This is a genomic window from Thermostichus sp. MS-CIW-41 (assembly GCF_054058915.1).
Genome location: NZ_JBSSBO010000009.1, coordinates 1 through 83,961, shown reverse-complemented (window position 1 = coordinate 83,961; position 83,961 = coordinate 1). Strand labels below are relative to the sequence as shown.

Here is an 83,961-nt window from a genome sequence, read left to right as displayed (position 1 = left end):
AATTTTCTGCTTTGCTTTGGCTACCATGTTGGCAGACTCGAAAGTAAACAGAAAGATCAACTGGTAGTAATCCGTACTGAACATATTATACATTACTTTCAGTATAGTTGAGCTTATTATTGACTAGAGTCATGCTCTTCAAAGTTGGAAGCTGCCCAGGATGAGCCGTCCTAAGTCTTCTACGGGATCTGCTGCTAGGAAATCTGAGGGAACCGTTGCCCCTTCGCCAAACAAGTCCACCTTTGCGGCCAATCAAGAGCGAGCCAGGCAGTGGTTACAGCGGGTGCTGGCGGCTATGGGGATCCCAGCGGCGGTGCGGGTGGTGGGGGAGGTGCTGGAAATCGAGGCGTCTTCTTTGACCCCAGCTCAGAAGCAACTGCTGTTGGCGAAAGCCCCCCCCTTGCCCTCTCCATCTTCCAGAGATTCCCCTCAAGAGGAGGATCGCTCCCCCGTGGTGCTGGATGCGTTGCAGTACCTGGCCAACACCCTTCTCAACCTGAACCAGCCGGAAGACCAGCAGCAGCCCTACATTTTGGATTTGGACGGCTATCGGCAGCGGCGTTTGCAGGAGCTGAAGGTTTTGGTTGCCGCTGCTGTGGAAAAGGTGAGGGCCACTGGCCGGGAATACGAGTTTCCCGATCTCTCGGCTGCCGAGCGTCGGCAAATTCATACTCTCTTGAATGACCCTGCCTATGCCGATCTGGAAACTTTCAGCCGTGGCAAAGAGCCTGACCGGCGCTTGGTTATCCGTCGGGCAGCTTCCCCATCTTGAGAGTGGGCAGAGGGCTGGGAACAAGTTGGCCCTCTTGCTACGGTGACGACACGGATCCCGGCTATCCAAAACGTGCGAAAGGGGGCGCAATGTTAAGGCCAATTCGTCTATCCGATCTGCGGCAGATGCCGGATCAAACCCAAGAATTGCAGTTTAGGCAGTTTTTTTCGGGCTTTGAGAGCTTGACCCCTGTGGAGGGATCCCTGGAAGTCAGCCATCGGGGCCATTTTCTCGAAGTGAGTGCTGAAGCTCGTACCATTGTCACCCTCACCTGTCACCGCTGCCTCCAGCAGTTTAACCACCGGCTGCACCTGGAGGTTGAGGAGATCATCCTGATCCGGGATCCCGAACCTCTCCCCTTGGAGCTGGAATTGCAAGACGAAGAAGATCTGCTGGAGAGCCTGCCCCCCAATGGTGAGCTGGATGTCGAAGACTGGATGTACCAGCACCTGCATTTGGAGATGCCCCGCCAGTTGCCCTGCCGTCCCGATTGTCCGGGCATTGCGGTGGAAGCTACAGCACCAACGGCGGATCCCCGCTGGGCAGCCCTAGCTTCTCTCCTGGAAGACTCTCCCTAGCTTTTTTGATGTTGCGCCCACAAGTTCTCTGGCGTTTTGCTCGACCCCACACCGTCTACGGCACCAGCGCCAGCGTGGTGGGCCTCTACCTGTTGGCGGGGTTTGTGGCTGCCGGATCCCTGCAACCGGTTCTCTCGGCGCTGCCCCAGTTGGTCTGGGCTTGGGCGGCCTGTCTGGCGGCCAATGTCTACATCGTCGGCTTGAATCAACTGACGGATATTGAAATCGACCGCATCAACAAACCCCATTTGCCCTTGGCTGCTGGATCCCTGGGTTGGCGACAGGGGGTGGGGATCGTCGTGGGTTGTGGGGTGGCGTCCGTCCTACTGGCCATGGCCGGGATCCCCTACCTGCTGCTGACGGTGCTTTTGAGCAATGGGATCGGCACGGCCTATTCGCTGCCCCCCTTGCGGTTGAAGCGTTTTCCGCTGGCAGCCTCGGCTTGCATCTACAGCGTGCGCGGCTTGATCGTCAATTTGGGCCTTTACAGCCATTTTCAGCAGGTGATGCAGGGAAGGGTCGAGCTTTCAGCCCCGATTGTTTGGCTGACGGGGTTTATGTCGATTTTTGGGCTGGTGATCGCCCTTTTCAAAGATATTCCCGACATGGAAGGGGATCGCCAGTTTGCCATTGCCACCTTCTCGCTGCGCTTTGGGCCAGGGCGGATCTCAAGGTTTTGCATTAGCATTTTGGCCTTGTGCTATCTGGGATTTATCGGGGTGGGAATCTCCTTTCTCCTTGCGGGCAACGGCTTCTGGCTGTTGGTGGGCCATGTGTTGGGGCTGGGGATCCTCTTGGGCTATGGTGTCCATCTGGATCTCAGCCGTCGGGAGGCGATTGTTGGCTATTATCAACTGATCTGGAAGTTGTTTTACTTGGAGTATTTGCTTTACCCTTGGGCCTTTTTCTCTTTTTTCTAGAGCATTTTCCTGGAGGTAACGATCTCCCCAAACTCAGACAGGAAAAAATCTAGAGATACCGCCTCATTTGCACTCGAAAGCGGCCTTTTTTCGTTTCGGCTACCTCTTCGATTTGCAGCCGACCCCGACCGCGAATGGCAATCCAATCCTGAGGGCCAACGGTGTAGCTGGCTTGGGTAATGGGCTTCCAATTGACCCGCACTTCCCCCCGTTGGATTTCTTCCACCATTTTGCTGCGGGAGATGCCAAACCCAGCTGAGGCTACCGCATCCAGGCGCAAAGAGGCTTCCACGCTGGTGATGGATTTGACGCGGGGGGGTTGAATGTTCAACTGGCTCAGGGGGATCCGGCTCACTTTGACAGGCACTGTGCGCACCTGAGTCAGGTTTAGGGTGAGGTAGTCCACCATTTCGGGCACAACGATGGCCTGGGCGCCTGAGTCCCCCAACAGGAGGATGTCTCCCACTTTCTCGCGGGCGATGCCGGCTCCCAAAAGGGCTCCCAGAAAATCGCGGTGGGTGGCCGGGTCGAAGAGAAAGTTGCCTTGAATCTGAATGGCGGCCAATGGGATCCCTTCTTGGTCGGGCTTGGGATCCCGGACATCTAGGCCCACCTCAGAGCGAGCTAGGGCCAAGCGCTGGCGCTCTGCTTGAGGGTACCCTCCCCAAGCCCACACTTGTAGTTCGGTCAAGTTGCACAGCCGAGCTTGCACCTCTGCTATTTCCGGTGGCGAGAGGAAGTCGCTCCAGACCACTTGCCAGGTTTTGAGAGCTTGCTCTCCCAAATCCAAGACCCGTGCCAAGGTTTCTCGATACTCTGCCCCTTGCAACAAATCGGCTCTGGGTAGCATTTTGAGGCGCTTCGACCTTTGTAGTTCAGTCCCGTTTTTCCCATGCTAAGCTAGATAGCCGGAATCGCGGCGGGCGTAGCCAAGCGGTTAAGGCAGAGGATTGTGGATCCTCCATTCGTGGGTTCGAGTCCCATCGTCCGCCCTTGAGGGAAATCGCGAAAATCCAGTCAGGGCAAGGGCTGCAGAGGCCAGTCCATCTATCTAGACCCTGACAAACGAAAACAGACAACACCCTATCTGGACGCAAAAATCGTGAAGGTATTCGTCAAGGTGATCTGGAGCACCTGCCTCTCCCTCTCAAAACAAGCTCTGCTGTGGTCTTTCAGGTTAGGGTGAGCTTCTGGCCCCCTGCATTATTGCTCCGCAACGCCGACGCGAGCAACGTTTTGGGTGTGGGCACAGTATCCTAGTTTGAATCGAAATGACCATGACGCTCTGCTTGCGGATGGACTCACCAAATTTTCGGGCTGGAGGCCCGCACCATAGCCGCAGGCTTGGTGTCGGGAGGAAAGCCCGCCTGCTAGTCAAAGTCTGGATGAGCTACGATAGGCCCATGAGCCAGACTATATCGGTACGTTGCAAGCTGATAGTCCCTGTAGAGTTGCGTCAAGAGATTGACCGCACCTTGCAGAGATTTGCTGACGCTTGTAACCAGATCTTGGATACCGCCAAGCGCGAGAAGTGCTGGAACACCGCCAAGCTGCACCACTTGGTCTATCGACCGGTAAGAGCAGCAACGGGGCTGAAGGCCAACCACGTCTGTCAGGCGCTCCGTCGGGTGATTAGCAATGCCAAGGCGGTGAAGCAAGTCCACAAGTTTCGCCCCACCAGCCTGACCTTGGATGCGCGTACTTTTAGGTACCGAGAGTCTGAACAGACTGTTGGTGTGACTCTGTTGAGCGGGCGAGTCTGGCTCAAGCTCAAGATCGGTGGCTACCAGATAGCGCTTCTGCGAGGCCAGAAGCCAACAAGCGCAACCCTGTCTAAGACCAAGCAAGGGGACTACTACATCAACATTGCTGTTGAGCTGGATACTCCCCCAACCGGCAAGACTCCAAGGGTGATCGGAGTTGACTTGGGCAGGCGAGATATCGCCACCGCTAGCAACGGACGCTCTTGGAGTGGAGAGCACATCCAGGCCGTCCGTGACCGGTTCAGCCGTGTACGTGCCAGGGTTCAATCCAAACGCACTCGCAGCTCTAGGAGGCTGCTGAGAAGGCTCTCTGGGAGAGAACGACGCTACCAGACATGGCTGAACCATAACATCAGCAAAACCTTGGTCAGGGATGCCCAGGCTATTGGTGCGGCACTGGCTTTTGAAGACTTGACAGGCATCAGAGATTGCTTGAATCAGAAGCCTCGGAGCAAGACTGAGCGGCGCAGGACTAACAACTGGGCGTTCTACCAGCTCAGGATGTTTGTAGCCTACAAGGCTGCCATCGCTGGAGTACCTGTGGTGCTGGTGCCGCCTGCCTACACCAGTCAGACCTGCCACAAATGCCTGCACATCCACCCTGAGCGGGGTAAGTCCTACCGCAATGGTAAGTCGTTCAAGTGTGGACACTGCGGGTGGGAAGGGGATGCTGACCATAACGCTGCTCAAGTAATCTCTCTCCTTGGGGCGACTGTAAACTCGCCTGAAATTCCGAAACTTAGCTGCCCCCTGGGGCCGCTGGGGATTGGGATAAAGCCCGCACCCTGCGCATAGCGCGGGTGTCGGGTGGTTTACCAGGACTTTGTCCCGCTATCGCGAACACAGCTCAAGATTAGGGTTCCCACTTCGTCAATGACCCCCGTCCAATCGGCTTCGATCACCGCCGTTGCCTCCGGCATCTCGACAATTGCCGGCCCGCGCAGTTGAAACCCCACACCCATGCGCTGCCGATCGTAGACCGGCACCGAGCACATCCTGCCCCCAAACCATGCCTCTCGCCGACCCTTGAGGGGATCCCCTGGCAAGGGGGGGGGTGCGGTCAAAGGCACGGTGGGTAGGGCCTGCACCGCCTGTAGACGCAACTGAATTGTCTCCACCGGCTGGGCTGAATCTTGCCATCCATAGCGTTGTTGGTGGGCCTGGTGAAACTGCTGTTCCAGATGAGCAATCGGATCCGACAACCGCACTGGGATCCCCAACTCAAAAGACTGGCCGCGATAGCGCAAGTCCAAGCTGAAGTGCAGCGCCGGATCCTGCAGATCGGCTCTCGCCTGGCGGATCAGGGGTTCTGCCCATTGAGCCAGCAGGGATCCCCCTGAATCGGACGCAAGCTGCCGCAGAGGTTGGAGGATGGCCCGCCGATAGTCTCGCCGCAGATCTGCCAAAGCCATTCCCAGCGCCGAGAGCACCCCACAGGCAGCCGGGATCAAGATCGTGCGGATGCCCAGCTCTTCTGCCAAAGCACAGGCATGCATGGGCCCGGCTCCGCCGAAGGCCAACAGGGCAAAATCGGCGGGATCCAAACCCCGCTCCACGCTGATCACCCGCAAGGCCCGCGACATGGCGACATTCGCCAAGGTGCGAATGCCAACGGCAGTTTCCTGCAAGCTCAAGCCCAAGGGATCCGCCAGCGTGGCAATAGCCTGTTCCGCTAGCCCCCGCCGTAGCTGCACCGAGTTGCCCAGCCGCCCGCCATCCGGCAGGTACCCCAGCCAGAGGTTGGCATCGGTAACCGTCGGAGCTGTTCCCCCCCGACCGTAGCAGGCCGGCCCAGGGTTGGATCCGGCACTCTCTGGCCCCACCTGAAGCCCACCGCCGGGCAGCAAATGGGCCAGGGATCCGCCGCCGGCACTGACGGTGTGGATGTCAATTTGGGGCTGTTGCACGGGCAAGCCGCACACCACCGCTGCGGGAGTAACCTGGGGGATCCCATCTTGGATCAAGGCCACATCTGTGCTGGTTCCCCCCATATCGAAGCTGAGCAAGTGGGGGTAGCCACTCAGCCGACCCAGATAGGCCGCCCCGTAAACTCCGCCTGCCGGCCCTGAGAGCAAAGCCACCGAAGCATGGGCCGCCGCCTGAGGGATGGAGGTCACCCCGCCGGAAGACTGCATGATCAAGGGCTGGGGGATCCCTCGCTCCCGACATCCTTGGGCCAAGCGGTGCAGGTAGCCCGCCAGTGCCGGGCTGAGGTAGGCATCGATGGCGGTGGTGCTGAAGCGCTCGTATTCGCGGAACTCCGGCGCCACCTCGCAAGACAGGGAAAGATGTAGCTCCGGGAAAGCCTGTCGCAAGGCCATTCCCAGCCGCTGTTCGTGCTCCGGGTAGAGAAAAGAAAACAAAAACCCCACCCCAATAGCGCGGATCCCATCCCGCTGCACTCGTTCCCCCACCTCCTGCACCACCCGCCGGATTTCGGCATCGGTGAGCGGCTCCAACACTCCGCCCGCGCTGCAGCGCTCCTTCACCTCCAGGCAATGGTGGCGGGGCACCACTGGCTCCGGCTTGGGCTGTGTCAGGTCATACAGAGAGGGGCGGTTTTGACGGGCAATGGCCAGCACATCCCGAAAGCCCGCCGTGGTCAAAAACAGGGTGGGGGATCCCTTGCGCTCCAGCAGCGCGTTGGTGGCTACCGTCATGCCATGACAGAAGAGGTCAACCCAGAGCACCCCCAGCTTGTCCAGCGCCGCAAAGACCCCCTCCTCAGGGCTGGGGGTAGACAGCACCTTCGCCGTCTGCATCTGGCCATCCTGCAAGAGCACCAGATCAGTAAAGGTGCCCCCCACATCGATCCCCAGGCGGGCCAAGCTGCGGCTTGCTTCCGTCTGATCCAGATTGGCCGGATCGAGGTTGCTACCCAACGCTGATGCGACCATGGCTTCCATCGTGCATTTCTTTTGCCTTCTTCTGGGGCCAGCCCTTGGTCGGACTATGGCTATGACGCCTGGCTTTTGTAACGGCAGAGACGGGCTGACCGGCGCCCCTTCGTGTAGCGAGTGTAGCTCAGCAACTTCTGTCTTTTTTGGAGCATGACTCTAGTCAATAATAAGCTCAACTATACTGAAAATAATGTATAATATGTTCAGTACGGATTACTACCAGTTGATCTTTCTGTTTACTTTCGAGTCTGCCAACATGGTAGCCAAAGCAAAGCAGAAAATTGGTAGTAAGACGACACGGAAACTGCGCTTTGGGTATTCTACTCAAAGCTTTGCGGGATACCGCCATTCTGTTTGGACTCCGTCCCGCTAACGCGAATGGAAACAAACAGAATGCCATCGCTGCATAGTTGAACAGTGATGTTCAGCAGTGTTCAGCGTAAATGTATCAGTTTGGAATAGTCACCACCTCTAGCTCGGAAGTCCATCGTTGCCTTTCACCAGCCCTGCCCGAACGGCATCCAAGAACTGGCGGGCAGTGCGACCGGAAAAGCCGTTTTGCTGTTGGGCCCAGATTAAGGCCTGGCGGCGCAGGGCATCCAGAGATTGGGTGAAACCCAGCCGCTGGGCCAAGTGTTCTACGGTTGCCAGGTAATCTCCCTGGGTGAAGGGGGTGAAGGTGAGGGTGAGGCCGAAGCGATCCCGCAGCGACAGCTTTTCCTGGACCGTATCCCAGGCGTGGACTTCTTGATCTTGGGGATTGGGACGGTCGCCGAAAAACTCGCGGATGAGATGGCGGCGGTTGCTGGTGGCATAAAGGCGCACGTTGGGGGGCGGCGCAACGAGATCCCCCTCCAGGAGCACCTTGAGCTGCTTAAACTCGGTTTCCTCTGCCTCAAAGGAGAGATCGTCCACAAACAAGATGAAAGGCAACACCTGCGCCCGCAGCTCTGCCAAAATCTCCGGCAACTGAACCAAGTCAGTTCGTCGCAGCTCCAATAGGCGCAACCCCTGCGGGCCGTAGCGGCGCAACAACGCCTTCACCAGGGAAGACTTGCCCGTACCCCGCGCCCCGTAGAGCAACACATGCAAAGCCGGATCTCCCCGCAGCAGCGCTTCGGTGTTGGCCGCCAACTGCTGTTTCTGCCGTTCGTAGCCGTAGATCTCCTCCCAGTCAGACAGATCGGGAGCAGGGATCCCTTCTAGCCCTGCTGGCCCCCAGCGAAAGGCCCAGTAGCGACCACAGAGCCCTACCCCCCTTTGGCGGTAGTGGGCAATTAAGGTCTCCAAGCTCTGGCCCCAATCGGCAAAAGAGCGGGGATCCCAGCCAGCGCTATCGGTTTCCCCATCGGGCCAGGGGATCCCCAACCCCAACGCCTGCATCTGCTCGGCAATGGTCTCCTGACTGTCCGCTAGGGTTTGCAGACAGCGCAGGTCGTGGCGGGCAGCCTGCATCAGAGGCTCTGGGATCCCTTGGGATCGCAGCGCCGCGCGGGAAAAGGGGTTATCTGCCCAGCCAATCTCCCGGATCAGCCATTGCCGCCAGCTCAGGCCCTGCCGGGCCAACTGCTCAAACCAGCGCCCGTAGGCCGCCCAGCACGGCAAGGGATCCCCACTCATCAACTGCTGGATTAGCTCCTGCCAGGCTAGGGCTAGGGGGTGGGTGCAGATGTCCCGGAATACCAGCAGCTTGGCCGCTGCTTCTGCTGCTTCTTGGAGGGGGGTCATCGCTTGAAGCCGCTCTAACTTGGCGTTGCTTATCCGCTCCCTAGGGGAGGAGACTGGGGGTAGTTGCGTTAACAACACGGAGCGCTTGAGTTACCTGGCATTGTCCCGCCGGCCCAGTTCATAGAGGCCTCCGCCGACGCAGGCGATCAGGCCGCAGGAGACGGCCCAGCTTTTGCCCAAGGAGATCTCCGTCAGGGCTACCACCAAGCCTGCTGCCAGCAAAAAGGGAAGGGTGCTCAGCAAGGAAGCCAAAGCTCCACTGGGATCCCATAGCAATTGCTTTTCCCAGCTCTCCTGCAGCTTTTGATGCAGCGGCGAAAACCCCCACATTAGCCCTAAGCCCCACAGAGCCGTGGCGGCCCATAAAGAGGGGCGAAGCATCTCCCAGCCCACAAGTCCAACCCCAACGGGATCCACCGGTCAACTCCCAACCCTGCCTTTCTAGGCTAGCGGGATTGGGCCCAATCGGTGGCGGTAATGGTGGTGCCAGGAAATTGAATGGGGTTGCCCAAGCTCTGGATTTGGGCCTGGAGAGCCGGCAACAGCCGCAAATCCAAAAGCGGCTCCTCCACGATCTCCGCCGGGATCAGATCCCGCTCCAGGGCAAAGTGGGCCGTGTGGCCGGCGGCGGTGCCAATGGCCCATTCCACCGGATGCACCCGGTAGGAGGCACTGGCAATGCGGCTGGTGGCGATATTTTTGTTGCCGGCTAGCAGATTGTCAATGCGCTGGGGGATCAGAGCCCGCAGGGGGATCTGGTAAGGGTAGCTGGGGGCCTGCGCGTCTTTGTTGTTGCTGGGGGGCAGGGAAAAACCCGGCAGCAGGCAGTCGTGAAAGTCGATGGGGTACTGGCCCACCCCCACCGAGTCGTAGAAGATGAAGGGCCGCCCGCGGTTTAGCTCCGATTCCCGTGTGGTGATGTCCGACTCGTAGATGGTAAATCCTTCTGGGTAGGAGAGGCTGGGCCGACCAATGATGCGCCGCGACTCGCGGATATAAGGGTACTTGGAGAGGCCGCTGGCAGTTCCCATGGGGGTATTGGGCCCCCGTAGGTAGGCATAGCGCAAGTAGAAGTCTTTTTGAAAGTTGGGATCCTCCTGTTGCAGGAGAAAATCCGTCCTTCCCGCCACCAGCCAGTAGAAAAAGCCCTTAGCATGCTGCTCAGCTCGCCGCAGGGCTTCCACCCGCAGGCCCCCCATCCAGCCGCCCGGCTGCAGTTGGCCTGAAGCCTGCAACTGCTCGTGGGTGAGGATGAAATTCTTATCCGGCCCTGTGATGCGCCAGTCGTTGCCCCAAGTCCAGTTCTGCATGGATTGATCCCCCACCCGAATGGCCTCTTCCCCAAAGCCGAACACCTGCCCCCGGATGCGGCGGTAGGTGAAGATCAGCGCAAAGTTGAAGCGAGGGTGTTCGTAACTGTAGTAGGGGCCGTGCAGGGGATCGTTGTAGAACTCCGGCTTGACCGGCACCTGCGGCACGGGGAAGCGCTCCATGACAAAGGTGTAGGTGAAGCCCTGGGTACAGTAGGGATCCACATAGGGCTTGGAGCTGGGTTCCCAGCGGCTTTGGCCATCAGTTCCCAGGCGGTAGGGCACCCGCGCCAAGGGCAGCAGCTCGCCGGTTTCAGTAGCGTCGATCACCACCCAGGGCAGGGTTTTGTCTTGGCGTTCTGGCGGCGGCTCAAAGCGCAGGATCTCCTTGTCCCAGTCCTCGGTGGGTTCTAGACGATAAAAATCGAGAAAGTAGCTGGAGAGATCCCCTCGATTCTCTGGCTGGACGCTGGCGTGTTTGGGGATGTTGCGGATGGCCTGCACGCTGCGGATTTGGTAATCCGCAATCTCCAAGTCTTTGACCACCGTCTCCGTAAATAGCCGCAACTGCCCCGACTGCAGATAGGGATCCAACATCTCCCGAATCACCTGGTGGCCCACCTGAGGGGAAAAGCAGAGCACGCTCACCCAGCATTTGCCCGGATTGGGATCCCCGCCGTATTTTTCCCGTACCCGCCGGCGAAACTCGCTGTAGCCTTTGGGGAAGATGTCATTTTCTCGTTGCAGGGGTCGCTCGTCCAAAGCGGAGACTCCCTGGGCGCTCACCTGCCCCCCGATCCAATCGGTGATCTCCGTCATGCACACCTGCCGGCCCAGTTGCAGCGCGTCATAGGCCGCCGCCACCCCCCCCAGCCCACCCCCGGCAATGAAGATCTCACAGGGGATGCGGGTTTCCGGCAAGGGCTGGGCCAGAGCCGCTCCGGCGCCCAGGATCCCTGCTCCCAAGGCTACCCTGCTCCACCCCGGAAGGTTGACCTGAAGTTTCATCGAATGAGCCTCTCCCCACCCACGCTCTGGCTTAGCCTTTTGGACTTTCCGGCAACCTCTATCATGGGAGAAAGCCTTGGGGATGCTCATGCCGGATTCCACCTTTGTCATCACCACCCCCATCTACTACGTCAACGCCGCTCCCCACATCGGCAGCGCCTACACCACCCTGGTGGCGGATGCCATTGCCCGTTACCATCGCCTGCGGGGCAAGGATGTGCTGATGGTGACGGGAACCGACGAGCACGGCCAGAAGATCCAGCGCACCGCCGAAGAGCGCGGCATTCCCCCTCAGCAGCACTGTGACGAGATTGCGGCTCAGTTTGCCCAGCTTTGGCAGTTGCTAGACATCCGCTACGACCGCTTTATCCGCACCACCAACCCTCGCCACAAAGCCATTGTGCGGGAGTTTTTTCAGCGGGTTTGGGATCAGGGGGATATTTTCGTTGGGCGGCAGCAGGGGTGGTACTGCGTTGCCTGCGAAGAGTTCAAAGACGAGGCCGAGCTGCTGGAGGGAGGATTTTGCCCCCTGCACCCCACCAAGAAGGTGGAGTGGAAAGACGAGGAAAACTACTTCTTTCGCCTCTCCCGCTACCAAGAAAAGCTGGAGGCCCTCTATGCCGAGCAGCCGGAGTTTATCCAACCAGAAAGCCGCCGCAATGAGGTGATTAACTTTGTCAAGCAGGGCCTGCGGGATTTTTCCATTTCTCGCCCCAGCGTCTCCTGGGGGATCCCTTTTCCGGCAGATCCCGGCCAAACCCTTTATGTTTGGTTTGATGCCCTGATCAACTACATCAGTGCTGCTTTGGATCCTGACGACGAGCCCACCTTGGCAAATGCCCTACGCCGCTACTGGCCTGCGGATGTGCACCTGGTGGGCAAGGATATTGTCCGCTTCCACGCCATTTACTGGCCGGCCATGCTCATGTCCGCAGGTCTGCCCCTGCCCAAGCAGGTGTTTGGCCACGGCTTTCTCACCAAGGATGGCCTCAAGATGAGCAAAAGCCTGGGGAACACAGTGGATCCCTTTGAGCTGGTGCAGCAATACGGCGCCGATGCCGTGCGCTACTACTTCCTGACGGAAATCGAGCTGGGCAAGGATGGCGATTTTAGCGAGGGCCGCTTTATTGACGTGCTCAACGCCGATCTGGCCAACGACCTGGGCAACTTGCTCAACCGCACCCTCAACATGCTCAGGAAATATCAATCCGACTACCGCGTTCCCGCCGTCGGGATCCCTGCAGATCACCCCCTCAAAACCCTGGCCGAGCGCCTTGCCCCGGCAGTGGCCGACGCCTACGAGCGGCTGGATCCCAGCTCTGCTGCCCGCAAAGCTCTCAGCTTAGCCCAGGCCAGCAACAAATACCTTGATGAGCAGGCCCCTTGGACGCTGCACAAACAAGGGCAGGGGGAACGGGTGGCCCAGATCCTCTATGCCGTTCTGGAAAGCGTGCGCTGGGTGGCAGTGCTGCTCTCGCCCCTCATTCCCGCTCTCAGCCTCAAGATCCTGCAGCAACTGGGGTTCTCCCTCGCCGACACCCTGCAACTGCGCTGGGATCCCGATGCGACTTGGGGCCAGCTTCCCCCCGGGCAAGAGCCCCAGCTTCCTACGCCTGTCTTTCAGAAGATCCTGAGGAACGCCTAGGGATTGGCGATGTCCGGTCGGGAAGATTGGGCAGCGGCTTGGGATCCCTCTGGTGTGGCTCCGCCGGCAAAAGGGCGGTCACCTCCCAGGGGAAGTGTTGATGAAGCAGCGGAGAAAGAACGGTTGGATGGGTCGGATGGGCGCAGCCGCGGGTTGTGAATCGCGCCAGTGGTGGGGGGCACTTCGCCGGACAGCGTCTGCCAGGCTGCCCGTACCCCTGCCCAAAAGCTGCGGATATTGACTTGGGCGCCCTGGGCTTGGGTGCGTGCTCCTTCGATGGAGCGGTTGACCTGCTTCACCACTTGCCCAGCCCCTTTCACCCCTTCGTCGAGGCTGTCGGCAATCTCGCTCACTTCCAGGCTGGTCAGGCGCAGGGCCTCCAGCGTGGGCGGCAATTCCCGCAGCAGCGTGTCGAAAAAGCGCTCCACGCTCTGGGCAGCTCGACCCAGTTGAATGACGGCAGGTAGTAGGGTCAGGATCACTGCCAAAATGCCCACTGCTACCAGGCCTACCGAGAGGCCGAGCCAAAAGACCGGGTCGTTCATCCCGCCGCCTCCTCCCCATCCCGAGCTTCTAGGTCAGCTTCTTCCCCGCCAAAGGGACGCGAGTTCTGGGCTTGGAGCAGCTCCCTTCGCTTCTGCAACATGGCTTCTTTGCCCACCGCCACTGCCTGCTGCAGCCGCAGCAGAGCCTCATCCAAACTGCGTTGAGCAGCGTCGAACAACTTTTCCGATTGATATTGCAGACTGCTGGTCACATCTTCTGCCACCTCTGGCAGGGCCTCTGCCGATTTCTTCAGCAGTCGCCGCGTCTCCCGTCCGCTGCGGGGAGCCAAGAGCAGGCCAATGGCGGTGCCCACAGCAGTTCCCAGCAACAGCCCACCGATAAACGCACCAGTCCGGTTTTCAGCCATGCTTTGCCAGAGTTGAGTTGGATACGGGTGGCCCCGAAACCAGACTACCTTAAGATCTCGCGGGAAGATCTCGCGGGATCGGCGGGCTTGCCGCGCGCCGGGTCAACTGTTCCTAGAGAATCCGCAGGGGATCCACATCTATGCTGACGCGGATCCCTTGGGGGAGATGGCCAATGGCGGCCTGGATCTGCGCAGCCAGCTTCGGGCGATCCCAATCTTGGTCGGGCAGTTGCTTCAGCAGGATCTGCCAGCGGTAGCGTCCGGCAACCCGCTCCACCTGGGCCGGCCCCGGCCCCAACACCTCTGCCGGGATCCCCTGTAGGCGTTCGGCCACCCGATGGCAATAACGCTCCAGGGCTTCCAGGCGGGTGCTGCTCAAGCGGATCAAAATCAAAGCTCGGTGGGGAGGATAGCCCCCCTCTCGCCGTTGTTGCAGTTCTGCCTGCAAGAAGCCCTCGTAATTTTGGGCCAGTACCGCCCTCAAAATCGGGTGCTCCGGCAGATAGGTCTGGATAATCGCCTGTCCCGGCAGGGATCCCCGGCCCGAGCGCCCTGCCACCTGGGTGAGCAGTTGAAAGCTGCGCTCGCCGGCGCGATAGTCGGCTTGGTGCAACAGCCCATCGGCGGCCATCACGCCCACCAAGGTTACCTGGGGTATGTCCAGCCCTTTGGTGAGCATTTGCGTGCCCACCAGCACCTGGGCCTTGCCGCTGCGAAACTGCTCCAGCAACTCTCGATGGGATCCCTTGCGGCGGGTGGCGTCGCTGTCGTAGCGCAAAATCGAGAGCTGGGGCCAATGCTGGTGCAGCACTTCCACCACTTTTTGGGTGCCGGTGCCGAAGTGCTTCAGGTAGGGGGATCCACAGGCGGGGCAGCGCTGCGGATGGGGTTGGCGGGCGCCGCAGTAGTGGCAGCGCAGTTCCTGCCCGCCGAGATGGGCCAGATGAAAGGTGAGAGAAACATCACAATGCTCGCAGGTGAGGACAAACCCGCAGCTACGGCACAAGACGAAGGTGCTGTGGCCGCGGCGGGGGACAAAGAGAATGGCCTGTTCCCCTCTGTCCAGCGTCTGCTGCAGGGCCTGGTGTAGACGGCGGCTGAGGATGCTGCGGTTGCCGGCTTGGAGCTCCTGGCGCATGTCCACCAGCTCCAGTTGGGGCAGGGTGGCCGGGATCCCAGCTTGGGGGATGCGCTGCGGCAGGGCCAGCCGGATCCACCGCTGCGGATCCTGCAGATGGGCGGCATAGGTTTCCACCGCTGGGGTTGCACTGCCCAGGACCAGGGGACAACCGGCCAGCTCGGCCCGCCACTCGGCCACCTGACGGGCGTGGTAGCAGGGCTGGGGCTGATCCTGCTTGAAGCTGTCGTCGTGCTCTTCGTCCAAGACGATCAGGCCCAGCTTGGACAAGGGGGCAAACACCGCCGAGCGGGTGCCGATCACCACTTGGGGGGTGGAGGACAGCATCTGCCGCCAGGTGTCGTAGCGCTCGCCTTCCGAGAGGCCGCTGTGGTAGGCCCACACCTGGGATCCCAGCCGCGCCCGAAACCGATCCATCAGTTGCGGGGTAAGGCCGATCTCGGGCACCAGCACCAGCGCCGACCGTCCTTGCTGCAGCACCTGGGCGATCACCTGCAGGTACACTTCCGTTTTCCCAGAACCGGTGACCCCGTGCAGTAAAAACCGCTGGAACCGGCCCAAAGCTTGCCGGATCGCCTCTACCGCCTGGGCCTGGGCGGCCGTCAAGGGCCTGGGCGGATCCCGCCACCCCGGCAGGCTGGCATCTCCCAGCCGCAGCAGCGGTCGTTCGTAGAGATGGACACGGCCCTTGCGGGCCAGCCCCTGCAACACGGCTCGGCTCACCCCGGCCAGGCGCTCCCACTCGGTGAGCAGCAGCTCTCCCCCCTTCTGCTTGAGAATCTGCAGCGCCTTCTGCTGAGGGAGGCTCAGCCCCTCTGGAGAGTCGTCGGCCAGACTGGCGGCCAGTTGGGTCCTCACCCTGCCCCCCTGTTGCTCCTGCCAAAAGCTCTCCACCCAACCCCGTCGCTGCAGTTCCCGCAGGGCGAGGGCGGCAGTGGGCACCTGCTGTTGCACATAGCGCCAAGACAGCTCTCCCCCTTTGGCCTGAAGCAGCTGCAGCAGGGTTTGGGCAGCCGGCGAACATTCCTCCCCTTCGGCAGGGAGCCTGAGCAAGCGGACACGCCGCTGAGAACGGCTGAGCAAGCCGGGGGGCAATACCGTGCGCACCACCTGGGCCAGAGGGGTGAGGTAATAGTCGGCCACCCGCTGCAGCAGGGGCCAGAATTCTTTGGGCAGGATCCCTTTGGCCACCACCGCCTCGATCTCCCGCACCGACTGCGGATCCACCCCTGCCGGCAGCTCGGAGCGCCAACCCAAGGCCACTGCCCCCGCCATTTGCTGACCAAAGGGTACGCTGAGCAGGTCGCCCGCTTCTGGCGCGGATCCCTCTGGCACACGATAGGTAAAGCAACCCCCCAAATGGGGATGATCCACCCACACTTCCAGCCAGCGGGGAGGAACAGTCTGCAACACGGGATCCCTCACGGACGGGGCAGAAACCTCGGCAGATCGACCGCCCGCTTGCTTGCCCGAGACGGTAGAGGTTGGGCCAGGGGCTGAATTGTAGGCTTGGCAGCAGGGGTTGGAGACAGAGCCTGGCCAAGGGACTCTGTTCGCGTGAGGGCGCTGGAGGTATCGGCCCGAGGTGGGACATCCAAGCCTTTGCGTTCCAAAGCCGCCTTCAAGCTCAGCACATGCATCTGCTGCTGCTCGTATTTTTCTCGGAGAGAGCGGTTTTCTTCCCACAGGGCAGCACGCTCCCCTTGCAGGGCTTTGATCTGCTCTGCTTGCTTCTCCAGTTGCGTGGACAAGGTTGCAATTTCTTCTTGCAGATGGAGAATGGTTGCCTGCGCAGAGCGCAACTGTGGCTGCCAGTCGGGTTGGGCGGCCAACTGCTCCAAGGCAGCCTGCAACTGCCGCTCCATGGCGGAGAGATGCTGCTGGGCTTGGGCGTACTGTTCCTGCAGATGGCGGTGCTCTTGCTGCCAACGGGTAACTTCCGCCTGGGCTTGAGAGAGGGCCACTTGCAGCGCTTCGGCCTGGGCCTGCCACTGCTGTTGAAGCTGTTGCTGCGCCAGGGATCCCTGGCGCAGATGCTCCTGCTGAGCTTGCAAAGCCGCCAATTGAGCTTGGGCTTCGGCCAGGGCTGCTTCTAGCTCTTGCCGTTGTTCCCGCCAGCGCTGCTCGGCCTCGGCTTCTGTCTCGGCATAGCCTGCCAAACGGGCCTCGAGGTGTTCCCGTTGCTCCTGCCAGGCTGCCTGTTGGTCGCTGTACAAAGCTCGCAGGCTGCTCAGCTCCGCCTGAGTTTCGGCAATTTGAGTGCGGGCCAGAGAAAGCTCTGCCTTAAAGCGTTGCAGCATTTCCACCCGCTTTTCCGCCACATCCTGGGCTTCCAGCAGAGAGGCCTGCAGCTCCTGCTGGCGCTGTTCCCATTGACGGCGCTCCTGAGCGTGGGCCAAGCGTAGCTGCTCAATCTGCTCCTGCAGGGCCTCGATATCCTGCCGCTGCCGTTCATTTAAGCGTTGCCGAGCAGCAAGCTGAGCTTCCTGATCCGAGATCTGGACTTTCTGAGCCGCCAAAGTCTGCTGCAACTGTTGCAAGAGATGCTCCCGCTCCTGCAGCGCCTTCTCTTGTTCGGCCACCTTCTGGTGCAAAGCCTGCAGTTGTTCCTGAAGAACTCGCCGCTCTTGGAGCTCGGCTTCGGCTTTGAGCAGACGGCTCTCCAAGGGCTGTTGCTGCCTCAGGGCCAAATGGCGCTCCGTGCTGGGATCCGGCTCGGATGCTGAACAGCCCGCATGAGTCTCTGAAAGGATGGGATCCGAGTCACCTGAAGAGGGAGCACGCATAGATTGAAGGAGAGATGAAGAAGCGGGAGCAAATGATAAAGTTCCCTGCAGTATAGAGAGATTTTTGGGCGGGTTCAAGCCAGAAGGGTGATCTTGTAAAATCTCCTGCTGCTCCGCACGGCGCGGAGTGCTATCGGCCTGTTTTGGCCGCGCTCTTGCTTCTGAGGTTCCCAAATCCCCGGACTGGGCAGAAGGGCTTGGCTTACTTTTTTTCGGCCGCGAGGCCCGATCCCGACCGGAAGAGGTCTCCCCTTGCTTGGGCGTGCTCTGAGAGTCTGCCACCTTGCCCCCTTTCATCGCCCACAACACCCACCCCCGCCATCACGGACAGATGGCCCCACCATTCTAAACTGAGTCTAAATCTAAATCGACTCGGTCTCAATCCAAGCGTCTCTGCTGAGTGTAGAGGAGTCCCGCCCGTGCTCGGAGCTCCTGGCAGACGCAGGTCGGCTTCATCGTTGCAGGGGCAAATGCGAGGACTCGCTTCCACTGGCCCGAACAGGGCAGCCAGCGAGCCTGCGGAAAACCGTCTTATCTTTGTCCTTCATTTTGCGATACTGCTAGGGGTGATGTTGAGAATGACCGCACGATGGCGATGCAAAATGGAGCCAGGGATCCGCTTCAACTTCCTCAACGGCAGACAAACTCGGCGGGATCCCAGTTGTGCCTTGCCTGTTCTGCTCCCTGTGGCCTACTGTTGAGCCTGCTCTGGGTTGTCCCTGCTCTTGCTCAGCCGGAATCTCCCAGCTCCGCTGCCTCTGCTCTGCCCAACAGCCGCGAAATCCTCACCCCCCCACCCCCCCCCACCCTATCGATTCCCTCCAACCCTGCTGACTCCACCCCTGCGGCTGACCTGACTCTAAAGGGGGCTTTGACGGCTGAAGAATTGGTGGTGCCCCAATCCCCCTTGCAGGTGCGCATCGAGCGAAGGGAGGGCTTGTCTTTGGAAGAAGCTCTGGAGATCGCCGTTGCCCAGAACCCGGCTGTGCAGCAGGCCAGACTGACTGTCGAGCGGGCCGAGGCCGGGGTAGCTCTAGCTCAAGCTGCCTTTGCTCCCACCCTCTCCAGCCGTGCCAACTACCAGTACAGTGAGGCTCCCTCTCCTGGTGGTGGGCCAAGGCGCGAATCCCACACCCTCTCGGCCAGTGTGGTGCGGGTGGAGTATACCGCCTTTGACAGTGGCCTCAGGGAGCAAAACCTGAAGCTGGCCCAAGAAGCGCTGCGCATCGCCCAACTGCAACTGGAGCAAACGCTGCAGACGGTCAAACAAGCTGTGGCCAACGCCTACTACGATCTGCAAAGCGCGGACGCCAGGGTCGCCATCAGCCAAGCTGCCGTTGAAAGCTCTGAAGCTACTCTGCGGGATGCTCAAGCTCGAGAACGGGCCGGGCTGGGTACCCGCTTTGAGATTCTCCAGGCAGAGACGGAATTGGCCAACAATCGACAAACCTTGCTGGCGGCTCAAAACACCCAGCAACTGAATCGCCGCCGCCTGGCCGAACTGCTGAATTTCCCCAGCCCCACCGACGTGTTGGCCAGCGACCGCATTGAGCCGATGGGGGAGTGGGATCTCAGCCTGGAAGAGACCATCATTGCTGCCTTTGCCCAACGACAGGAATTGGAGCGCCGGCGCCGAGAATTGGAGCAGGCCCAAAGCCGCCTGCGCCTGGCACAAGCCCGCAATGGCCCCCGAATTGGCTTGTTCGCCAGCCTCGATGCCGTTAACGATTTCAACGCCAGCCGCAACAGTTTTGATGTTGGCTATTCGGTGGGAGCCAATTTCAGCTTGACTTGGTTCGATGGAGGAGAAGCGGCTGCCCAAGCCCGCCAAGCCCAGATCGATGGACAGGTGGCCGTGAGCAACTTCGTCGGCACCCGCAATGAAATCCAGCGGGGGGTGGAAGAAGCCTTCCTGACCCTCAGCTCCAGCCGCGAACAGATCGACTCGGCCAAAGTGGCAATTGCCTCAGCAGAAGAGAGCCTGCGCTTGGCCCGGCTGCGCCTGCAAGCGGGGGTGGGCACCCAAACGGAGGTGATCAATGCTGAAGCTGCCCTCACCACTGCCCGTGGCAACCTTTCCAATGCTGTAATCGCCTACAATCGCGCCCTGGTACAACTGAAACGGGCCATTGGCAGCCTTTGACTTGAGCCTTTCTCCCTCACTCCCAGCCCTTCTTCCAAAAGGAGAGGGGTGCTATGGATACCGCGACGAAACAGTTCTATTCCAACTTGAGCTGTTGTGACATACTCCCGCACTCATGCTGACGCAAAGCGCTCCGCGCCGCTAGCGCGAAAAGGACATTTAGCTCCATCTGCAGATCCCGCGCCGGGACAGGGTCAGCTTCCAGTCTTGCTGCCCATCTCGGCAGCTTGGATCAAGGCCCTGGCTCGCTGTTGATCCAACTTGGCTTGCAAGCGCTCTTGCTTGTCGCTGCTGGTATTCAAAACTTTGCTGGCTTCGTCCAAGAGGGCCTGAGCCGCTGCCTTATCCACTTTTTCACCCCGCTCTGCTCGGTTGACCAGGACGGTTACCTCGTTGTTTTCGACTTCTGCAAATCCGCCCATGACCGCAATGGCCAACCACTTTCCATCGGCTTTGACCCGCATAACGCCATTGCCGATGGCGGTCAAGAGGGGGGCGTGCCCGGTGAGAATGCCCAATTGGCCCGAAGTAGCAGGGAGGATCACTTCCTCGCTGGGGGCATCCCAAACCGTGCGGTCGGGGGTAATCACACGAACCATCAGCGTCACGACAGATCTCCTGAGGGCTTGAACACTTTCGCGTCGGCGGTGCGGAGCACCCTGGTTTCGATCCTACCGGATCCAGATCCCTGCAGCTTTGCCGGGTTCTCCTTTTGTCTCTTCTCTCGAGGCAGCCACACTTAACCTGTGCATAACTTTGCCTTTACCTCAGGCTGGAAGGCAAGCGCTAAGGTGTTGTCGGGAACACTTATCTGATACATTTACGCTGAACACTGCTGAACATCACTGTTCAACTATGCAGCGATAGCATTCTGTTTGTTTCCAACCAGAATGGCGGTATCCCGCAAAGCTTTGAGTAGAATACCCAAAGCGCAGTTTCCGTGTCGTCTTACTACCAATTTTCTGCTTTGCTTTGGCTACCATGTTGGCAGACTCGAAAGTAAACAGAAAGATCAACTGGTAGTAATCCGTACTGAACATATTATACATTCATTATTTTCAGTATAGTTGAGCTTATTATTGACTAGAGTCATGCTCTCACCCCCACCTCAGCATTGACGGCCAGACCATTGCTGTTGGTTTGTAGAAGGGAGCCCAACGACCGGTGCGCCCAGTTTCCCTAGCGGAGCCAGCTTATGCCTGAAGCAATGCCTAGCCATTTTGCTGCCGGCCTGTCCACACGGGAGCGCCAGCTGCTGGAAGACCTCTACCGAAGCCGCAGTTTATCTCCCTACACTCCTGGCCAGGTTATCCCTCTGTTTCCTGAGGAATGGGTGATCGTCTGTCGGGGCGTGGTACAGTTGACCACCCTCTATCCCAATGGCGGTGAGGCGTTGTTGGGGTTTGCCGGCCCCTCCATGCCCCTGGGATCCCCTCTGACGATGCTGGATCCCTACCAAGCTAAGGCTTTGACGGCAGTTGATGTGCTGCGGCTGCCGGCAGCAGAGGTGGAAGCCTCAGAGATCCTGAGTCAAGGGCTGCTCAAGCAGGTGGTGCGTCGGCTGCGCCAAACCGAAGCATTGCTCGCCTTGGCCGGACGGCGGCGGGTAGAGGATCGGCTGCGCCAGTTGCTCTCCCTTTTGGCTGTGGAGCTGGGATCCCCGGTTGCAACAGGGGTGCGCCTGCAAGTGCGCCTTACCCACCAGGACTTGGCCAATGCCATCGGCACTACCCGGGTCACCATTACCCGTCTCCTAAACCGCTTTCGCCAGCAGGGCTGGGTTGCGGTGGACAAAAACCGGCACCTTGTCATCAAACTCGCCCACGCTCCGTAAAACCTTTAGAAACTGAGCAGGATCTGCTCCTAGGGCATGGCTGAAAGCTGGCAGTTTTTGGCTCGTAGTTAACTGCTGGGAGATGGAGCTGACGGGAGTCGAACCCGTGTCCGAGATGGGTACTGAGGGATCACTCATTCACAGGTTTAGCCTCTTTGACCCTCGAGGCGGGGATCGCCGTTTGGATCCCGGCGATGGGAGTTCTCCGCCTAATCTTAGGCTCTCCCTCGACGGAGCCGGAGTAGAGAGCTGCACCCGTTGGGGTTGTGATCCGCCCACTTAACGGGGTCGTGAGCAGATCCTCGAGCTCAGAGTAAGTTTTCGGTTACTGAGCCTTAGGCAGCCAAAGCAGCTGCTTTACGAGCAAAGGGTACGACGTTGTTCGCACGTACTGTTTTGAGCCTGGTGGTAACGGGATAAGCTCAATCCCGACCTGCCTCATGAACCCATGTTCGCCACCCCGTCGAAACCGTTACAGCCCCAGGGTTGACTTGAGTCCAGCATAGCAAGATTTTTGGGGATACGGCCAGAACCTTTGCGAATGTGACAGAAGCTTTGCTAATATGAAGAAGCTGCAAACTTGGGTCGGTAGCTCAGCGGTAGAGCACTCGGCTTTTAACCGATTGGCCCAGGGTTCGAATCCCTGCCGACCCATGTCAGTCTTCTTCTTCCAAAATGCGAGGCACCTTGAAGAACATGTCAGCTCGATCAGGGGCGTTGGCCAGGATCCCTTCGATATCCGGGTAGGGCTCGACTTCATCGGGGCGGGTGGGCAGTTCCATGTCCAGGACGTGAAAGGTGGGCTCTACCCCCTCCGTGTCCAGCTCCTTCAGTTGCTCCACATAGGCCAAGATGTCTGCTAGCTGCTCTGTGAACTGGATCTCTTCCTCCTCGGTCAGCTCCAGACGAGCCAAGTGAGCAACATGTTGGACTTCTTCCCGTTTCAGCATCCTCTCCTCCGGCTCCCAGATTATCGACTTGACTTAGCCCAGGGTAGCCGAGATCAACCGTTCGCGTTAACGGAACGGAGTCCTTCTGCAGGAAAGCTCAGTACACCTCCAGGTTGGCGCGCCCGGTGGTTTTCAGCCAGTTTTGGGCCTCGATGTAGTTGTTGGGGGCAATGCGAATGGCCCGAATCCAGTACTGGGCAGCCTCGTTGAACAGGGCCTCTGCTGTTTCCTCATCCCCGGCTTGCAGGCTCAGCTCGCCCTTGTGGTGCAGCAATACGGCAATGTTGTTCAGGGCAGAGCAAAGTCTTGGGTTTAACTCCAGAGCTTGGTGGTAGTGGTCGAGGGCTTTGTCAAGCTCGCCGTTGCTCTGGTAGATCAGGCCCATGTTGTAGAGAATGTAGCTGCGGTCTTCTTCCCCTTGCTCGAGGGCGAGGGCTTCTCTGTAGTTTTCTAGGGCCTCGGCGTATTCTCCTTCGCTCTGAGCGGCCATGCCATCCCGGTAGTAGGCAAAGGCTTTCTTTTCCTCGGAACTCACCCCTGGCAGCAGTTTCAGAATTAGATCGGCCATGACGGTGAAGGTCTTGTCAATGAAGTTGTCGTTCTTCATGCTGCGCGGCATGGCTGACCCCTTTTAAGTTTAGGACTAAGGATCTCTACTCTTGCGTTGTATCACGCCCAAGGCGGGATCCGAAACACAACCCCGTACTGCCCGCCCCACCTCTGGTGAGGTTTTTGCTATGCCTGCGGGAGGGGAACTGCAACGCTGCTGCAACGAGGCTGCGAACGGCTTGGCCAAGGAACTTCCGAGCCTGTTAAGACCGTGTCGAGGAGCGCTTGCTCAGGCGCACAGGATGCCACTGCACGGTTTCGCCGGGGGAAACTTCGATCTCACAGGCGGTGTCGATCAGCCGCTGTGCCTGCGCTTGAGGGGTGGGATAGCGGGCCAGATCTGCATCCACCAGGTGGGGATGCTCCTGCAACAGCCGCACGAGAAACTCCTGCAATTCCTCAGGGCTGAGAAATTGCTCCGGCAAGCCCGGTATCAGCAGCACATAGTGGTTGGCAGCACGCAACAGTTCCGGTTCAGAGTCTGACATGGTGTGGGGTTGGGCGTCTTTTTTCCATCATGAACCAACGGGTTGCGCCTCTCTTGATATCCTGAAAAAGACTTTCCTTGCTCTTGTCCTCCGTCTTGTTGGCGTTTGAGATTTGCTTTCCCTATGGCCAAGCCGCGCACCCTCTCCGGCATTCAGCCCTCTGGCGAACTGCATTTGGGCAACTACTTGGGGGCAATTAAAAACTGGGTGGCCGAGCAGGAGCACTACGAGAACTTTTTTTGCATCGTCGATCAACACGCCATCACCGTCCCTCAGGATCCCAAGCTGCTGAGGGAGCGAACCCGTTCGCTGTTTGCCCTTTATTTGGCCTGCGGTCTCAGCCTGGAGCATTGTGTGCTGTTCGTCCAGTCCCACGTGCCTGCCCATACGGAGCTGGCCTGGCTGTTCAACACCATCACCCCCATGAACTGGGCGGAGCGCATGATCCAATACAAGGAGAAGAAAGAAAAACAGGGAGAGGAGACCAGCGTTGGCTTGTTCAGCTACCCGATTTTGCAGGCGGCGGATATTTTGCTCTACCAACCCAAGTATGTGCCAGTGGGGGAGGATCAGCGGCAGCATATTGAGCTGTGTCGGGATATTGCCCGCCGCTTCAATGACCGTTTTGGAGAGGTGTTTCTGATCCCGGAGGCCCTGATTCGTCCGGAGGGGGCGCGGGTAATGAGCTTGACCGATGGTACGCGCAAGATGTCCAAGTCGGATCCCTCGGATTTCAGCCGTATTCATCTGCTGGATGACCCAGATACCATCCGCAAGAAGATCCAAAAATGCAAGACCGATCCCATTCGGGGCATTGCCTTTGACGATCCGGCTCGTCCCGAAGCCCACAATTTGTTGACGATTTACATGCTCACCTCCGGCAAAAGCAAGGAGGTGGTGGCGGCTGAGTGTGCCGAGATGGGGTGGGGGCAGTTCAAGCCCCTCCTTGCCGACAGCATCATCGCTGCCCTGGAGCCCATTCAGCAGCGCTACCGGGAACTGTGGAGCAACCCCGACCACCTGCTCGTTCTGATACGGGAGAATGCCGCTAAGGCCCGTGCCATCGCCGAGCAAACGCTAAAAACGGTGAGAGAGGCTATGGGGTTCTTACCCCCCTGAGGGATCCCTGCCCAAGCTTTGATGGGATCAGTCGGGGTTGCCATCGCGGATCTCGACGGTGCTCAAGGCGCTCACCAGCCAGTCTAAACCCAGCTCTGAGAGGATCCCTTTCCAGCCCAGGCGCAGGCGCTCCTGCCATTCTTGCCGGTGGTTAATCAAGTACACACAGACCAGAGTGATGCCCACTCCCAGCCATTGCAGCCGCGTCAGCGATTCCCCCAGAAAGGTGCTGCCAAACAGCAGGGCAAAGATGGGGGTGAGGAAGGTCAGGGAACTGAACTCGGTGAGGTTTTCCTGAGAGGCGAAATAGAAGAAGAGGGCATAGGCCAAGGCGCTCCCCATCACCGAAGCGTAGAGAAGGCCCAGCCAGTGGGTTCCGCTCAGGTGTTGCCATTGCTGAGTCTCCGTCAGTCCCGACAGCAGGATCAAGGGCAGGCTGCCCAACACCATGTGCCAGCCCGTCGCCAGCACCGGATCCGCCACCTCCGCCACCTTGGGCATCATCACGGTGCCGATGGCCATCGACAGGGAGGCCATCAACATCCAAACGACGCCGGCCCCCAACTGCAGGGATCCCCCACCGGATAGGCCGATGAGGCCAATGCCGAAAACTCCCAGCCCCAGGCTCAGCCAGCCCAGGGATCCCATCCGCTCGCGGTAAAACCAGGTGGCCATCAAAGCCACCGCCAGCGGCTGCGAGTCAATGAGCACGGATCCCAGGCCTGCCCCTGTCTCTTTCAGCCCTTGGGCCAAAAATCCCTGAAAACAAGTGCCGTCCACCAGCGCAAACGCCAACACCCATAGCCAGCCGCGCAGCCCTCTGGGATGCCAGGCGTGAGAGGCCGCAGAGCCCCGCCCCTGCCAGAGCCGAAAGGCCAGAACCAGGATCCCTGCCGGCAGCAACCGCAGAATGGCAATAAAGAGGGGGGTGGTCTCGGAGAGGGCGTCTCGCATCACCACCATTGCTGAGCCCCACAGGAAAAAGGGGGCAATCATCAGGAGGCGTTGCCAGATAGGCTGAAAGAACAGGTCAGACTGAGCCATAGGTGCTTCAAACTTGGAGACGGAAGTTAACCCCATGTTAAGCGCTGGGGCAGCTCAGTTACAAATCTTAACTGTTGATGCATATTATGCCTGGCATGGGATCCCTGGAGGGCTTTCTCAACCTGGACAAGCCGGCGGGGCTCACCTCCCACGACTGTGTGGCAGTGGTGCGGCGGGTCTTGCGCACCCGCAAGGTGGGGCATGGGGGCACCTTGGATCCGGCGGCAACGGGGGTTTTGCCGATTGCGGTGGGACGGGCAACACGCTTTTTGTCGTTTTTGTCGGGAGATAAGGTGTATCAAGCAACCTTCCGATTTGGACAGCGTAGCGACACCGACGATGCTGAAGGGCAGATCCGGTTGGGATCCCCTTGTCCTGGGTTGAGTCGCGAGCAGGTAGAGCAGTGCTTGCGGGAGTTTACCGGCGAGATCTGGCAGGTGCCGCCCCTCTACAGCGCCCTTAAGCGCCAGGGGAAAAAGCTCTACCAGTTGGCCCGTGCCGGCGTGGAGGCTGCGGAACTCCAGTTGGAGCCGCGGCGGGTGGTCATTCGGCAACTGCGCATCCTGGGCTGGCGAGCCGGAGACTTTCCGGAAGTGGATCTGGAAGTTGCCTGTGGCCCCGGCACCTACATTCGTGCCCTTGCCCGCGATGTGGGGGAAAAATTGGGCTGTGGAGGGCTGATGAGCCGGCTGCGACGGCTGCAAAGTGGCCCCTTTCGCATCGCAGAAAGCCTGCCCCTGGAGAAATGGCGGGGATCCGCGGATCCCGCTGCTGCCCTGCTGCCCATCGAGTGGGGATTTGCCGATTGGGGTGCGGTACAGCTCTCTTCCGCCGAAGCGAAGCAGTGGCTGCAGGGTCGGGCCATTCTCCTCGACCGGCCCATTATCGGTGCCCCTACTTTGCGGGTGCTGGATGAGGAGGGCAAGTTTTTGGGCTTGGGGTACGGTCAGGCAGGTCAGCTCAAGCCGCTGCGGGTGTTGTCGCCGGATCCCTAGAGTGTTGCAGAAAAGTTACATTTTCGTAACAACATTTGCCATTGTCTCAGGGGGAAGCGGGAAAGAAACCCTCGCATGCTAAACTTCTGAGGGCGAAGGGGAGCCTGAAGCGTCGCCGTTGCCGGGCTCTGGCTCGATTTTCCAAGGTTGACCTTTGGATGTTGTCCGGCAAAATCTCTTCTCATTTTTTCATCTCAAGCTACTTTACAAAATAAAGTCACAAGAATGGAGCTGGGGATATGCGGGATGCCGTAACCACGCTGATCAAAACCTACGACCTGACGGGCCGCTACTTGGATCGGGAGGCAATGGATGCGCTCAAGGCTTTTTATGACTCGGGGCTGCGGCGCATCAAGGCCGTGAACGTGATCAATCTCAACTCAGTGGATATCGTCAAAACGGCTGCTGCGGCCATGTTCGCCCAGGTGCCAGATCTCATCCGTCCGGGAGGCAACGCCTACACCACCCGCCGCTACGCCACCTGTTTGCGGGATATGGACTACTTCTTGCGCTACGCTTCCTACGCGCTGGTGGCTGCCGACAACAGCATTTTGGATGAGCGAGTCTTGGCCGGCTTACGGGAGACCTACAACTCCCTCGGTGTGCCCATCGCCCCGACGGTGATTGGCATTCAAAACATGAAAACCCGCACCCTGGAGCTGCTTGGCTCCGGCGAAGACTACAGCTTTGTGGCCGAGCCCTTCGATTACCTGAGCGCTAAGCTGAGCGAAACCGATATCTAAACCGATATCTGAGCGCCTACTCTCACTCGTCGGCATAGGGGTTTGGCGGCACCGGTATCGGCTCCACCTGCTCGGCAGCGATTACCAACTGAGATTGGCCATCCCGCTGCTCCACGGCCATGCGCCCCTTCAGACGCAGCCAACTGTCGGCAGTTAACTGCTCTGCCTCTGGCCAGCGCACCGGCAAGCCCACAGGGTAAGCATCGGCAGCACAGCAGCTAACCAAAAACCGGGCAATAACAAAATGGTCGGGTTGCTCGTCAGGAATGACGAACCCCTGCACCCGCACCGGCTGGTTCTCATAGGTGTAGGGATCCGGGTAGACATCCAAGGTGGGCACCCAGTCCAGCAGAGTTCGCTGACGCGGGTCGAGCTTGGGGCGAAAAGCCTGCGGCTGGCTACGAGATACCCCCAGATAGGGAGATACCCCTCGGTTAAGGGCAGTTTGGCTGGAGAGCGGGCGTGGCTCGACCCAAAACCCCAGCAGGGCCGTCAGGATCAACAGTCCTGCGCCCAGCCGCGGCCCCAATAGTGAGGCATGGACTTCAGAAGAGGCAACTTTGGCTCCTCGCCAACGGCCAATCCCCAAGCCCAACAGACACAGCCCGGCCAACAGCGCCACATTCACGTAGCCGGGATTGATCAACATCAGCAGGGTGCCCCGCCAGCGATAGACGATCAGCAGGATCCCTAGCAACATCAACCCAACCGCCTCCCAGTAGGCCGTATTGCCCCACCGCAACGGTTTGGACTCCGTCCCGCTGACGCGACCGACAGGCCGAGACATACCCTTGGTTTTCGCGTGCGGTTCCTCTGGATTTTGTTTTTCTCGAAGACGACCAGAACTGCTTTTGGGCATGGGTTGCAGCTTTTTCACACCACTCCGAGCCTAAGTTTAGCAATCCTCGCGGAAGTGCCCACTGCCGGCGTTGGGGAATGCCTGTGCTGCCAATTTCCCAGTCACAGGTATCGGGTTGCCCGAATAAGGCAAGGACTCCGTCCCCCTAACGCGAACAGCAAAACATTTCGTTTGGCTCACGTTCTTTGATTGCCGTCTTTACAGCTTCAGGGATCCCATCATCAATTCAACAAATCCAGCCACAGATAACCTCACATTGATATCCCATTGATAACGGACTTTGGCGTGATAGACAGGGTTGCAGGCTGATGTATAAAGCCTAGGGAGTTGCTGCAATTTTGGCAGCCTGCTCTACAGTGGGATAGAGACAACTGAGATACCACACACGAATGTTGGCCGAATGTTGGCAAGGATACCCACCTGGCTGCGGGGCGTCAGCTATGCCATCTATGGCTTTCTCTACCTGCCAATTCTGCTGATCGCCGTCTACTCGTTTAACCGAGCCCGCTTTGGCCTGGCGTGGACAGGTTTTACCTTCGATTGGTACCTTTCCCTGTTTCAGAATGCCCTGGTCTGGCAGGCCACGCAAAATACCCTCGTCCTGGCGTTGGTCAGCACGCTGGTCAGCACGCTGCTGGGATCCCTGCTGGGCTATGGGCTGTATCGCTATCGCTTCCCCGGCAAAAAGGCGGTGCAGGGGCTGCTGCTCTTGCCGGTAGCCATTCCGGATATTGTGATGGCCATTGGGCTGCTGCTGTTTTACCAAGTGGTGCGCGCCTACACCGGCTGGTTTGAGCTGGGCCTGGGGACGATGATCTTGGCCCACATTACGTTTCAGATTGCTTTTGTGGCTATTGTGGTGCGCAGCCGTCTCCAACTTTTGGATCCTGCGTTGGAGGAAGCCGCCTATGACCTCTATGCAAACACCTGGCAAAAGCTGCGCTACGTCACCCTGCCCTTAGCCATGCCAGGGATCCAAGCTGCCGCTTTGCTGGCTTTTACCCTTTCGATAGATGATTTTGTCATCTCCTTTTTTACCAGTGGGCCGGAGAGCCTGACCTTGCCAATTTTGATCTACAGCACGGCGCGACGAGGAGTTACCCCGGAAATCAATGCCCTCTCCACCTTGATCATTCTGGTTACCTTGATCTTGGTCGTGGGCTTCCCCCTGCGGAGTGCTCCGCACCGCTGACGCGAACAGCCGCTCCCGCCTGGGATCCCGCTAGCCGTTCTCGACAGTTCCCCCTCTTCCCCTGAGAGAGGTTGGAGATGAGGGCGTGACATACTCCCATCGCTGACCCTACGGGTACAGCGTGGGCTTCTCGCTTCATCGGGGAGCCTACGCAAGAACCCTCCACGAGCAGACACGGAATGCCCTACCGCGTAGTTGCACCAGATTCCGGCAAAAGCCGTTTTGTGCAAGTACTCCCATCATACACCATGTGGGGGTATCTGTATCCCGACACTGACTCTACGAGTACAGTGCGGGGCTTAGCTACCCCCACACCCCGACAAGCTAAGCCTAAGTGTTGAAGTAGCGGGCTGCCGGATGGTAAGCAACGATGGCGGTGGTGGACTGTTCCGGATCCAATTGATCGCTTTCGTCCATGGTCAGGCCGATGCGATCGGCCTGGAGCACCTGCAGCAGAACCCGTTGGTCGGCGATGTTGGGGCAGGCGGGATAGCCGAAGCTGTAGCGGGATCCCCGATAGCCCTGATGCAGGATCTTGCGGATGTCGGGGCTATCTTCGTGGCCAAACCCCAGCTCCCGCCGGATGCGCGCGTGGCACCATTCCGCCAGGGCTTCCGCCAGGGTCACAGCCAGGCCGTGGAAATACAGGTAGTCGGTGTACTGGCCCTCGGCAAAGAGGCGCTGGGCATAGGCGGTGGCCTCTGGGCCCACCGTAACCGCCTGCATGGGGAAGACATCTACTAGGCCAGTGGAGCGATCGGCAAAGAAGTCAGCGATACAGTAGCGGTGGCCGGTTTTTTGGCGGGGGAAGGTGAAGCGGGCCAATTCCCGCACCCCTGGAGAGAGTTGCGGGCGCTCCACCGTGGGCAGTTGGAAGTAGGTGGTGGAGTCGGGCTCCAGGGCAAACAGCTCCGGGAAGCTGGCCGGGTCGAACAGGATTAGAGTATTTCCTTCCGCCTGCGCCGGGAAATAGCCGTAGACCACTTGGGGGTGCAGCAGATCCTCAGCCAGGATTCGCTCCTTCCAGCGCTCGATCACCGGCTCCACCTGGGTGGCGATAAACTCGGCAAACTCCTCCGCCGACTGGTCGCGGGGCTTGCGAATCTGCCATTGTCCGGCCACCAGGGCTTGCTTGTCGATGTAGAAGAAGACCTCTGGCCAGGGGATCTGATCCGAGGCGAGAAGTTTGGATCCCCAGAAAGGCGGGATGGGTCGCTCGGTCTCCAGGGCAACGGCTTCAGAGCGGCGGGTGTCTTGGGACTCGGAGAGGGTGAGGGCGGGAGCAGCTCCCACGGTGGTCTCCGCAGGGGGCAGGCTGGGATCCGTTTCCTCTGGAACCCAAGAAGCCTCTTTCTGGCCATTGGCAGAGGGGGATCCCAGCTCTAGGTCGTCCAGAAAACCCAGCCGGTCATCCCAGCGTCCGGCAGCTTTGGCCTGCATTAGCCGATCCATAAAGTTCAGATCAGTAAAGGCATCGCGGCCATAGATCACCTGGCCTTTGTAGGTCTGGCGGCAGTCTTCTTCCACAAAGCGGCGGGTGAGGGCAGCCCCTCCCAAAATGACGGGAACCGTGATGCCCCGCTCGTTAAACACCTCCAAGTTCTCCTTCATAAAGGCGGTGGATTTTACCAACAGGCCGCTCATGGCAATGCAGTCGGCCTTGCTCTTTTCATAGGCTTCGATGATGTTCTCCACCGGCTGCTTGATGCCCAGGTTGATGACTTTGTAGCCGTTGTTGGTGAGGATGATGTCCACCAAGTTTTTGCCGATGTCGTGGACATCCCCCTTGACGGTGGCAATCAAAAGAGTGCCTTTGCACACTTCCCCTCCCACCTTTTCCATGAAGGGCTCCAGGTATTTCACCGCCGCTTTCATGGTTTCTGCCGACTGCAGCACAAAGGGCAGTTGCATCTTGCCGGCACCGAACAGCTCCCCCACCTCCTTCATGCCATCCAGCAAAAAGGTGTTGATGATCTCCAGGGGAGGATATTTCTGCAGTGCCTCCGCCAGAGTCTCCTCCAGGCCAATCCGCTCCCCGTCAATGATGTGCCGCCGCAGGCGCTCCTCCAGGGGTAAATCTGCAAAAGATCCGCCAGAGCGCAGTTCCTTCCCGGAAACGCCCGCAAACAGCTCCGTCAGCCGCGCCAGGGGATCGTAGGTGCAAATGCCCGAGGACTCCGTCCCGCTAACGCGAACGGCGTTAAACTGCCGCCGATCCCAGATCAGATCCCGACACACCTGCTGCTGCTCTGCGGGGATCTTGTTCAGGGGCAGGATCTTGGCGGCACTGACGATGGCGGCATCCAGCCCAGCTTCACGGCACTCGTGCAAAAACACCGAGTTCAACACCACGCGGGCTGCCGGCGAGAGCCCAAAGGAGATGTTGGAAATGCCCAAGAGAATGTGGGTCTCCGGGAAAGCCTGGCGGATACGGCGGATGGCCTCCAGGGTGGCTGCCCCGTTGGCCCGGTCTTCCTCGATGCCGGTGGAAATGGGCAAGGCCAAAGGGTCAAAGAAAATCTCGTAGGGCGGGATCCCGTACTCAACCGCCTGGCGATAGGCGCGCTCGGCAATCTGGAACTTCTTGTCGGCGGTGCGGGCCATGCCCTCTTCGTCGATGGTGCCGATGACCACCCCGGCGCCGTAGGTTTTGGCCAGCTCCAGCACCTTTAGGAAACGTTCTTCCCCATCCTCGTAGTTGGTGGAGTTGAGCAGACATTTGCCTCCCGCCACCTTGAGGCCCGCTTCCATCTTTTGCCAATCGGTAGAATCCAGCATCAGGGGAATTGGGATTTGGGTAACCAGCCGCGAGACCAGCTCCCGCATATCCCGCACGCCATCCCGGCCCACGTAGTCCACATTCACGTCCAGGATGTGGGATCCCTCCCGCACCTGCTCCCGCGCTAGGGCCACCAGGCCATCCCAGTCTTCGGCATTAAGCAGCTCCCGCATCTTTTTGGAGCCGCTGGCATTCAGCCGCTCGCCGATGATCAAAAAAGAGTTCTCCTGCAGGTAGGGCTGAGGGGCATAAATCGAGGCAGCAGCCTGGATCCGTTCGATGCTACGACGTTTGGGCCGCAACCCCTGCACGGCTTCCACCAAGGCGGCGATGTGCTCCGGACGGGTGCCACAGCAGCCTCCCACCACTGCCACCCCCAGATCCCGCACAAAATGCTCCAGGTGGAAGCGCAACTGCTCCGGGGTGAGCTTGTAGTGGGCTTTGCCGCCGATGTTTTCCGGCAGGCCAGCGTTGGGGATGCAGGAGATGGGAAAGGGGGAATGCCGAGAGAGGTAGCGGATGTGCTCCACCATTTTGTCGGGGCCGGTGGCACAGTTGAGGCCTAGCACATCGATGGGATAGGGCTCCAGGATGGCCAAAGCCGCCCCGATCTCCGTGCCCACCAGCATTGTCCCCTGCACCTCAAAGGTCAGGGACACCACCACCGGCAGGCGGATCCCGCGTCGGGCAAACTCCTGCTGCACGGCCACCAGGGCCGCCTTGGTCTGCAAAATGTCCTGGCAGGTCTCGATGATCAGCAGATCCGCCCCACCGTCAACTAGCCCCTGCACCTGCTCCTCGTAGGCAGCCCGCATCTCATCAAAGCTGATGTGCCCCAGGGTGGGCAGCTTGGTGGTGGGGCCGATGGAGCCGGCCACGAAACGGGGCTTTTCCGGCGTCGCAAACTCGGCTGCTACCCGCTTGGCCAGTCGCGCCGCCGCCACGTTCAGCTCGTAGGCTTTTTCCGGGATCCCATATTCGGCCAAAACAATGGAGGTAGCCCCAAAGGTATTGGTCTCGATGACGTCGGCCCCCACTTCCAGAAAGCCGCGGTGTACCCGCTCCACCGCCTCCGGCTTGGTCAGCACCAGCATCTCGTTGCAACCCTCCAGCTCCGGCCCACCAAAATCCGCTGCCGTCAGGTTCTGGGCCTGGAGGGAGGATCCCATCGCCCCATCAAAGACAATCACACGTTCCTGGAGATGCTGCAGGAAGGGATGGGTCATAGAAGTCAAAGTCAGGCAGAGTGCAAAGCGACCTCAAGTCTGATTTAGGTTAGCATCGAGCCATTTGCCCGGACTAGACCGAGGGGCCAGGGATCCCATCTTGGCCATTGTTGAGGCGAATTTAACATTTTCTTTGCCTGCCCCGTTGCTGTTTCCCCCAGGTCGGGCTAATTTAGGGAAGACGTTTTGGTGTGAACGGCTACAGTTGCTCGCAAGTGTTCCTCCCAGGGTCACTTGCCGCCTGCTGTAGAGCGATCTTCTCCTCGCGGGTTGGAGTGGTTGAGGTGCTGAATGTTCCGCCCCCCCAGTGAAGTGCCTCGCACCCCGTCGCAGGATTGGCGAAGAGAAAGATCCACCTCTCGCCATCTTGAGAGGTTCCGCCCACCAAGATGACGGGTCTTGCGCCAGTTCAGTTGAGCTCCATGAGCGATATCTGCTTCCAGATTGACCCGAGCAATCGGTTATTCAGAAGCGGGCAGGCTGGCCTAGGGCAACTCAGGCTTTGGCTTGCGGATATCGGCTCCCTCACTCTGGCGTTGTGGGATGCAGCAGGGCTGCAACTTGCTCCTCTCCCTTTGGCGTCTAAGCTCCCTTAGTCACCTTTAGTTGTCTGTGATTAGGATCACGAGGAACTCAGCATGGCTCAAGCAAAGGAATTGGTGAAATCGGGTAAAACAGCTCTTCTCGAATCGGATCTGGAAAATCCACCTTCTGGCACCCTGGAGTTGGACACGGAGACAGATACCCTCGAGAGCGAACTGGATACCGGTGACACTGATGCTTTTGATGAGGATGACGACGACGAAGAGGCAGCAGAGGAGGATGGAGAGACTGCCGCCGCCGGTGCCAAAGGTCGCTCAAAGCGCAAGGCGGCCAGTAAGAAAAAGCCCTACACCGATGACTCTATCCGGGTCTATTTGCAAGAAATTGGGCGTATCCGGCTGCTGCGGGCCGATGAAGAAATCGAGCTAGCCCGAAAAATTGCCGATCTGCTGGAGCTAGAGCGCGCTCGCGAGGCCGTTTTTCAGCGTATGGGCCTCTGGTCAGACCCAGAAGAGGTGCCGGACACCCTCTGGGCAGAAGAGGTCAAGATGTCCTTGCCGGAATTTCGGCGGCGGTTGCATCGGGGGCGGCGGGCCAAAGAAAAGATGGTGCAGTCTAATCTGCGTTTGGTGGTGTCCATCGCCAAAAAGTACATGAACCGGGGCCTGTCTTTTCAGGATTTGATTCAGGAGGGATCCCTGGGCCTGATTCGGGCAGCCGAGAAATTCGACCACGAGAAGGGCTACAAGTTCTCCACCTATGCGACGTGGTGGATTCGACAGGCCATCACCCGCGCCATTGCCGACCAATCCCGCACCATTCGCCTGCCCGTCCACCTCTACGAGACGATCTCCCGCATCAAAAAGGTAACCAAGTTGCTTTCCCAGGAATTGGGCCGCAAGCCCACCGAAGAGGAGATCGCCACCCGCATGGAGATCACCATCGAGAAGTTGCGCTTTATCGCCAAGTCGGCCCAGCTTCCCATCTCTTTGGAAACCCCCATCGGCAAGGAAGAGGATTCTCGGCTGGGAGACTTTATCGAGTCGGATGGGGAGACGCCGGAGGATCGGGTGGCCAAAGTCTTGCTCAGAGAAGATCTGGAAAGCGTTTTGGAAACCCTCACCGCCCGCGAACGGGATGTGTTGAAGTTGCGCTACGGCTTGGATGATGGCCGCATGAAAACGCTGGAGGAGATCGGCCAGATCTTTAATGTCACCCGTGAGCGAATCCGGCAGATCGAGGCTAAGGCTCTGCGCAAGTTGCGCCACCCCAACCGCAACAGCGTGTTGAAGGAATACATCCGGTGACTCTGGGGCCCATTCCTTCTAGCTCTCAGGGAGAGCCGGGGCAAGGGATCCAAGAGAGTTCCCGGCCCCCTAAGGCAGACTGAGTTGGAACTGCCAACCCGCGCGATGGAGGATCTTCAGCATGAACTCGAACCAGACTCCGCGGATCCCAGTCTTTCTGAAAAAGCAGCCCTCTTTCTGGTGTTGGCCGCGGTGGGCGCCATCGGAGCTTTGGTGGCCAAGCTCACCATTGTCAAGCTCACCATTGTGGTGGGGCGCACCGTTCGCAAGGATTCCTATTTTCTCTCCCAGAGGGCTGGATTGGCGGATCCCTTTACACAGACTCAGGGACTGAGCGATTGCGGCGCTTCTGGGCAGCCTTGACCTTCTACACGGCCCTGCCTCTGGGGTGGGTCGGAGACTTGCCGTTTGAGGGCATTGCCGCCTGGCTGCCAGGGGTAGGTGTGTTGCTGGGCGGGATCCTCTCCCTGGCTGGGATCCTGCTGCAGGTTTTCCCCAATCCGGTGCGGGCCGCTTTGCTCTTGGCCCTGTGGGTTCTCTTGACCGGTGGACTGCACCTGGACGGGGTGGCCGATACTGCCGATGGCTTGGCGATCAATGTCCACAAGAATCCTTACAAAGGGGATCCGGAACGGTCAACTGAGGATGGGCAAAAATCTGACTTGCAGGGATCCCGTCGCCGTCTGCAGGTGATGAGCGATAGCCACACCGGGGCCTATGGGGTACTGGCCTTGGTGCTGCTGCTGCTGCTGAAATTTGCTGCCCTGAGCAGCGTTCGAGCTTGGCCCCTCTTGCTGCTGGTGCCCGCCTGGGGGCGTTGGGGCCAGTTGCTCGCCATTGCCCTGTACCCCTACCTGCGCGAGCAGGGATCCGCCCGCTTCCTCAAAGACTCCACTTCCCTGCCGGGATCCCTGTGGCCGGGCACTCTGCTTGTGCTGGCCATCACCGGGGGGTTGGGCTGGGCTGGGATCTTGGCTTGGCCCCCTTTGCTGCTCTGGACGCTGGGATCCGCTCTGGGGGCTTGGGCCGTGGGCTACTGGATCTACCGCCAGTTGGGAGGACACACGGGCGATACCTACGGAGCTACGGTGGAATGGTCAGAAGCGATAGCATTGCTGTGGGGATCCCTTATTGGGCCATCATGAATCTGATACATTTACGCTGAACACTGCTGAACATCACTGTTCAACTATGCAGCGATAGCATTCTGTTTGTTTCCAAACAGAATGGCGGTATCCCGCAAAGCTTTGAGTAGAATACCCAAAGCGCAGTTTCCGTGTCGTCTTACTACCAATTTTCTGCTTTGCTTTGGCTACCATGTTGGCAGACTCGAAAGTAAACAGAAAGATCAACTGGTAGTAATCCGTACTGAACATATTATACATTATTTTCAGTATAGTTGAGCTTATTATTGACTAGAGTCATGCTCCTGACCGTCCTGAAGACTTCCTTCCAGATCACCCTGGCTCCCCTGTCCATCGACCGTGTCCACCAAGAGGCCTCCCATCCGGCCAATGGAGCTGTGGTGGTGATGAGCGGTACCGTTCGAGACAACACCAATGGCCGCCCTGTCGATTACCTGGAATACCAAGCCTACGAGCCCATGGCTCTGAAGGTCTTCGCCGATATTGCCCGACAAATTCAGCAGCGCTGGCCAGATGCCAACAGTGTGGTCATCCACCACCGCATCGGCAAGCTGCGCATTGGCGAGATCAGCGTCTTGGTGGCGGTGGGCACCCCTCATCGGGCCGAAGGGTTTGCTGCCTGCCAATTTGCCATCGACACCCTCAAGCACAACGCCCCCATCTGGAAAAAAGAATACTGGCGAGATGGCACCAGCGCCTGGGTGAGCCTTGGCGCTTGCGAGCTCTCTTCGGCATAGATCCCCCTACACCATACCCACTTGCTCAGCCAAACCCAATTGCTGACGAGCCGTTTGGCAATCTTGCTGAATTTGCTGAATCAAATCTGCCACCGTGGGAAATCTCCGCTCTGGGCGGATAAAGCCCCGTAGCGCCACCCGCACCTCTTGCCCGTAGAGATCTCCTGTCCAATCCAATAGATGCACCTCGACGGTGTGCTGTAAACCGGCAAACGTGGGCCGATGGCCAATGTTCATCACCCCAGGTAGAGCTGCCGCAGCAGCAGGCACATCCACCCAAACGCTGTACACCCCATCGCGGGGCAAAAACTTCTCCGGAGGCAAGCGGAGGTTGGCGGTGGGAAAGCCCAGTTGTCGGCCCCGCTGATCCCCTTGCACCACCTCTCCCATCAGACGATAGGGGCGACCCAAGAGCGCTTCGGCGGTGGACACCTCCCCAGTCGCCAGGGCAGCTCGAATGCGAGAGCTGCTCACCCGTTCCCCGTTGAGTTTCGTCTCCGGGATTACCTCCACCGGAATGCAGCGCTCGGATCCCCAAGCCTGGAGCGTTTGGGCGTTGCCGGAGCGACGGTGACCAAAGCAAAAATCCCAACCGACGCTGAGATGGCGAACGCGCAGGCCCTGTTCAAGTACCGTTCGGATAAACTCTTGGGGGGGCTGGCAGGCAAATGCAGGGGTGAAGGGGAGCAGTACCACCTGCTCAAAGCCCATTTGCGCCAACAGAGCCAGCTTTTCGGCAGGGGGAGTGAGCAACAGCTGAGGCCGCCTCGTCAAGACTTCCTGGGGATGGGGATGAAAGGTGAGGACAGTACGTACCCCCTGAAGAGAATCTCGAATCGGCTGCAGCACCTTCTGATGGCCCAGATGCAAGCCATCGAAGTTCCCGATGGCCACAGCGGTGGGTCGCAAGGTTTGAGCCAGATCAGAAGTGATGTGCACTGTCCGGGATCCTAAAAACAGCCAACCAACTGCCTACCCCAGAGGCCACAGCAGGGCCACCAACCCACTCAAGCCCACTACGCCCCACAAGCTCCGTCGCAGGCGCTGCAACACAGGATCAATCTGATACCTGACAATCAGCCGATGCTGAGCCAGCTCCTCTTCTGACTTGGCATACATCGCCCCATCGTACCAGCCACTTTCTTCATAGGGAATCTGGGCTTGTACCAAGCGCCGCCGCACATAAGCCCATCCCAAGTAGAGATGGAGCAACACCAGGCCGAGCAAGACATTGGCCCCCAGCACCGACCCAGAGACAAAGTGGCCCCAATCTCCGGCAAAGCTGCTCCAAACCAGCGGGGAAACCGCCAGCACAACAGCTCCCCAAACCCCAAAGATTCGTTTTAAGTAAGGGATCCACCCCAAAGCAGGCCAGGAAAAAGGAAAGGCTTCCCTCAGCTCTGCATATTGCCGGAGCGGCTGTTGCTCAGCGGGAATGGGATGGGAGGGATCCAGCATAGACCTTAACGTATCTACACAAAATGATATCGGTCGGGTTGGCCCCCCGCCAAGCCCATCCTCAGACCTCCATCTCTCGACGAAGACAGCCTAGAAATCCAGCCCAGGCATCTTCCCGATCAACCGAAGGGGAGCGGGGTATCGTATTTATTAAAGTGTGGTCGCGTCTACAACTTATCCCATCATGAGCGTCACGAGCGAATCTGCCGCCACTGCCGCACCCTACGTGATCTTAAAAGAGCCGGATGGCAGCCAAAGAAAACACGTTCTCTCGGGAGCGACCGCTTGGACCCTAGGCCGTGATGAGGACAACGCCATCGTCTTGAGCGATCCCAGCGTTTCCCGCCAACATGCCCTGCTGCAATACCTCGACAACAACAGCATCTATCTCATTGATCTGGGCAGCCGCAACGGCTCGTTTGTCAACAATCGCCGCGTCAGCATTCCCACCCTGCTGCAGGATGGGGATCACCTCACCCTTGGACAATCCCAGCTGGAGTTCCACAGCGGATCCCTGGCCAGCTCGGAACCCAGCCCTGCGGCCAAACCTTCGGACACCCTGGTTTTACAAACCCGCTGGCTGATCTCGGTGGCGGTGGTCGATGTGCGAGGGTACGGACAACTGACTCAACAACTGGACGAGCGCCTGCTTTCCCAGGTGATGGGCGATTGGTTCCGGCGGGGTGGGGATATCATTCAGCAGTACGGGGGCACTGTCGATAAATACATTGGCGATGCGATTATGGCCGTTTGGTTCCATGTGCCCCAAGCCAACACTGCTTCTCTGGGCACGGAAGTGCCGGGAATTCACCTCGATGTGAAGTCGGTTTTGCAGGCCATAGCGAAGCTGTTTCAAATGACCGAGCAGCTGAACGGTGAGTTTCCGCTGCCTTCTCCCATTCGTCTGGGGGCAGGGGTCAACACAGGCTCGGCGATCGTGCGCCAGGTGGGCAACAACACCCGCCAAGAATATACGGCTCTGGGAGATACGGTGAATTTGGCCTTTCGCATCGAGAGCGCTACCCGCACCCTCAACGCCGACTTGGCGGTCAGCCAGGACACCTACACCTGCTTGGCCAAACAACTGGGGCAGGCAGCCGCCTGCTTCTCCCATCAGGCCGTAGAGCTGAAGGGGTACGCCCACCGCCATCAGGTGTACTACTGCGATGTGCGGTCTTTGCAAGCCGTTCTCAGCCCCTAGATCCTAGAGATGTCTTGCCGCACGATGGGATCCCGCTGTTCTTCCAGAACCTCCTGCTGCTCCTGGAGCCGATAGGATCCCATTTCGATTGCACGAGAGCCCGGCCCATGAGTGTGGTGAATCGCCCCGAGGTGGTGGCAGAGCTAACCGAACTGATACATTCACGCTGAACTCTCCTGAACATGGTCCAGGAAAGAAGCGATCGCATCCTGCCTATCTCTGAGCAGGAAGGCGGTATCCCGCAAAGCCCTGAGGAATACCCCCCGAGCGCTTTCCCCCTTCACTTCCCGGCAACCGTTGCGGTGGACTCAAGGATCAGGGGGAAACTTGGTCTACTATATCACTCTCAATGACTTTTGCCAAACCGCCTAAAGCTCAGTAAATTCAGCAAAGTTCAGGGTTTTGGGGGTTAGAGGCATGCTCTACCATCAGTACGAAGCTGCCCTGACGAGCAATGATGTGCCCACCCTGAACCGCCTGTTTTGGGATGGCCCCCCGGTGGTGCGCTTTGGTGTGGGGGAAAATCTCTACGGGGGAGACGAGATCAAGGCTTTTCGCCAACGGCGTCCTCCCACGAATTTGGCCCGCGAGATGCTGCGTTTGCAGGTGGTCACCTTTGGGGAAGATTGCGGCTCGGTCACCCTAGAGTTTCGCCGCCTGGTGAACGGGATCCCTCGCTTGGGCCGCCAAAGCCAGATGGGGTACAGGTTCCCCGATATCGGCTGGAAGATTGTCTCTGCCCACGTGTCGTTTTTGCCGGAAGATCAGGGGGAAATGCTGCGCAAAAGCTGGGGATCCACCTCGCCCACGTAGGTATTCAGCCCAATGGCCGTGGCGATCAAAGCCCCATCCACCTCCACCCGCCGATACTGGGAGATGGCCTCTGCCAGGGGCACATCCACCACCCGCCGATTTTGCCAGGCCACCATGCGGTCGTATTTGCCTTGGGCGATCAAGTCCACAGCAGCCACCCCAAAGGCTGCTCCCAGCAGGCGATCCAGAGGAGAAGGCGTACCTCCCCGCTGCAGGTGGCCCAAAACCATAACCCGCGTCTCGATGCCGGTGCGCAGGGCGATCTCATTGCCGATGTAATGGCCGATGCCGCCGTAGAGAGACTGCCCCAGGCTGTTGGTGTAGGTCACCGGCTCCCCCGACTCGGTGCGAACTGCCTCCGCCACCACCACGATGCTGAAGTTATTGCCCCGCTCTTTGCGGTCGCGGATTCTTTTGCAGACATTCTCCAGCTTGTAGGGAATTTCCGGGATCAAAATCACATGCGCCCCCCCGGCAATGCCAGCGCTGATGGCAATGTGACCGGCATCCCGCCCCATCACCTCCATGACCATGACTCGGCTGTGGCTGATGGCCGTGTAGGTGAGCTGATCTAGGGCTTCCACAGCCACGCTCAGAGCTGTGTTGAACCCCACCGAATACTCGGTGGCACCGACATCGTTGTCGATGGTCTTGGGGATCCCGACAAAGTTCCAATCCCCCTGCAGAGCCAGTTGCCGGAGAATGGCCAAGCTGCCATCCCCACCCACCCCAATGAGGGCATCCAACCCAAGCCGGTGGTAGCCGGTGATCACTTCTGCCGAGCGATCCACCAAGCTGCCGTCGGGCATAGGGTAGGCGAAGGGGTTGCCTTTGTTCACGGTACCCAAGATGGTGCCGCCGTAGCGCAAAATGCCGGAAACCCGCTTCACATCCAGCAGCTCCGCCTCCACCGGTCGAGCCATCAGTCCTGCCGTCGCATCTTTGATGCCATAAACTTCCATATCGTAGTCGCGGGCCCGCCGCACCACTGCTCGAATCACAGCGTTGAGGCCGCCACAATCGCCGCCACTGGTGAGGATCCCGATTCGCTTACGTTTGGGCATAGAGCTCTAGTTAAAGAAAGGTGAACATCCTGAACAGAGATAAGGGTCTATATCGCTTGCAGAGAATCCCTACTCAATCGCAAACTACGGATGTGATCCAGTCGATCATTATCCCAATTATCTTGGTTCAATCAGCTCTGGAGAAACACCTTCTGGTTGGGGGAGTGCTGAAAAAGAAGAAATTGAGGGATCCATACAACCCAGCAAGATCAGGTCAGCTTGCGTTCCCGGTGGGGTTTGGGGTTGGCGATCAAGCCCAGCCGTTAAGTATTCTTCACAAAAAGAATTAAGAAACATTGCCGCACAAGCTGCCGATTAGGAAAGACTTCTATATCTCTGAGGATAGATCTTTCCAAAAAAACTTGGGGGCAACAATCCACTCAAAAACTGAAATCATTTGTTAAGCAGGGATGATCAAAACCCGGCCAACCCGATGATAGGGATGAGGATAGAAATAAGGCATCCAGTCTGATTTGGGAGCAGTACCATGACTCAAACCATTGCCCAGTGTGCTCTACAAGGGGCCTCAGAGTTGCTCAGCCGCTACCAGCGGGGAGAGCGCCATTTTCCCCAGTCCTGCTTGGAGTATGCCTTTTTGAGGGGGGCCGATCTGCGAGGGGCCAATCTCGAGGGATCCGATTTGCATGGGGCTAACCTGCGCTACGCCAACCTGCGGGGCAGCAATCTGGCAAAGGCCGACCTGCGCTGTGCCGACCTGCGCTATGCCGACCTTGAGGGAGCCTGCTTGGAAGGAGCCAATTTGAGTGGCTCCCTCTACAATCACAACACCTGCTTCCCGGTGGGGTTTGATCCGGTGACGGCAGGGATGCAGCCCTTTGAATTTTGATTGGGGAAGGAGAGGGGATCCCTGAGCCCTCAGGCCGGGGGAAAGCGCTCCCGCAAATCTCGAATCACCGGAGCGGGCACCAGGTGATCGATGGGGCCGCCCAGCTTGGCGACTTCCTTCACCAGGCTGCTGCTGACAAAACTGTGCTCGCTGGCGGTGGCCAGAAAGAGGGTTTCCAGTTCGGGAGCCAGCAGCTTGTTGGTGTGGGCCATTTGCAGCTCCACATCGAAGTCCGACAAAACTCGCAAGCCGCGCACGATCACCTTTGCCCCCCGTTGGCGGGCATAGGCCACCGTCAGACCTGAAAACGTATCAACTTCAACATTTTTGAGATGGGCTGTGGACAGGCTAATCTGGGCTTGCCGCTGCTCGGGGCTGAACAGAGGGGTTTTGTTGGGGTTTTTCAAGACGGCGACGATTACCTTGGAAAAAAGACGGCTGGCCCGCTCGATAACATCGAGATGCCCAAGGGTAATCGGGTCGAAGCTGCCGGGGTAGAGGGCGATCATGGCCAACTGTGCACTATTCCCTAGCCTACCTGGTCGCGGGCCCACGCCAAATAGGTTGTGCTCACTTGAGTGGCTGCCAGAGCCAGGATCTCGGGCTCAGCGTAGGGGTGCAGCTCTCGCAGCCGTTGTTCCAGGCGGGGGTAGGCAGTTGCGGGCAATTTGAGCAGGATGAGAAACTCGGCATCGGCCTGCAGGGATCCCTGCCAGCGATAGTAGGACGTGATCCCGGGCAAGACCTGGGCACAGGCCACATAACGTTCGGCCACCAGGGTATGGGCCAAGCGATGGGCCTCGGCTTCGGATCCCACTGTGGTCATGACAACCGCGAGGGTATCGGGTGTGGTCTTATCGTCCATGCGGGGCAGTGGTTAACCAAGCGGTTCCTCCCTATCCTATCGCCCGCCAAGTTAGACACTCCTAGCTCAACGGGGGCCTAGATTTGCCGAAATAGGGCCGCTTCTGGTGCCAGCGCCAGGCAGTTTGAATGATCTCGGCCAGGTCGGTGTAGAGAGGTTTCCAGTTGAGATCGCGAAGGATGGCGCCGGCATCGCCCACCAAGCGCGGGGGATCCCCAGGGCGGCGCGCTCCCATTTGCATGGGGATCTGTCTTCCGGTCACGGCTGCTGCGGTGGCAATGACCTCTTTGACGGAAAAGCCTTGGCCATTGCCCAGGTTGTAGGCTGGTTGTATGGGCCGGCCAGAGGCCAGCGCTTCTACCGCCAACACGTGGGCTTGCGCCAGGTCGGTGACGTGAATGTAGTCGCGGATACAGGTGCCATCGGGGGTATCGTAGTCCTCTCCAAAGACTGTGATGTGGGGACGTTGGCCTCCGGCGACCTCCAACACCAAGGGGATCAGGTGGGTTTCCGGGTCGTGGGCCTCCCCAATTTCGCCATCGGGATCGGCTCCGGCGGCATTGAAGTAGCGCAGGCTAATGGATCGGATCCCGTGGGCAACCTGGAAATCTTGCAAGATCTGCTCCACCATCAGCTTGCTCTGGCCGTAGGGGTTGATGGGACGTTGCGGATGACTTTCGGGAATAGGGATCCGCTCTGGCACCCCATAAGTGGCACAGGTGCTGGAGAACACTATGTAAGGGATCCCGTGATCCCGCATGGCCTCCAACAAACTCAGGGATCCGGCCACATTGTTGCGGTAGTATTTGCCGGGATCCTTGACCGAGTCGCCCACATAGGCATAGGCAGCAAAGTGGATCACCCCTTCCGGGCGATAGTGTTGGATGACTTGATCAAGCCGCTGGCGGTCGGCGAGATCCCCAATCTCCAACGGCCCCCAGCGAACTGCCCAGGGGTGCCCGTAAACCAAGTTGTCGTAAGTGATGGGCAGATGACCAGAGGCCGCCAGAGCTTTGCAGGTGTGGCTGCCGATGTAGCCCGCCCCGCCGGTAACCAGGAGACGCATAGGCAAACGTCAGATGGAAGATCCCACCCAGGATAAAGGCTGCCGACGGGATCCCTTCAAGCTCCAAAAGCTTCTTTGGCGGCGTACATGACCTCCACACTGATCTCGGTCAAGCCTCGTTCGCGGGCAAATTTTTCGGTGTTGCGTTTAACCTTGCCGCGCACAAAGCCGGGCACCTTGTTCAGCTCCGCCTGGGCTTCCCGCGTCCAGATGAGGTCGGAATCGGCGCTCAGGCTCTTGTGAATCACCTCCTTGGTGTCGTGGCCACCGAAGATCTCCAACAGGTGATCTTCCATGCCGAGGGTAAAGGAGTTGTAGATCAAGTCCACAATTTGGTTGGCGCCCTCGTAGCCCAAAAAGGGCCGGTAGCCGATAGGGAAATCCTGCACGTGGATGGGGGCCGAGATGACCCCACAAGGGATCCGCAGCCGTTTGCCCACATGCCGCTCCATCTGGGTGCCGAAAATCGCAGCAGGTTCCGCCTGGGCAATGGCGTCCGCCACGCGGGTGTGATCCTCCGTCATCAAGATCTGATCGCAATACCCTCCCACCTCTGCCTGGAACCACTCCCCATCGTAGGTGCAATAGCTGCCCGCCCACACCACGTGGATCCCCATCTCGCGGGCCAGGATTTTGGTGATGGCCGCCGCGTGGGTGGAATCCCCGAAGACCACCGCTTTTTTGCCGGTTAGGTTTTGGCAGTCGATGGAGCGGGAAAACCAGGCCGCTTGGGAAATGTGCAGCGTTTGCTCCTGGATGTAGGCTTCATAATCGACAGGGATCCCTTGCTCGTTTAGGATCTGCTGGATCTGGCGGATGAAGCGAGCCGTTTCCACCACCCCCATCGGGGTGATCTCAATGTAAGGCATGCCGAATTCCTGCTGCAGATAGCGAGCTGTCATCGGCCCCAGCTCCCGGTAGGGCACCACATTAAACCAAGCCCGCCCCAGGTGTTTGAGATCGTGGACACTGGCCCCTTGCGGGATCACCAGGTTGAGCTGGATCCCCAGATCCCGCAGCAGCACCTTCAGCTCCCGCAGATCATGGGCATTGTGAAACCCTAGGGTGGAAATGCCAAGGATGTTACAGGAAGGCCGCTCCGTCTTTTGGGGCAGGCCGTCTAACTCCCCGCTTTTGCGAGCTTTGGTGATATAGAACTCCACAATCTGCTGCAGGGTGCGATCCGCTGCCTGCAATTCGTTAACCCGGTAGTGGTTGACATCTGCCAGCACCACATCGCAGCGACTGGCCAACTGGGCCTGCCGGACAAAGTGATGCAGATCTTCCTGCAAAATGCTAGAGGTGCAGGTGGGGGTGACGACGATCAGATCCGGCTGCTCCTCGCCGTCTTTGCGGACGATGTTGCGAATCACCTTTTCGTCGGATCCCCGCGCCAACACCTGCCGGTCAACGACGCTGGTGGTTACCGGAGTAAAATCCCGCTCTCGCTCCAACATGGAACGCATCACGTTGAAATAGTCGTCTCCCAGAGGAGCGTGCATGATGCTGTGAACGTTTTTGAAGGAGCTGGCCACCCGCAGCGTGCCGATATGGGCAGGGCCAGCGTACATCCAATAGGCCAATTTCATGGGCAGCCTCTCAAGAAAGCCAGAGACAAAATCAAGGATCCCAACCCACCGCCGGATGTGCACCCGCTGGGAATCTCTCCTGGCATTGTAGAACGCTCAGCAGCCGGCATCCCTTGGCTGTTATCCTCCGTAACTCCCAACCGAGACGCTCCCAAGCCAAACTCGATCAAAAGAAAAACAACCCTGCCAAGGCAAGTGTGATTACGGGGATCCCCCTACTCCGCCCAAAGGGCTTGTTCCATCCTAGAAATAGGAGCGATGGATACCCATCTGGCCCCAAAGTTCAAGCTGAGGAACCTCAGGGATCCTGACAGGGAATCGGCTGGTGGACAAGAGCAGAGGAGTTTTTGTATTTTTCGTTACATGTTAACTTTTGGAGACAAAACATGTAGCTCTACAACGTTGAGCAGAGATTCTTGTTTACAGAAGCAAGCTTTCTGTTGAGGAAGGCAGACTAACAGAGGGAAGAGAGATGGCTGATGTTTCCCTCAATACAAACTCGACACAGAGAATTGTCGATGGCTAGTAATTTTGCCAATACAAACTCGACACAGAGAATTGTCGATGGCTAGTAATTTTGCGCGCCGTAACCGACCAAAGGCTGCTGCTTCTTCAAAGGTTGAGGTGAAAGCTTATGGGTTCCACAACGATTTCTTGGCAACGTGCTCGCAAAGCTCCTCAGGAGCTGCCTGGTTCCATGACTTCTGTGCTTTTCAAGTCCACGGGTCGCCTGCGCGACTGGTTGCAGGCTCCGTTGCGTCCCATTCAATCGGCTATGGATAACTTTAGCATCCGCGATCCACGCTTGGCCCATTTCCTTTGCCGGTGGATCCCGGCCCGCTGCCCCTTTGAGCGAGATGTGGTGCTGTTTGGCCATAAGGTGATGCACATTCCGCCCATGTGTAAGCTCAACCCCCTCTACGACCAGGTGGCAGGGCTGCGCTTCCGGGCCTTGTCGTTTTTGGCGGAGCGAGGAGAAGACATTAGCCGTTACCTGTAAGGCAGCTTTTTCCACTAAATCTTTTTTCAAGGGATCCCTGGCCATCCAAAGCCTGCTGCCAAACTCCGGAGCGGATCCCATTAGAAGCGGGTCTCAAACTCGATGGAAATGACATTGTTGCCCTCGAGGTCGGTGCTGGCGCGGGTGAGGGTTTGCTCGTTGAGGCGGTAGCGGGCGCTGTAGCGGGTGGGCTGAAAGGGATCCGTTAGGTTGCGCTGCACCGAGATGGAAGTGGCTGGCCCCAGATCGCGGGCCACCTCCAGCGCTAGCCCTATCGAGGAGCGGTTGGCAGCGCGGGTATCGACCTGGGGGACGGGGCTAATGCGCACCTCGTCTAGGTCCAGGGTGTCCCGCAGCGTGTCCAGCACATCGTTGAGCAAGGCAGTTCCGGCCAGGCCGGCCACTCCCGCTTCGGGGTTGAGGCGGGTCAGAGCTGTGCCTCCCAGGAGGGCGACGATCTCTTCGGGGGAGCGGCTGGGGCTGCTGGAAAGGGCCAGAACCCCGTTGCGGGGATCCGCCTCAGCCAGCTGGCTGGCCCGCCCGTTGACCGTGGCGAAAATCTCGATGCTCTGCTGGGATCCCGGCAGGTTGCGGTTGGTGTCGAAGGGGGAGAGCTCTTGGGGAAAGCGATAGACCTCGATGGCCTGGGTCATCAAGCGCAGGTTCAGGAAGGGATCGAAGGGGTTGTCTAGGTCAAAAGTGGCGGTATTGGAGCGGGAGCGATCCAGGCGAAAGTTGGCAAGGGGCAGGTTGACGCGGCCTCGCTCTAGGGCAATGGTGCCCGCTGGGCGCAGATCCTGGGGAGTGCCAAACAGGCGCAAGGTGCCGGCAGCATTGAATTCAAACAGATTGGGACGCTGCACGCGGATCCCTGGCCCCAAGACCAGCTCCAGTCCGTTGAGCCGCGGCTGCCAGAAGGGATCCGGCGAAGTCGAGCCGGCGGCAGCTGTTGCGGCCTCAGGTTCTGCCCGGCGGGGGCTGACATCCACGATCCCTTGAGAAACCTCCAGCCGCCCCTCGAGCAAAGGTTGCAGAAGCAGCCCTCTGACAGCCACCTCGCCGTCCAGATGGCCAGTGTAGAGGCTGGGCAGGTTGAGCTGGATCCCTTGGAGTTGCAGAGTTAAGGGTGGCGAGGTTTCGTCCATCTGCAGGGCACCGCGAGAGTTGACGGGCAAAAAGCCTTCAGCCAAAAGGGATCCACCCCCCAACTGTCCCCGCAGCTCCTGGACTTGCAGCTGATTGAGGTTAAAGGCGATCTGGCCTGTGAGGTCGGTAATGGGCTCCGGCAGGGCTGCCAGCTTGAGGATCCCCGAGTTGACGCTCAAGTTCCCCTGCAGGCTGGGCTCTCGCAAGGTGCCGCGGATGGCCAGCTCCAGTTGGCTTTGGCCGCCTTCCCAGCGCACCTGGTCGGTGAAGAGGTTGATCAGGCGCAGACCGCCATGCTTGGCTTGCAGGGTGAGGTCGATCTGGTCGGATTCGGCCCGCACCTCGGCAAAGGGCAGGGTGTAGGGCACCAGGCCAAAGAGGCGAATGGGTTCGTCACCATTGGCCAGCAGGGCGCCGTCCAGGCGCAGCTGCCCCCGCTGGTAGTCAAATTGTCCTCCCACCTCCCGCAGCGGCACCTGGTTGATCTGGGCGTTGACCACTGTCAGGGATCCGCGGGCATGGGGATCCCGCAGGTTGCCGGCCAGCTCCACGTCCAGGTTGAGATCCCCCTGCAGCTCCAGCTCCTCTGGCAGGAAGCGGTCCAGCAAAGCCAGAGGCAATCCTTGGATTTGCAAGGATCCCGACTGTTCCTCTAGGCCCAGCTTGCCCACAAAAAGGGCTTGACGTTCGCCACTGCGCAACCGCAGCGGCTCCAACACCACTGCATCTCCAGCCAGGCTGCCCCTGGCAGTAAGGCTTTCGATGCCAAACTCCTCTGCCTGCCAATTCTGGCCCTCAAGGTAAAAGCTGACGCTAGGCCGGTTGAGGCTGCCGACCAGGCTAACGCTGGCTTGGAATTCCCCTCGCAGACTTGTGGGCGGCGGGAAAGTGCTCCGCACCGCTGACGCGAACAGCGGATCCATGCGGCTGGCCAAGGTCTCCAGGTGGACAGCCAGGATCTGGGCATAGTACTCCAGCTGCTCCAGGAGAGGATGGTTGGGCAAACCAACCGGGTCGGTCTTTAACACCGAGGCAGGGCCCAAGGGGGGCAATTGGAAACCCCGGGTGGTGAGGTCGCGCCACTGCCGCCACTTGAAGGCGGAGATGATATCTTCTAGCCGACCTTGATGGGTGCTGATCTCTAGGTCAATTTGGGGAGCGAGAGCCGCCAAGGTGGGATCCAAACCGGCTTGCAGAAGAGTTGCAGGCAGCTCTAAGGTGCCCCTAGCCGTATAGGTGCTCTCGAACAAATCCAGTTGGGCTTGAGCAATGGTCAGCCGGGGAGAGCCGGAGTCGCCCGCAGTCTGGTAGTCAAAATCCACCGAGAAGCCCTGCACTTTCATCCCTCCCCACTGCAGATCCGCTACCGCAGCCCGTCCTTGGGCAGCACCACTCGCCAGGTCAACTGCCACCTCCCCATCGAGGTTCCCCTGTAGGCTGGCCCACGGCCCGGCAGCTAAGCCCCCCAGCAAAGCCAGCGGCAGCCGATTCACCGTCACCTGGAGCTGTTCCTGCTGTCGTTGACCTACTGCCTCCGCCTCCCCTCGCCGGACTTGAAATTGCAAAGGCTGCAACTGGGGATCCAACTGCAACGCCAGCCTGTCCTGCTGTCCCTGGAGATCCACCTCTACCCCTCGAGCAGACCCCTGGAAGGATCCGGCCAAGTCTTCAAATTCAACTCCTGCTATGCTGAGGCCCTGGAGCCGAGCCTCTCCCTCCACCTCTAGGTTGTCCAGGGATCCCCGAATCTGCCCCGAACCTTGCAGCACCCCCTCCACCAAGGGTGGCAGGCCGGGCACTTCTGCCAAGGAAACCCCATCCACAGCCAAGGCCAAATCCAGGGATCCCACCTGCAGCGTCTGGGGATCCAAGGGGATCTGCCCTTCGACCCTGGCCAGGCGAGTGCCACCTGCCAACACCTCCGCCTCCTGGATATGCAGTCCGGATCCCTCCCAAGTCACCTGGCCGCGGATGCCCTCAACCCACTGCCGTCCCCTCGCTCCCAAAGGCTGCAACAAAGCCAGCGACCCTTGCGCCCGCAACGCCCCCAGGAAGCCCACTTCTGCTGCCGCCGCCCTGTCCAGCTGCGCCGTCAGCTCGCCAGAGAGGGATCCCGACCATTGGGGGTTGAAAAAGGCCAGCGGCACCTCCTGAGGAGCCAACTGCGTCTGGAGCTGTCCCCCCGCCCACCGCCCCGCCACCGCCACCCGGCCTCCGCCCACGTCCAGCACCGCCTGCGGCACCTGCACCACCCAGTCCCGACCCTCCGGCAAAACCTGCAGCTGCCCTCTTCCGGCAATCTCTCCCCCAAGACTTTCCCAGCTGGCCTCCGCCCGCGGTTGGGATCCCGTCAGCGCCACCTGCACTTGCGCGGAAACCGGCCCCACCCAAGGAAGAGCGCCCCGGCGGGGCAGGTTGAGGCCGTAAAGGGCCAGCACCTGCTCCACGTCGGCTCCGCTGACTTGAAGATCGAACTGGCCTGCCAAGCCGGCAGCCCATTGCAGCTGGCCGGAGCCTTGGATGCGACCCCCTGCAGTCTTGAGGTCAATTGCTTCCAAGGCCAAGGTTTGATCCGCAAAGTGGAAGCCAAAGGCATACTCCGACACCGGCAGGCGATCCACCTGCCCCGGCGAAAGCCCCCGCAACTGTCCCCGGATCTGCGGCTGATCCAAGGCTCCAGTGACCGCTACGGATCCCCCTACCACCCCCTCCACCGCCACCGGCAGGCCAAAGGCAAACGTCTCTTGGATCTGCTGCAGGCGGGCCGGCGCTACTTCCGCCTGCAAACCAAACCCCTGTCCTTGCTCCCAGACCACCGGGCCTTTTAGCTCGGCAAAGGAAAGCTGACCAAAGCGACCGCTCACCCCCTCCAGCTCCAACCCCTGCAAGGTAAAGCGAACGGAGCCCTTCACCTCTTCAAAAGGATGGGGCAACCTCTCCAGATCCAGCCGAGCCTGTTGAACCTGGGCCTGCCCCGTCAACTCCAGCGGTTGATCCCGCCGCCAGAGCACCTGGAGATCCAAGCCAGTTTCCCCCTGCACCTCCGCAAAAGGGGCCGCCGGCACCACACTGGGCAAGAGATCCAAAGGCAGACGAGCCGCAGAAAGCGTCACCGAACCGGAAGCCTGGGCAAAATCCGCCACCCCCCTGAGCTGCAGGGGGTACCCCCCCTCCCCCTCCCGAGGGAGCAACCGTGCCGTCGCCTGGAAACTGGCCCGCCCCCCGAAAAGATCCTCCTCTCCTGGCGGGGCATTGTGAGTCAGCCACACCTGCACCTGGCCCTGCAGCCGATCAAACTGGCGTCGCTCCCCCACCAAAGGGATGGCCGTCAGGGATCCCTGGCGCAAACGGATGTTCAGCCCATGCAAGGGCAGGGATCCCTCCCCTTCGGGCAGTTGAAACTGCACATCCGCCCAGCCGCGATCCAGCGTTTCCATCAGCAGCAGTTGTGGCTGGTTTAGGGTAACATTCAGCACCCACTGACCCGTCTGCAGCCAAGTCCAGAAATCAGGGCTGAGGTCGATGGAGCCGATACTGGCCAGATGTTCAACGCGGCTTTCTCCCAAGCTCACCTGCCAGGGGGCCAGAAACCTCACCTCCCCCAATTCCACGCGCCGGCGCATCGCTTGCGAGAGGGTTGCTTCCACCTGCGGCAGCACGTGATCTTGAAGGTAGATCCCTGTTCCCCAGGCGGCACCAAAGGCGGCAGCCATCAAGCCCAAACCCACCCCAGCTAGAGTGATGGGGGAAAGGTTGAATCGTTGCTGCTGCATCTTTGGATCTCGGTGATCCTCTCCCAACCGCCTACCCCTTAAAAACCTGACAGGCTCCCAAAAGCCATTCGTGCACTGCGGGCCGACCTTGCCGGCACAGTTGCCCCCATCCTACCCAAGGACTCCTGGCTTGCCACGAGGGAACAGAAAGAAGAGATCCCTGCTCCCAGGCGTAATTCCCCCGAAGACCCCGCGGAAAAATACCGTCTCCCGCGGAGAAAGGGGATGCTAAGCTATCTCCACACCCGAGATTGAACCCACCCTGGGGCCTCTCTCAGGTGTTCCCTTCTGTCGAGATGGTTGAAAGGAGAAGAGCCATTCCGGAACCCCTATCTCTGACGGTCAGCTTGCGCGGCAGCCGCGAGGCGCTGGAAAACTGCCAGGTCTTTCACCTGACTGGCCTTCTGGATGCCTTTTCCGAGCCGGTCTTCGTTAAGGTGGTCACCAAATACCTGGAAGAGGGATCCCCTAACCTGATCCTGGATTTGACAGGGATCGACTTCATCGACAGCTCTGGCGTCGGCGCCCTGGTGCAATTGGCCAAGCTGGTGCAGGGCCGCGCAGGTATCTTTCAGGTGGTGAGCAACCCCCGCATTACCCAAACGGTGAAACTGGTGCGCCTGGAGAAGTTCCTATCTTTGCGCAACTCCTTGCAGGAAGCCTTGGATCGCCTGAAGGAAGGAAGTACGGGCAGTACAGAAACCGCCTGATACGTAATAAGTATGGGTCTGGGAACCTTTTGGGGGATCAGTGCTGGAGCAGGGGATCCCGACTGGATAACGGTCAAAGCAGCCCGCATCCTCAGCACGGTCAACTGGGTGGCCTGTCCCCAAAATGCCGCCGGCCAGCCGGGCCTGGCCTATCAGATTGTGCGCCCTTGGCTGCGACCGGAACAAACCCTCTTGCCGCTTCGCCTGCCCTTTGTCACCCAGCCGGAAGTCCTGCAAGCTGCCTGGCGAGTGGCTGCCCAGCAACTAGCCCCACTCCTAGAAAGGGGAGAAGATGTCGCCTTTATCTGTGAGGGAGACGTGGGCCTCTACAGCACCTTCGCCTACGTGGCCCAAGCCCTGCGGCAGCGGATCCCCGCCTTGCCCATCCAGGCCATACCGGGGGTGTGCTCTCCCTTAGCCGCTGCTGCTGCCCTGGGATCCCCCTTGGTGCTCGGCTCCGAGAAATTGGCGATTTTACCGGCTCTGTTTGCCCTCTCGGAACTGGAGCAGGCTTGTGCCTGGGCTGAGGTAGTCGTCCTCATGAAAGTGGCCTCTGTCTACCCTCAGGTTTGGCAGTGGCTGGCCGAAAGAGGTTGGCTGCAACAGGCCAGCTTGGTGGTCTGGGCCGGCTGGCCCCAGCAAACCCTCTTCCCCACCCTGGAAGGACTGGCCGACTACCGGCCCCCCTACTTTTCCCTGCTGATCCTGCGTTCTCGGCCCCGAAATCAAGATTCTCTTAACCTGGAAAACGAGCTACAGCTGGAATGAGTTTTCTAGGATAGGGAATGAGTTCCTTCCGGCGATTAAGCCCGAAGCAGGGGTTGGTCGTTGTTTTTTTGCGTTTATTTCTGTTTAGCTCAAGGCTCGCGCCGAGCCAGCTTGTTTCCCCAAAAAATCAGGTGTCCTGTGACGGAAAGAGGCTGAGGAATCCGAATCCAGAATGCTGGGATCCCTCATTGACCTGAACCAAAAAGAGATGAAAAGACCAAGTTAAAGGAATGATCCAGCCTGTTAAGAATGGTTGCCGCCCTTGGTGGAGAGATCGGCTATAGGTTAGATTATGAATGTAGTGATTCAGGCGAGGAGGATAATATCTCATCCCCATCCCAAACGCGAGGCACCGCTTCTCGATTGAATCAAATCCAAAATTCAAGTCCAAAATTCTCTGTCGGTCAACGCTTTGATCCAAGCTTCCGATCCGTTGCTTCGGCAGACTCTCCTGAGAAGTGGTTGTCTCGCTCAGCAGAGCACCTGGTACCTACGACAGGTTTTCCTCAAAGCAGAAAAGGGGAGTTAGGCAGATAGCAGTTGGGCTTGCTGCACAAGCCACTGGGAAAGTGAGAGAGCGCTCTAGGTGTTCCTCAAATAATCCTCAAATAAAAGTGGTTTTGCCAGATCAACAAGCTCAGCCGGCTATTTTGAGTCTCCATTCATGAGCGAGTCAGGGTGGGAAAATCGGTGATCAGGTTCAGGTGCTCTCAACCTGCAAGCTCTGCGAGTCGGAACCAGCGCTCAGTGGGACAAGGACTGCGGGCTTTAGCAATTCGAGGTTCTCTCAGTTCATAGTTTCACTCTCACTTTCAGGAGGTTGCTATGTTTACCTTTCTCTCAAAGATTGCTAGAGCAGTTGTCCGCATATTCGCTCCTGCCAAGTCCGATCTGGTGGAAGTGGGTTACCAGCCCATCACGGATGATATCTATCGCATCAACGGCTCAGCCTGCCGTTTTAGCGATCTGGAGATCTCATCGTAAACCTCAGAGTCGGATTCTGGTGTCGGAGCGGCCACTGGCGCTGGCCTAGAAATTGGAAACTAGAAATTGGAAACAAGTTAAGACAACTGAATAAGTCTTAGTTAAGTCTTGGATGCGGTTAGTCCGCGTCGGCAGGGGTGGTTTTCCTCCCTGTGGCCAAGTTCTACCGGTTCAGTGGTGGCTCCCCGTGGGGGTCACCACTTAATTGTTTTGTTGTTTGCAAGTTGTTTGGGAAAATAAGGAGAATGCTTGCGGTTGCCCTATCTCAACCTGTGTTGCCTTCCCCCGTAGTTTACCCAGCTACATCGAATGATCTGGATCCCTTGGCCGAAGTTCTAGCCCAGGTTTTTCATCCCCCCTCAGGTCTGCAACGCTGGATCTACCCAATTCGCAAGCTGGGCATTCGCGAAGAGTTGCGCCTCAGGCTGGCCGCAAGGGATCCCCACTACTGCTGTCTGGCAGCTGCGGTGGGATCCGAAGTGGTGGGCACTGCCGAGATCTCTTTGCGGGTCACAGCCCACGGGAAGTATCCCTACCTCTCCAACTTGGCGGTGCTGCCCGGCTGGCGGCGGCGAGGAATTGCTCGTCTGCTTTTGCTCAGTGCTGAAGGGGTGGCGAAAGGGTGGGGCTACCGCTGTTTGCATCTGCACGTATTGGAAGACAATCTCCCCGCGCGGCAACTGTACGCTCAACTGCGCTATACCCCCATCGAACGCACCTCTCAACTCTGGCGATGGTTGGGGATCCCTCCGCAGCTTTTGCTCTGCAAGTGGTTACCTTGAATTGGCAAAGGAATTGGCAAAGCGGCAACATTGAGCTGGCAGAGTGGAGATGCTTCCCACCCCGCTGGCTTGCTTCTGCGCAGTGAGGCGAGTTCCTGGACTCATATAAAGTTATGTAAACTAGAGATGGGTTCTAGAGAGGTCTCGGAGGGGCAGTGAGGGAATTGGGCAGGGTTTTCATGGGATTGGTTGTGGGCCTGCTTGTGGGCTTTGGGATGACTCAGCCTGCCTGGGCCCAGTGGGGAACTACTCCTCTCCCGCCAATAGGTTCTCCGGCACCGGAGTTCGCATTGCCAGATCAATCCGGGCAAATACGGCGGCTGGCGGATTTTCGGGGGGAGTGGGTGGTGTTGTATTTTTACCCCCGCGACTTCACTTCCGGCTGTACGATTGAGGCCCGCCGCTTTCAGCAAGATTTGCCCAAGTTCCGGGCCATGGGGGCACAGGTTGTGGGCGTGAGCGCCGACTCGGTGGACTCCCACAGGCGCTTTTGCTCGGCAGAGGGGCTACAGTTTCCTTTGCTGTCGGATCCCGACGGCACGGTTAGTCGAGCTTACGGCTCCTGGATGGGCGATGTTGCCCTGCGCAATACGTTCTTGATCGACCCGGAGGGGATTTTGCGAGAAATCGACCCAATCGTGAACCCCAGCCGCCACAGTGCTGAGGTTCTGGCCCAGTTGCAACGGCTTGTCGGTAGCTAGCCCTCTAGCTTTCCGGGCCAAAAGTCTGCTCGAACTCGTAGAGCAACTCGTCGATCTCCTCCAGCGCTTGGTTGACATCCACGCGCAAGCTGCCCAAGTCTGGCTTTTCCAGCAGCTTGGCTACTGCTGGCCGGCGTTCGCGGATCAGCTTGATGCGCTCTTTCAAGGCGGCAATTTCGGCGGCGTCCATGACTTCAGAGACCCAATCCACTCCCTTAGCTTATCGTTTCCTCCCAGTCGCCGGGATCCCTTTCTGAACCACCGAGAGCCAATCATAATAGAGCTGCGCAACCTGGCACTCAACCCCGCTTCAGCTAGAAATTGCAGGAGCCCCGCACTGTACCCGTAGGTTCGGTGTCGGGAGGAATGCTATAATAATACTGCGGACACCAGAAACGGTTGTTTAGGGCACTGGTAACGGTCGATTGGGGGTGCAGTAAACCACCCCAGAGGCTCGTGGTTGGCTCGCTAACTGCAGGGCTACTAAAAGCCCGCTCCGTACCGCCTAGCGGTTGGTGTCGGGTAGTTTACAGGTGCTGACATGCTCCCCTACACCCAGATCGTCGCCCACCGTGGGGAGCACACCCACGCCGAGGAAAACACGTTGGCCGCTTTTGCTGCCGCTATTGAGGTGGGGGCCGAGCAAATTGAGCTGGATGTGCGCTGTAGCCGAGATGGGATCCCACTGGTTGTTCACGATGCCGATTTGGATGGACAGCCTTTGGCCGCATTAACTTGGGCCGAGATTCGGGCCCGCAAACCCACGATTCCCACTCTTGAAGAGACCCTGTCACATATCAAGGGCAAGATCACCCTCGATATCGAACTCAAAGAAGCAGGCTATGAGGAACAAGTCCTTGCCCTCGTTAGCGATATTTTGACCCCCGAAGAATTTGTGATCACCTCTTTTTTGCCTCAGGTGGTGCAGCGGGTTAAAACGCTTTTGTCCCCGCAACCCAAGGTTGGCCTGTTGATCGAGGCAAAGGCTGAGGAGCAAGCCAAGGGATCTTTACTTACCCGTTGCCGGGAGTTGGGAGCGGATTTTCTGGCCCCCCACTACAGTTGGGTGAACTTGCAGTTCTTGGCTGAAGCTGAACAGGCCGGGATCCCTCTGTACGTTTGGACGGTGAACGATCCTGAAGTGATGAAGTTGTGCTTGCAGCCATTTGCCGGCTCAGTAGGACAAAATCCCGTTGTTCAAGGGTTGATTACCGACCGTCCCCAATTGGCTTTGCAAATTCGCGCCCACCTTTTGGCAGGAGTAGAGGGGGCAAAACCCTAGACCATGGGCACAAACTGCACCGGAAAAGCCCCTTTTTGAACCCATCCTTGGGCTGTTTTGCAGAGGATCAGCAAGGACTGGGATCCCTGGGCACCGGAGTCCGAAGGGCTTTCTCCCACCGGCACCACCAAGGTGCCCCCCACCGCCAGTTGATCCAGCAGCACCATGGGCACAGTTGGGGGCGCTGCCGTCACCAGAATGGCATCGTAGGGAGCATGCTCTGGCCAACCTTGGTAGCCATCCCCCTGACGCACTTCCACGTTGCGATAGCCCAGGGCAGCGAGGGTTTGTTGAGCTTGAGCAGCCAATGGGGACAGACGCTCCAGGCTATACACTTGCCGGGCCAGCTCTGCCAAAACAGCCGCCTGATAGCCGGAGCCGGTGCCGATTTCCAACACCACCGATTCAGGCGTGAGGCGAGCAGCTTCTGTCATAAAAGCAACAATATAGGGCTGAGAAATGGTCTGGCCATAGCCGATGGGCAGAGGGCAATCCCTGTAGGCCCGATCCCGCAGATCAGAGGGGACAAAAAGGTGACGCGGCACTTTTCCCATGGCTTCCAGTACCCGTGGATCTCGGATCCCTCGTTTGATGAGCTGTTTCTTGACCATCTGCTCCCGTTGGGAAGCAAAAGGATCGGAAGCGTCTGGGGGCTGAGGTTCAACTTCTGGGATCCCAGCTGGAGAGCGAGAAGAATGTCTCCACCGGAAGGATGAGAATGGGTTGATCACCGATACACAACCTCCAGAAACGATGAGCTGCTCAGCTAGAAATCGCAGGAGCCCCGTACGGTACCCGTAGGGTCAGTGTCGGGAGGAATGCTACAATGGTACTGCGGACACCAGAAACAGCTGTTTAGGGCACTGGTAACGGTCGATTGGGGGTGTAGTAAACCACCCCAGAGGCTCGCGGTTGGCTTGCTAACTGCAGGGCTACTAAAAGCCCGCTTCGTACCGCCTAGCGGTCGGTGTCGGGTAGTTTACATGAAGCTTACAGCCGGGATCCCCATGGGAGATATGGGATCCGGTTTGATCAAAATTGTAAAGTTTTGTGCGCAATCTGCCGGGGCGAGCAATCACCACCCTGGTTCTGCCAGCGCAAGATTTTATAGTGTTGATCCCTACCTTTTCCCCGCAAGGGGAAGATGGTGAATGGGGTGACAGGCTGGGAACTGTCCTAGCGACACCTGGGGAGAGAGGCTGGGTTTAATAGACTGTAAACGTAATTTACGGTACAGATCTATGACAACTGCTGCCGCTTCTGCTACTCCCACTGCCCCTGAGACGACGCTGCTGAACGTTTGGCAAGTGCTGGCGGAAGAGTTTGCCGGTCAGGTTGCCCTACGGGATCCCCACGCGCAGCCAGTTTTCGAGATGTCTTATGGAGAGCTGTTTCGCCGCATTCAAACCCTGGCGGCTGGCCTGCAGGCTTTGGGCATTTGCCCGGGGGATCGGGTGGCCATTTTTGCCGATAACTCCCCCCGCTGGCTGATGGCCGATCTGGCCACGATGTTCACGGGAGCTGTGAATGTGCCCCGCAGCGCTGTGGCGGATCCCAGTGAGCTGGGCTACATCTTGCGCCACTCCGGTAGCACGGCCCTGATTGCTCAGGATCTGAAGACCCTGAGGCGGATCCGGCCGGATGTGCAGGAGCTGGGCCTGGAACGGCTGCTGTTGCTTTCCGATGAGCAGGAAGCAGGGGTGCTGAACTTTTCCCAATGGCTGCAAAAAGGGCGGGAGCATACCTACCAACCCCCAAAGCTGGAGCGATCCCAACTGGCCACCATCATCTACACCTCCGGCACTTCCGGTCGGCCCAAGGGGGTGATGCTCAGCCACGGCAACCTGATGCACCAGGTGGAGAACTTGGGCGTGGTCGTACAGCCACAACCGGGGAATAAGGTGTTGACCCTTCTGCCCACTTGGCACTCTTATGAGCGGGCTTGCGAGTATTTTCTCCTCAGCCGCGCCTGCATGCTGGTCTATACCAGCCCTCGCTTTATCAAACAAGATTTCCAACAGGAGCACCCCCATTTTCTGGTGGCAGTGCCGCGGATTTGGGAAACCGTTTATGAAGGGATCCAACGGCAATTCAAAGAGAAAAGCCCCCTGATGCAGCGGCTGATCCGCGCTCTGATGGCCGTGAGTGAGAGGTATGTGCTCTCTGGACGGATAGCCCGCAACCAGTCGATTTTGCATTACGGAGTCAGCCCCTGGGTGCGCCTGCAGGCTCGCCTGCAACATTGGCTGCTCTGGCCCCTGCACCGATTGGCCGATGTGCTGATCTACCGCAAGGTACGACGGGCGTTGGGCCCCAATTTTCAACATGCCATCAGCGGCGGTGGATCCCTGCCTGCCTACTTGGATCTGTTCTACGAGGTGGTGGGCATTTCCATCTTGAATGGCTACGGCCTCACCGAAACTTCGCCGGTGTTGTGCGCGCGGCGTCCAGACAACAATGTGCGCGGTACGGCTGGCTCCCCTCTGCCGGGGACGGAGTTTCGCATTGTGGATCCTGAAACTCGACAGCCGCTGCCCTCCGGCCAAAAGGGGTTGATCCTGGCCCGTGGCCCGCAGGTGATGATGGGCTACTACAACAACCCCGAAGCCACCGCCAAGGTGCTCAGCTCCGACGGCTGGTTTGAAACGGGGGATCTGGGCTGGCTCACCCCCGATGGGCAACTGGTGATCACCGGCAGAGCCAAGGATGTCATCGTCCTACTCAACGGGGAGAATATTGAGCCCCAGCCGCTGGAAGATGCTTGTCTGCAATCTCCTTACATCAGCCAAATCGTGATCGTCGGGCAAGACCAAAAGAAATTGGCTGCCCTCATCTACCCCAACCTCGATGCCCTCAAAGCCTGGGCTGCCGAGCAAGGGATCCCGGCTGAGGATGCCGAGCTGCTGGCCCAGCCCCAGACCCGCACCTTGATTTTGCAGGAGGTGCGCCGCCGCATCCAAGAACGCCCTGGCTACCGGCCCGACGAGCAGATCGGCGACTTTCGCTTCTTGCCGGAGCCGCTGAGCGTGGAAAACGGCCTTATGACCCAGACCCTGAAGATCAAGCGCAACCCGGTGGCCGAGCGCTATGCCCATCTGATCCAAGAGATGTATCCGGCTTGAGGTGCAGGCCCACCTAAGTTTGGGATCCCCGTTGTTGCTCCAAGTAGCGCCGGAATTGCTCCGGTGGAATGGCCCCTCGGTAGGCTCCACAGTAGTAGAGGGTAAGCACTGCCTTGTAGGCCCAATCGCTTGGCACCACATCCGGGAAAGGGCTGGGCAAAGTATCTGCTTGGTTGTTGGCGCAGGCTTGCAAAATTTGCTCTGTGGTTAGCTGTTCTGCCAAGTCTGGAGGGAGTTCCCGCAGGTTGGCTTGGGCCAGAGCCGCTCCGGCCAAGCTCAAGCTGGAGAGGGCCGCTGTCCAAAAGACAGGAGTGAAGAGGTGTTGCAAGTTCATGGCTTTCAAAGGAAGGGTTGGCAAGTCCTCTCTCTAGGGTAGTACGAGCTAAGAGAGCGTCTGGATGTAGACAAACTTCCTCGGATCTGGGACTAAGATGCAAAGGAATCAAGGGAGCAGAAGAGGGCGGGATCGCCAGCCGCTAATTGTCTCCCCGCATGCCCATGTAAGGCTGAGAGCACGATAGGTCAGAGCCGATGAGTTTATCCCAGGGGCCGAGTTTTGATGGAATGGATCCCCCGGATCCCAAGCTGATCGATGCCTGCGTGCATTGCGGGTTTTGCCTGACCACCTGCCCCAGCTACCGTGTAATCGGCAAAGAGACGGACTCGCCGCGGGGGCGTATCTATCAGATGGAGGCTCTCAACCAAGGTCAAATCTCCCTCTCGGCGGCTACGGTTTCCCACTTCGACAGTTGTTTGGGCTGTTTGGCCTGTGTTACGGCCTGTCCATCGGGGGTGCAATATGACCGCTTAATTGCCGCCACCCGCCCGCAAATCGAACGCAACTACCCACGTAGCCTTTGGGATCGGCTTTACCGCCAGTTCATCTTCTCGGTGTTTCCTTACCCGGAGCGGCTGCAACCGCTGCTGTGGCCTCTCTGGCTGTACCAAAAAATGGGGATCGGCGCTTGGATCCGAAAGGGTCTGGAAAAGGTCTCCCCGCGTTTGGCGGCCATGGAATCCCTGATGCCCCCCCTGGAGGTGGAGCAACTGCTGCCCAAGCGTTACCCTGAGCGGATCCCGGCGGTGGGAGAACGCCGTTTTCGGGTGGGACTCATTTTGGGCTGCGTGCAGCGCCTGTTTGCCCCGCAGGTGAATGAGGCCAGCATTCGCGTCTTGACCCACAACGGCTGTGAGGTGGTGATCCCGCCTGTCCAGGGCTGTTGTGCGGCCTTGCCCCACCATCAAGGGCAACTGCAGCAGGCGGAAACCCTGGCCCGCCAGATGATCGATGCCTTTGCCGATTACGAGTTAGATGCCATTCTGATCACCGCTTCCGGCTGCGGGCATACCCTGAAGGAGTATGGCCACCTGTTGGCCAGGGATCCCGACTACAAAGAGAAGGCAGCCCGATTTGCCGCCCAGGTCAAGGACATTCAGGAGTTTCTCGCTCAGGTGGGGTTAACGGCTCCTCTACATCCGCTGCAGCCGGAACCCCTGGTGCTGGTCTACCAGGATGCCTGTCACATGCTGCATGGGCAGCGGCTCAGCCAGGAACCCCGACACCTGCTGCGGCAAATCCCGGGGCTGGAGCTGCGGGATCCCGTCGATGCGGCCCTCTGCTGCGGTAGCTCCGGCGTCTACAACCTGTTGCAACCCCAGGTGGCGGATGAGCTGGGATCCCAGAAGGTAAAGAACTTGCTTAACACCGGTGCTCAGGGGATCGTCTCTGCCAATATCGGCTGCCGCCTACAAATCCAGAAACATCTGCGCCTACAGGGCAAAGCCGGGATCCCCATCTATCACCCGATGGAATTGTTGGATCGCGCCCTTACCGCTGCGTGACGCTTTCGCGAACAAGCTACAGGGGCTGCCTCTAGTCCCCGATCTGCTGAACAATTGGTTACTTTGCGGAACCGAAATAGCCATTAAACTAAGCATGTTGGCCGCGGCTATGTAAACTACCCGACACCAACCGCTAGGCGGTACGGAGCGGGCTTTTAGTAGCCCTGCAGTTAGCAAGCCAACCACGAGCCCCTGGGGTGGTTTACTGCACCCCCAATCGACCGTTACCAGTGCCCTAAAAGCTGTTTCTGGTGCCCGCAGTACCATTATAGCATTCCTCCCGACACTGACCCTACGGGTACCGTACGGGGCTCCTGCAATTTCTATCTGAATGCTGCTTGGATTCCGCACCCGCTTAGAGCTGAATAACCGGCAGAAGACCCTAGCCGCTCAGCACGCTGGGGTAGCCCGTCACGCCTACAACTGGGGCCTGGCCATCTGTCAGCAAGCCCTGGAGAACCGGCAGAAACTCCCCACCGCCATTGACCTGCACAAGCGCCTGGTAGCCGAGGTTAAGAAGGAAAACCCCTGGTACTACCAGGTCTCCAAATGCGCTCCTCAGCAGGCATTACGCAACTTGGAGCAAGCCTTTAAGCGCTGGCGGGGTGGGTTGGGGAAGTTCCCCCGCTTCAAACGCAAGGGAGTGCGAGACAGCTTTTACCTAGAAGGCAGCATCCGCATTTCTGGCGACCGCATCAAGGTGCCTATCTTCGGTTGGCTGCGCTGTGCAGAGTTACTTCCGGCGACCACACCCAAGAACGTGGTCATTAGTCTTCGCGCCGGACATTGGTATATCTCCTTCAAATATGAAGCTCCAGCGCCTCAGGTAGAGAAAACCGGGGAAGTTGTGGGAGTGGACTTAGGTATCCATCACCTGGCCACCTGTTCCGACGGGGAAGTATTCGAGAATCCAAAGCCCTACCGCAAGGCGAGGAAGCGTCTGGCCAGACTGCAACGGCGGCTGAGTCGCAAGCAGAAGGGATCCGCTAACCGTAAGAAGGCGGTGGTGCAGTTAGGCAAGGCCCATAAGCGGGTGGCAGACATTCGGCAAGACAATCTGCACAAGCTAACGACTTACCTGGCCAAGAAGTATCGGGTGGTGGTGATTGAGGGCTTGCAGGTGAAGAACCTGCTTAAGAACCGCAAGTTGGCAGGAGCGCTGTCAGACTGTGGGTTCTACGAGTTTCGGCGACAGCTAGAGTACAAGGCCCAACTCTACGGCTGTCAGGTGGTGGCGGATAGGTTTTATCCGTCCAGCCAACTGTGTTCAGGGTGTGGCCACAAACAGAAGATGCCACTCAGCGAGCGGGTATTTCGCTGCCCGTGTTGTGGTCTGGAGCTAGACCGCGACTTGAATGCAGCCATCAACCTAGCCCAGTGGTATCTAACTACCTGCAGCTCGCGGGGAAGTAACGCCTGTGGAGATCCCTCTGGCGGGGCGGTGGAGGTGAACTCTGCCGCCAGTCATGGGTCGCTGAAGCAGGAAGAAAGCAGCGATGCTGGGCAAAGTTCTGTTTTGTTCAGCGTTGCATAAGTCTTTCGGAGCGGCTATTCCATCAACAGGCCCAAGTCCAGGTGAGGCTGCCACAGATCGGCCAGGCGCTCCAGCAATTGCTCCCGCTGCTGAGCATAGTGGCCCTCCAGATCCGGCAAGGGATCCCAGCCTTTTTGTCGGCGCAGCCAGTTCAGCCATTGTCGCCGCCACAGGTGGTTGTCAAACAGGCCATGCAGATAGCTGCCCCAAATCCGACCCGTGGGATCCCGCCAGCCCAGGTTCTCTTGCTCGAACAGCGGCAGGCAGCCAGAGGGATCCGCCTGGGTGGATCCCTGATGAATTTCGTACCCCTGGATGGGGGCCAGGGCAGGCCATCGGCTTTGGGTCTGTACCTGCTGGGTGACCTTGGTGGGTTGTAAAACGGTGGTCAAAGGGAGAAAGCCCAACCCCGAGTAGGTGCCGGCGATCCCCTCCCAGCCTTCGGGATCGGCGATGGTCTCTCCCAACATTTGCAGTCCGCCGCAAATGCCGACGATATGGCCGGAGTATTGGCGCAGTTGCTCGGCCAAGCCGGTCTTTTGCAACGCGAACAGATCGTTGAGGGTGGTTTTGCTGCCGGGCAGGATGACCACATCCGGGGATCCCAAACTTTGGCCGGGGTGAACCCAGCGCAGATGGACGGTGGGCTCCGCCAACAAGGGGTCAAAATCCGAGAAGTTGGCTACCTGGGGCAAACGCACCACAGCAATCTCCAGTCGCCCCTCCCTCAGGGCTTGGCCACCGGCCCGGTCGCGGCGATCTTCCCAAAGCAGGGGGTTGGCTGCAATTCCCATCGAATCCTCTTGGGGCAGAACCCAGTCCACCCAAGGCAAGACCCCGACAACTGGGATCCCGGTGTAGTTTTCCAGCCAATCCAGGCCGGGCTGCAACAATTCCCGCGAGCCGCGAAACTTGTTGATGACAATGCCCCGGATCAGGGCCCGTTCTTCGGGTTCCAGCAGTTGGAGTGTGCCCACCACATGGGCCAGCGCCCCACCTCGGTCGATGTCTGCCACCAGCCAAGTGGGGGATCCCAAATGCAAGGCAACCCGCATATTTGCCAAGTCTCGATGTTTGAGGTTCACCTCTGCCGGGCTACCTGCCCCCTCGCAAAGGATCCAGTCGTACTGCTGTTGTAGGCGAGCAAGGGCTTCTTTGACCGCTTGCCAGGCCGGCGCAAACCAGCGCTCGTAATACTCTCCGGCGCGGTAGGTGCCCACCGCCACTCCGTTCAAGACGATCTGGGAAGTCAGGTTGCCCTGGGGCTTCAGAAGAATCGGGTTCATTTCCACCGCAGGGGGGATCCCGGCAGCCCAAGCTTGCAGAGCCTGCGCGTAGGCAATCTCCTTGCCGTCTGGGGTGACATAGGCGTTGAGGGACATGTTCTGAGCTTTGAAAGGGGCAACCCTTTTTCCCGCTTTCTTGAGAATGCGACAGAGGGCTGTCACCAAAAGGGTTTTGCCCACATGGGAAGAAGTTCCCACCACCATCAAGGATCGACCTGAACAGCTCACCCCGGATCCCTCACCCTTGGTTTCTGGTTGTTGCCATTCTCTCCGCGGCCAGTCCTACCAAGCCAGGGCCTCCGTTGGCAAAGGCGACCCCATGATTCCTCAGTTCCCCAGAGCAACGCGCCCTGCTGATGCCAAGAGCCGAAACCCCAGGTCTGCACGGGATCCCAAGGGCTTGCGCTTTGTGCTCTCGACAGGATTTTGAGCTGGGGCAGATGGATTCGAACCACCGAATGGCGGGACCAAAACCCGCTGCCTTACCGCTTGGCGATGCCCCAATTCACATTGCTTAACCAGCTTAATTAATCTAGCGATGCAGCTTCGGGTCTGTCAACAGTTGCAGTGAGCTCCTATGCGTGGGGAAGCTGAAGCTCTTCGCCAAGGTCAGGGCCAATGTCAAGAGGAGTCACGGGGAGAGTGCGGGCTACCTCAAAGAAATAGGCGCGGATCTCCGGCCCGAAATAGATGACATCTCCGCTCCTCAGGTAGTGAGTAGCCACCCGCGTGCCGTTGACAAACACCCCATTGGTACTGGACTGGCCCTTGCGGTTGCCGTCGATCAGGCAATAGGTAAACCCTGTCCGGTTGGACTTGGTGGGCACCCGCACCAGGTAAGCGTGGCGACGCGAGACAAACCGATTGACGATCTGGATGGCGTTGGAGGGATCCCGTCCAAGCGTATAGATACTCTCCCGCAGGATGTAGCTGCAGGGCCGGACAGGATGGCAGATGGACAGGGTGAACTCCGGATGGGACACCGGCCGTTCAGGGACTTGATCGAACAAATCCGCCGGCAGATCAAAGCCCTGGCTGGGAAGAGGACTTTTCCCGCCAACCTCTGTGATGGAGGTGAAAAAATCGTCGTAGCTATGTGGCAAAGGTCTTCCCCCCTCAACGCTCAACGCCATTTACAGCAGCTTGGCTTTCCAAATTCAAAGTCTTATCTATAGTTCCCCAAAACCCTACTGCTTTCAAAGGAACTCTGGTCTTGGCGGGCTGCCGGAAAACCCACAAGCCCCAGTGTACTGTACTATACACCATAGGCAGCCTTGGAGATACCCCCTTTCCCCGGAAACTGGGCTTGGGCTCAGGTTGGGCCTATTTTGGCTTTCAGGGATCCCTTGGGAGCCTCAGCCTTCGCGGGCTATCCTGAGTAACAGATTCTTGAGGTAGGGGTGTGACGGAGGCCCTGCTGCGTCGGTTGGATGTGGCCACAGAAGCTGCCCTGGAGGCAGGGGCTTTGCTGCGCAGTTATGTGGGAGGCACCCTCGCCATTGAGGAGAAACGTCCGGGCGACTTGGTGACTGCGGCGGATCGCGCTTCCGAGGATCTCATCTTGAAAATCTTGAGGCGGCACTTCCCCGAAGATGTCATCTTGACCGAGGAATCAGGCCAGCAGGGATCCCCGGAGGGTGCCTACGCTTGGATGATCGATCCCCTGGATGGCACCACCAACTTTGCCCACGGTTACCCTTTCGCTGCCGTCTCCATCGGTTTGCTGCAGGGGCGGGAGCCGGTTTTGGGGGTTGTTTGTGACGTTTTTCGCGGGGATCTGTTTCGCGCCGTCCAAGGGATGGGGGCTACCCGCAACCGCCAACCCATTCGAGTCTCCACAACGGCTGAATTGTCTCGGAGCTTGCTGGTGACCGGCTTTGCCTATGATCGTCGCGAAACCCCTAACAACAACTACGCCGAGTTTTGCCACTTTACCCATCTCACCCAAGGAGTGCGGCGGGGCGGATCTGCAGCTCTGGATTTGGCCTATGTGGCCACCGGTCAGTTGGATGGCTACTGGGAGCGGGGCCTCTCCCCTTGGGACATTGCCGCAGGGATCGTTCTGGTGCGGGAGGCAGGCGGCAAGGTGACCGCTTATGATGGCAGCCCGGTGGACGTTTACAGTGGCCGACTGTTGGCCAGCAATGGCTGGTTACACGCTGCTCTGCAAGAAGAACTGGCCCAAGTACAGCCTTTGCCGGTCTCCTTTCCCATGCGGCGGGATCCACGCCCAGCCTATCAGAACCGGGAAAGCTCCCCAGTTGAGTTGAATTGAAGACAGAAGTAGCTGACGAATAATCGAGGAATAATCAAGAAGATTCCAAGAACCCTATGTTGGGCAGGGTAGATAGGAGATGGGTTAGCGGACTCCCCGGAAAACAGCGACATGGCTGCCGGGCGGCACAGTTCGGCCTGGCTCTCCTCTTGGGAGCGATGGCCCTTGGGGTTGCCACTGCTGGCCCCGGTTACCCTCAGCCGGCACAAGGGAAAGTCGCCCCCACCGAGCAGGCACAGCCCCCTGATTCCCGTTGGACTGAGATCCAAGCTCGGGGGCGCATTCGGGTTGGCTTGGATCCCAGTCTGGGGCCGGCCTATCTCTACACCGACTTGGAGCGACAAACCTACGCCGGCTTCGAGTGGGATATCCTGGAGGCGCTTGCCCAAACCCTTCAGGTGCAGGTGGATCCCATCTACGTGGCCTGGAGCGAGCAGTTGGCGGCCTTGCAAGCGGATGAGGTGGACTTGATCTGGGGAGCGCGGGAAGCTTTGGGCTTGGATCCGGAGCAGTTTCTGGCCACCCGGCCCTACTACCTCAGCCCGCAGCGCTTGGTGGTACGGGATCCCTTCCCCGCCTCCGGGCCAGAGGAACCGGCCATCGAGACACTGTCGCAATTATTTGGCCGCAAAGTGGGCATTGTAGTTAACAGTACGGGGGCAGCCCTGCTGGAGGCGTACAACGAGAGGAGAGGCAACGCCATTCGTCTCTTTGCCACCAGTAACCCTGAGCGCTTGTTTGCTCAGCTACAGGCTGGCCAGTTGGATGCTGTGCTGGTCGATCAGCCTGTTGCCGCCCTAAACCTGCGCCAAGCTGGATCCCGGCTGCGCCTGGTGGGGCCGCCCCTGTTCCCCATGCCTCTGGTGGGAGTAGTATCCTCTCAGCATCCTTCCCTGAAGGAAGCTGTGGATGGGGCGATTTCCAGCCTGATCGAAAACGGAACCTTGCAGCAGATTTTAGAGAAGTGGCAACTATGGGATCCAACTCTAATGTCCCCCGCCTCAACCGAGGGCTAGCCCGCTACGAGACTGACCATTTCGCCATCTTAGGCGTGCCCCTTACCGCCGACTCCAAGGGGATCCGGCGCGGCTACCTGCAGGCGGCCAAGGCCCTCCACCCGGATCGGTTTGTGGGGGATCCCGAAGGTGCAGAGCGCGCCAACATCCTCTTTGCCAAGCTGGTCAACCCGGCCAACGAAGTGCTGACCAAAGAGCGGGAGCGAGGGGAATATGAAACGGTGCTCAAAATGCGGATTAAACGCCTTTTGGAGACGCCCCCCCCGGATCTTTGGCCCTCTGGGGAAGCCGTCAAGGGCTTGGCCGAGCGCCCCGATTGGCAAGAAGAGTATGTCAGGCGGGTGGAGAAGCTGGCCAAAGAACAATACAGCTCCATGGAAACCCTGCTGGAGAAAACCGAGCAATTGAGCGAGCTGAACCTGGCCTATTTGTTGCTCAAGGCCGGCTACCAGGGGAGCCTAGCCCCTGCCTCTAGAACCACTACCGCGACCGGGATCCCAACCCCTTCCCCCAGCCGTACCACTGTGGGTGGGATCCCAGCCTCCCCCGTCGTTGCTCCGCCCAGCCGTCCCCCTGTTCAGCCTGTTCCCACCCCACCGCCTGCCCCCAAGTTCAGCCCTGGGGAAACCCGCTTTATCCAAGCCTTGGACATGATCGAGCGCAAGCAATACCGGGATGCGGTGCAGTATCTGAACTTTGCCATCAGCGCTGAGCCCAACGTGGCCCGCTACTACCTGCACCGGGGCATTGCCCACCTGAAGCAGGGGAATACCGGCATGGCCAAAGCAGACTTTATGCAAGCCAGTCGCCTAGAACCTGCCAACGCCGAGTTGATGGCAGAAGTGCGCCGCTGGCTGCAGCAAGTCACCACTCAACAGCCCATTCCCGTCCCCAAGGACTCCGTCCCGCCAACGCGAGTGGCCAGCCGTCAAACGTCACAGGCTCAGAAAGTGGTGCCGCCTCCCCGCAAAGAAGACAACGGCGGGTTCTTTAGCCGCCTCTTCGGCAGGAAAAAGTAGGCAGAGCCCCCCTTAACGCGCTCCTCCCAGCACCAGCAGCGTCACCAGGGATCCCGTATTCCAGAGGCTGTGCAGCAGGATGGGAGCCAGCAGGTTGCGGCTGTGGCTGTACACCACCCCCAGCACCACCCCCAGCATGGTCAAAGGCAGCAGATCAGAGAGGTTGAGGTGGGCAAGGGCAAAGGTGAAGGCGCTAAGCCCAATGGCGGCCCCCATAGGCAGGTAGCGGCTTAGAGTAGGCAGCCAAAAGCCCCGGAACAGCACCTCCTCAAAAACAGGGGCACAGACAGACACCACGGCCAAAAACACCAACCGCGCCCCCCAACCATGGCTATCCAGCAGCAGAGGCAGAATAGGGTTCCCACCCCCTGCCTGCGGTAGCAGCAATTGCGAGAGTGCCGCTGCCAGCACCACCAAAGGCAAGGCCACCCAGTAGCCACACAAGCCCCACAGCAGCCAAGGACCCCACAACCGCACCTGCAGCACCCTCTGCCAGCCGGGGTAGGTGTGCAAGAGACGGTACAATAACCCCGCCCCCAGCACAGCGCCGGAGTTGTAGGTGAGAAACAGGGCTACCGCCTGGTGCCAAGGGCTGAGCTGCTCTGCCCCCAGGCCGAGAATGATGATGTAAAGTCGAGGCACCAAAGCGTTGAGGGCGATAAACCCCAAAAACCAGCCGGTCAGCACCGCTTGCGCCCCGATCCCCGGCCAAGGCACTTCCCAAGCAGGGCCCAGGAGCGGACGTTTGCGCCAAAGGCTCCAGCCCAGCCAGCCCAACAAGAGCATCAACCCCAGCAGCGCCCCCAGCACGGGGATCCCGCCCACCACCGCCAGTCGAAATAGAGCCGCCAAGGCCAATTTTTCCTGCTGTTGGTTGAGGGCATTTAGGCTATCGCTGCGCTGCTGCAGTCGGTAAAGCTGTTGCAGGGCCACCGCCTCAAACCAACCATCCAGATGATTGCGAATCTGCACCTCCGCCTCTGGCAAGATGCGCCGCGGTGTTCCCCACAGCCCTTGCAAAACCCGCGCTGCCCCCTTTTGGCTCGATTCCAGCTCCACGGGACGTTCCAGGTCGATGATCTGCTGCCATTGCTGCTGAGCGGCCTCCAGATCTTCTTGGTAGGCATAGAGCAAGCCAAGGCGCAGCCACAGTGCATCCAGCTCCGTCTGCAAATCTTGCATGGAGGCCAGAAGGGCGGGATCCACCTCTGGAGATTGGGCAGGTTCTGGGCTGGTCGCCTCAGATTCGCCAGCAGGAGTTAAACGGGCCAGCCGTTTCAAACGTTTCAGGCGTTCGGCGTAGTTATCGGCAGTCTGCTGATAGCGATTTTGGGCCACCTTGAACACATCCTGACCCAAAAGTGCCCGTGCCAGATCCTGATAGCGGGGATCATCGAGGGTGCGGGAAGCCTGCAGGGCGAGATCGGTTTGCAACAAATCCAACTGCGTTTGGGGCGGCGGCTGAAACCAACTGCTGGAAAGAGAAAGCCCGACAATCACAATGGCCAATAGGCTCAGCAGGTTGAGGATCCCACGGCGAACAGAAAACCAAGCAGAGGAGGGGTCGGCAGAGGCCGTGGTTTCAGAGTGAGACATTGCGGCGACGGATCCAACTCAAGCGGGTTATATCCTATCTTCTGTATTGTCTTGGCGGAATGGAGTTGTTATTACTGCATTACGGATTTGTCCTGTTGTCACCGTCGCTCCAGCCAATAGCGATAGATGGGCAGGCCCAGTTGTAGGCAGTGCCACTCCCGCTCCGTGGGGATGCCGAGGGGATTGGAGTCCAAAGGCCCCTGGTGGGGATCCCAAAACTGCGGATGCTCTAAAAATCGAGCTGCCATTTCTTCGGCCACCTCTTGGATATCCGATTGCAGGAAGACGGGGCTGCCCGGTCGCAGCAGCAGAGCCAGATCTGCCACCAGTTGGGGCTGGACGATCCGCCGTTTGTGATGGCGCTTTTTGAACCAGGGATCCGGAAATAGGATGGTTACGCGGCTGAGATCCCCCGGCGCAAACAGATGCCGCAAAGAGACATTGATGTTGGCAAACAGAAAATGGACGTTATCCAGCCCCAGCTCGTCCCGCCAGGCATTGGCCCGTTCCACCAGCGCCTGCCGAATCTCTACCCCCAGGAAGTTCCAGTCGGGCTGCTCCTGAGCGAGGCGCAGCAGAAATCGTCCGCTCCCTGTGCCGATATCCAGATGAAAGGGCTGCCCCAGCCGTCGGTATACCCGCTCCCAGTGGGGTGGGGGGGTGGGCTGCTGATACTGCGCCTGCAGGGGATTGACGTGCTGCCGTACCCGGTGACCGAGGCCCCTCTGTAAGGGGATCCCGGCCCAAGGCGGAGAAGGGGGGCGCTTCTCCAGTTGGCCCTCAGGCGATTGCTGCCCCTGTTGCACCTCTGCTTCCATAGACCACCTCCTGCCGCCAGCTGCGGCCCTCGCCCACTGACCAAGGGATCCCCCAGCTTGGAGGGGAGCGACAAAAGTCCAGGAGATCTAGGCTACCACCGGATGCTGTCGATGACTTGCCGCAAGATCTGGGCCGAGCGGTGCAGCTGCTTGCGCTCGCTCTCGGTGAGGGACATGGCCAGCGTGCGTTCCACCCCCTGCCGCCCGACCACTCTGGGCAAGCTGAGACAGACCTCTGGCAGATCGTACTCCCCTTGGGTGAGGCTGCTCACGGTTAAAACGCGGTGTTGATCCCGCAGCAGGGCTTGGACAATTTGCGTCACCCCTAACCCGATGGCGTAGCTGGTGGCCCCTTTGCGACGGATGATCTCGTAGGCAGCGTTGCGCACCTGCTCGAAGATATCCCCCAAATAGGCGGGATCCCAGTCCGGCGAGAGTTCCCCAATCGGGGTGCCGGCGATGTTCACCTTGCTCCAAACGGCCACCTCGCTATCTCCATGTTCGCCGATGATGTAGGCGTGCAGGCTACGCGGATCCACCCCCAGGCGCTCCGCCAAAAGATAGCGAAAGCGGGCTGTGTCCAAAACCGTCCCCGACCCAATTACCTGCCCTGCCGGCAACCCCGACAACTTCAGGGAAACGTAAGTCATGATGTCAACGGGATTGCTCACCACCAAAAGGAGTGTGTCAGGGCAATGCGCCATCAAGGCCGGGATCAAGCCTTTGAAGATCTCGACGTTGCGCTGCACCAAATCCAAACGGGTTTCTCCAGGCCGCTGCTTAGCCCCTGCCGTTAAAATCACTACATCTGACTCGGCGCAATCAGCCAGTTCCCCTGCCCGTATCCGCGTCGGCTCCACAAAGGGGATCCCGTGCACCAGATCCATCACTTCCCCTTCCAGCTTGTTGCGGTCGATGTCGTGAAGGACCAGCTCATCCAGAGTGTTCTGGATTACCATCGAGTAGGCACAGGCCATGCCTACCTGGCCGGCTCCGATGATGGATCCCTTCAAAAGGCGGCGAGAAGTCAGCCCCTCGACCTGCTGCTGGGAGCGCTGCTTGGGTTGGTGCTTAGAAACAGTCATGGCTGCAGCCGCTACTCTTCGTTCTCCAGCTTAAGCCTGCCTAGAGGAAGAAAAAAACAGGCTACCGCTCTCCAGAAGAACTGGAAAGGCGAGAAGAGGCAGGATCGGTTGCCGCAGCGGACTGGATCCATCTGAAACAATAAAAACAATAAATAGCCCTCTAACCTTCAACAGTCCTCAACCCGGCTGCTGGGTTAGCCGCTGCCAAAGCTGCGGAGGAATGCGCTCGTGAGGACACTTTAGGGACTGAATCTGAGCTAAATCTTCCGGCATGTAGTGCAAGGCTACCCGCGCTGCCGGATCCAAAAGGCTGCGCCGTCGTCGGTTACATTGCTCCGCTTCTCCCAGAAACACGTCCAGCCAGCCATCTCGCTCTTGGTAGCGAATCCTCAAAGCAGAGAGAGAAGGCAGAGCAGAGGAAACTTCTTTGCGGTAGAGCCGAAAGCCCTGCTCCAGACTCCAGCCCAACCACCACTGAGGCGCCAATTGCCCCAACTGCCTACACCACACCCCCGCCTGAACCTGTTGCCATGCCATGCTTGCCACTCCGCAGCTTGTTCTCCTGAGAAGACTTAACTGCAAATCTTTAGCAATTGCTACTTGGGTAAATACTCTACCAGACTCCTCAAGCTTAATGCAAGTCTTTATCAAAGAGGATCCCTACTTTGCCGGCACGCTATTGAAAGCTAATCTCAATAGAGCTATGCTGTTACTCGGTTGAGTGGTGGAGTTGTATCCATCAGTCTTCCTCTCTTGCCTTGGATGCATCGGGGATCCCACGCCCGCGGAATTAGCCATCCTGGGTCTGGCAGGGATCCCTTTTCCAGGGCTAGCTGAGGTTCTTTCTAATGAGAGCAGTTCTAACTAATAGGAGCCTGGTTCCTTCCCAAGCGTGTCGATGTACGGGTAGAACAAGTTCGGGAGCCAGAAGCGGTTTAACCTTGAAAACGGCAGCGCAGGTCTCCTCACGCCGGCAGGACAGAGTTCTTGATTAACCTGCAAGAGTTGCTTCAAAGAATATCCCCTCCGGAGCACCCAAAAGCCCGTGCCAGCCCGGGGATCTTTTGTATCGAGAGACACACAAACTCCCCCAACAATTCCATAGGATGACCGTAGAATGGCAGAGACAGCGTGAATTCATAGCTGTTTTTTTCGGCTTGCCCTCCCCGTTGCCCGAGCGTCTACTGGGTGTTCCTAGCCTATGGTTGAAAGGGGGACTGCTGGGCCAGACCAGGCTGGCAGCGTTTATGATGCGCTGACGCGGGCCGATCTGTGGAATCCCCAGGTCATGTACCGTGGGCGCCCGGTACAGGCTCGGGGACGGGCTGTGCTGCGCACCATATTCGAGAGCGTCAGCGATGGGTTGTTTGTCCTTGAGTGTCTGCCCCCGGAGCCAGAAAGAGGCTCACCTCAACCGCGCTGTCGGTTTTTGGTGGGTAACCCGGCTTTTTGCAGGATGTTTTTTCTCTCCTCTCGACCTATCGAGGGAGAAGAGCATGCCTCTAACCCCCAAAACCCTGAACTTTGCTGAATTTACTGAGCTTTAGGCGGTTTGGCAAAAGTCATTGAGAGGGATATAGTAGACCAAGTTTCCCCCTGATCCTTGAGTCCACCGCAACGGTTGCCGGGAAGTGAAGGGGGAAAGCGCTCGGGGGGTATTCCTCAGGGCTTTGCGGGATACCGCCTTCCTGTTTGGACTCCGTCCCGCTGACGCGAACAGAGATAGGCAGGATGCGATCGCTTCTTTCCTGAACCATGTTCGGGAGAGTTCAGCGTGAATGTATCAGCTCCAGAGTTGTCTACCGCCTTCTCTGGCTGCGCAGATTCAACTGCACACCGAACACTGCCTCAGCCATGGCCGGCAAGTGAGCTTTGAGCTGAGCCTAACGGCCTCTGCCGCTCCCGACCCAGAGTCGACCCATGTTCTAATCGTTACCCTTTCTCCAGTAGTTGAGGAGAACAAGCCAATCAGCCGAATTGTCGGCTCCTGTCAGGACATCACAGCACGCAAGCAAGTGGAGTGGCAGCTACAGCGCAGCCAAAAGCAACTGTTGGAGCACAACCGGGCTCTGATGGAGCTCACCCGGCACAAAGCCCTCAGCCAAGGAGACTTACAAGCTGCTCTGCAACAGATTTGTACTACAGCCGCCCATACCCTGGGGGTGGCACGGGTGGGGGTCTGGCTCTACACGTCGGAGCGCTCCAGCATTCGCTGCATCAATCAATTCGAGATCACCCCAGACAACCCCGAGGGATCCCATACTCAAGGGGCGGAGATCTGGGCCAAAGACTATCCCCGTTATTTTCAAGCCCTGGAGCAAGAGCGCACCATTGCTGCCGACCAAGTGGTGGCGGATCCCCGCACCGCCGAGTTCGGCAATTCCTACCTGACAGCAATGGGAGTGGTCTCGATGCTGGATGCCCCCATTCGACTGGAAGGACGGATGGTGGGAGTTCTCTGCCACGAGCACATTGGCTCCCCTCGCCACTGGACCTTAGAAGAGCAAAACTTCGCCGGATCCCTGGCGGATTTGGTGTCTCTGGCCCTCGAGATCTCGGAGCGCCGGCAAGTGGAAGAGGAGCTGCGCCAGGCTGAGGAGCGCTATCGCAATTTTTTCGAGAATGCGGTAGAGGGCATTTTTTTCACCGATGCGGCAGGTCGGTATCTCTCCGCCAACCCGATGCTGGCCCAGATCTGCGGCTACAGCTCCCCCGAAGAATTGATGCGCGAAGCGAAAGAGGCGGGCAAGCGGCAGCTCTATGTGGATCCCAGCCAGTGGGAAGAATTTGTGCGGCTATTGCAGGAGCAGGGATCCGTACGCGGCTTTGAGTACCGGCTGCGGCGGCGGGATGGCTCGATCATCTGGGTCCGAGAAAAGGCCCGTTTGGTTAAAGATAAAGCCGGAAATATCCTCGGCTATGAAGGCATCTGCGAAGACATCACCGCCCAAAAGCAGAGCTTAGCCTACATGGAGTTTCGCGCTCATCATGATGCCCTGACAGGTTTGGTGAACCGCGAATCCTTTCGAGAGCGGCTGCAGCAGGCCCTGCAGCAATACTGCAGTGAATCACTGGCCCTCTTCTTTGTGGATTTGGATCACTTCAAAGACATCAACGATACCTTCGGCCACAGTGTCGGCGATGCCCTGTTGCAGGGGGTAGCCGAACGGCTAACCAAGTGCGTTCGCCCTGGAGATATCGTCGCCCGCTGGGGAGGGGATGAGTTCACCCTGCTGCTGCCCCGAATCGGCAGCCCCACAGTGGCAGCGCGTCTGGCTCAGCGGATTGTCGATGCCTTTCAAACTCCCTTCTCCTGCGAGGGCCATTCCCTTTCCGTGACCTGCAGCATCGGCGTCGCCCTCTACCCCCAAGACGGCGTAGAAGTGTCCACCCTTTTGCACCATGCCGACTTGGCCCTCTACCAGGTCAAAGAAAAGGGTCGCAGCGGCTTTCAGCTCTACCGGCCAGTTTCAGGGATCCCGGCAGCAGTCCGCAACACTATCCTGTAAGCTGGTTGGGTCAGAAGCCCTTCTGGTTTGTGATTTGTGCATCCGGGTCGTAGCTATCGCCGTCTCATTCCCTTCATTCGGCCCCATCTGTGGATGTTGTTGCTGGGGCTAACCTGTACCCTTGGCTTTGTGCTAACCATGCCCGCCCTCGCCTACTTGATCGAGTGGGTGGCCCGCTCCATTGGTGCCGGGGATCTGGGGCAATTGCGGATGCTGGCCTTGATTGGGGTGGTGTTTTTCTTGGTGCGCGGCGCTTTTCAGTATGGCCAAGACACCCTGATGGCGAGGGCCTCCTTGCAAATGGTTTTGGAATTGCGCCAACAGATTTATGCCCACCTGCAGGCACTGGATGTAGACTATTTTTCCGGCAGCCGCACTGGCGATCTGGTCTATCGCCTCACGGGGGATCTGGATCGGGTGGGAGAGGTGGTGCAGCGGTTTTTCCATCGCTTCATCCCCAGCGTGCTCACCATCTTGGCGGTGGTGGCCTACCTGTTCTATCTCAACGGCATTCTCACCTTGACCACCTTGCTGATCGCCCCCCTGATGGGAGCCTTGATCAGTTGGTTTGGGGATCGCCTTTTGTTTCGCTCCCGCCTCAACCAAGAGAAGATGTCGGATTTGGCCGCCCTCTTGACTGAAGTGTTTGCTGGCATCAGCCTCACTCGCGCCTTTGCGGCTGAGGACTACGAAATTCGCCGCTTCAGTGCCATTGCCGAAAGCAACCGCCTGGCCCGGTTTCAGACCGAACAGGTGAAAGCCATTCAAGACCCGGTGGTGGGTTTTCTGTACGCCATGAGCGTGTTGGGGGTGTTTTGGGTGGGCGGCTGGCAAATTAGCCAGGGCAACCTGACCGGCAGCCAGTTTCTCGGCTTTATCGCCGGTGTTGCGATGTTGATCGACCCTATTGTTCACATCACCAACAACTACAGCGAGCTGAAACAGGGTGAGGCTTCGGTGGAGCGGATTTTCGAGCTGCTGAACACCCGCTCCCAAATCCGGGAGCTGCCCGGGGCCCGCCCCATGCCTCCCATTCAGGGTTGGGTGGAGTTCGACCAAGTTTCCTTTGCCTACAAACCGGATCAGCCGGTGCTCAAACAGATCAGCTTTCAGGTGTCTCCCGGCGAGATTGTGGCCCTGGTGGGATCCTCCGGCGCCGGCAAATCCACCCTGGTGAGCCTGATTCCCCGCTTTTACGATCCCCAGCAGGGCTGCATCCGCATCGACGGCATCGACATCCGCACCGTCACCCTCAAGAGCCTGCGCCGGCAGATCGGCATTGTGCCGCAGGAGATCACCCTGTTTTCGGGAACCATTGCCAGCAACATCGCCTACGGACAAGAGCATTTTGACCTGGAAGCGGTACGCCAGGCGGCCCAGGTGGCCAACATCGACACCTTTATCGAGAGCTTGCCCGATGGCTACGCCACCCGCGTGGGAGAACGCGGGGTCACCCTCTCCGGTGGACAACGGCAACGGCTGGCCATTGCCCGCGCCGTGCTCCTCAACCCCAAGATCTTGATCCTGGACGAGGCCACCTCGGCTTTGGACAACGAGTCAGAAGCGTTGGTGCAGGAAGCGCTGCAACGGCTGATGCAACGCTGCACCGTTTTTGTGATTGCCCACCGCCTCTCGACGGTACGCACCGCCCACCGCATTTTCGTCTTGGAGCAGGGGCAATTGCTGGAGCAGGGAAATCACCGAGAATTGCTGGGCAAAGGGGGTCGCTACGCCCAGTTTCACCTGCGCCAGTTTCATTGAACCCTTGGCCTCTGGATCTCCTGGATCTCCCATGCCTGCCGGAAGGGCCGGTAAAACTCCGGATCCGCAGGCGCTCCCCCCGGGATCCCACAGATGGCCGCCGCAAATTGCACGGCCCGTTGCACCAGAATCGCCTCCGGCCATCCCCGCAACAGCCCCAGGATGGCCACGGCGCTAAATGCATCTCCCGCCCCCACTGTATCCACCAGCTGAGGCGCGGGCACTGGGTCGGCCCGATGGATCTGAGTAGGGGTGATCAGCAGCGCGCCTGCCGCTCCCAAGGTCAGAAATAGACCTTTCAGGTTCAGATGAGCCTGGAGGATCTGTCCTTGCTCCAGCACGTCTCCGGCAGGGATCCCTTCCAGCCGGGCTACTTGTTCCAGCTCTGCCTGGTTCAGCTTCAGCCAAGTGCAGGTGCGCAGCATCTCCTGGATGGCGTCTGGATGCCACCAGGGATCCCGCAGGTTGAGATCCAGAAACACGGGACAGCCCAAAGCGGGGATCCCCTCTTGAAAGTGGCGATGGGCTGCCTCCCGGCGGGCTGCCAAGCTGCCCCGGTAGAGCAGGCTGGGCTGGAGAGCTTGCAGAGCCCCGATATCCAACTGGATGTAGTCGTAGGCTTGGTCGGGCAAGATGGCGAAGGTGGGGATCCCTTGCTCATCCAGGGTTACTTGAACCTTGCCGGTGGGGTGAACAGAATCCTGCTGCAGACCCTCCAGGCGCAGCCCCTGCCGTCGCAAGGCCCCCAGCAGCTCTCTGGCGGCCTCGTCTTGGCCAACACGACTGAGCAAGAGGGGATCGGATCCCAGCCCCTTGAGGTTCCAAGCCACATTCAAAGCTGCTCCGCCCAGCACAACCTCGGTGGGGAAGCAGTCGAAAAGCACCTCCCCCAAGATGAGCGGCAAACCCAGGGGCACATGAGAGGGATCCATCTTGAGCACTCAGCTAGAAATCGCAGGAGCCCCGTGCTGTACCGGTAGGATCAGTGTCGAGAGGAAAGTCCGCCTCCATGGTTATAATTGTACTGCGGACACCAGAAACGGTTGTTTAAGGCACTGGTAACGGTCGATTGGGGGTGCTGTAAACCACCCCAGAGGCTCGTGGTTGGCTTGCCAACTGCAGGGCTACTAAAAGCCCGCTCTGTACTGCTTTAGCGGTCGGAGTCGGGTAGTTTACGAAGCAGCCGTTGACGTCCGCGGTGCGGAGCCCAATCCCTGGAGCTCCAGGATCTGCTGATAGGTGTTGCTGCGGAACCAACGCTCGATTTCTCTGGCCCGCAGCACCGGCAGCGGATGGGTGCGCCCCACCGTTTGCATCTGCTTCAGCTCCATCTGCCACAGATCCCCGTCCAGCTCGTCGTAAGTACGGGCCTGCTCCAAAAAGGCGTCCACGTTCAGCTTGGAGGCTAATTGCGGGGATCCCCCACACAATTTCATCAACACCGAGATCACCGTCTTGGCATCTTGGGCTACCAACAGCGCCGCCCGGTCACAGGTAAACTCGGCACACCGCAGCCAGTGCATCAGTTGATCCTGCAACGCCTGATAAAACAACCCCCCGAAGGGGAGCAAGCTGGTGGAGAGCATGAGAATGTTGGCCATCGTCAAGTAGACCCCGTGATTGCACTTCAAGTGGCCCAACTCATGAGCGATCACGGCCTGAATTTCCGGCGGCTCCAACAGATCCAGCAGAGAGCTGTGCAAGACAATGAAGGGCTTTTTCCCCTGCATGGCAAAGGTGTAAGCATTGGGCGTGGGGTTCTGCCGCACGTAGAGCTGGGGCACCTCCAGATCCAAGATGCGACAGGCCTGCACCAAAAGCTGATGAATTTCCGGCAACTGATGCTCGTTAATTTGGATGCTGGAAGCAATGTTGTCCAGATAAAATATCTGTCCTGCCGTTGAGCCAAGCCAATTTTGAATCAGCAGGCCCAGCCCCGGCACTTGCTGCAGAGAGCGGGTGGCTTGCAGATCCACGGGATGACGAAATTGGTCGGCCCGCAGGCCCAACAGAATGCGAGGTTCTCGTTGAATGGACGACATAGACAATAGACAACAGAGGGAGAAAGGACTTCGGTTACAACTCGTAGGGCACAAACTGGCGGTGGCGATTCAACAAAAATAGCCGCTCCGGCGGCGGATCCGGCAGGGTCGGCTTGTTGGTAAAGTCAAACGGGTTCTCTCCAGAGGGGATCTCCCAGTAGACCACATGATCTTGAATGCGAGTGCCATCGGTAACAAAGCGCCCAGTATCGGCGGCAGCACGCTCAGCGCGGCGATAGAGTCGCCCTTGCCAGGTCAAGTGCGGGGGCAGCCCCAATCCCAAAAACAGTTGCTGCCGACTGGATTCCTGGTTGAACACCGTTTGCAGGCGATCCGCCCAGATCCTTGCCAGATCTGCCGGTTGGGGAGCAGCATGAGCCTCTGCATCGGCTGGAGTTACCTCCAACAGCAGTTGCTGGTTCAAAAGAATCCGAGCGGCTTGAGCTGGGGGATCCCCGCTGCCGGTCGTCGAGGGATTGGGACTGGGGATATCCAGACTGACCTGCACCTGAGGGCTGCTGGCCTGTAGCAAAATCTCTTCCAACCGTTGCTTCAGCAGACGGAGGCGAGCGGGGGCATCGGGGGTGCGCAGGGTCAAAACCAGCTCACTCCCCACCCGAAACTCGCTTTCTGCCCAGGTTGCCTCACTCCGCCAACTCCCCATCAGCCCACCCACGAGCAGGATCCCTGCCCACCTCGCCATCCTTGCCGGCCCCCTTACCGGGGGTGAAGCGCTCCTCTGTGGCCTTGACAAGTTCACTAACCTCGCCTCTCCCCTGCAGGACTCCTTGATCTTAGCCGCTACCCTAGATACATCTGTTCTCTTGACCCTATGCCGTTGGCAAGCTCGGCTTCTTTGTCATTGTTCTAAGGTCATCATGCGGATCCCGACTTCCACCTATCGCATTCAGTTTCATGCTGGGTTTGACTTCGACGCAGCACGACAGATTGTTCCCTACCTGAAGTTGCTGGGCATCAGTGACTTGTATGCCTCTCCCATCTTCCAAGCCCGCAAAGGCAGCACCCACGGCTACGACGTGGTGGATCCCAGGCAAATTAATCAGGAATTGGGGGGAAGCGAAAAGTTTGAGCTCTTGTGGGAAGCCCTCAATCAGCAGGGAATAGGCTGGATCCAGGACATTGTGCCCAATCACATGGCCTACGATGGCCAAAACCAGATGCTCATGGACGTTCTGGAGAGCGGCCCCAACTCAGATTTTGTTGACTACTTTGATGTGAATTGGAATCACTCTTACCTGGGGATCAAAGGCAGAATCTTAGCCCCTTTCTTGGGAGATTTCTACGACAAATGTTTGGAGTCGGGTCAAATCCAGCTTCGTTATGATGCCGATGGCCTAAGTATTAACTACTACAACTTGAGGTTCCCCCTCAATATTGACACCTATGCGGATGTTTTTACCTACAACCTGAGCAAACTGCGGCGAAAATTGGGACGCAGCCACCCTGACTACGTCAAGTTGCTCGGGATCCTCTTCAGCCTGAAATTCATTCCCAGCAAGGAAGATCTCCTAGAGCGCACCGATCAAATTAGCTTTGCCAAGCATTCATTGTGGGAACTCTACACGTCTAGCCAACCTATCCAGAGCTTTTTTGACGAGAACATTGCCATCTTTAACGGCAAGCCAGGGGATCCGTCAAGCTTTGACCTGCTGGATAGTCTTCTGGCGCGGCAAAATTTTCGCCTTTCCTTCTGGAAGGTGGGTGCTGAGGAGATCAATTATCGTCGTTTCTTTACCATTAACGAGCTGATCTCACTGCGGGTGGAAGATCGCGAGGTGTTTCGCAAAACCCATCAGCTTATCTTTAAGCTTGCAGAACAGGGGCGTTTTAGTGGTTTGCGCATCGATCATATCGATGGGTTGTTCAATCCCGAAGAGTATCTCCATCGCCTGCGGGAACGCTGCCCAAATCTCTACATCGTAGTAGAAAAAATACTAGAGGCTAATGAAAGTCTGCCCCAAAGCTGGCCGGTTCAGGGCACAACGGGCTATGATTTTTTGGCTAAGCTCAACGGCATCTTTTGTCAAGAAGAAAATGCAGAGGCTTTTGACTCTCTCTATCAAAATTTCACAAATCTACGGCATTCCCCAGAGCAGGTTATCGAAGATAAAAAACGCCTGATCATCGAGCGCAACCTGTCAGGAGATATGGATAACCTTGCTTTTTTGCTCAAACAGATCACCAGCCACCATCGCTATGCCAATGACTTTACCCTCTACAGTTTACGTCGAGCTTTGGTAGAAGTTTTGGTGTGCTTTCCGGTCTACCGCGTCTATATCCACGAAGGGATCCTCAGTCCAGAAGGTCAACAGGTGGTTCGTCAAGCTGTGGAGAAGGCCAAGGAGAACCTGCCCGTTTTGGTGAATGAGCTGAATTTTATTCAGCGCTTTCTCTGCCTGGAGTCTCTGGACAATTTATCAGACCAGGAGAAAAATGAGCAGATCTATTTTGCCATGCGCTTGCAGCAGTTGGCCGGCCCTCTCATGGCCAAAGGGGTAGAAGATACTGCTTTTTATGTGTACAACCGCCTTTTATCTCTCAATGAAGTCGGTGGGGATCCCTGTCGCTTTGGCCTTTCGGTGCAAGAGTTTCACCGCTTTAATCAAGAGCGGGCAGCTCGGTGGCCTCTGTCCATGAATGCTTCTGCCACTCACGACACCAAGCGTGGCGAAGATGTGCGGGCCCGGCTGAATGTGCTTTCTGAAATCCCCGCCGAGTGGGAAAAGCACATCAACCTTTGGCATGAACTGAACCTCGGCTACAAAGTCCGCAGCAAACAAGCCAAGCGCTCAGAACTGCCGGATCGCAATGACGAGTATTTGCTCTACCAAACTTTGCTCGGCTCCTATCCCTTCCAACCGGAAGAGGTGCCCCAGTTCGTACAGCGGGTCAAAGACTATGCCATCAAAGCAGTGCGGGAAGCTAAAGTTCACACCGCTTGGCTTCGCCCCGATACCGAGTACGAAGAAGCCACTACCGCCTTTATCGAACGGATCCTTCAAGGTCCTAACCCCTTTTTGGAGTCCTTTTTGCCTTTCCAACGGAAAGTTGCTCACTTTGGCATTTTTAATTCTCTCTCACAGACGCTGATCAAACTGACCAGCCCTGGGATCCCGGATATTTACCAAGGCACGGAACTGTGGGATTTGAGCATGGTGGATCCCGACAATCGTCGGCCTGTGGATTTTTCCCGTCGCCTCGCCTATCTAGAAGAAATTCAACGGCGGGTTAAACAGGATCCTCTCCAACTCATTGCGGATTTGCTCCTGCACCGCAGCGACGGACGCATTAAGCTGTTTCTGATTCATCATGTGCTCAAGGCCCGCCAGGAACAGCCCCAATTGTTTCTCGAGGGCAGCTACATTCCTCTGCAAATCAGCGGATCCCATGCCGCCCACATTGTGGCTTTTGCCCGTCAGCACGGCAAGCAGGTATTGCTCACGGTAGTGCCGCGTTTTTTAACAAAGTTGATCGACGAAACCCAAGATCCTCTGGGAGAATCCGTTTGGGCAGATACCGAAATTCATCTGCCGCGCTGGAAGCGGCTGGACTGGGTGAATGGGCTAACCCAGGAAAGGATCCCTGCCGGCGAAACCTTGCCGGTGGGCGTTGTCTTGAAATCCTTCCCGGTAGCCCTGCTGTGGGGACAATCCCGCTAGCGGCCTAGGCGGGAGCTAGGGCGTAAACTACCCGACTCCGACCGCTAAGCGGTACGGGGCGGGCTTTCAGTAGCCCTGAGCCTGCTCTGCTCTACCAGAGAACAAAACAGGCCCGAACCTCTAGGCTGGTTTACAGCAGCCCCCAAGAGCGCA

69 protein-coding genes, 3 tRNA genes, 1 other RNA gene and 2 pseudogenes are annotated in these 83,961 nt (G+C 58.6%); 36 read left to right on the top strand and 39 right to left on the bottom strand.

The features are described from left to right. Window positions 1–160 precede the first annotated feature (160 nt). The 3 genes from ACVWXE_RS04620 (at window position 161) to ACVWXE_RS04610 (ending at window position 2,270) form a co-directional block, all read left to right on the top strand. Window positions 161–772, top strand: coding sequence for a Jag family protein (locus ACVWXE_RS04620; protein WP_457410771.1), 612 nt, complete (start codon window positions 161–163; stop codon window positions 770–772). Between the two features lie 89 nt (window positions 773–861). Continuing rightward, complete coding sequence (locus tag ACVWXE_RS04615; protein WP_011433815.1) at window positions 862–1,350, top strand: YceD family protein; 489 nt, start codon at window positions 862–864, stop codon at window positions 1,348–1,350. An 8-nt stretch (window positions 1,351–1,358) separates the two neighbouring features. Further along, the gene (locus ACVWXE_RS04610; RefSeq protein ID WP_457489701.1) at window positions 1,359–2,270 is read left to right on the top strand and encodes a homogentisate phytyltransferase; all 912 of its coding nucleotides are present in this window, start codon (window positions 1,359–1,361) and stop codon (window positions 2,268–2,270) included. Between the two features lie 49 nt (window positions 2,271–2,319). Here ACVWXE_RS04610 and ACVWXE_RS04605 read toward each other — a convergent pair whose 3' ends face one another. Beyond that, complete coding sequence (locus ACVWXE_RS04605; protein WP_457489700.1) at window positions 2,320–3,120, bottom strand: photosystem II S4 domain protein; 801 nt, start codon at window positions 3,118–3,120, stop codon at window positions 2,320–2,322. Between the two features lie 69 nt (window positions 3,121–3,189). Here ACVWXE_RS04605 and ACVWXE_RS04600 point away from each other — a divergent pair. Both ACVWXE_RS04600 and ACVWXE_RS04595 read left to right on the top strand, forming a co-directional pair. Further along, window positions 3,190–3,262, top strand: a tRNA-His gene (locus ACVWXE_RS04600). Window positions 3,263–3,673: 411 nt separating this feature from the next. Further along, complete coding sequence (locus ACVWXE_RS04595; protein WP_457489699.1) at window positions 3,674–4,828, top strand: RNA-guided endonuclease InsQ/TnpB family protein; 1,155 nt, start codon at window positions 3,674–3,676, stop codon at window positions 4,826–4,828. A 17-nt stretch (window positions 4,829–4,845) separates the two neighbouring features. Here the strand turns inward: ACVWXE_RS04595 and ACVWXE_RS04590 are convergent, their stop codons facing one another. The 4 genes from ACVWXE_RS04590 to ACVWXE_RS04575 form a co-directional block, all read right to left on the bottom strand. Next, window positions 4,846–6,930, bottom strand: coding sequence for a hydantoinase/oxoprolinase family protein (locus tag ACVWXE_RS04590; RefSeq protein WP_457489698.1), 2,085 nt, complete (start codon window positions 6,928–6,930; stop codon window positions 4,846–4,848). 474 nt (window positions 6,931–7,404) lie between these two features. After that, a complete protein-coding gene (locus ACVWXE_RS04585; RefSeq protein WP_457489697.1) occupies window positions 7,405–8,661 on the bottom strand; it encodes an ATP-binding protein in 1,257 nt (418 codons plus the stop codon). A 90-nt stretch (window positions 8,662–8,751) separates the two neighbouring features. Continuing rightward, complete coding sequence (locus ACVWXE_RS04580) at window positions 8,752–9,042, bottom strand: hypothetical protein (RefSeq protein ID WP_011433810.1); 291 nt, start codon at window positions 9,040–9,042, stop codon at window positions 8,752–8,754. A gap of 65 nt (window positions 9,043–9,107) precedes the next feature. Next, window positions 9,108–10,979, bottom strand: a complete 1,872-nt coding sequence (locus ACVWXE_RS04575; protein ID WP_457489696.1) for an FAD-dependent oxidoreductase — start codon at window positions 10,977–10,979, stop codon at window positions 9,108–9,110. 88 nt (window positions 10,980–11,067) lie between these two features. Here ACVWXE_RS04575 and metG point away from each other — a divergent pair, with 88 nt between their 5' ends. Beyond that, window positions 11,068–12,624 carry a methionine--tRNA ligase gene (metG, locus tag ACVWXE_RS04570; protein ID WP_457489695.1) on the top strand — a complete coding sequence of 519 codons (1,557 nt, stop codon included), beginning with the start codon at window positions 11,068–11,070 and terminating at the stop codon, window positions 12,622–12,624. On the opposite strand, the gene ACVWXE_RS04565 is transcribed toward metG, so the two are convergent. The 4 genes from ACVWXE_RS04565 to ACVWXE_RS04550 form a co-directional block, all read right to left on the bottom strand. Beyond that, window positions 12,621–13,169 (bottom strand): hypothetical protein, encoded by a 549-nt coding sequence (locus tag ACVWXE_RS04565; RefSeq protein WP_011433807.1) that lies wholly within the window; start codon window positions 13,167–13,169, stop codon window positions 12,621–12,623. The genes metG and ACVWXE_RS04565 overlap by 4 nt on opposite strands. Further along, the gene (locus tag ACVWXE_RS04560) at window positions 13,166–13,537 is read right to left on the bottom strand and encodes a YtxH domain-containing protein (RefSeq protein ID WP_011433806.1); all 372 of its coding nucleotides are present in this window, start codon (window positions 13,535–13,537) and stop codon (window positions 13,166–13,168) included. The genes ACVWXE_RS04565 and ACVWXE_RS04560 overlap by 4 nt, the downstream gene beginning before the upstream one ends. A gap of 112 nt (window positions 13,538–13,649) precedes the next feature. After that, window positions 13,650–16,088, bottom strand: coding sequence for a primosomal protein N' (priA, locus tag ACVWXE_RS04555; RefSeq protein WP_457489694.1), 2,439 nt, complete (start codon window positions 16,086–16,088; stop codon window positions 13,650–13,652). 8 nt (window positions 16,089–16,096) lie between these two features. After that, window positions 16,097–17,461, bottom strand: coding sequence for a coiled-coil domain-containing protein (locus ACVWXE_RS04550; protein ID WP_414342953.1), 1,365 nt, complete (start codon window positions 17,459–17,461; stop codon window positions 16,097–16,099). A 589-nt stretch (window positions 17,462–18,050) separates the two neighbouring features. On the opposite strand from ACVWXE_RS04550, the gene ACVWXE_RS04545 reads away from it, so the two are divergent. Next, on the top strand, window positions 18,051–19,604 hold the full coding sequence (locus ACVWXE_RS04545) for a TolC family protein (protein WP_457489693.1): 1,554 nt from the start codon (window positions 18,051–18,053) through the stop codon (window positions 19,602–19,604). Window positions 19,605–19,798: 194 nt separating this feature from the next. On the opposite strand, the gene atpC is transcribed toward ACVWXE_RS04545, so the two are convergent. Both atpC and ACVWXE_RS04535 read right to left on the bottom strand, forming a co-directional pair. Further along, the gene (atpC, locus tag ACVWXE_RS04540) at window positions 19,799–20,212 is read right to left on the bottom strand and encodes an ATP synthase F1 subunit epsilon (RefSeq protein ID WP_011433800.1); all 414 of its coding nucleotides are present in this window, start codon (window positions 20,210–20,212) and stop codon (window positions 19,799–19,801) included. A gap of 245 nt (window positions 20,213–20,457) precedes the next feature. Beyond that, a pseudogene (locus ACVWXE_RS04535) lies at window positions 20,458–20,641 on the bottom strand (hypothetical protein); the annotation flags it as partial. Between the two features lie 158 nt (window positions 20,642–20,799). Here ACVWXE_RS04535 and ACVWXE_RS04530 point away from each other — a divergent pair. Further along, the gene (locus tag ACVWXE_RS04530) at window positions 20,800–21,438 is read left to right on the top strand and encodes a Crp/Fnr family transcriptional regulator (RefSeq protein WP_011433798.1); all 639 of its coding nucleotides are present in this window, start codon (window positions 20,800–20,802) and stop codon (window positions 21,436–21,438) included. Window positions 21,439–21,518: 80 nt separating this feature from the next. On the opposite strand, the gene ssrA is transcribed toward ACVWXE_RS04530, so the two are convergent. Next, window positions 21,519–21,920, bottom strand: a transfer-messenger RNA (tmRNA) gene (ssrA, locus tag ACVWXE_RS04525). Between the two features lie 100 nt (window positions 21,921–22,020). Between ssrA and ACVWXE_RS04520 the strand changes: the two genes are divergently transcribed. Beyond that, window positions 22,021–22,092 (top strand) — tRNA-Lys (locus tag ACVWXE_RS04520). 2 nt (window positions 22,093–22,094) lie between these two features. Here ACVWXE_RS04520 and gatC read toward each other — a convergent pair. The 3 genes from gatC to ACVWXE_RS04505 form a co-directional block, all read right to left on the bottom strand. Then, window positions 22,095–22,388, bottom strand: coding sequence for an Asp-tRNA(Asn)/Glu-tRNA(Gln) amidotransferase subunit GatC (gene gatC / locus ACVWXE_RS04515; RefSeq protein ID WP_414400282.1), 294 nt, complete (start codon window positions 22,386–22,388; stop codon window positions 22,095–22,097). A 97-nt stretch (window positions 22,389–22,485) separates the two neighbouring features. Then, entirely contained in the window at window positions 22,486–23,007 is a 522-nt protein-coding gene (locus ACVWXE_RS04510; RefSeq protein WP_414350803.1) for a photosystem I assembly protein Ycf3, read from the bottom strand. A 193-nt stretch (window positions 23,008–23,200) separates the two neighbouring features. After that, complete coding sequence (locus tag ACVWXE_RS04505; RefSeq protein WP_414375195.1) at window positions 23,201–23,485, bottom strand: chlororespiratory reduction protein 7; 285 nt, start codon at window positions 23,483–23,485, stop codon at window positions 23,201–23,203. Window positions 23,486–23,608: 123 nt separating this feature from the next. Between ACVWXE_RS04505 and trpS the strand changes: the two genes are divergently transcribed. Continuing rightward, window positions 23,609–24,604 (top strand): tryptophan--tRNA ligase, encoded by a 996-nt coding sequence (trpS, locus tag ACVWXE_RS04500; RefSeq protein ID WP_011433794.1) that lies wholly within the window; start codon window positions 23,609–23,611, stop codon window positions 24,602–24,604. Between the two features lie 27 nt (window positions 24,605–24,631). Here the strand turns inward: trpS and ACVWXE_RS04495 are convergent, their stop codons facing one another. Then, window positions 24,632–25,648: a DMT family transporter gene (locus ACVWXE_RS04495; protein ID WP_049749592.1), complete on the bottom strand. Its 1,017-nt coding sequence runs from the start codon at window positions 25,646–25,648 to the stop codon at window positions 24,632–24,634. Between the two features lie 77 nt (window positions 25,649–25,725). Between ACVWXE_RS04495 and truB the strand changes: the two genes are divergently transcribed. After that, on the top strand, window positions 25,726–26,643 hold the full coding sequence (gene truB, locus ACVWXE_RS04490; protein ID WP_238376766.1) for a tRNA pseudouridine(55) synthase TruB: 918 nt from the start codon (window positions 25,726–25,728) through the stop codon (window positions 26,641–26,643). A 239-nt stretch (window positions 26,644–26,882) separates the two neighbouring features. Further along, the gene (apcB, locus tag ACVWXE_RS04485) at window positions 26,883–27,386 is read left to right on the top strand and encodes an allophycocyanin subunit beta (protein WP_011433791.1); all 504 of its coding nucleotides are present in this window, start codon (window positions 26,883–26,885) and stop codon (window positions 27,384–27,386) included. Window positions 27,387–27,408: 22 nt separating this feature from the next. On the opposite strand, the gene ACVWXE_RS04480 is transcribed toward apcB, so the two are convergent. Further along, complete coding sequence (locus tag ACVWXE_RS04480; RefSeq protein ID WP_457489692.1) at window positions 27,409–28,173, bottom strand: TIGR03943 family putative permease subunit; 765 nt, start codon at window positions 28,171–28,173, stop codon at window positions 27,409–27,411. A gap of 472 nt (window positions 28,174–28,645) precedes the next feature. On the opposite strand from ACVWXE_RS04480, the gene ACVWXE_RS04475 reads away from it, so the two are divergent. Beyond that, entirely contained in the window at window positions 28,646–29,437 is a 792-nt protein-coding gene (locus ACVWXE_RS04475) for an ABC transporter permease (RefSeq protein WP_457489691.1), read from the top strand. A gap of 330 nt (window positions 29,438–29,767) precedes the next feature. On the opposite strand, the gene metH is transcribed toward ACVWXE_RS04475, so the two are convergent. After that, complete coding sequence (gene metH, locus ACVWXE_RS04470; protein ID WP_457489690.1) at window positions 29,768–33,442, bottom strand: methionine synthase; 3,675 nt, start codon at window positions 33,440–33,442, stop codon at window positions 29,768–29,770. A 638-nt stretch (window positions 33,443–34,080) separates the two neighbouring features. Here metH and rpoD point away from each other — a divergent pair. The 4 genes from rpoD (at window position 34,081) to ACVWXE_RS04450 (ending at window position 37,174) form a co-directional block, all read left to right on the top strand. Continuing rightward, window positions 34,081–35,292, top strand: a complete 1,212-nt coding sequence (rpoD, locus tag ACVWXE_RS04465) for an RNA polymerase sigma factor RpoD (RefSeq protein WP_011433786.1) — start codon at window positions 34,081–34,083, stop codon at window positions 35,290–35,292. Window positions 35,293–35,397: 105 nt separating this feature from the next. Next, window positions 35,398–35,655, top strand: a complete 258-nt coding sequence (locus ACVWXE_RS04460; protein ID WP_148202754.1) for a hypothetical protein — start codon at window positions 35,398–35,400, stop codon at window positions 35,653–35,655. Then, complete coding sequence (locus ACVWXE_RS04455) at window positions 35,652–36,437, top strand: adenosylcobinamide-GDP ribazoletransferase (RefSeq protein WP_457489689.1); 786 nt, start codon at window positions 35,652–35,654, stop codon at window positions 36,435–36,437. The genes ACVWXE_RS04460 and ACVWXE_RS04455 overlap by 4 nt, the downstream gene beginning before the upstream one ends. Window positions 36,438–36,715: 278 nt before the next feature. Continuing rightward, window positions 36,716–37,174, top strand: a complete 459-nt coding sequence (locus ACVWXE_RS04450; protein ID WP_457489688.1) for a molybdenum cofactor biosynthesis protein MoaE — start codon at window positions 36,716–36,718, stop codon at window positions 37,172–37,174. Between the two features lie 6 nt (window positions 37,175–37,180). Here ACVWXE_RS04450 and ACVWXE_RS04445 read toward each other — a convergent pair whose 3' ends face one another. Then, on the bottom strand, window positions 37,181–38,113 hold the full coding sequence (locus ACVWXE_RS04445; RefSeq protein WP_457489687.1) for a bifunctional riboflavin kinase/FAD synthetase: 933 nt from the start codon (window positions 38,111–38,113) through the stop codon (window positions 37,181–37,183). Between the two features lie 33 nt (window positions 38,114–38,146). Beyond that, a complete protein-coding gene (locus ACVWXE_RS04440) occupies window positions 38,147–38,632 on the bottom strand; it encodes a CGLD27 family protein (RefSeq protein ID WP_011433781.1) in 486 nt (161 codons plus the stop codon). Between the two features lie 184 nt (window positions 38,633–38,816). Between ACVWXE_RS04440 and ACVWXE_RS04435 the strand changes: the two genes are divergently transcribed. Both ACVWXE_RS04435 and ACVWXE_RS04430 read left to right on the top strand, forming a co-directional pair. After that, complete coding sequence (locus tag ACVWXE_RS04435) at window positions 38,817–39,833, top strand: FHA domain-containing protein (protein WP_457489686.1); 1,017 nt, start codon at window positions 38,817–38,819, stop codon at window positions 39,831–39,833. Between the two features lie 417 nt (window positions 39,834–40,250). Then, entirely contained in the window at window positions 40,251–40,646 is a 396-nt protein-coding gene (locus ACVWXE_RS04430; protein WP_457489685.1) for an AtzH-like domain-containing protein, read from the top strand. Here the strand turns inward: ACVWXE_RS04430 and ACVWXE_RS04425 are convergent. Further along, complete coding sequence (locus ACVWXE_RS04425; RefSeq protein WP_414344504.1) at window positions 40,598–41,710, bottom strand: ATP-dependent 6-phosphofructokinase; 1,113 nt, start codon at window positions 41,708–41,710, stop codon at window positions 40,598–40,600. The genes ACVWXE_RS04430 and ACVWXE_RS04425 overlap by 49 nt on opposite strands. Window positions 41,711–42,197: 487 nt before the next feature. On the opposite strand from ACVWXE_RS04425, the gene ACVWXE_RS04420 reads away from it, so the two are divergent. Next, window positions 42,198–42,557, top strand: coding sequence for a pentapeptide repeat-containing protein (locus tag ACVWXE_RS04420; protein ID WP_457489684.1), 360 nt, complete (start codon window positions 42,198–42,200; stop codon window positions 42,555–42,557). Window positions 42,558–42,586: 29 nt separating this feature from the next. On the opposite strand, the gene coaD is transcribed toward ACVWXE_RS04420, so the two are convergent. The 4 genes from coaD to bchB all read right to left on the bottom strand — a co-directional run bounded on the left by coaD (window position 42,587) and on the right by bchB (window position 46,077). After that, entirely contained in the window at window positions 42,587–43,066 is a 480-nt protein-coding gene (coaD, locus tag ACVWXE_RS04415; RefSeq protein WP_414355759.1) for a pantetheine-phosphate adenylyltransferase, read from the bottom strand. Between the two features lie 20 nt (window positions 43,067–43,086). Continuing rightward, window positions 43,087–43,422, bottom strand: a complete 336-nt coding sequence (gene cutA, locus ACVWXE_RS04410; protein ID WP_414350043.1) for a divalent-cation tolerance protein CutA — start codon at window positions 43,420–43,422, stop codon at window positions 43,087–43,089. Window positions 43,423–43,483: 61 nt separating this feature from the next. Beyond that, a complete protein-coding gene (gene galE, locus ACVWXE_RS04405; RefSeq protein ID WP_457489703.1) occupies window positions 43,484–44,488 on the bottom strand; it encodes a UDP-glucose 4-epimerase GalE in 1,005 nt (334 codons plus the stop codon). 56 nt (window positions 44,489–44,544) lie between these two features. Then, window positions 44,545–46,077, bottom strand: a complete 1,533-nt coding sequence (bchB, locus tag ACVWXE_RS04400) for a ferredoxin:protochlorophyllide reductase (ATP-dependent) subunit B (protein ID WP_414416935.1) — start codon at window positions 46,075–46,077, stop codon at window positions 44,545–44,547. A 754-nt stretch (window positions 46,078–46,831) separates the two neighbouring features. Between bchB and ACVWXE_RS04395 the strand changes: the two are divergent. After that, window positions 46,832–47,077, top strand: a pseudogene (locus ACVWXE_RS04395) (Mo-dependent nitrogenase C-terminal domain-containing protein); the annotation flags it as partial. 80 nt (window positions 47,078–47,157) lie between these two features. Here the strand turns inward: ACVWXE_RS04395 and ACVWXE_RS04390 are convergent. Then, window positions 47,158–51,996: a translocation/assembly module TamB domain-containing protein gene (locus ACVWXE_RS04390; protein ID WP_457489683.1), complete on the bottom strand. Its 4,839-nt coding sequence runs from the start codon at window positions 51,994–51,996 to the stop codon at window positions 47,158–47,160. Between the two features lie 296 nt (window positions 51,997–52,292). Between ACVWXE_RS04390 and ACVWXE_RS04385 the strand changes: the two genes are divergently transcribed. The 4 genes from ACVWXE_RS04385 to ACVWXE_RS04370 all read left to right on the top strand — a co-directional run bounded on the left by ACVWXE_RS04385 (window position 52,293) and on the right by ACVWXE_RS04370 (window position 55,941). After that, a complete protein-coding gene (locus ACVWXE_RS04385) occupies window positions 52,293–52,706 on the top strand; it encodes an STAS domain-containing protein (protein ID WP_011433770.1) in 414 nt (137 codons plus the stop codon). A gap of 12 nt (window positions 52,707–52,718) precedes the next feature. Beyond that, entirely contained in the window at window positions 52,719–53,474 is a 756-nt protein-coding gene (locus ACVWXE_RS04380) for a precorrin-2 C(20)-methyltransferase (protein WP_414350039.1), read from the top strand. A 1,307-nt stretch (window positions 53,475–54,781) separates the two neighbouring features. Further along, window positions 54,782–55,240: a GNAT family N-acetyltransferase gene (locus tag ACVWXE_RS04375; RefSeq protein WP_414344496.1), complete on the top strand. Its 459-nt coding sequence runs from the start codon at window positions 54,782–54,784 to the stop codon at window positions 55,238–55,240. 179 nt (window positions 55,241–55,419) lie between these two features. After that, on the top strand, window positions 55,420–55,941 hold the full coding sequence (locus tag ACVWXE_RS04370; RefSeq protein WP_414417129.1) for a peroxiredoxin: 522 nt from the start codon (window positions 55,420–55,422) through the stop codon (window positions 55,939–55,941). A 4-nt stretch (window positions 55,942–55,945) separates the two neighbouring features. On the opposite strand, the gene ACVWXE_RS04365 is transcribed toward ACVWXE_RS04370, so the two are convergent. After that, window positions 55,946–56,131 (bottom strand): hypothetical protein, encoded by a 186-nt coding sequence (locus ACVWXE_RS04365; RefSeq protein ID WP_414344512.1) that lies wholly within the window; start codon window positions 56,129–56,131, stop codon window positions 55,946–55,948. A 351-nt stretch (window positions 56,132–56,482) separates the two neighbouring features. Here ACVWXE_RS04365 and ACVWXE_RS04360 point away from each other — a divergent pair, with 351 nt between their 5' ends. After that, entirely contained in the window at window positions 56,483–57,223 is a 741-nt protein-coding gene (locus ACVWXE_RS04360) for a glycerophosphodiester phosphodiesterase (protein ID WP_414332228.1), read from the top strand. Here the strand turns inward: ACVWXE_RS04360 and ACVWXE_RS04355 are convergent. Next, window positions 57,220–57,954 carry a protein-L-isoaspartate(D-aspartate) O-methyltransferase gene (locus ACVWXE_RS04355; RefSeq protein ID WP_011433763.1) on the bottom strand — a complete coding sequence of 245 codons (735 nt, stop codon included), beginning with the start codon at window positions 57,952–57,954 and terminating at the stop codon, window positions 57,220–57,222. The genes ACVWXE_RS04360 and ACVWXE_RS04355 overlap by 4 nt on opposite strands. Before the next feature lie 510 nt (window positions 57,955–58,464). Here ACVWXE_RS04355 and ACVWXE_RS04350 point away from each other — a divergent pair. After that, entirely contained in the window at window positions 58,465–60,345 is a 1,881-nt protein-coding gene (locus ACVWXE_RS04350) for an AMP-dependent synthetase/ligase (protein ID WP_457489682.1), read from the top strand. A gap of 13 nt (window positions 60,346–60,358) precedes the next feature. Here the strand turns inward: ACVWXE_RS04350 and ACVWXE_RS04345 are convergent, their stop codons facing one another. Next, window positions 60,359–60,703 carry a hypothetical protein gene (locus ACVWXE_RS04345; RefSeq protein WP_457443505.1) on the bottom strand — a complete coding sequence of 115 codons (345 nt, stop codon included), beginning with the start codon at window positions 60,701–60,703 and terminating at the stop codon, window positions 60,359–60,361. 173 nt (window positions 60,704–60,876) lie between these two features. Between ACVWXE_RS04345 and ACVWXE_RS04340 the strand changes: the two genes are divergently transcribed. Both ACVWXE_RS04340 and ACVWXE_RS04335 read left to right on the top strand, forming a co-directional pair. Continuing rightward, complete coding sequence (locus tag ACVWXE_RS04340) at window positions 60,877–62,187, top strand: (Fe-S)-binding protein (RefSeq protein ID WP_457489681.1); 1,311 nt, start codon at window positions 60,877–60,879, stop codon at window positions 62,185–62,187. A gap of 331 nt (window positions 62,188–62,518) precedes the next feature. Next, window positions 62,519–63,721 carry an RNA-guided endonuclease InsQ/TnpB family protein gene (locus tag ACVWXE_RS04335; protein ID WP_457489680.1) on the top strand — a complete coding sequence of 401 codons (1,203 nt, stop codon included), beginning with the start codon at window positions 62,519–62,521 and terminating at the stop codon, window positions 63,719–63,721. Window positions 63,722–63,735: 14 nt separating this feature from the next. On the opposite strand, the gene ACVWXE_RS04330 is transcribed toward ACVWXE_RS04335, so the two are convergent. From ACVWXE_RS04330 to ACVWXE_RS04320, 3 genes are all read right to left on the bottom strand, one after another. Further along, complete coding sequence (locus ACVWXE_RS04330) at window positions 63,736–65,211, bottom strand: cobyric acid synthase (RefSeq protein WP_457413122.1); 1,476 nt, start codon at window positions 65,209–65,211, stop codon at window positions 63,736–63,738. Window positions 65,212–65,438: 227 nt separating this feature from the next. Beyond that, window positions 65,439–65,510: transfer RNA gene (locus tag ACVWXE_RS04325), tRNA-Gln, on the bottom strand. 72 nt (window positions 65,511–65,582) lie between these two features. Continuing rightward, window positions 65,583–66,140 (bottom strand): FHA domain-containing protein, encoded by a 558-nt coding sequence (locus tag ACVWXE_RS04320; protein WP_414356749.1) that lies wholly within the window; start codon window positions 66,138–66,140, stop codon window positions 65,583–65,585. A gap of 269 nt (window positions 66,141–66,409) precedes the next feature. Here ACVWXE_RS04320 and ACVWXE_RS04315 point away from each other — a divergent pair, with 269 nt between their 5' ends. The 3 genes from ACVWXE_RS04315 to ACVWXE_RS04305 all read left to right on the top strand — a co-directional run bounded on the left by ACVWXE_RS04315 (window position 66,410) and on the right by ACVWXE_RS04305 (window position 69,317). Then, window positions 66,410–67,282, top strand: a complete 873-nt coding sequence (locus ACVWXE_RS04315) for an inositol monophosphatase family protein (protein WP_457489679.1) — start codon at window positions 66,410–66,412, stop codon at window positions 67,280–67,282. 158 nt (window positions 67,283–67,440) lie between these two features. Continuing rightward, a complete protein-coding gene (locus ACVWXE_RS04310; protein WP_457489678.1) occupies window positions 67,441–68,298 on the top strand; it encodes an ABC transporter substrate-binding protein in 858 nt (285 codons plus the stop codon). Further along, on the top strand, window positions 68,256–69,317 hold the full coding sequence (locus tag ACVWXE_RS04305; protein ID WP_457443516.1) for a J domain-containing protein: 1,062 nt from the start codon (window positions 68,256–68,258) through the stop codon (window positions 69,315–69,317). The genes ACVWXE_RS04310 and ACVWXE_RS04305 overlap by 43 nt, the downstream gene beginning before the upstream one ends. Before the next feature lie 12 nt (window positions 69,318–69,329). On the opposite strand, the gene ACVWXE_RS04300 is transcribed toward ACVWXE_RS04305, so the two are convergent. From ACVWXE_RS04300 to ACVWXE_RS04285, 4 genes are all read right to left on the bottom strand, one after another. Further along, window positions 69,330–70,913, bottom strand: coding sequence for a CPBP family intramembrane glutamic endopeptidase (locus ACVWXE_RS04300; protein WP_457443518.1), 1,584 nt, complete (start codon window positions 70,911–70,913; stop codon window positions 69,330–69,332). 98 nt (window positions 70,914–71,011) lie between these two features. After that, the gene (trmB, locus tag ACVWXE_RS04295) at window positions 71,012–71,731 is read right to left on the bottom strand and encodes a tRNA (guanosine(46)-N7)-methyltransferase TrmB (RefSeq protein ID WP_414343030.1); all 720 of its coding nucleotides are present in this window, start codon (window positions 71,729–71,731) and stop codon (window positions 71,012–71,014) included. A 92-nt stretch (window positions 71,732–71,823) separates the two neighbouring features. After that, window positions 71,824–72,744, bottom strand: coding sequence for an L-lactate dehydrogenase (locus tag ACVWXE_RS04290; RefSeq protein ID WP_457489702.1), 921 nt, complete (start codon window positions 72,742–72,744; stop codon window positions 71,824–71,826). 249 nt (window positions 72,745–72,993) lie between these two features. Beyond that, complete coding sequence (locus ACVWXE_RS04285; RefSeq protein WP_011433745.1) at window positions 72,994–73,353, bottom strand: hypothetical protein; 360 nt, start codon at window positions 73,351–73,353, stop codon at window positions 72,994–72,996. 664 nt (window positions 73,354–74,017) lie between these two features. On the opposite strand from ACVWXE_RS04285, the gene ACVWXE_RS04280 reads away from it, so the two are divergent. The 3 genes from ACVWXE_RS04280 to ACVWXE_RS04270 all read left to right on the top strand — a co-directional run bounded on the left by ACVWXE_RS04280 (window position 74,018) and on the right by ACVWXE_RS04270 (window position 78,086). Beyond that, entirely contained in the window at window positions 74,018–74,347 is a 330-nt protein-coding gene (locus ACVWXE_RS04280; RefSeq protein WP_457489677.1) for a PAS domain-containing protein, read from the top strand. 247 nt (window positions 74,348–74,594) lie between these two features. After that, window positions 74,595–76,325, top strand: coding sequence for a diguanylate cyclase domain-containing protein (locus tag ACVWXE_RS04275; RefSeq protein ID WP_457489676.1), 1,731 nt, complete (start codon window positions 74,595–74,597; stop codon window positions 76,323–76,325). 36 nt (window positions 76,326–76,361) lie between these two features. Continuing rightward, on the top strand, window positions 76,362–78,086 hold the full coding sequence (locus ACVWXE_RS04270) for an ABC transporter ATP-binding protein (RefSeq protein ID WP_011433743.1): 1,725 nt from the start codon (window positions 76,362–76,364) through the stop codon (window positions 78,084–78,086). Here ACVWXE_RS04270 and ACVWXE_RS04265 read toward each other — a convergent pair. From ACVWXE_RS04265 to ACVWXE_RS04255, 3 genes are all read right to left on the bottom strand, one after another. Continuing rightward, window positions 78,080–79,018, bottom strand: coding sequence for a PfkB family carbohydrate kinase (locus tag ACVWXE_RS04265; protein ID WP_457443522.1), 939 nt, complete (start codon window positions 79,016–79,018; stop codon window positions 78,080–78,082). The genes ACVWXE_RS04270 and ACVWXE_RS04265 overlap by 7 nt on opposite strands. Window positions 79,019–79,258: 240 nt before the next feature. After that, complete coding sequence (locus tag ACVWXE_RS04260) at window positions 79,259–80,128, bottom strand: M48 family metallopeptidase (RefSeq protein WP_011433741.1); 870 nt, start codon at window positions 80,126–80,128, stop codon at window positions 79,259–79,261. A gap of 34 nt (window positions 80,129–80,162) precedes the next feature. Beyond that, window positions 80,163–80,831: a hypothetical protein gene (locus tag ACVWXE_RS04255; protein WP_457443524.1), complete on the bottom strand. Its 669-nt coding sequence runs from the start codon at window positions 80,829–80,831 to the stop codon at window positions 80,163–80,165. Window positions 80,832–81,006: 175 nt separating this feature from the next. On the opposite strand from ACVWXE_RS04255, the gene treY reads away from it, so the two are divergent. Beyond that, window positions 81,007–83,808 carry a malto-oligosyltrehalose synthase gene (gene treY, locus ACVWXE_RS04250; RefSeq protein ID WP_457443526.1) on the top strand — a complete coding sequence of 934 codons (2,802 nt, stop codon included), beginning with the start codon at window positions 81,007–81,009 and terminating at the stop codon, window positions 83,806–83,808. The last annotated feature ends 153 nt before the right edge of the window (window positions 83,809–83,961 follow it).

What these genes read in the sequence shown, in the direction of transcription:
- ACVWXE_RS04620 (WP_457410771.1), top strand. Translation starts at nt 161, where the DNA reads ATGAGCCGTCCTAAGTCTTCTACGGGATCTGCTGCTAGGAAATCTGAG.
- ACVWXE_RS04615 (WP_011433815.1), top strand. Translation starts at nt 862, where the DNA reads ATGTTAAGGCCAATTCGTCTATCCGATCTGCGGCAGATGCCGGATCAA.
- ACVWXE_RS04610 (WP_457489701.1), top strand. Translation starts at nt 1,359, where the DNA reads ATGTTGCGCCCACAAGTTCTCTGGCGTTTTGCTCGACCCCACACCGTC.
- ACVWXE_RS04605 (WP_457489700.1), bottom strand. Translation starts at nt 3,120, where the DNA reads ATGCTACCCAGAGCCGATTTGTTGCAAGGGGCAGAGTATCGAGAAACC.
- ACVWXE_RS04595 (WP_457489699.1), top strand. Translation starts at nt 3,674, where the DNA reads ATGAGCCAGACTATATCGGTACGTTGCAAGCTGATAGTCCCTGTAGAG.
- ACVWXE_RS04590 (WP_457489698.1), bottom strand. Translation starts at nt 6,930, where the DNA reads ATGGTCGCATCAGCGTTGGGTAGCAACCTCGATCCGGCCAATCTGGAT.
- ACVWXE_RS04585 (WP_457489697.1), bottom strand. Translation starts at nt 8,661, where the DNA reads ATGACCCCCCTCCAAGAAGCAGCAGAAGCAGCGGCCAAGCTGCTGGTA.
- ACVWXE_RS04580 (WP_011433810.1), bottom strand. Translation starts at nt 9,042, where the DNA reads ATGCTTCGCCCCTCTTTATGGGCCGCCACGGCTCTGTGGGGCTTAGGG.
- ACVWXE_RS04575 (WP_457489696.1), bottom strand. Translation starts at nt 10,979, where the DNA reads ATGAAACTTCAGGTCAACCTTCCGGGGTGGAGCAGGGTAGCCTTGGGA.
- metG (WP_457489695.1), top strand. Translation starts at nt 11,068, where the DNA reads ATGCCGGATTCCACCTTTGTCATCACCACCCCCATCTACTACGTCAAC.
- ACVWXE_RS04565 (WP_011433807.1), bottom strand. Translation starts at nt 13,169, where the DNA reads ATGAACGACCCGGTCTTTTGGCTCGGCCTCTCGGTAGGCCTGGTAGCA.
- ACVWXE_RS04560 (WP_011433806.1), bottom strand. Translation starts at nt 13,537, where the DNA reads ATGGCTGAAAACCGGACTGGTGCGTTTATCGGTGGGCTGTTGCTGGGA.
- ACVWXE_RS04550 (WP_414342953.1), bottom strand. Translation starts at nt 17,461, where the DNA reads ATGCGTGCTCCCTCTTCAGGTGACTCGGATCCCATCCTTTCAGAGACT.
- ACVWXE_RS04545 (WP_457489693.1), top strand. Translation starts at nt 18,051, where the DNA reads ATGGCGATGCAAAATGGAGCCAGGGATCCGCTTCAACTTCCTCAACGG.
- ACVWXE_RS04530 (WP_011433798.1), top strand. Translation starts at nt 20,800, where the DNA reads ATGCCTGAAGCAATGCCTAGCCATTTTGCTGCCGGCCTGTCCACACGG.
- gatC (WP_414400282.1), bottom strand. Translation starts at nt 22,388, where the DNA reads ATGCTGAAACGGGAAGAAGTCCAACATGTTGCTCACTTGGCTCGTCTG.
- ACVWXE_RS04510 (WP_414350803.1), bottom strand. Translation starts at nt 23,007, where the DNA reads ATGCCGCGCAGCATGAAGAACGACAACTTCATTGACAAGACCTTCACC.
- ACVWXE_RS04505 (WP_414375195.1), bottom strand. Translation starts at nt 23,485, where the DNA reads ATGTCAGACTCTGAACCGGAACTGTTGCGTGCTGCCAACCACTATGTG.
- trpS (WP_011433794.1), top strand. Translation starts at nt 23,609, where the DNA reads ATGGCCAAGCCGCGCACCCTCTCCGGCATTCAGCCCTCTGGCGAACTG.
- ACVWXE_RS04495 (WP_049749592.1), bottom strand. Translation starts at nt 25,648, where the DNA reads ATGGCTCAGTCTGACCTGTTCTTTCAGCCTATCTGGCAACGCCTCCTG.
- truB (WP_238376766.1), top strand. Translation starts at nt 25,726, where the DNA reads ATGCATATTATGCCTGGCATGGGATCCCTGGAGGGCTTTCTCAACCTG.
- apcB (WP_011433791.1), top strand. Translation starts at nt 26,883, where the DNA reads ATGCGGGATGCCGTAACCACGCTGATCAAAACCTACGACCTGACGGGC.
- ACVWXE_RS04480 (WP_457489692.1), bottom strand. Translation starts at nt 28,173, where the DNA reads ATGTCTCGGCCTGTCGGTCGCGTCAGCGGGACGGAGTCCAAACCGTTG.
- ACVWXE_RS04475 (WP_457489691.1), top strand. Translation starts at nt 28,646, where the DNA reads ATGTTGGCAAGGATACCCACCTGGCTGCGGGGCGTCAGCTATGCCATC.
- metH (WP_457489690.1), bottom strand. Translation starts at nt 33,442, where the DNA reads ATGACCCATCCCTTCCTGCAGCATCTCCAGGAACGTGTGATTGTCTTT.
- rpoD (WP_011433786.1), top strand. Translation starts at nt 34,081, where the DNA reads ATGGCTCAAGCAAAGGAATTGGTGAAATCGGGTAAAACAGCTCTTCTC.
- ACVWXE_RS04460 (WP_148202754.1), top strand. Translation starts at nt 35,398, where the DNA reads ATGGAGGATCTTCAGCATGAACTCGAACCAGACTCCGCGGATCCCAGT.
- ACVWXE_RS04450 (WP_457489688.1), top strand. Translation starts at nt 36,716, where the DNA reads ATGCTCCTGACCGTCCTGAAGACTTCCTTCCAGATCACCCTGGCTCCC.
- ACVWXE_RS04440 (WP_011433781.1), bottom strand. Translation starts at nt 38,632, where the DNA reads ATGCTGGATCCCTCCCATCCCATTCCCGCTGAGCAACAGCCGCTCCGG.
- ACVWXE_RS04435 (WP_457489686.1), top strand. Translation starts at nt 38,817, where the DNA reads ATGAGCGTCACGAGCGAATCTGCCGCCACTGCCGCACCCTACGTGATC.
- ACVWXE_RS04430 (WP_457489685.1), top strand. Translation starts at nt 40,251, where the DNA reads ATGCTCTACCATCAGTACGAAGCTGCCCTGACGAGCAATGATGTGCCC.
- ACVWXE_RS04425 (WP_414344504.1), bottom strand. Translation starts at nt 41,710, where the DNA reads ATGCCCAAACGTAAGCGAATCGGGATCCTCACCAGTGGCGGCGATTGT.
- ACVWXE_RS04420 (WP_457489684.1), top strand. Translation starts at nt 42,198, where the DNA reads ATGACTCAAACCATTGCCCAGTGTGCTCTACAAGGGGCCTCAGAGTTG.
- coaD (WP_414355759.1), bottom strand. Translation starts at nt 43,066, where the DNA reads ATGATCGCCCTCTACCCCGGCAGCTTCGACCCGATTACCCTTGGGCAT.
- cutA (WP_414350043.1), bottom strand. Translation starts at nt 43,422, where the DNA reads ATGGACGATAAGACCACACCCGATACCCTCGCGGTTGTCATGACCACA.
- galE (WP_457489703.1), bottom strand. Translation starts at nt 44,488, where the DNA reads ATGCGTCTCCTGGTTACCGGCGGGGCGGGCTACATCGGCAGCCACACC.
- bchB (WP_414416935.1), bottom strand. Translation starts at nt 46,077, where the DNA reads ATGAAATTGGCCTATTGGATGTACGCTGGCCCTGCCCATATCGGCACG.
- ACVWXE_RS04390 (WP_457489683.1), bottom strand. Translation starts at nt 51,996, where the DNA reads ATGCAGCAGCAACGATTCAACCTTTCCCCCATCACTCTAGCTGGGGTG.
- ACVWXE_RS04385 (WP_011433770.1), top strand. Translation starts at nt 52,293, where the DNA reads ATGGTTGAAAGGAGAAGAGCCATTCCGGAACCCCTATCTCTGACGGTC.
- ACVWXE_RS04380 (WP_414350039.1), top strand. Translation starts at nt 52,719, where the DNA reads ATGGGTCTGGGAACCTTTTGGGGGATCAGTGCTGGAGCAGGGGATCCC.
- ACVWXE_RS04370 (WP_414417129.1), top strand. Translation starts at nt 55,420, where the DNA reads ATGGGATTGGTTGTGGGCCTGCTTGTGGGCTTTGGGATGACTCAGCCT.
- ACVWXE_RS04365 (WP_414344512.1), bottom strand. Translation starts at nt 56,131, where the DNA reads ATGGACGCCGCCGAAATTGCCGCCTTGAAAGAGCGCATCAAGCTGATC.
- ACVWXE_RS04360 (WP_414332228.1), top strand. Translation starts at nt 56,483, where the DNA reads ATGCTCCCCTACACCCAGATCGTCGCCCACCGTGGGGAGCACACCCAC.
- ACVWXE_RS04350 (WP_457489682.1), top strand. Translation starts at nt 58,465, where the DNA reads ATGACAACTGCTGCCGCTTCTGCTACTCCCACTGCCCCTGAGACGACG.
- ACVWXE_RS04340 (WP_457489681.1), top strand. Translation starts at nt 60,877, where the DNA reads ATGAGTTTATCCCAGGGGCCGAGTTTTGATGGAATGGATCCCCCGGAT.
- ACVWXE_RS04335 (WP_457489680.1), top strand. Translation starts at nt 62,519, where the DNA reads ATGCTGCTTGGATTCCGCACCCGCTTAGAGCTGAATAACCGGCAGAAG.
- ACVWXE_RS04330 (WP_457413122.1), bottom strand. Translation starts at nt 65,211, where the DNA reads ATGGTGGTGGGAACTTCTTCCCATGTGGGCAAAACCCTTTTGGTGACA.
- ACVWXE_RS04320 (WP_414356749.1), bottom strand. Translation starts at nt 66,140, where the DNA reads ATGGCGTTGAGCGTTGAGGGGGGAAGACCTTTGCCACATAGCTACGAC.
- ACVWXE_RS04310 (WP_457489678.1), top strand. Translation starts at nt 67,441, where the DNA reads ATGGCCCTTGGGGTTGCCACTGCTGGCCCCGGTTACCCTCAGCCGGCA.
- ACVWXE_RS04305 (WP_457443516.1), top strand. Translation starts at nt 68,256, where the DNA reads ATGGGATCCAACTCTAATGTCCCCCGCCTCAACCGAGGGCTAGCCCGC.
- ACVWXE_RS04300 (WP_457443518.1), bottom strand. Translation starts at nt 70,913, where the DNA reads ATGTCTCACTCTGAAACCACGGCCTCTGCCGACCCCTCCTCTGCTTGG.
- trmB (WP_414343030.1), bottom strand. Translation starts at nt 71,731, where the DNA reads ATGGAAGCAGAGGTGCAACAGGGGCAGCAATCGCCTGAGGGCCAACTG.
- ACVWXE_RS04285 (WP_011433745.1), bottom strand. Translation starts at nt 73,353, where the DNA reads ATGGCATGGCAACAGGTTCAGGCGGGGGTGTGGTGTAGGCAGTTGGGG.
- ACVWXE_RS04280 (WP_457489677.1), top strand. Translation starts at nt 74,018, where the DNA reads ATGGTTGAAAGGGGGACTGCTGGGCCAGACCAGGCTGGCAGCGTTTAT.
- ACVWXE_RS04275 (WP_457489676.1), top strand. Translation starts at nt 74,595, where the DNA reads ATGTATCAGCTCCAGAGTTGTCTACCGCCTTCTCTGGCTGCGCAGATT.
- ACVWXE_RS04265 (WP_457443522.1), bottom strand. Translation starts at nt 79,018, where the DNA reads ATGGATCCCTCTCATGTGCCCCTGGGTTTGCCGCTCATCTTGGGGGAG.
- ACVWXE_RS04260 (WP_011433741.1), bottom strand. Translation starts at nt 80,128, where the DNA reads ATGTCGTCCATTCAACGAGAACCTCGCATTCTGTTGGGCCTGCGGGCC.
- ACVWXE_RS04255 (WP_457443524.1), bottom strand. Translation starts at nt 80,831, where the DNA reads ATGGCGAGGTGGGCAGGGATCCTGCTCGTGGGTGGGCTGATGGGGAGT.
- treY (WP_457443526.1), top strand. Translation starts at nt 81,007, where the DNA reads ATGCGGATCCCGACTTCCACCTATCGCATTCAGTTTCATGCTGGGTTT.